Source organism: Pseudogulbenkiania ferrooxidans 2002, assembly GCF_000174355.1.
Classification (GTDB): domain Bacteria; phylum Pseudomonadota; class Gammaproteobacteria; order Burkholderiales; family Chromobacteriaceae; genus Pseudogulbenkiania; species Pseudogulbenkiania ferrooxidans.
Genome location: NZ_ACIS01000008.1, coordinates 55,864 through 165,218, shown reverse-complemented (window position 1 = coordinate 165,218; position 109,355 = coordinate 55,864). Strand labels below are relative to the sequence as shown.

The window sequence follows — 109,355 nt, the reverse complement described above, 5'->3', positions numbered from 1 at the left end:
TGCAGCAGGCAGGCGGTGCTGGGGAAGACCATGTCGGGGGTGGTGGTCGCCACCACGATGAGGTCGATTTCGTCGGCGGCGACGCCCGCGTCGGCAAGCGCAGCCTGAGCCGCCTTGAGCGCGAGATCGCTGGTGGTTTCCTGCTCGTCGGCGATGTGGCGGGCACGGATACCGGTGCGGGAGACGATCCACTCGTCACTGGTATCAATGCGCTCAGCCAGCATCGCATTCGTAAGCACGGTCGGCGGCAGGTAGCTGCCGGTGCCGAGAATGCGTGAATAGGCCATGTGTCTCAGTTCGCTGCTGCCTCGGATTGCTTGATGTGTTGTAGTTGCTCGGCAACCCGCTCGGCGATGTGAGCAATCACGCTGGAGCCGGCTTCCTCGCAAGCCTGTTCCAGCGCGTACCGGAATCCCAGCGCGTCGGTGCCGCCGTGGCTTTTCACCACGATGCCGCGCAAGCCCAGCAAGCTCGCGCCGTTATAGCGGCGGGCATCCACCCGTTTCTTGAAGTGGTTCAGGACCGGCATGGCGGCCAGCGCACACAGCCGTGTCCACCAGCTTCGGGTGAATTCTTCGCGCAGGAAAGAGGCAATCATGTGCGCCAGACCTTCGGAGGTCTTGAGCGCCACGTTGCCGGTAAATCCGTCGCAGACTACCACATCCACCGTGCCACGGTAGATGTCGTTGCCTTCGACGTTGCCGTAAAAGTTCAGCGCGGCGTCTTTTAACAGTTCGGCGGCTTGCTTGACGGTCTCGTTACCCTTGATGTCTTCGGAGCCGATGTTGAGCAGGCCCACCGTGGGGTTGGCCTTGCCCGACAGACTGGACACCAGTTCGGAGCCCATGATGCCGAATTGCAGCAGTTGCGCCGGCGTGCAGTCGACGTTGGCCCCCAGGTCCAGCATGCAGCTGGTGCCCTTGCTGGTGGGCAAGAGCTTGGCGATGGCCGGGCGGTCGATGCCGGGAATGGTCTTGAGTACGAAGCGCGCGGTGGCCATCAGGGCACCGGTATTGCCGGCCGACACAGCCGCCTGCGCCTCGCCTTCTTTGACGAGGTTGATCGCGACCCGCATCGACGAATCTTTCTTGTTCTTCATGGCCAGCTGCGGCGATTCGTCCATGCCCACCACCTGGGATGCGTGGTGGAGGCGCAGACGGTCGCGCGCGACGGAGCCATGCAGCGCCAATTCCGCCTCAAGGGCGGTCTGGTCACCTACAAGAATGAGTCGTGCGTCGGGATGGTCTTGGAGAAACTGGATCGATGCCGGGACGGTGACCTTGAGGCCAACGTCACCGCCCATTGCATCAACCGCTACGGTGATAGTCATCAACGTGTACGGTGGTGAAACCTACCTGTTGTTTGACAGGTAAAGTTTGTGCGGAGAAAAAGCGATTACTCGCCCTTGGTCTTGACGACCTTGCGGCCACGGTAGAAGCCGTTCGGGCTGATGTGGTGACGCAGATGGGCTTCGCCGGTGGTCGGCTCAACGGCCAGCGCCGGGGCGATCAGGAAATCGTGGGCGCGGTGCATGCCACGCTTGGACGGGGACTTTTTGTTCTGTTGAACGGCCATGGTCAACTCCTAAGAATTTCAAGTAGATTCTATTACACGAATCCGGTTTACTCGGACTTGGTGCCCTTGAGCGCCGCCAGCACCGCGAACGGATTCGGCTTGTCGGTCTTGGCGCGCGCGAGAGCATCCGTACCGCAATCGTCGTGTTTCGGCGACAGCGGCAAGCCCATGATGATTTCGTCTTCGACCAGCCGAACCACGTCCAACTCCGGCTCGGCCATGATGGCATCGAGCGTTTCGTCGGCCTCGCAGGCCGCCTCGAGCTTTTCCTCGTCGGTGAACAGCGTCATCGAGGAGTCGGTCTTGAGCACGTACGGCATGCTGGAGAGGCAACGCTGACAGCGCACGGAAATCGTGGCGTCGAGCGTGAGCCGGAGCACGGCACGACGCAACGGGTCGACGTGGCCGGAGAGGGTATACTTTACCTCGCCGTCCGTATCGGACAGGTCGTCGTGTATGCGCTGATCCAGCGCCGAGATGGCCAAGGTGCCAGTCTGCGAGCGGCCCTCGCGGGCAAACTTCAGCGGATCGATCAAAATCGGTTTAGACATAAACCTCGCATGATATAATTCGCCTCCCCGATTTGTCAAAAGAATCAAGCATTCACACCATGCAGATTGTCCTCGCTTCCACCTCTCCCTACCGCCGCGAGATCATCGCGCGCCTGGGCCTGCCGTTCGAGGCCGTGGCGCCGCATTGCGACGAAACCCCGCTGCCCAATGAGACCGCGCTCTTGACCGCCACCCGGCTGGCGCGCGCTAAGGCCGAATCGCTCGCCGGGCGCTTTCCCGAAGCGCTGATCATCGGCTCCGACCAGGTGGCGCTGCTCGACGGCCAGCAGATCGGCAAGCCGCTCGAATTCGAGCGCGGCGTGGAGATGCTGACGTGGATGAGCGGTCGCACCGTGCTGTTCCACTCCGCGCTGGCGCTGGTGAACAGCGCCACCGGCCGGGTGCAGGAGACGGTGGGCCTGACCCGCGTGACACTGCGCGCGCTGTCCGAGACGCAGATTCGCCACTATCTGACACGCGAGCCGGATGCGCTGCACTGCGCCGGCGCGGCCAAGAGCGAGGGACTGGGTGGCGCGTTGATCGCGCGCATCGAGTCGGACGACCCCAACTCGCTGATCGGCGTGCCGTTGTTCGAGTTGGTGACGATGCTCGGCAACGAAGGCGTGGAGATTCTGTAATGGCCGGCACCCTGTTCTTGATCCCCACCCCGCTCGGCGACGAGGCCACGCCCTGGTTGCCGGAGCCGGAGCGCGCCCGCGTGATTCATCTCACCCATTTCGTGGTGGAGGCGGAAAAGACCGCGCGCAAGCACTTGAAGGCGCTCGGCGTGACCACGCCGATCCGCGAGCTGACGCTATCGACGCTGAACGAGCACACCAAGCCGGCCGAGGTGGCGGCGCTGCTGCAGCCGTTGGCCGAAGGGCTCGACCTGGGCCTGGTGTCGGAGGCCGGCTGCCCGGCGGTGGCCGACCCCGGCGCGCAACTGGTGGCGCTGGCGCACGAGAAGGGCTACCGCGTGGAGCCGTTGATCGGGCCGTCGTCGATCCTCTTGGCGCTGATGGCGTCCGGCGCCAACGGCCAGTGCTTCGCCTTCCACGGCTATTTGCCGGTGGACGCCGCCGAGCGCGCCAAGGCGGTGAAGGAGCTGGAACAGCGTTCGCGCCAGCGCAACGAGACGCAGATCTTCATCGAGACGCCGTACCGCAACAACGCCTTGCTGCAACAGCTGCGCGAGACGCTGAGCCCGGCGACCCGGCTGTGTGTGGCGGCCGACCTGACGCTGCCCAGCCAGACCATCGTCAGCCGCCGCGTCAAGGACTGGCCAAAGGAGGCGCCGGACTTCCACAAGCGCCCGGCGCTGTTCGTGATCCACGCCGGCTGAGCGCTAACGTATCAAAGCACTTTGTCAGCAGCCTGAAACCGGCCGACATCGTCGGCCGGTTTTTGTTATCCCCCGCTCCGCTGCACCACGCTCTCCATCTCCAGCGAACGCCACAGGTCTTGCAAGGTGGCGTTGGTATTCTGCTTGGCGCGGTAGGAGCGTATCTCCAGCTGCGTGCTCCACTCTTCTCCCCCCGCCTTCACCAGAGCGCCCTGCTGCAGCGCCTCGGCCACCGAGCTTTCCGGCAGCCAGGCCACGCCGTAGCCTTCCTTGGCCATGTTCATCAGCAGCATGGCCATGTCGGCCTCGTAGCAGAGTTCGAGAAAGTACGGCGTCGGCGCCTGCTTCAGGATGACCTCGACCACGCGCCCGAGAAACGTCGTGGAGGTGTAGGCGAGATAAGGAATGGGAATGTTCTTGCGCCCGGGCAGGCTGAATGCCGGCTTGCCGGAGGCCGAAACGGCCGAGACCGGAATGAAGGCTTCTTGCCCCAGTGTCAGGTAATCGAATTTGGCGGGGTCGAGCAGGATAGGCGCGCGCGGATGGTGATAGCAGAACATCAGGTCGCAGCTGCCCTCGGACAGGGCCATCACCGCATCCAGCACGTTCTCCGCCACCACGCGGGCATTGAAATGGCCATGCCGCCGCTGGAACTGCTTCATCCATTTGGGCAGGAAGGTCATGGACAGCGTGTGCCCGGCGCGCACCTGGATGGCCTTGCCGGGCATGCGCGTTTCCTGGCGGATATCGGCACGCGCCTCCAGCAACAGCCGCAGCGCCTCGCGACCCTGCTCGCAAAACAGCTGCCCGGCCTGGGTCAGTTCCAGCGGGTAGGAGCCACGATGCACCAGTTCTGCCCCGACCCATTCTTCCAGCGAACGGATGCGGCGAGATAACGCCGATTGCGTGATGTGGCGAGCCTCCGCCGCGCGCGAGAAATTCTTGGTGTCCGCCAGCGCCAGCAGGTCGCCGATCCACCTCAGATGCATGAGTCTCCCCTTGTCTGCCGCCCCTGGCTACTCGTACTGCTCGACCGCATGAAGACCGCAGCGGTTTTCCTTTGGCCATCATGCGGTTCCTTGCCCCAAAGCGCTATTCCGATTTCGCATGGCGCTATGACCCATCCTCATCATGGCGCTTCCGGCGCAGCCCTAGAATTTCTCGTGCCCCGTTTTCGGCGCGTACAAAGGAGCTGCGAAAAATCATGAATACCCAAAAACTGACTCGTCAGATCGGGATAGCGATGCTGCTGGGCATCCTGGTCGGCTATCTCTGCAACCGTTATGCCCAGGACGCGCAGTCTGCCAAGGAGATCGCCTCCTATTTCAGCCTGGTCACCGATATCTTTCTACGCCTGATCAAGATGATCATCGCCCCGCTGGTTTTCGCCACGCTGGTTTTCGGCCTGGCCAGCATGGGCGATTCGGGCGCCGTCGGCCGGATCGGCCTCAAGGCCATGCTGTGGTTCGTCTGCGCCGCCACCGCCTCGTTACTGCTCGGCATGGCGCTGGTAAACCTGTTCGAGCCCGGCGTCCAGATGCATCTGGCGCTGCCCGACGTCGCGGCCAGTTCCGGGCTGAAAACCGGCGACCTGAACCTCAAGGGCTTCATCACGCATGTGTTCCCGAAAAGTATTGCCGAAGCCATGGCCAACAACGAGATCCTGCAGATCCTGGTGTTCTCGCTGTTCTTCGGCACCGCCCTGGGGTTCGTCAAAGGACAAGGTTACGCCACGCTGGACAAATGCATCGACGAGCTGGCCCGCATCATGTTCCGCATCACCGACTACGTGATGCGCCTGGCGCCGATCGGCGTGTTCGCCGCCATGGCCGCCGCCATCACGGTGCAGGGCCTCGGCGTCTTGCTGAGCTATGGCAGGCTGATCGGCGAGTTCTATCTGGGACTGGCGCTGCTGTGGGGGCTGCTGCTCGGCGTTGGTTACCTGTTTCTCGGCAAGTCGGTGGGAGCGCTGTTCAGGCTGATCCGCGAGCCGATCATGCTGGCCTTTTCCACCGCCAGCAGCGAGTCGGCCTACCCGAAAACCATCGAATCGCTGGAAAAGTTCGGCGTGTCCAAGCGTATTTCCAGTTTCGTGCTGCCGCTCGGCTACTCATTCAACCTCGACGGCTCGATGATGTACCAGGCGTTTGCCGTGCTGTTCATCGCCCAGGCCTACAACATCGACATGAGCTTTTCGCAGCAACTGATCCTGCTCCTGGTGCTGATGGTGACCAGCAAGGGCATGGCCGGCGTGGCGCGCGCCTCGCTGGTGGTGGTGGCCGCCACCCCGCCGATGTTCCACCTACCGGAAGCCGGCTTGCTGCTGATCATGGGTATCGATCAGTTCTTCGACATGGGGCGCACCGCGACCAATGTGCTGGGCAATAGCTTGGCGACGGCGGTGGTCGCCAAGTTCGAAGGCAATGCCGGGCCGGAAGCCGAGAGCCTGCCCGTCGCGGCCGAGAACCGGGCCTGACGCTGAAATCAGACGGAGGGGCCGCGCTCAAGACGGCCCCGGTCATTCCCCTTCACCGAATCCTGACACCATGACGACAAGAACCCTGGGCATCATCGGCGGGCTGGGCGCACTGGCCGGTGCCGATCTGTTTGCCAAGTTGCTGAAATCACCCCCTGCACGGGCTGACGTAGCACGCTTCCATTTCCTGCTGGAGCAACACCCGTTCACAGGTGCCGGCGTTGCCCTGGAGCGGGGCACCAGCATGACCGCGCGCAAGCTGTACGTGTTCCAGGCCAGCCAGTCGTTCGTCGCCCGCCGTGCCGACGCGATCCTGCTGCCCTGCTTCGCCAGCCATGTGTTCCGGGATGAGATCCAGACCGAACTCGAGGTACCGCTGCTGGACATGATGGCGGCGCTGCTGCGCCATGTCCGGCAAAAGGCGGACCCCGGCCGCCGGCTGGGCATACTGACGTCCGATTTCGTCCGCGAAGCCGGGCTGTTCGAACGCTATTTCGACGATCACTACGCCCTGCTGTATCCCTCGCCCGATCAGCAAACCAGCTTGATGCAGGCCGTATATGGCGAGCGGGGACTGCAGGCGGGCGACGAGGCGGCGCTGGAACAGGTGGCACAAGTCTGTCGACATCTGCAGGAACAAGGAGCCGACTTGCTGGTGCCGGGCTTTACCGAGCTGTCGCTGGTGGCCCAACGCCTGCAACGGCGGGGTATCGGGCTGCTGGACAGCAACGCCATCTATGCCGAGCATGCCCTCCACTACAGCAGCCCGGCCCTGGAGCAGCCGTTCAAGCTCGGGATCGTGGGGGGAGTCGGTCCGGCGGCGACCGTGGACTTCATGGACAAGGTGGTTTGCAACACGCCGGCCGGCTGCGACCAGGAACACATCAAGATGGTGGTGGAGCAGAATCCGCAGATTCCCGACCGCACCGCCAATCTGTTGCATGAGGGAACCGACCCCACCGTCGCGCTGCTGGCGACCTGTCAACGGCTGGAGGCCGACGGAGCCAAGGCCATCGCGATTCCCTGCAATACAGCCCACGCCTTCGTCGCGGCGATCCAGCCTTATCTGACGACTCCCATCGTCAACATGCTGACTGAAACGATCGCCCATATCCGGACGCGTTACAGCGGCGACAAGCCGGTGGGCCTGCTGGCAACCGCCGGCACGGTGCAGAGCCGGGTGTACCACGCTGCCGCCGAGCAGGCCGGCATCCGGCTGATCGCTCCCGAACCGCCCTTCCAGGACAAGGTGATGAATGCCATCTACGGCGAATGCGGGGTCAAGGCGGGCTTTACCGAGGGCGAGAGCAAGACCGACTTGCTGGCAGCGGCGGAGCACTTGGCCCAGGCCGGTGCAGAGATCCTCATCCTCGGCTGCACCGAGCTGCCACTGCTGTTCCCGCAGAGCCATGAGATCGAACTCGACGGCAGGACGGTGGCCCTGATCGACCCGACCGACATCCTGGCGCGCCGCTGCGTGCAATTGGCCCGGCCGGCGTAAAACCGGCCGGCGTCAGGATGGACGCGAGGCCAGCAGGGCGGTCAGCGCACGTTGCGCCGCCTCGTCCAGCCGCTCCCCCGCCAGCCGCAGCGTCGCCCGCCCCATGGCACGGTAGGCGTCGGCGCACAGCTCGTCGTCGATCACCGCGAGATGCCGCGCCACGGTGCCGGCGTCGCCGCGCAGGATCGGCCCGGTGAGCGCCGCGGCCGGCCCCAGTGCCAGGGTGTTGTCGAGCGTCTGGCGCATCAGCCCGCCCACCAGCTGCGACGCCACGAGTGGCTCGATGCCGGCCCCGGCGGCCACCTGCAAGGCCAGCGCGTTCAACGTCACCAGGTAGTTGGACGCCATCGACAGCGCGGCGTGGTAGGCCGCCTTGCCGCCGGGAGCGAGCCGGAACGGCCGTCCACCGAGGGCTTCGGCCAACCTTTCCAGTTCGGTGCAGGCACTTTCCTCCCCTTCCAGCGCGCACAGCGTGCCGCCGAAGCCCCTCACGGCACGCGCCGGCTCGGCGAAGGAAAAGGCCGGGTGCAGGCTGCCGAGGCGCACGCCTCGCGCCGTCAGCGGGTCCAGCAGGCTCGTTTCCCCGGCGCCGCTGGCGTGGAACACCAGCGCCCCAGGCGGCACCACGCCAGCGTCGGCCAGGTCTTGCGCCGTGGTGGCAATCGCCGCATCCGGTACCGCCAGCAGGTAGAGTTCGGCCGGGGCCAGCCGTGCCAGCTCGGTGACGGCGCGACCGGCGCCGATGAAGGCGAGCGCTTCGGCGGCGTGCACCGTGTCGCGGCATAGCACGTCGACCACGGTATAGCCGGCGTCGTGCGCCAGGCGTCCCAGCGTGCGCCCCAGGCGCCCGGCACCGATGATGCTCAGACGCGCCATGACACCTCCTCGCCCGCGCTGCGCGTCAGCGCAACGTCATGCCATACTGCCAATGACATCGTTGATTTTCCCGACTGGATGGAAGACATGAAACTGATCCTGTTCTTGCTGCTGCTCACCCTGCCGCTGCTGTACGCCGCCATCCTCTACAACGCGCTGGTCGGCCTCAAGCACCAGGTCGGCAAGTGCTGGGCCAACATCGACGTGCTGCTCAAGCAGCGCCACGACGAATTGCCCAAGCTGGTGGAGGTATGCCGCCAGTACGCCCAGTTCGAACAGGCCACGTTGACCCGGGTGATGGAAGCGCGCGCCGCGATCTCGGACGCCGCACGGGCCGGCAACCTGGGTCGGCTCGGCGAACTCGAGAGCGGGCTGTCCGGCCTGCTCGGCCGTCTCTTCGCCGTGGCCGAGGCCTACCCCGAACTCAAGGCGGACCAGCAGTTTTCGCACCTGGCGCAGCGTATCAGCCAACTGGAAGAAAACATCGCCGACCGGCGCGAACTCTACAACGAAGCGGTCAACCTCAACAACGTGCGCATCGAACAGTTCCCCGACGTGTTCATCGCTCGGCTGTGCGGATTCCGCCCGGCCACGCCGCTGCGCTTTGCCGCCGCCGAAACGCGCGACATCGACCTGACCGCCCTGTTCCAGCGTTAAGTGAAGAAGCGGCTGATTTACCGGCTGACCAGCCATGGCTGGCTGGGCTTCACCGGCTATCCCTTGGCGCTGCTGCTCGGCTTCAAGCTGCAGCCGGCCCTGCTCTACACGCTGGGCTTGCCGCTTTGCACCACCTTCGGCCTGCTGGCGTGGTGGCTCAATTACCGCCGTTACCGGGTGATCGCCGATACCCCCACGTCGCGCACCGGCGCAGTGGCGCAGGGCTACGTCGAGCTGTTCGGTTGCGCGCGCAGCCATGAACGCGCCCCGCTCTACAGCTCGCTGAGCGGGCGGCGTTGCGTCTGGTTCCGCTGGGAACGCCGCTACGTCGGTCGCGACGGCCGGCTCGATCCGGCCCAGCAGGAAGAAAGCGACGCCTCCTTCCTGCTGCAGGACGGCCACGGCGAGGTGGTGGTCGACCCGGAACAGGCCGAGGTCCATCCCGCGCACCGTGCGAGCTGGCACGATCAGGACTATCTGTGCAGCGAGGAATGGATCGCCGACGGCGACCCGCTGTACGTGATCGGGGAGCTGGTCGCCATCGGCGGCGAGGCCGCCGCCGACCCGCGGCGCGACGTGGCCGCCCTGCTGGCAGAGTGGAAGCGCGACCAGCCGGCGCTGCTGCGCCGCTTCGACCTCGACCGCAGCGGCGGCATCGACGAGCGCGAGTGGCTGGCGGCGCGTGCCGCCGCCGAACGCGAGGTGCGGCAACAGCAGCAGGAGTTCGCCGCCACGCCGCTCACGCTGCACCTGCAGCGCCCGGCCGACGGCCGGCCCTACCTGGTCACCACATTGTCATCCCATGACGGCGCCCGCGCCTTCCGCTGGCGCGCCTGGCTGCACCTGGGCGCCGCGCTCACCGGCCTGCTGCTGTGGCTGCGCACGGGCTGAGCCCGTCCGGCCGCCCGCAACGCCAGGCTCGCGGCGCGGTGCGCCCGCTTCATTCGTGGCGCAGCGCCTCGATCGGGTCGAGCCGTGCCGCCTTGCGCGCCGGGAAATAACCGAACACCAGCCCCACCGTAGCGGAAAAGACGAACGCCACGGCGACGATGGTGGCGTTGAACACGAACGGCACGTTCAGCAGCGCGGCCAGCACCGCCGAGGCCACCAGGGCCAGCGCGATCCCGATCAGCCCGCCCAGCGACGACAGCACCGCCGCCTCCACCAGAAACTGCAGCAACACCTCCCGCTCCAGCGCGCCGATGGCGAGCCGGATGCCGATCTCGCGCGTGCGCTCGGTCACCGACACCAGCATGATATTCATGATGCCGATGCCGCCCACCAGCAGGCTGACCGCCGCCACCGCGCCGAGCAGCGCGGTCAGGACCTCGGTGGTGGAGGTCAGCATCTTGCTGATCTCCTTCATGTCCATGACGTTGAAATTGCTTTCCTCGTTGGCGGAGAGATGGCGCCGCTCGCGCATCAGGTGCTCGATGTCCTGCTGGGCGCGGCTGGTGGAGGTGCCCTCGCGCACCGACACCTGGAGCTGGTTGACGTCCTGGTTGCCGGCGATGCGGCGCTGGTAGGCGCGCAGCGGCATGATCGCCAGGTCGTCCTGGTCGCTGCCCATGGCGGACTGCCCCTTGGGCTCGAGCAGGCCGACCACGCTGCAGGCGATGCCCTGCACGCGGATGCGTTCGCCCAACGGATCCTGCCGGCCGAACAGCTTGTCGCGCACGGTCTGGCCGATGATGCAGGCCGGCGCGCCGGCGCGCAGCTCGCTGTCGGAAAAGCGGCGCCCGCTGCGCAGCGTGAGGTTGCGCACGGTGAAGTACTCGTTGCTGGTGCCGATCACCTGGGTCGACCAGTTGGCGTGCCCGTACACCACCGTCAGCGAGCGCGACGCCATCGGCGCCACCGCCGCCAGCGCCGGTATCTCGCGCACCAGCGCCTGGGCGTCGCCGACGCTGAATAGCGCCGCCCCGACGTTCTGCCCCGGGCCGAGGCGCCGGCTCGGGCTGATGATGAGCAGGTTGCTGCCGAGGCTGGCGATCTGCTGGGTGACCTGCAACGTGGCGCCGCCGCCGAGCGTGACCATGATTATCACCGCGGCCACGCCGATGACGATGCCGAGGATGGTGAGGAAGGAGCGCAGCACGTTGCGGCGGATCTCGCGCAGGGCCAGGGCGAAGGCGTTCCAGAGCATCACCCGCCTCCCTGGTGTGCGCGCTCCGCTGCCGGCACCACCAGGCCGTCGCGAAAATGGATGGTGCGGCCGGCGTACGCCGCCATATCCGGCTCGTGCGTCACCATCACGATGGTGATGCCCTGCTCCCGGTTCAGGCGCGTGAGGATGGTCATGATCTCCTGGCTGCGCGCGCTGTCGAGGTTGCCGGTCGGCTCGTCCGCCAGCAGCAGCGCGGGACGGGTGACGATGGCGCGCGCGATCGCCACGCGCTGCTGCTGCCCGCCGGACAGTTCGCCCGGGGTGTGGTCCTCCCAGCCCGCCAGCCCCACCTCCGCCAGCGCCTCGCGGGCGCGCTGGTGGCGCTGTTCGGCGGGATCACCGCGATAGATCAGCGGCAGCTCGACGTTCTCTAGGGCGCTGGTGCGGTTGAGCAGGTTGAAGCCCTGGAACACGAAACCCAGGTAGTGGCGCCGCAGCAGCGCGCGCTGGTCGCGCGTGAGCCCGCCCACCTCGACCCCCTGGAACAGGTAACTGCCGGAACTCGGGGTATCGAGACAGCCGATCAGGTTCATGCAGGTGCTCTTGCCCGAGCCGGACGGCCCCATCACCGCCACGAACTCGCCTTGGGCGATGACGATGTCGATCCCGCCCAGTGCCTGCATCGCTGCCGCGCCGCGGCCGTAGGTCTTGGTGACCCGGCGCAGCTCGACGAGGGGGCGGCCGTCGGGCGTCATGACGGCTTTTTCCCCTCGATCACGTCCACCACCACGGCGCGGCCCGGCGCCAGCGCCCCGCCCTTCACCTCGGTCAGGCTGCCATCGCTCATGCCGGTCTTGAGCGTGACCTTTTGCAGCCGGCCCTGCTTCAGCACCCAGACATGGGGCTGCTTGTCGTTGCCGCCGGGCGGGCTGGCACTCCGGCGCGGCGGGCGCGGCAGCAGATTGGCGACCAGCCCGCGGCTGGCGGGCGCTGAGGTTTCCTGCGGCGGCACGAAACGCAGCGCGGCATTGGGCACCAGCAGCGCGTCGCGCGCCTGCTCGACCACGATGCTGGCGGTGCCGGTCATGCCCGGGCGCAGCAGCAGGCCGGCGTTGTCCACCTTGAGCACGGTTTCGTACGTCACCACCCCGGCCACGGTCTTGGCGCCGAAACGCACCTGGGACAGGCGCGCCGGAAAGGTGCGCTCGGGGTAGGCGTCGACGGTGAAGCTGGCGGCCTGCCCTTCCCGCACCTTGCCAACGTCGGCCTCGTCCACGTCGACGTGCAGTTCCATCTGCGTCAGGTCTTCGGCCAACGTGAACAGTACCGGCGTCTGGAACGAGGCGGCCACGGTCTGGCCGGGTTCGGCGGCGCGTTTCAACACCACGCCGTCCACCGGAGAGCGGATCACTGCCTTGGCCAGGTCGGTGCGCTGCGCCTCCAGCGTGGCTTCCCCCTGGGTCACCGTGGCCCGGCTGTTGGCGGCATCCGCCACGGCGCGCTCGAAGGTGGCCAGGGCGGTCTCCATCTCGGACTGCGACGGCACCTTGCCGCCGCTGACCTGCTGCACCTGGCGCAGCCGTCCCAGCTTGGCCTTGGCCTCGCTGACGGTGGCCTGCGCCTGCTGCACCCGGGCGCGGGCGGCGGCCAGCGCCGCCAGGCTCTGCTTGAGCTGGGCCTCGAGCTTGCTGGTATCGATGCGCGCCAGCACCTGGCCGCGCTTCACCCGGTCGTTGTAATCGACCTCGACGCTCTTGATGGTGCCGGAAATCTCGCTGCCGACGTCCACCTGGTTGGTGGGCTGCAGCGTGCCGGTGGCGGAGACGGCCACGGTCAGGCTGCCGCGGCGCACCTCCTGCGTCAGGTAGCGCGGCTGGCCCGTGGCCTGACGGCTGTTCCAGTACAGCGCCGCCAGCCCCGCCGCCACGACCATCCCCCCCAGCAGCAGCCAGCGCCGGAGGCGCGAGACCACGCGGGACTGCCGGTCGAGACCGAGCTTTTTGGCCATGTCGCCGGGTTGCTCCATCATCCTCCTTTCGCCGCAGCCGCGTCCCAGCCGCCGCCCAGCGCCTTGTAAAGCCGTACCAGGTTGGATACCGCCGCCGCCTCGCTCTGGCTCAGCTGGTCCTGCAGCGACAGCAGCGAGCGCTGGGTGTCGAGCACCGCCTGGAAATCGACCAGGCCGGCCTGGTACTGGCTCGAGGCCAGATCGGCCGCCCCTTGCGCCGCCGTGACCGCCTCACGCAGCGCCACGCCGCGGTTCTGCTCCTCGGCGTAGGCCACCAGCGCACCCTCGACGTCGCGCAAGGCCGTGAGCACGGCGGACTGGTAATTGAGCTGCGCCTGCTGCTGCAGGGCATTCTGCACCTCGATGTTGTGGCGGACGCGGCCGGCGTCGAACACGACCTGGCCGACGCTGGCGCCCAGCGCATACAGGCCGGCGCTGGAACGCAACAGCCGGCCGCCGCTCAGGGCTTGCAGGCCGAGCGTGCCGGACAGCGACACATCGGGGTAGGCGGCGGCGCTGGCCACCCCGACCTGCGCCGTCGCCGCCGCCAGCTGGCGCTCGGCGCGGCGCAGGTCGGGACGCTGGCGCAGGGTGTCGGCGGGGATGCCCACCGCCACGGTGGCGGGCAGGTGCGGGATGGCGGCCGGCTGGTCCAGTTCGCTCAGCTCGCCGGGCGCGCGCCCCAGCAGCACCGCCAGCCGCTGTTTCGACTGCGCCAGCCCCTGCTGCAATGCCGGCAGTTGGGCCCGCGTCTGCTCCAGGTTGAAACGGGCCTGATCTTCGTCCAGCTGCGTGGTGAGTCCGGCCTGATGCCGCCAGCGCGTGATCTGCCAGGTCTCGTCCTGGGTGGCGAGGCTGCCGCGCGCGAGCGCCAGCCGGGCCTGAAAGCCGCGCGCCTCGACGTAGCCGAGCGCCACTTCCGCCAGCAGGCTGACCCGGGTGTCGCGCAGCGCCTCCTGCTCGGCGTCGAGCGTCGCCGCGGCGGCTTCCTGGGCACGGCGCAGGCCACCGAACAGGTCGAGCTCCCAGTTGGCATCGAGCTGCGCCGACCAGGTCTCGACGGCGCGCCCGTTGCCCTGGCTCATCTCGTCGCTGGAACGGTTGCGGTTGACGGCGGCACGGGCGTTCAGGGCGGGATAGCGCTCGGCCACGGCCAGCCCGTAGCGGGCGCGGGCCTCGCGCAGGCGGGCCTGCGCCAGTTTGACATCGAGATTGTTCGCCACGGCCTCGTCGATCAGGCGCGACAACAGCGGATCGTCCAGGCGCTCCCACCAGCGCGCCAGCTCGGCCGCCGGCGGCACCGTGGTATGCAAACCGCCCTGCAGCGGGCCGTGCCACGCCGGCGGCACCGCCAGCGCGGGCGCCCGATAGTCCGGACCGACGGCGCACGCCGTCGCCAGCAGGGGCATGACGAAAACGGCACGACGCCGCCACGCGCGGCCGTCCGTGGGCCGCACGCCCTGGCTCGCGCCCGTCCCGCTCCGCTTACGCGCCTCCCCCATGCGCATCCGCCCGCTCAGGCCGACAGCGCGCGGCGCACGATCGGCGCCAGCGCCAGCGTCGACGGCAGGCTGCCGAAGCTGCCGCCCCAGTCCTCGCCCAGGCGCGAGGCACAGAACGCCTCGGCCAGCGCTTCCGGCGCGTGGCGCAGCAGCAAACCTGCCTGCACCAGCAGCACCATGCGCCGCACCAGGTGGCGGGCGTCGGCCTCCGCCACGGGGCGCTGCAGCTGGTCGCTCAGGCGCCCCAAGGCGTGGCGATAGAGCGGGTGGCATCCCGGCACCTGCGCCAGCTCGGCCAGCAGCATGTCGCGCGCACGCGGGTGCTTGGCGAGGGTGCGCAGCACGTCGAGGCACATCACGTTGCCCGAGCCCTCCCAGATCGAATTCACCGGCATTTCGGCGTAGGCCCGCGCCGCCACGCTTTCCGCCATGTAGCCGTTGCCGCCCAGCACCTCCATCGCTTCCGCCGCCAGTTCCGGACCGCGCTTGCACACCCAGTACTTGCCGGCCGGCACCAGCAGCCGGCGCAGCAGCATTTCTCCCTCGTCGTCCGGGGCGTCAGCGGCGCGCGCCAGGCGCAGGGCCAGCGCGATGGCGGCCTCGGTCTCCAGCGCCATGTCGGCCAGCACGTTGAGCATCAGCGGCTGCTCGATCAGGCGGTGGCCGAACGCGCGGCGATGGCGACAATGGTGCACCGCCTGCGCCAGCACCTGGCGCATCATGCCGGCGCTGCCCAGCAGGCAGTCGAAGCGGGTGTGCCCGCCCATTTCCAGGATGAGCGGCACGCCCCTCCCTTCCTCGCCCAGCAGCACGGCGTAGGCGGCGTCGAACTCGGCCTCGGCCGAGGCGTTGGAACGGTTGCCGAGCTTGTCCTTGAGACGCAGCAGGCACACCGCGTTGCGCGTGCCGTCCGGCAGCCAGCGCGGCAGAAAGAAGCAGGACAGGCCGCCCGGCGCCTGCGCCAGCACCAGGTGGGCGTCGCTCTGCGGCACCGAGAAGAACCACTTGTGACCGCTGAGGCGGTAGCTGCCGTCCGCACACGGTTCGGCACGCGTGGTATTGGTCCGGACGTCGGAGCCGCCCTGCTTCTCGGTCATGCCCATACCGACCAGGCCGCCGTGCTTCTGCGCGAGCGGCAGGTCGCGTTCGTCGTAGTCGTGGCTGCACAGCGTCGGCAGCCAGTCCAGCGTCAGGCCGGCGTGCTGCGACAGCACCGGGATGGCGCCGAAGGTCATGGTGGTGGGGCACAGCGTGCCGGCCTCGACCTGGGCCTGCAGCAGGAAGGCGGCGGCGCGCGCCACATGGGCGCCAGGCCGGGGCTCCTCCCACGGCGCGCAATGCAGGCCACGCTCGACAATGCCGCGCATCAGCGTGTGCCAGGCGGGGTGGAACTCCACCTCGTCGAGTCGAAAGCCCTGGGCGTCGAAGCCGTGCAGCAAGGGGGGATAGCGGTTGGCGAGTCGACCCAGCTCGAAGCTGTCGCGCCGCCCCAGCAGCGCGCCGCAGTCGAACAGCGGCTCGCGCGCCCACGCCGCGCCCTCGCGCACCACCCCTTCCTGCAAGGCGACATCGCTGCTGAACAGGTTGTAGTCGACCAGAGGCGGCGGCTGGTTCAAGACTTCGCGGGCTGACGGGGGCATGCGGATTCTCCTGGCGGAGCAAGCTGGCCGAGGGTGCGCCGGCCACCATGTCCTTTTGCAGCCTAGACCCGCCACCCGCCCCCGGCAAGCAGCAGACCGGCAAACAAAAACGGCTCCCCGCGATGGGGAGCCGTTTGCCGTCAAAGGTTGGCCGAAGCGGTGCGACACACCGGCTGCGGCATCGCCTGACGCTTACTCGTACTCTTCAACCGACGGGCAGCTGCACACCAGGTTGCGGTCGCCGTAGACGTCGTCGATGCGGTTCACGCTCGGCCAGAACTTGTTGTCCAGCACGTACGGCAGCGGGAAGAAGGCCTCGTCGCGGCTGTACGGACGGGTCCACTCGGCGGCAATGTCGGCCTTGCTGTGCGGCGCGTTCACCAGCGGGTTGTTGTTGAGCGGCCAAACGCCGTTCTGCACCTTATCGATTTCCTGGCGGATGGCCACCATCGCGGCGATGAAGTGGTCCAGCTCGGCCTTGGACTCCGACTCGGTCGGCTCGATCATCAGCGTGCCCGCCACCGGGAAGCTCATGGTCGGGGCGTGGAAGCCGTAGTCCATCAGACGCTTGGCCACATCCACCTCGGTGATGCCGGAGGCGGCCTTGAGCGGACGCAGGTCGATGATGCACTCGTGCGCCACACGGCCGTTGCGGCCGGTGTACAGCACCGGGTAGTGCGCCGACAGGTTCTTCATCAGGTAGTTGGCGTTCAGCAGCGCCATCTCGGTGGCGTGCTTCATGCCTTCCGCACCCATCATGCGGATGTACATGAAGGAGATCGGCAGGATCGACGCGGAACCGAACGGTGCCGCGGCAACCGCGCTCTGGCCGGCCACGGCGCCCGGTACTTCGGACACCACGTGGTTGGCCATGAACGGCGCCAGGTGCGACTTCATGCCGATCGGGCCCATGCCCGGGCCGCCGCCGCCGTGCGGGATGCAGAAGGTCTTGTGCAGGTTCATGTGCAGCACGTCGGCGCCGATGTCGGCCGGGCGGGTCAGCCCCACCTGCGCGTTCATGTTGGCGCCGTCCATGTACACCTGGCCGCCGGCCGCGTGCACGATCTCGCAGATTTCCTTGATGCCTTCCTCGAACACGCCGTGGGTGGACGGGTAGGTGATCATCAGCGCGCCCAGGTTGGCCGCATGCTGCTCGGCCTTGGCACGGAGATCGGCCATGTCCACGTTGCCGTTCTCGTCGGTTTTCACCACCACCACCTGCATGCCCAGCATCTGCGCGGTGGCCGGGTTGGTGCCGTGCGCGGATTGCGGGATCAGGCAGACGTTACGGTGCGCTTCGCCACGGCTGGCGTGGAAGCGGCGGATCGCCAGGATACCGGCGTACTCGCCCTGCGCGCCGGAGTTCGGCTGCATTGAGATAGCGTCGAAGCCGGTGATGGCCAGCAGCTGCTGTTGCAGCGCCTCGATCATTTCCAGATAGCCGGCGGCCTGATCGCGCGGGGCGAACGGGTGCATGTTGGCGAATTCCGGCCAGGTGATCGGGATCATCTCGCTGGTGGCGTTGAGCTTCATGGTGCAGCTGCCGAGGCTGATCATGGAGTGGTTCATCGCCAGGTCGCGGTTTTCCAGCTTCTTGAGATAGCGCAGCATCTCGTGTTCGCTGTGGTGGGTGTTGAACACCGGGTGCGACAGGATGGCGGATTCGCGCTTGAGCCCAGCCGGAATGGCGTCGGCAGCGGCGGCATCCAGTGCGGCAACGTCGGCCGGCTTGCCGGTGAAAATCTCGATCAGCTGAGCCAGGTCGGCTTCGCTGGCGGCTTCGTGGAAGGCCACGCCCAGCACGCCGTTGCCGGCGTCGCGCAGGTTGATGCCGGCAGCCAGCGCGGCGGCGTACACCTTGGCCGCATCGGCGCCCAAGTCGACCTGCACGGTGTCGTAGAAGCGGTCGAACACCAGCTTGCCACCAGCCGCCTTCACCGCGTGGGCGAAGATGGCCGCCAGGCGATGGATGCGCGCGGCGATGCGCTTCACGCCCTCGGCGCCGTGGTACACGGCGTACATGCCGGCGATGTTGGCCAGCAGCACCTGCGAGGTACAAATATTGGAGTTGGCCTTCTCGCGGCGGATATGCTGCTCGCGGGTCTGCAGCGCCATGCGCAGCGCGGTCTTGCCCTTGGCATCGACCGACACGCCGATGATGCGGCCCGGAGCGGAGCGCTTCATCTCGTCCTTGAACGCGAAGTAGGCGGCGTGCGGGCCGCCGAAGCCCATCGGCACGCCAAAGCGCTGGGTGTTGCCCACCGCCACGTCGGCGCCCATTTCGCCCGGCGACTTCAGCGCCACCAGCGCCATCACGTCGGCCGCGACGATGGCCAGCGCGCCCTTGGCCTTGACCGCGGCGATGTACGGGGTCAGGTCCAACAGTTCGCCGGATTCGCCCGGGTACTGGAACAGCGCGCCGAAGTAGTCGCCGTTGCCGGCCTCTTCCGGATGGCCCAGCACCAGTTCGAAGCCGAAGTACTCGGCACGGGTCTTCATCACGTCCAGCGTCTGCGGCAGCACGCGGCTGTCGACGAAGAACTGCTCGGACTTGGACTTGGACACGCGGCGCGCCATAGCCATGGCTTCGGCGGCGGCAGTGGCTTCGTCCAACAGCGAGGCGTTGGCGATTTCCAGCCCGGTGAGATCGATGATCATCTGCTGGAAATTCAACAGCGCTTCCAGGCGGCCCTGGGCGATTTCGGCCTGGTACGGGGTATAGGCGGTGTACCAGCCCGGGTTTTCCAGCACGTTGCGCAGGATCACGCCCGGGGTGAGCACCGGGTAGTAACCCAGGCCGATGAAGGATTTGTTCACCACGTTCTTGCTGGCGACCGCTTTCAGGTCGGCCAGCGCGTCGGCTTCACGCTGCGCCGGCGGCAGGTCCAGCGTGCGGTTGAAGCGGATGTTGGCCGGTACGGTCTGGGCCACCAGGTCCTCGAAGGAGCCGGCGCCGACGTAGGCCAGCATCTCGGCCTTCTCGGTCTCGCACGGGCCGATATGGCGTTCGATGAATTCGTTGTGGTTAAACAGGGTAGAGAGTGTCATGTTGCAAGTATCCGGATGCAAGAGGACTATGGGCCGGCGCCGCCGGCCCCATAAAAGCAAAAGCCTCGCGCCCTGGGACGCGAGGCCGGTTCGGCTCGATCAGGCGCCGATTTCCTGGGCGTACTGTTCGGCGTTGAGCAGCTTGTCGAGGTCGGCGACGTTGCTCGGCTTGACCTTGAAGAACCAGCCCTGGCCGTACGGCTCGCTGTTGGCCAGTTCCGGAGCGGCTTCCAGTTCACCGTTCACGGCCACCACTTCGCCTTCGATCGGCGCGTACACGTCGGAAGCGGCCTTCACCGACTCCACCACGCCAGCCTGTTCGCCGTCACCCAGCACGGCACCCACTTTCGGCAGCTCGACGAACACGATGTCGCCCAGCAGTTCCTGGGCATGTTCGGTAATGCCCACGGTCACGGTGCCGTCTGCTTCCAGGCGCAGCCATTCGTGGCTGGATACGTATTTCAATTCGGCGGGGATTTGGCTCATTACTGCATCTCCAATGTAGAAAAGGTTGATGACGAGGCCTTGCCGCCCCGTCCGGAAGCGGGCCTGGCCCGCCTCCACTCAGTCCGGATACTCGGCTTAATTAAAGACTTTTTTGCCGTTGCGAACAAACGGCATCTTGACCACGCGCACCTCGGTCAGCGTGCCGCGCAGATCGACCTGGGCGGTCTCGCCGGTCGCGGCCGGCACGCGGGCGATGGCGATGGAATGCTTCAGCGTCGGCGAGAAAGTGCCGCTGGTGATGACGCCTTCGCCGGCGCCCTCGACCACCACCTTCTGCCCCTCGCGCAGCACGCCGCGCCCTTCCAGCACCAGGCCGACCTGCTTCATCGCGACGCCGGCGGCTTTCTGCGCTTCCAGCGCCTGACGGCCGATGAAGTCGCGCTCGGCCGGTTCCCAGGCGATGGTCCAGCCCATCCCGGCAGCCAGCGGCGACACGGTCTCGTCCATGTCGTGGCCGTACAGGTTCATGCCGGCTTCGAGACGCAGCGTGTCGCGCGCGCCCAAACCGATCGGCGCCACGCCGGCCGCCAGCAATTCGCGGAAGAAGGCCGGCGCCTCGGTGGCCGGCACCATGATTTCCAGGCCGTCTTCGCCGGTATAGCCGGTTCGCGCAAAGAACCAGTCGCCTGCAGGCAAGCCCTGGAAGATTTTCAGAGATTTAATAGCGTCTGCCAGCGTCGGCTTCACCGAGCACACTTTGGCAATGGCGTTGGGACCTTGCACGGCCAGCATAGCCAGATCGCGACGCACCTTCAGCGTCACATCGAAACCGGCTTTCTGCTGCTCCATCCAGGCCAGGTCCTTGTCGGTGGTACCGGCGTTGACCACCATGCGGTAGCCGTAGGAAGTCAGATAGACGATCAGGTCGTCCACCACGCCGCCGTCGGCGTTGAGCATGCCGGAATACAGTGCCTTGCCCTCGAAGCCCAGCTTGGCCACGTCGTTGGCGATCAGCTTCTGCAGCCAGGCCTTGGCGTCCGCACCGGTGATGTCGATCACGGTCATGTGGGAGACATCGAACATGCCGGCGTCGCTGCGCACCTGCTCGTGCTCTTTCAGCTGCGAGCCATAATGGATGGGCATTTCCCAGCCGGCAAAATCGACCATCTTGGCGCCGGCGGCGAGGTGTTCGTCAAACAGGGGGGTACGTTTCGGGGCCGTCATGCGGAGTCCTTCAGGGTGCGTTCATCCTTCTATACACCCCTCTGTCCCTACACCTGAGATTTTCCGACTGGTGCAGCACCAGCCGTTAGCCCCTTCGGTGGGCGCCTGGAACCAGGCGCCGCTCTCCAGATTCGGCGGGCCGCCCATGGAACGACGGCCCGATCCTCGCAGTCCTTTTGCCTGAGCGATTGCGGGTGCACTTGCGCCTTCGGCGGCGGCCGGCTTGCGCGGCCACTCTCTCCTGCTAGATGGGGCAAGATTATCGGCGCTGGCCGCCGGTCTGGCAAGCCGCACGCGGCTGCATGCCGCGATTATGTAGGCGCAGCGCCACGTTACTTCCCCACACAATAACCAACCGCAGCCCTTCCCCGACCAAGTTGGCCGAAGCCCGGCTCACACCCTCACCGGCCCGGCCGGCACCTTGTCCAATGACCAATGCCCGCGCGCCCAGGCCCACAACTCGGCCAGGCTGCCGCATTCGTTCGGCGGCACATGCCCCAGCCGCTGCAACGCCCGGCGCAGCTCCGCCGCCGCTGCCGCCGGGGCAATCGCCGGCGCCAGCGTCTGCTTGGACAGCTTCTCACCGGCCGAGTTGACCATCAGCGGCAAGTGGCAGTAACTCGGGGTAGGCACTCCCAGCGCCCGCTGCACGGCGATCTGGCGCGGCGTCGACACCAAGAGGTCGGCGCCGCGCACGATATCGGTGACGCCCTGCGCGGCATCGTCCACCACCACCGCCAGCTGGTAGGCCCAGAAGCCGTCGGCACGCAGCAGCACGAAATCGCCGATGTCGCGCTCCAGGTCCTGGCGGTACTCGCCCTGCAAGCGATCGACGAACACCGTCTCGCCCGGCGCCACGCGTAGCCGCCAGGCACGGCCGGCGCGCCCCGCCACGCAGCCGTTGCGGCAGGTTCCCGGATAGACGTAGCCGTCCACCCCGCGGCGGGCGTGTGCCGCGATCTCCTTGCGCGTACAGCCACAGGCGTACGCCAGGCCATCGCGGGCCAACTGGTCCAGCGCGGCGCGGTACAGCTCGTGGCGCCGGCTCTGGTATTCCACAGCGCCATCCCACTCGAAACCCAGCGCCTCGAGCGTCTGCAGGATGGCCGAAGCAGCGCCGGCCACCTCGCGCGGCGGGTCGAGGTCCTCCATGCGCAACAGCCAGACGCCGCCGCGCGTGCGCGCCTCCAGATAGCTGCCGACGGCGGTGGTCAACGAACCGGCATGCAATAAACCGGTCGGACTGGGGGCAAAACGGCCACGATAGGGCAAGGAGGGAGCGAAGCCAGACATCATCGGAAAACAGCCGGGAAAATCAAATGATGGCAAAATTGGCTAGACTGTTGAGTGTCAGCGCCCAAATCGCCAAAGGAAAATGCAATGGCCTACGTTGTAACCGAAGCTTGTATCAAATGCAAATACACCGACTGCGTCGATGTCTGTCCGGTCGACTGCTTCCATGAAGGCCCCAATTTCCTCGCCATCGACCCGGACGAATGCATCGATTGCACCCTGTGCGTCGCCGAGTGCCCGGTCGAAGCGATCTACGCCGAAGAAGACGTGCCGGCCGACCAGTTGCATTTCATCGAGATCAACGACCGGCTGTCCAAGGTCTGGCCGGTGATCGCCGCCAAGAAGGACCCCCTGCCGGATCACGAAGACTGGGCCAAGGTCACCGGCAAGACCCAGTATCTGGAAGAATAATTAAGGGGCCATCAGGCAAAACCCTGCTGGCGTTATTGCACTCGCATGCGAATCCTTCGCCGGACAAATCCCTGCGTGCCAATCTTTGAATTGGCTCAGCGATGAATTTACACGCAGAGATTGGTCCGGCAAGCCCTTGCCATCCTGCCTGTACTGTGCACACACCAAGACCAGTGCCCATAGCCGTGATCGCGGGGACGGCAAGCGGCTCGGCTCACGCTAGCGGCAGCCGCACCTCGAAGCAGGCGCCCCCGCCCTCGCGGTTGCCCGCACACACGCTGCCGTGCAGCTCCTCCACCACTTTCTTGACGATGGCGAGCCCCAGCCCAGTTCCCCCGGAGCGCGTGGTAAAGAACGGTTCGAACACCCGCTCCAGCAACTCGTCGCCCAGCCCCGGGCCCTCGTCGACCACGCACAGTCGCACTGCACCGCCCTCCAGCCGGGCGCCCAGCTCCACGCACTGGCCTTCTACGGAAAAGTGCAGCGCGTTCTCCAGCAGATTGACCAGGATGCCCACCAGCGCCTTGCGGTCTCCCGCCACCCGCACCGGCTCGCCCAGTGCAAAGTCACAGTCCAGCCGCACCGCCCGCGCGGCGTAATGAGGCTGCACCACGGCACGGACTTCTTCCAGCAACCCGGCCACGTCCAGCAGCTCGAGCTCGCTCACCTGCCCCCTGACGAAGCTCAGCATGTTCTGGATCAGCCCTTCCAGCGCCTTCAAACGAGCCAGGCTCTTATCGATGAAGCGCTCTCGCTCCGCCTCACCCAGGCTGGGCTGGCGCAAGTTGGCGGTGTAGAGCATGGCGGTCGCCAGCGGCGTACGCAGCTGATGCGCCAACGACGCCGCCATACTGCCCATCGAGGCCAGTTTCTGCTGCTGCGCCAGCTCGCTCGAGAGCTGGTGCAGGTGCGTGACGTCGTGCAGCAGCACGATCTGCCCGCCCAACTCCGGCAGGTCCTGGTACTGCAGCGTGATGCGGCGCGGTGGCTGCTCGCCACAACGCGGCAACAAAAAGGTGTTATCAATGTCGGTCGGCTGGAAGCCGGCCAGCACCTCCGGCCATGACCGTCCCCGCACCGACGCCCCCAGCATCGCCTCGGCGGCGGAGTTTTCAGTCTGCACCCGGCCATCGACCAGCAACTCAACCACGCCGGCCGGCAGCGCCTCCAGCAACATGCCGAGCCGCTCGGCCAACGCCGCGTTATTCGAGAGTTGACGCCTAAGCTCGTTATTGGCCTCGTCCAGTTGCGCATTCAGCACATTGACCTGCCCCTGCAGCTGGTTGTAGGCATCGATCAATTGGCCGGAAACGGCATTGAACTGGGCAAACGCCTGCTCCAGTGTTTGCTGGTCGTGCAAGTTTGAAACAGTTTTTGTCATTCACCACAACACATTTGTAAAAACTGATTAATCAGTATGATAATTATCCAAACCGGTTAAGCCAATCTGGGGTACATTTGCCGTAATGGACGGAGCCAGTGGCCCCCGACACCCCTAATAACGGGCGTATCGACACTCCAAACGATACTCCCAAAAAACACGATGCAGCGGAGGTTTCCGTGTCAGAACTTCTTAAAAAAATTGATGCCCGCACCAAGCTCGCCGGCACCAACAAGCTCGAAATCCTGTTGTTCTCCCTCGGAGAAGATCAACGAACCGGGCGCAAGGAAGTTTTCGGGATTAACGTCTTCAAGGTGCGCGAGGTCATGCGCACACCTGAAATCACCTCCGCGCCGGAAATGCCGTCTTCCGTGGAAGGCATGGTCAGCCTACGTGGCGCACTCGTGCCCATCATCGATCTGGCCAAGTACGCCGGCATCGTCACCGAGAAGAAGCCAGAAATCATGATCGTGACCGAATATAACGGTCACACCCAGGGTTTTCTGGTCGAGGCCGTCGACACCATCCTGCGGCTCGACTGGTCGGCCATGCGCGTGCCGCCGGAAATGATCACCAACCGCATGGGCGGGCTGGTCACCGCCGTGACCGAGCTCAACAACACCCTGGTCATGATGATGGACGTCGAGAAAGTCCTGGCCGAGACCTCGCTCACCGACGACGCCCATCACTTCCTGAACATCGAGCCGATCAAGGAAGAGCGCATGATCTTCTTCGCCGACGACTCGGTCGTCGCGCGCAAACAGATCGAACGCACCCTGGAAGCCATGAACGTCAAGTACGCCTACGCCATCAACGGCATGCGCGCCTGGGACGAACTCCAGCGGATGGCCGCCCAGGCTGACCTCTCCGGCCGCAAGCTCTGTGACATCGTCAACCTGGTGCTGACCGACGTGGAAATGCCGGAAATGGACGGCTACATGCTGACCAAGCTCATCAAGAGCGACCCGCGCTTTGCCGGCATTCCGGTGCTGATGCACTCCTCGCTGTCCGGAAACTCCAACCAGAAGCTCGGCGAATCGGTCGGTGTCGACTCCTACGTTTCCAAGTTCGAAGCCCAAAAACTGGCGATCAAGCTGCGCGAAATGCTGCACATCGGCAAGTAACGCACCACTGACGACCGCACTCAAAAAAGAAATCGGGAAAGGTTTGACATGCCAGCCACCGACGCTACCCTGCTCGCCAATATCGATGCCCGCACCAAGCTGGTCGGCTCCAACAAGATGGAGATCCTGCTGTTCTCGCTGGGCACGCGGGAAACCTTCGGCATCAACGTCTTCAAGGTCCGCGAAGTATCGCAGACCCCGACCATCACCAAGACCCCGAACATGCCGTTCGGGGTGGAAGGCGTCCTCTCGCTGCGCGGCAACATCATCCCGATCATCTCGCTCGCCCGCTTCATCGGTGCCAACGATCCGGCCAAGAAGTATGAAACTATGATCGTCACCGAATTCAACAAAAGCACCCAGGCCTTCCTGGTCGATTCGGTGGACCGCATCATCCGCGTCGACTGGGACAAGGTGCGCTCACCCGACAACATGATGTCGGGCAGTGCCGCGACGGCTGGCGAAGTGGCTTCGGCCAGTGGCATGAACCTGATCACGGCCATCACCGAACTGGAAGATGGCAAGTTGGTATCGATTCTGGACGTGGAACAGATCTTGGCCAGCGTGGTGGGCGAACCGCGCCTGCCCGAGCTGCCAACCGCCCAACTCGAAGCCGACCAGTACGTGTTCTTTGTCGACGATTCGGTGGTGGCGCGCAAGGAGATCACCGGCGTGCTGGAAAAGATGCGCATCAAGTTCCAACAGGCCAGCAATGGCCGCGAGGCCTGGGAACGGCTGCAAGCGTTAGCCAATCGCCACCAGGGCGATGCCGCCCCGCTGCACGACACCCTCAAGACCATTCTGGTGGACGCCGAGATGCCGGAAATGGACGGCTACGTGCTGACCCGCCTGATCAAGTCCGATCACCGCTTCAACGGCATTCCCGTCGTGATGCATTCCTCGCTGTCGTCCAACGCCAACCGCGCCATGGGCTCCAGCGTCGGCGTCGATGCCTACGTCGCCAAATTCGACCCTGCCGTGTTGGCCGAAACCCTGATTCCATTCCTGCAAAGGTAGTCGCTACAATAGCGGCCAGGAATCATTGACAAATTCAGGATAACCCTCGATGGCAGACAAGAATCTTCGCTTCCTTGTAGTGGACGACTTCTCAACCATGAGACGGATCGTACGCAACCTCCTCAAGGAACTCGGATTTACCAACGTCGATGAAGCGGAGGACGGCCAAGTTGCCCTCCACAAGCTCAAGACGCAGCACTTCGATTTCGTCGTGTCGGACTGGAACATGCCCAACATGACCGGAATCGAGCTGCTGAAAGCGGTACGCGCCGACCAACAGCTCAAGCCCCTGCCGTTCCTGATGATCACGGCCGAGGCCAAGCGCGAGAACATCATCGAAGCCGCCATGGCAGGGGCAAGTGGCTATATCGTCAAGCCGTTTACTGCCGCCACGCTGGAAGAAAAACTGAACAAGATCTTTCAGGCAATAAACAAATAAGAACCATTGCACGGCTTGTCGGGCCAGTATTCAGGAGGATTTATCGTGCCAGACCACGTTTTGGAAAGCGGGGATACCCCGGATCTCGAGGCCCTGTTTGACAGTATTGCCCAACAGCACCAGGCCGGCACGCCACAGATCGCCAGTGAAGCAGACAGTGCCACGGCGTCCACCTCCGCCGCCGAGGGCAGCCCCTCGGTGATGTATGAGCAAATCGGGCAACTGACCCGCAAATTACACAGCGCGCTGCGCGACATGGGTTACGACAAATCGCTGGAACGGGTCGCGAATGCCATCCCCGATGCCCGCGACCGTCTCTCCTACATCTCCACGCTGACCGAATCCGCGGCAGAGCGAGTACTCAATGCCACCGACATTGCCAAGCCGATCCAGGACGAGCTTGAAAGCAACGCCAAGCAGCTGTCCGAGCGCTGGAACCGGCTGTTCGCCAATATGCTGTCGGTCGACGAGTTCCGCCAGCTGAGCCAGGACACGCACCGTTATCTGCAGAGCGTGCCGGAGCAGACCCAGGCCACCAGCGCGCAACTGCTCGACATCGTCATGGCGCAGGATTTTCAGGATCTGACCGGCCAAGTCATCAAGAAGATGATGGGCATGGTCAAGACGATCGAAACCGATCTCGTCGCCTTCTTGATCGAATTCTCGCCGGAAGAGAAGAAAACGGAAATCGACCCGACTCTGCTGAATGGTCCGGTGATCAACCCGGAAGGACGCAGCGATGTGGTCACCAACCAACAACAAGTCGACGACCTGCTGGAAAGCCTCGGCTTCTGAGACCACGGTCGCAACAAGAAACAAGAAACAATAAATAACGGTGCGGGGTAAAAAATGAGCGAATTCGGCGGCATGGAAGAGTTGTTGCAGGACTTCCTGATGGAGTCCAACGACCTTCTCTCGGACGTTGACAACAAGTTGGTCGAACTGGAAAAAAGGCCAGAAGACCGCGCCTTGCTCAACGACATTTTCCGCGGCTTTCATACCATCAAGGGCGGCGCCGGCTTCCTCAACGTGGCGCCCATGGTGACCCTCTGCCACCGCACGGAAAACCTGTTCGACAAGCTGCGCAACGCCGAACTTCAGCTCAACCCCGAAGTAATGGACGTGATCCTTGACGCCACGGCCTCCGTGCGCGACATGTTCGGCACCCTGGGCCAGGGGCTGATGCCGAGAGACGCCGATGGCGCATTGCTCGCCGCCCTGGATGCCGTCCTGTCCGGCCGCATGCCGCAGGCACCAGTCCCGCAAGCCACACCGGCCACACCGCCGGTGGCCAGTGCCCCGCAACGCAGCGACGAACCGGACTGGAACAGTCTCTACCAGGCCGTTGTCCCTGCCGCCCGTACCACCACGCCCACTGCGCCGGCCCCTGCACCGGTGGAAGTAGTGCCTGCTGCTGCGTTGGTGCCGGAAACCGAGCCGGTAACGGCCGTAGCGGCAGCCAGCCGGGCCGCGGCGCCGGCCAAGAACGTGACGGCGAGCAAGTCGGCCAGCGGCGGCGGGCATGAAAACACTATCCGCATCGATACCAACCGCCTCGACATGGTGCTCAACCTGTCCGGCGAAATCGGTCTGACCAAGAACCGCCTCACCACGCTGCGCACCGAGATTCTGCAGGGCAACAACGACAGCAATACCCTGCGCTCGCTGGACGAGGCCATCAGCCAGCTCGACCTGCTGGTCGGGGATCTGCAGAACGCGGTGATGAAGACCCGCATGCAGCCGATCGGCCGGCTGTTCCAGAAGTACCCCCGCCTGGCCCGTGACCTGGCGCGCCAGCTCGGCAAGGACGTCGAACTGGTACTGAGCGGCGAAGAGACCGAGCTTGACAAGACCATGATCGAGGATCTGAACGACCCGCTGGTGCACCTTGTGCGCAACGCCGTCGATCACGGTGTCGAGTCCACCGCGGAGCGCATCGCCGCCGGCAAGAAACCGCAGTCGCTGATCCAGCTAACGGCCGAACAGGTCGGCGACCATATCCTGATCGAGATCACCGACGACGGTCGCGGCATGAATGCCGACGCCCTGCGTCGCAAGGCAGTGGAAAAGGGCCTGATCGACACCGAAGCCGCCAATGCTCTGGACGAGAAGCAGTGCCTGCAGCTGATCTTCCTGCCTGGCTTCTCCACCAAGGACCAGATTTCAAGTGTGTCTGGCCGCGGTGTCGGCATGGACGTGGTTCGTACCAACATCCAGAAGCTCAACGGCCGCATCGACATCAACTCGATTCCGGGCGAAGGTACCCGCATCAGCATCTCGCTGCCGCTGACGCTGGCGATCCTGCCGGTACTGGTGGTGCGCGCCTGCAACCAGCCGTTCGCGGTGCCGCTGGCGATGGTGCGCGAGATCATCACCATCGATCCGGAAGCCATCCAGGAAGTCTCGGGCAATCCGACTATCGTGGTGCGCGACGAAATCCTCCCGCTCAAGACCCTGGCCGGCCTGCTCGGCTGGGCACCGACCCAGAAACCGGGGTTCGGCGTGCTGATGCAATCGGCCGAGCGCTCTTTCATCCTGGCCATCGACTCCTTCGTCGGCCGCGATGATGTGGTGATCAAGCCGCTGCAGAATATCCGTCCCAAGGGCGTGGCGGGTGCCACGCTGTCGGGGGACGGCTCGGTCGTGCTGGTACTCGACATGGAAGACCTGTTGACGGCGAAGGACGGCGTAAGTGGGATGGTCAAGACCTCCGAACTGATTACGATCTGACGCTTACCCCACACTGAACGGTACAGAATGACAACAAGCAGTGCCTTCATCGGACGCCAGCCTGTATTGAACCGAAATCAGCAGCTCATCGGCTATGAGCTGCTGTTTCGCCCCTCCCTCGAGGCGGAAGGCGCCGGCCCGCTGGCCGCGCTTCAAGCCGACACCCAGGTTCTGGTCAACACCCTGCACAATATGGGAACCAGCTGGCTGATCGGCAACAAGCTGGCCTTCATCAACGTCGGCGAAGCCATGCTGGCCAGCGAGTTTCTCGAGTTGCTGCCGGCACGTCGGGTCATTCTCGACCTGATGCCCGAGATCACCCCCTCCAACGAGCTGATTGCCCGCATCAAGTATCTGCATGCCCAGGGTTTCGGCATCGCCATGGATGGCTTCTCGTTCAACGCGCCTTCAGCCCAACTGCTGGAATATGCCAAATACGTCAAACTGGACGTTCAGAAGCACGGTACCAGCGACTTCCAGATGCTGGCCGCCCAAGTGCGCAGCTACCCGGTAATCCGCATCGCCGAAAAAGTGGAAACGCACGAGCACTTCCACCTCTGCCGCGAACTGGGTATGGATGGTTTTCAGGGCTATTACTTCGCCAAGCCGGAGACCCTGTCCGCCAAGGTCATCCATCCCTCTTTCACGCACACGCTGGAGCTGCTCAACCTGCTGCGCATGGATGCCGAGATCAAAGAAGTCGAGGCGGTATTCAAGCGTGACATCGCGCTGTCCTACAAGCTGCTGCGCTTCGTGAACTCGGCCGCGGCGGGACTCAACACCACCATCAGTTCGTTCAGCCACGCGGTCACCGTGCTGGGCTACAAACGGCTCTATCGCTGGCTGACCCTGCTCTTGGTCACCGCCAACGAAGATGGCAAGACTCCACCCGCCCTGCAAAAGACCGCCATTACCCGGGCACGCTTCATGGAACTCCTGGGCGGTGCGCTCAACCTGCCTAACGATGCTTGCGAATCGCTGTTCGTGATCGGTATGTTCAGCTTGCTCGACGTGCTGTTCGACATGCCGATGACCTCCGTGCTGGAACACCTCCACCTCTCCGACCAGTTCAAGCAGGTGCTGCTGGAGCAACCGGACCGGCTCACCCCCTTCCTCCAATTGGCCAAGGCCTGCGAAGACAAGGAGATGCGTGACGTCCCGCAACTGTGTCGGGAACTGGGTCTGTCGCCCGAACCGTTCAATCAGGCTCACGTCGAGGCGCTCGCCTGGGTGGAGGAACTGGGCTTATAATTCACGGCTTTTCCCCGTCAGCCCTCCGGAAACGCCATGAAACTGCTTGCCATCGATACCTCGACGGACTTCCTGTCGCTTGCCGTCTTAAACGATGACAACACCGTCGTGTTTCATGAGCGCGTCGGCCAGAAACACGCCGAACAGGCGCTACCACATGTACAGAGCCTGCTGTGCGATGCCGGGCTGACGCTTCAGCAACTCGACGGCGTCGTGTACGGGCAGGGTCCGGGCTCGTTCACCGGGCTGCGCATCGGCTGCGGTCTGGCCCAGGGCTTGGCGTTTGCCGCCGGCCTACCCGTCATCCCCATCCCCACCCTCGACAGCGTGGCGGAACAGGCCGGCGCGACGCGGGTTGTCGCCTGTAACGACGCCCGCATGCAGCAAGTCTACCTGGCGAGTTACGACCTAGCCGCGCCTCGCCGCCTTTCCCCTATCCTGCTGCTCGACCCGGAGCAGGCCGGCAGCGAACTGCAGCTGGATGGAGAAGGCTGGGTGGGTGCCGGCGACGGCTTTGCCGCCTACCCCATGCTGGCGAGTGGCACTTGGGGCTCACAGCTTGACGCCATTCACAGCGACATCCGCCCCCACGCCGCCAGTTACCTGCGGCTGGCGCAAAGCGGGCGCTACCCCCGCCTCCCGGCGCGCGAAGCCGATCTGCTCTACGTGCGCAACAAGGTGGCGCTGACCTCGCGCGAGCAGCAGGCACGCCAGCGATGATCGCCTTCCGCCCGGCCTCTGCGCCCGACCTGGAAAAACTGGCCTCACTGGAAGCGGCGGCCACTCCCCATGGCTGGAGCGAGCGGCAGTTCCACGACTCCCTGGCGGCCGGCCACGCCTTCCTGCTGCTGGAGATCGATGGCGAAGTGTACGGACACGCGGTCAGCATGACGGTGCTGGACGAGGCGGAGCTGCTGACCATCGTGATCGCCCCCGACCGACAGGGGCAGGGACTGGGACAGGCCTTGCTGGGCGAGCTGCTGCAGCAACTGCGCCAGCAAGGGTGCTCGCGGCTCTTCCTGGAAGTCAGGGAAAGCAACCAACCCGCCCGTGCACTCTATGCCAAGAGCGGCTTCGTCGAGACAGGCCTGCGCAAGCACTACTACCCCACCTCATCCGGGCGCGAGCATGCCGTGTTGATGGAGCTTGGGCTATGAGCCGCCGCCATCTGATCGGTGAGGTCATCGGCCTCGGCCCGCTGTGGCGCGCGCGCGACGCACGCTTTGACGACCACCCGGCACGGCGTGAGCCGCCGCCGGCCGCGCCCTTGGCCGACGCCCCGGTAGAAGCGGCAACGGCAGAAACCGCCCCCGTTCCTGTCGCCGCAGCCGTCCCGGTGCCCACTGCCGTCCAGGCGGCCACCTCGGCACCCGCCCCTGCCGCCCCGGTTCCGGCGGTACTCGCCGAACAGGCGGCCCCCACCCTCCCCGCGCCGGCCAAGCCCGTGCTGAGCTGGGACGAACTGGAGCAGACCGTCGCCCGCTGCAGTCACTGCCGCTTGTGCGAGACGCGCACCCAGACGGTGTTCGGCCGCGGCAATCCACAGGCGCGCTGGCTGATCATCGGGGAAGCGCCGGGTGAACAAGAGGACAAACAGGGCAAGCCATTCGTCGGCCGCGCCGGCCAACTGCTCGACAACATGCTGGCCGCCATCGGTCTCGACAGCAACCACGATGTCTACATCGCCAACGTGCTCAAGTGCCGCCCTCCCGGCAACCGCAACCCTTCGGCCGATGAGATCGTAGCCTGCCAGGATTACCTGCGTCAGCAGATTGCGCACATCCGCCCGACCCTGATCCTGGCGCTGGGACGCTTCGCCGCGCAGACCCTGCTCGACAGCAACGACAGCATCGCGCGCCTGCGCGGCCGGGTGCATCGCTACCAGGATGTGCCGATGATCGTCAGCTTCCATCCGGCCTACCTGCTGCGCAATCTGCCCGACAAGGCCAAGAGCTGGCAGGATCTGGTGTTCGCGCGTCGCACCTTCCGCCAACTCACCGGACAGTGAACGGGGCACTCCCCCTCTGCCCGCACACGGCAGGTGCCGCGCTCGCGCCACGCGCCCCTCACTTCCACTCCCGCTCACGCTACACTGACGTCCTCGAAAATCCGGCGGACGGCCAAGGCGGGGGCACAACCCTGCCAGACTCCCCGACGACAATAAGACAGAAAACTCCGCTCTTTTCAGGAGAACATGCATGAGGTTCAAGGCTAACGACTCCCTTACCGAGCAGATTGCCCAGCACTTGGGCAACCAGATCATCCTCGGACTGATGCGGCCGGGGGAGCGTATCCAGGAGCTTCGCATCGCCAGCGAACTCGACGTCAGCCGCGGCTCGGTACGCGAAGCGTTGCTGATCCTGCAACGCCGCCACCTGGTCAACATCTACCCGCGGCGCGGCGCTGTGGTGGCGAGTATCAGCGCCCGGGACGTGCACGACTTTTTCGGCCTGTGGTTTTTGCTGCTGGAGACGGTGGTGGGCAATATGGCATGGCAGTGGCAGAACGACGATCTTGCCCGCTTCTTCGAACTGCTGGGGCAACTCGAAGCCAGCCGCCAGCACAACGACATCCAGGGCTTCTACCAGCAAGGGGTAGCCTTCCTGCAGGCTTTGTACGGCTTTGCCGACAACCATTACATCGAAAGCACGCTGCGTGACCTCTTGCCGCTGACGCAGCGCTGCCTGTACGCCATCCTGCGCGCAGGCTCGCCGCAGGTGGAGCGCACCTACGCCTTTCTGGAAGAACTGCTGAAGGCCATCATCGCGCGTGACACGCTCCGGCTCCAGACGATGATCCGGCAGTTCGGTGCCGATTACGGCCGGCTCGCCGCCGCCTCGGCAGAGGCACTGGAGGGAGTGCAGTAAACAGCGCTGCCGGGCAGTGGTGCCGGGCAGCGCTATCGGTTCGTCAGGGCGATCAGCCGCGCAGGTAGCTCACGAAGGCATAGTCGAGCCCCTGCTCGCTGCGATGCGACTCGCGCTGCACTTCCTGCCAGCCACCGCTGCCGAAGTCGGGGAAATGCGCGTCGCCCTGATAGTTCCCGGCAATTTCAGTGAGCTCCAGGCGGTGTGCCAAGGGCAAGGCCTGACGATACAGGTCGGCGCCGCCGATGATGCAGGCGGATTCCGCCTCCGCTACCAGTGCCAGGGCCGCCTCCAGGCTGTGCGCGACCTCCACACCGGCAGCACTCCAGTCGTGCTGGCGCGTCACCACGATATTGCGCCGGCCCGGCAACGGGCGGCCGATCGAATCATAGGTCTTGCGGCCCATGATCACCGGCTTGCCCAGCGTCACCGCCTTGAAATGCTTCAGGTCCTCGGGCAGATGCCACGGCAGCCGGTTGTCGATGCCGATGACGCGGTTGGCCGCCATCGCCGCCACCAGGGTGATGCAGGGTGTCGTCATACCGCCACCTTGGCCTTGATGTGGGGCATCGGGTCATAGCCTTCCAGTTCGAAGTCTTCGAAGCGGAAGGCGAACAGATCAGTCACGGCCGGGTTGATCTTCATCACCGGCAGCGGGCGCGGTTCGCGCGCCAGTTGCTCGTCGGCCTGCTCCAGGTGGTTGCTGTAGAGGTGGGCGTCGCCCAGCGTGTGCACGAACTCGCCCGGCTTCAGGCCGCACACCTGCGCCACCATCATCGTCAACAGCGCATACGAGGCAATGTTGAACGGCACGCCAAGGAAGATGTCAGCCGAGCGCTGGTAGAGCTGGCAAGAGAGCCGGCCGTCAGCCACGTAGAACTGGAACAGCGCGTGGCAGGGCGGCAGCGCCATCTCGTCCACCAGAGCGGGGTTCCAGGCCGACACGATGAGCCGGCGCGAGTCCGGGTTCTTCTTGATCATCTCGACCACGTTGGCGATCTGGTCGACGTGACGGCCATCCGGCGCCGGCCAGCTGCGCCACTGGTAGCCGTACACCGGGCCCAGATTGCCGTTCTCGTCCGCCCATTCGTCCCAGATCGACACGCCGTTCTCCTTGAGATAACGGATGTTGGTGTCCCCGGAGAGGAACCACAGCAGCTCGTGCACGATGGACTTCAGGTGCAACTTCTTGGTGGTCAGGAGCGGAAACCCGTCGGCCAGATCGAAGCGCATCTGGTAGCCGAACACGGACAGGGTGCCGGTGCCGGTACGGTCAGATTTATAGTGGCCGTGCTCGCGCACGTGACGCATCAGGTCGAGGTACTGTTTCATGTCGTCAGTGCCGGAAATAATGAACAGGCGGGAAAACGGGCGATTTTATCAGAATCTGCCACATGGAAAAAACATAAAAAAACAGGAAATTGCGCCCGGATTCTGGCTTCTGCGCCCCCTGTGCGATGCCAGGGAAATGCCCAAATCATGGTAGGCTAGCGGCTGCCGCCCTTACCCCAAATGACGACGCAGCGATAACGCCACCATGGCAGAAGATTCCGACCTCGAACGAACAGAAGCCGCGACCGGACGGCGCCTGCAACAGGCGCGCGAGGAAGGCAACATCCCGCGCTCGCGCGAGCTGTCGACGTTTGCCGTGACCATGACCGGCGTGGCCCTGCTGATGGCGATGGGCGAGCGCCTGGGCAACTTCATGCTGCAGCTGATGCGCCGCCTGTTCACCTTCGACCACGACATGGTGCAGCACACCGATCCGGTGCTGCTGCGTTTCAAGGAATCCCTCACCGATACCCTGCTGCAGCTCATGCCCCTTTTCGGCGGGCTGGCGCTGGTGGCGGTGGCCGCCCCGCTCTTGGTCGGCGGCTGGAACCTGACCTTCAAGGGCATCGAGCCGAAGCTCTCCAAGCTCAATCCGGCCCACGGCATCCAGCGCATGTTCTCGCTCAGCGCGCTGACCGAGGCGCTCAAGGCCATCCTGAAGAGCGTGGTGATCGGCGGCGTCGCCACCTGGGTGATCTGGAACGAGCGCGCAGAGCTGATCGGGCTGATCGCCATGCCGCTGGAGACGGCGCTGGGCAAAATGATGCAGCTGACCTTCCATACCTTTCTGCTGGTGGTCGGCGCCATGTTGCTGCTGGTCGTGGTGGATGTCCCCTTCCAGATCTGGAACTACCACAAGCAGCTGCGCATGACCAAGGAAGAGGTCAAGCAGGAATACAAGGAACAGGAAGGCTCGCCGGAGGTGAAGGGGCGTATCCGCCAGTTGCAGCGCCAAGCCGCGCAGCGGCGCATGATGCAGGAGATTCCTTCGGCCAACGTGATCGTGACCAACCCGACCCACTACGCCGTCGCCCTCAAGTACACCGAGGGCATGCGCGCGCCGCAGGTGATCGCCAAGGGCCGGCTCAAGTTGGCCGAAAAGATCATCGACACCGGCCGCGAGCACCGTGTCACCGTGATGCGCGTGCCGAGCTTCGCCCGCGCGCTGTATTTCCACTCCGAGCTGGGCGAAGAGGTGCCCTCCCGTCTGTACGGCGCGGCGGCGCAGATTCTCGCCTACGTCTACCAGCTCAAGCTATACGAATACAACGGCGGACTGGCCCCGGTCTACCCCGAGCACGTCGAGGTCCCTGCCGATCTTGACCCGGAAAGCAAACGCCAGCAAGATGCGGCGCCGACGGCTAACCCTTAAGCGGGCATGGATACTATTCTCGAGCAACTGAAACGCTTCAACCTGACCCGCCTGGCGGGCCCGGTCCTCATCATCCTCATTCTGACGATGATGGTGTTGCCGTTGCCGCCGATCATTCTCGACATCTTCTTCACCTTCAATATCGCGGTGTCGGTGATCGTGTTGCTGGTCGGCATCAACGTGCGCCAGCCGCTGGATTTTTCTGCCTTCCCATCGGTGCTGCTGGTCACCACGCTGCTGCGGCTGTCGCTCAACGTCGCCTCCAGCCGGGTGATCCTGCTGCAGGGCCATACCGGGCCCGACGCCGCCGGCAAGGTGATCGAATCGTTCTCGCATTTCCTGGTCGGCGGCAACGTCGCGATCGGCGTAGTGGTGTTTGTGATCCTCACCATCATCAACTTCGTGGTCATCACCAAGGGTGCCGGCCGTATCGCCGAAGTGAGCGCGCGCTTCACGCTCGACGCCATGCCCGGCAAGCAGATGGCGATCGACGCCGACCTCAACGCCGGCCTGATCGGCGAGGAAGACGCGCGCAAGCGCCGTTCCACCATCGCCGAGGAGGCCAACTTCTTCGGCGCCATGGACGGTGCCTCGAAGTTCGTGCGCGGCGACGCCATGGCCGGCATCATGATCATCCTGATCAACATCGTCGGCGGCCTGATCGTCGGCGTGGTACAGCACGACCTGGCGGTGGGACAGGCGGCCGAGAGCTACACCCTGCTGACCATCGGTGACGGCCTGGTGGCACAGATTCCCGGCCTGATCATCTCCACCGCCGCCGGTATCGTGGTGTCGCGCGTCGGCACCGAAAAGGACATGTCCGAGCAGTTCCTCGGCCAGCTGTTCACCAAACCCTCGGTGCTGTACATCACCGCCGCGGTGATCGGCCTCATCGGCATGATTCCCAACATGCCGCACTTCGCCTTCCTGCTGATCGCCAGTGTGTTGGGCGGACTGGGCTGGCTGATGGAAAAGCGCCAGCGCGAAAGCGAACAGCTGGCAGCGCTGGCCAAGGCAGCACCGCCGCCGCCGGGCGAACAGCAGATGGCCGAAGTCAGCTGGAACGACGTACAGCACGTCGACCAGCTCGGGCTGGAAGTCGGCTACCGGCTGATCCCGCTGGTCGACCGCAGCCAGGATGGCGAGCTGTTGCGCCGCATCCGCGGCATCCGCAAGAAGATCGCCCAGGAGCTGGGCTTCCTGGTGCCGGCGGTGCACATCCGCGACAACCTGGAGATCAAGCCGAACGCCTACCGCATCCTGATGAAGGGGGTGGAGATCGGCAGCGGCGAGGCCTATATCGGCCAGTTCCTCGCCATCAACCCTGGACGCGTCAGCGGCGAGCTGAAGGGTCTCGCCACCACCGACCCGGCCTTCGGCCTGCCGGCGGTATGGATCGACGGTGGCAAGCGCGACGAGGCGCAGACGCTGGGCTATACCGTGGTCGACGCCAGCACCGTGGTGGCGACCCACCTTTCCAACCTGCTCAACACCCACGCCGCCGAACTGCTGGGGCGCGAGGAAGTGCAGGCGCTGATCAGCCACCAGGCCAAGGAGTCGCCGAAGCTGATCGAGGACCTGGTGCCGAAGGTGGTGTCGGTGGCCACGCTGCAGAAGGTACTGCAGCATCTGCTGACCGACGGCATCCACATCCGCGACTTCCGCACCATTCTCGAGACTCTGGCCGACCACGTCGGCGTGACGCAGGATATCGACGAGCTGACCGCCGCGGTACGCACGGCGCTATCGCGCGTAATCATCCAGCAGCTCTTCCCCGGCGAGGCGGAACTGCCGCTGATGACGCTCGATCCGGCGCTGGAAAGCGTGCTGCTGCAGGCGGTCCAGTCCAAGGCCGGCGGCGGGCTGGAGCCGGGTCTGGCGGAGAACCTGCTGGCCAGCGCCGCGCAGCAGTCGGAGCAGATGGAGAATCAGGGCTACAATCCGGTCCTGCTTACGCCGCCGGGGCTACGCCCCCTGCTGGCGCGTTTTTTACGCCGAGCCCTCCCACAGTTGCGTGTGATCTCGCATAATGAAATACCGGACAATAAATCCATTCGTATAATCGCGGTCATCGGGGGCAGCAAAGGCTAACTATAGATGGTGGTCAAAAAGTTCTTCGGCAAAACCACGCGCGATGCGCTCAGACAGGTCCGTGAGGAGCTGGGCGCCGACGCGCTCATTCTGTCCAACCGCCCCACCATGGGCGGGGGGGTGGAAATCATGGCCGTGGCCGATGCCGACGTTGCCAACCTGGCGACCACCCTGTCCACCTCGACCAGCAAACATCCGCCGCGCCACGTACCCGCGCCGGTCGCCCCGGCCGGCGGTGCGGTCAACCGCGCGCTAGCACGCACTTATGCACTGCCGGTAGAGCCGCTGGACGCCCCGGCCCCGGCCGCCGCGCCGACACCCAGCCAGCTTGCGGCCAGCGCCGCCTTCCCGCCACGGCGCGAGACGCTGCCCCCCTCACCGCCGCCCGCCTCGGCCGCCCCGACGCCCGCCCCCGCACCGATGCCGCCGCTGCCGGCAGCCGCCGCGGCGACACCTCCCCAGACGAAGCCGGCTCCCGCTCCAGCCGAGGAACCCGAAGAGGTATCGCAGGAACTCAAGCACATCGGCGAAGAGATCAAGCTGCTGCGCAGCCTGCTGCAAAGCCAGCTGGCAAGCTTCGCCTGGTCGGACATGGAAGAGCGCGCGCCCAACCGCATCGAGCTGTTCAAGCACCTGCTCTCGGTGGGCCTGAGCGCCACCCTGATCCGCCAGCTGATCGACAAGATGCCGGCGCAGTATCAAGGCGAAGTGACACTGAAATGGGCGCGCTCGGCGCTGATGCACAATCTCAAGTGCGCCGACGCCGACCGCGACGTGATGGAACGCGGCGGCATCTACGCCCTGGTCGGCCCCACCGGGGTCGGCAAGACCACCACGGTGGCCAAGCTGGCGGCGCGTGCCACGATGAAATTCGGCGCGCAGCACGTGGCGCTGATCACCACCGACAGCTACAGGATCGGCGCCCAGGACCAGTTACGCATCTACGGCAAGATCCTCGGCGTGCCGGTGTACTCGATCCAGAACGAATCCGAGCTGCAGCTGACGCTGGCCGACCTGGCCTCGCGCCACATCGTGTTCATCGACACCGTCGGCATGGGCCAGCGCGACGCCCGCGTCGCCGCCCAGACCCAGATGTTCGACGGCACCGGACGCGAGATCCAGCGCATCCTGCTGATGGCGGCCAACGCCGACGGCCATACCCTGGAAGACGTGGTGCGGCATTACCGCGGCCACGGCCTGGCCGGTTGCATCCTCTCCAAGATCGACGAGAGCGTGGCGATGGGACCGAGCCTGGACGTGATCATCCGCAACCGCCTGAAGATGTTCTACATCACCAACGGCCAGCGCGTGCCGGAAGACCTGCACCTGGCCAACGCCGCCTTCCTGATCGACCGTGCCATGCGCTCCCCGCACCTGAACTCGCCGTTCGCGCTGCAAGGCGACGAGCTGCCGATCATGAACGCGGCCCAGGCCGGCTGGTTGTGACATGCAGGATCAGGCCGCCAGTTTGCGCCGTCTTGCCGCCCAGCCGGTGCGTGCGCCCAGCTTCGCCTTCGTCGGCGCCGAAGGCAGCGGGGTCAGCACGCTGGTGGCCGGGCTCGGCACCGGGCTCGCCTGGGCCGGCTGCCGGCCGCTGTTGATCGACTGCCAGGCGGGGCAGCAGCTGGCGCGCCAGCTCGGCGTGCCGACCACGGCCACGCTGGAGACACAGATCGTGGGCCCCGGCGGGCTCGACACCATGATGACGCAGTCGCGCCATGGCGTGAGCCTGCTCAATCTGTACGCGCGTCCGGAAGACCGCGCACGCTTTTCCGCCCAGCTGTGGCTGCGGCTGGGCAGCGAGTTCGGCTCGCTGGAACGCGACAGCCACATGCTGCTGGTGGACGTGCCCAACCCGGCGCACGACCCGGTGCCGGCCAGCGTGGCCGACAACCTGGTGCTGGTGCTGACGCCGGCGCCGGAAGCGCTGACCATGGCCTACGCCATCATCAAGCGCCTGGCAACGCAGTACGGCCGCCAGCGTTTCAACGTGCTGGTCAACCGCGTGCGACACCTGGAAGAGGCGCGCGAGCTGTTCCAGCGGTTGTCGAGCGTGACCGGCGAATTTCTCAACGTGGCGCTGCGCTGGGTCGGCTTCGTGCCGCAGGATAGCGCGGTGAAGCGCAGCCGCAGCCTGCATCGGCCGCTGATGGAGGCCTTTCCCGACAGCGAATCGGCCATCGCCTTTTCCCAGCTGGCCGCCATGCTGCCGCAATGGCATTCACCCGAAGCCACGCGCCCGGAGGCCGGCTTCATGGACGTACTGATCGCGGCCTCGCGTGATTGGGCCGAGGGAGGAAGGACACGATGACCCTGCCGTCGTTGAAATGCAGGGCGTATAGCAGCCGCGCGCTCCACGGCGACATCGACGTCGAGCTTCACGCCCCGCTGGTCAAGAAGATCGCCAAACTGCTGATTGCCAAGCTGCCGGCCTCGGTCGAACTGGACGACCTGGCCCAGGTCGGCATCATCGGCCTGATCGAGGCGGCACGCCAGTTCGACCCAACTCAGGGAGTGCAATTCGAGACCTTCGCCAGCCAGCGCATCCGTGGCGCGATGCTGGACGAGCTGCGGCGCGAGGACTGGCTGCCGCGCCAGGCACGACGCCACTCCAAACAGATCGAGGACGCCATCCACCAGTTGGAGCAGCGCGAAGGACGCCCGCCGCAGGAGTCGGAAATCGCCGACTTCCTGGGTCTGCCGCTGGCCGAATACCAGACCATGCTGGGCGAGTGCAAGGGCGTTTCGCTGCAGCATTTCAGCGACTTTGACGATGAGGACGGCGTCGGCGCCGAAGCGGCCGTGGCCAACGTGGCGGACGACAACGCCGTCGACCCGTTCGCCAGCCTCGCCGACGGCGATTTCCGCGGCGCCCTGGTGGACGCCATCAAGGCACTGCCCGAACGCGACCAGCTGGTGATGGCGCTGTATTACGAGCAGGAGCTCAACTTGAAGGAAATCGGCGCGGTGCTCGGGGTCTCCGAGTCACGCGTCAGCCAGTTGCACAGCCAGGCCATCGCCCGCGTGCGGAGCAAACTCAGGGAATGGCTGTAAGCCCCACCCGGCGCCAGCATAACAACCACAACAACGGAACACCGTTTTGGACAAGATCAGTATCATCGCCATCATCGGGGGGCTGGCCGCCATCATCGTCGGCCAGGCGCTGGAAGGCGGACATATCGGCTCGCTGTTCCAGTTGACCGCGTTCATGATCGTCATCGGCGGCACTGCCAGCGCCGTCATGCTGCAAAGCACCCCGAAGCAGTTCATGACCGGGCTGCGCATGGCACGCTGGGTATTCCAGCCGCCCCAGTTCGACCACGAGAAGACCATCCGTGACGTCATCCACTGGAGCCAGAGCGCGCGCAAGGGCGGCCTGCTGTCACTGGAGGGCTACGTCGCCCAGCAGCAGGACCCGTTCCACCGCAAGGCGCTGCAGATGCTGGTGGACGGCACCGAGCCGGAGACGCTGCGCTCGGTGATGGAGGTGGAGATTTCGATGTTCGAGCATGCGCGTCGTCAGTCCACGCGCATCTGGGAATCGGCCGGCGGCTACGCCCCGACCATGGGCATCCTGGGCGCGGTGCTGGGGCTGATCCACGTCATGGAGAACCTCTCCGACCCCTCCAAGCTGGGCTCCGGCATCGCCGTGGCCTTCGTTGCCACCATCTACGGCGTCGGTTCGGCCAACCTGCTGTTCCTGCCGATCGCCAACAAGCTGAAGAACCTGGTGGCGGCCGAGATAGCGATGCGCGAGCTGATCGTCGAAGGCTTGGTCGCCATCGGTCACGGCGAGAACCCGCGCATCATCGAGAACCGCCTGCGCGGCTTCCTCGCGATGCACGACTGAGCCGTCAAGGTTGGCCGAAGAGGCTCGGCCAGCAGCCCCTCCGCCGCGAGGCCCGGCCCCAATCACGGCAGGCCGGGATCAGCCGATCACCCCGGAAAACACCATCTCGCCCTCGTCGAGCAAGCGCAGCTCGCTCGACGGCGTCGGCTTCTTGAGATAAGCACTGAACAGCTTGTAGCTGTCGAGATCGAAGCTCGGCTGCCCCTCCAGCGTCTCGCTGGCGGCATGGCGCGTCCCCAGGTAGCACCAGCGGTCGAACACGTGCTCGACGCGCTCGCCGGTCACCTCGTCCCACTCCACCACGGCCACCGCGCCGGGAAACGGCCAGTTCTTCACCCGCACCCGCGACAGCGCCGACATCAGCCGCGTGTTGTGCTGCATCGCCGGCTCGCGACCGATGCAGGCGCCGCGGCACAATCCGGCCTGGAAGCCGCCGCACGGCGCCCCCTTGCGGCTGGTCATCTGCTCCACCCCCAGCACGGCCTGGCACAGACCCTGGGCGCGCGCCATGTCCTGCAACATCTTGCGCGCCTCGCGTGGGTGGCGGAACAGGCCGTACAGATCGGCGGTGCGGCTAAAGTCGAGTTCGTGCGCCAGCACGATGCGCGGCCGCACGAAGCCGTCCGCGCCCTCGCCCAGCTGGATCGAGCACAATTCGTCGCCGGGCCCGCCGCGCCGGTTGTGGCGCGGGCGATGGGCGCGGATCCATTGCAGCTCCAGTAGCATGGCGCCGAACTCGCCCAGCGTCTCTCGCCACTCCACACGGCGGATCGGCTCGGCGATGTGCAGTGTCTTGCCGTGCGCTTTGTCGGCGTAGAAATGCGCCAGCACCTGGCGGCGCAGGTTGGCGCCGCGCCCGACGTACAGGGGCAGCCCGTCGTCGCCCAGCAACAAGTACACGCCGGGCACGTCCGGCAGGCTGTCGAGCAGCTCCGGGTCCAGCCCCGGCGGCAAGGCGGTCGGTGCCAGCAGCGCCGTTGCCGCCTCCAGCACCGCCTCCGGCCCCAGCTCGGCCGTCGCCGCCTCGATGAAGTGGTACACCGCCAAGGCGTCGGCCATGGCCCGGTGGCGATCCGCCAGCACGATGCCATGGCGCGCGATCAGGCTGTCGAGACTGTGCTTGAAATGCTGCGGGTAGAGCCGGCGCGACAGCTTGACGGTGCACAGCACCTCGCTCTGGAAGACGTGCCCGGCGCGCTTGAACTCGTTCTTCAGGAAACCGTAGTCGAAGCGCGCGTTGTGCGCCAGCAGCAGGCGGCCCTGCAGCTTTTCCAGCAACGTCTCGACCAGCGCGGCGAACGGCGGCGCCTCGGCCACCATGGCGTCGGAAATGCCGGTCATGTTCTCGATGAAGGGCGGGATCGGCTGGCCCGGATTGACCAGCGTCTCGTAACGCTCGATGCGCTCGCCATCGATCAGCAGGATGCCGATCTCGGTGATGCGGTCGCGGGTGATGTGGCCGCCGGTCGTCTCAAGGTCGACGATGGCGCAGGGTTGCTCAAACAGCATGCTCAATTCGCTTTCACCACCGGGATATCGTCCCAGCGGGTGGTGTAACAGGGAGAAAGATGGTCTTGCTTCATGCGCCAGGGCTGCTTCGTGCCTTCGGCCAACAAGCGCACGGTGCCGCGCCCCATGCGCTGGTTGATGGCGTCCATGGCCTGCATCAGGCGTGCGCTCTTGGCGTCGAGCGGATCGCCGGCAAAGAGATCGGCCTGCACCTGCCCCGCGTCGACCAGCTCGAACGCCATCACCCCGGCCTTGTGATAACGCACGCCGCGCTGCCACAAGCGTGCCACGGCCTGCTGCGCCGCGCGTGCCAACACCCGGCTATCGTTGGACGGCGGCAACAGCGCCACGGTTTCGCTGGCATCGCCCCCCCGCCCCCAGCCCGGTACGCCGGAGCGTATCCCCACGCGCAGGAAATGCGCCAGCGAACCCTGGCGGCGCAGACGCTCGGCGACCCGGCTGGCATGCATCGCCGCCGCCTCCTGCAACTCGGCCAGCGCCGTCACCTTGCGCCCGAACGAGCGCGTCGACATCACCGAACGGCGCGGCTCCAGCAGCGACTCCAGCGCCAGGCAGGAGACGCCGCGCAGTTCGTCGGCGATGCGCGCTGTCACCAGCCCGAAGCGCCGCTGCAGCCAGTCGCGCTCGGTTTCGGCCAACTGCCGCGCACTGCCGATCCCCGCCAGGCGCAGCCGCTCACCGAGACGACGGCCGATGCCCCACACCTCCTCCACCGCCACCGGCTCCAGCCGCTGCAACAGCGCCGTTGCGTCGAGCGAGCCCAGGTCGAGCACCCCTTCCAGGGCCGCCTCCTGCTTGGCCAGGTGGTTGGCGAGCTTGGCCAGGGTCTTGGACGGGCCAAGGCCGACGCAGGCCGGTAGCCCGAGCCCCTGCAACAGCGCGTCGCGCAGGCGCCGAGCCAGCCTCAGCGGCTCGGCTTCGCCGCTCAGGTCGAGGAAGCACTCGTCAATCGAATAGACCTCCTGCGCCCGCGCGTAACCGGCCAGGAGCCGCATCGCGCGGTTGGAGAGGTCGCCGTACAAGGCGTAGTTGGAGGAAAACACCGCCACCCCCTGCCGCTCCAGCTGCCCCTTGAGCGTGAAGTACGGTGCCCCCATCGGCACGCCAAGCCGCTTGGCCTCGGCCGAACGCGACACCACGCAACCGTCGTTGTTGGACAACACGACCACGGGCCGGCCAGCCAGCGCCGGGTTGAACACCCGCTCGCAGGCAGCGTAGAAATTGTTGCAATCGACTTGCGCGAAACAGGAGGTCATAGGGGAATCGGCGCGGCATGGGGCTGCGTTCATTGTACTGGCTCGCACACAAAATGCCCAACGACGCTTGACAGTCGGAAACAGCCTCTATAGAATCCGCCTCTCTCGAAAGACGCCAGCGTCTGAAGAGAAACAGCGCACCCGTAGCTCAGTTGGATAGAGTATCTGGCTACGAACCAGAGGGTCGGGCGTTCGAATCGCTCCGGGTGCGCCAGCAGCGTCTCCATCGTCTAGCGGTTAGGACATCGCCCTTTCACGGCGGTAACCGGGGTTCGATTCCCCGTGGAGACGCCACGAACGCACCTACTAGTGAAGCGTACACAAGCAGCGATCGCTGGTGCTTTTTGCTTTTCCGGCTTCGGACCTATCCCCTCTCTCCCCGTCACGGCGGCGAGCACCGCCAAACCGGCGCCCGAATCATGCCGCACTCGCCTCTGGCGAGACGGGTTCCCGCCATCCACTCCGGAAAATCCCCAACTTTTCATCCCCCCCGTTTGCCCTGTTACACTGGCGCTCTTTTTCCAGAACAACGCCATAACCATACAGGGGACACTCTCCATGCTCTCACTCCTCTTCCAGCCAGCGCCGGGTTGACACCCGCTCGCAGGCAGCGTAGAAATTGTTGCAATCGACTTGCGCGAAACAGGAGGTCATAGGGGAATCGGCGCGGCATGGGGCTGCGTTCATTGTACTGGCTCGCACACAAAATGCCCAACGACGCTTGACAGTCGGAAACAGCCTCTATAGAATCCGCCTCTCTCGAAAGACGCCAGCGTCTGAAGAGAAACAGCGCACCCGTAGCTCAGTTGGATAGAGTATCTGGCTACGAACCAGAGGGTCGGGCGTTCGAATCGCTCCGGGTGCGCCAGCAGCGTCTCCATCGTCTAGCGGTTAGGACATCGCCCTTTCACGGCGGTAACCGGGGTTCGATTCCCCGTGGAGACGCCAACAACGCACCCGTAGCTCAGTTGGATAGAGTATCTGGCTACGAACCAGAGGGTCGGGCGTTCGAATCGCTCCGGGTGCGCCAGCTGTCTCCATCGTCTAGCGGTTAGGACATCGCCCTTTCACGGCGGTAACCGGGGTTCGATTCCCCGTGGGGACGCCAGAATTCCACAAGAAGCACCAGCACGCGCTGGTGCTTTTTGCTTTTCCGGCTTCGGACCTATCCCCTCTCTCCCCGTCACGGCGGCGAGCACCGCCAAACCGGCGCCCGAATCATGCCGCACTCGCCTCTGGCGAGACGGGTTCCCGCCATCCACTCCGGAAAATCCCCAACTTTTCATCCCCCCCGTTTGCCCTGTTACACTGGCGCTCTTTTTCCAGAACAACGCCATAACCATACAGGGGACACTCTCCATGCTCTCACTCCTCTTCCGCAGAGGGGCGCTGGCCTGGCTGCTGGGGACGCTGCCGCTCGTGGCCCACGCCGGCGTCAACGGCGCCGAGCTCACCACGCTCTGGGCCGTGCCGTTCGCCGGCCTGCTGCTGTCGATCGCCATCCTGCCGCTGCTAGCCCCGGGCCTGTGGCATCACCATTTCGGCAAGATCGCCGCCGGCTGGGCGCTGCTGTTCATCGTGCCGTTCGCGCTGCAGCACGGTAGCGGCGCCACCGGCCATGAACTCTTGCACACGCTGCTGCTGGAATACCTGCCGTTCATCATCCTGCTGGTGGCGCTGTTCACCGTGGCGGGCGGCATCTACCTGCGCGGCAACCTGCACGGCTCGCCGCTGGTCAATACCACGTTCCTCGGGATTGGCACCGTGCTGGCCAGCTTCACCGGCACCACCGGTGCCTCGATGCTGCTGATCCGCCCGCTCTTGCGCGCCAACGACAACCGCCGCCACAAAACCCACGTCGTGGTGTTTTTCATCTTCCTGGTCGCCAACATCGGCGGCTCGCTCACGCCGCTGGGCGACCCGCCGCTGTTCCTGGGCTTCCTCAAGGGCGTCAGCTTCGGCTGGACCCTGCGGCACCTGCTGCCGCTGATGGCCTTCGCCAGCGTGGCCCTGCTGGTGCTGTTCTACCTGCTCGACCGCCACTACTACCACAAGGAAGAAAACCTGCCACCGCTGGCGGACCCGACCCCGGATTCGAAGCTGCGCCTGGAAGGCAGCATCAACCTGTTGCTGCTGGGCGCGATCGTCGGCGCGGTGTTGTTGTCCGGCACCTGGAAGCCGGGTATCAACTGGACCATCGGCGGCCTGGAGATCGAGCTGCAGAGCGTGGTGCGCGACGTGCTGCTGCTGGGGATCGCAGCGCTGTCGCTGGCGCTGACGCCGGGTCGCTGCCGCGCCGCCAACGCCTTCAACTGGGGGCCGATGCTGGAGGTGGCCAAGCTGTTCGCCGGCATCTTCGTCACCATGATCCCGGTACTGGCGATGCTCAAGGCCGGCTCGGCCGGGGCCTTCGGCAATCTGGTGGCCATGGTCAACGACGGTAGCGGCACGCCGCTCAACCCGGCCTACTTCTGGCTGACCGGCGCGCTGTCGAGCTTCCTCGACAACGCACCGACCTATCTGGTGTTCTTCAATCTGGCCGGCGGTGAGCCCGGTCAGCTGATGACCTCGCTGGCACCGACACTGACCGCGATCTCGGCCGGCGCGGTGTTCATGGGCGCCAACAGCTATATCGGCAACGCCCCCAACTTCATGGTCAAGGCCATCGCCGAGGAGCGCGGCGTGGCGATGCCGTCGTTCTTCGGTTACATCGGCTGGTCGCTGGCCATCCTGATCCCGGTGTTCCTGCTGGTGACGCTGCTGTTCTTCTGAATCCGGGCCGAAGCGCCACGCAAAACGGGCTGCCTGAGCAGCCCGTTTTGCCTTGCCGTTACGACAAGATCACAGCCGGTAACTGGCCGAGGTCATCACCTTGGAGGTCAGCTTCATCAGGCCGCGCAGCGGCAAGGGCAGCTTGGCGGCGCCGTGCTCGTGCGCCATTTCGGCGTGACGCACTTCGTCGTCGCGCATCTGCCTGACGATGGCCCGACTCTTCTCGTCCTGTTCCGGCAGGTCTTTCAGGTGACCGTTCAGGTGCGCCTCGACCTGGTATTCGGTCTCTTCCAGAAAGCCCAGGTTCCACTTGTCGCCCAACAGCCCGGCGGCGACACCGATGGCCAGCGAGCCGGTGTACCACAGCGGGTTGAACACGCTGGGATGGCCGCCCAACTCGCGGATGCGGCTCTCGGTCCAGGCCAGGTGCTCCACTTCCTCGAACGCGGCATGCTTGAGCGCCTCGCGCGCGGCCTCGTTACGCGCGGTCAGCGCCTGCCCCTGGTACAAGGCCTGGGCGCACACCTCGCCACAGTGGTTGACACGCATCAGGCCCAGCGCGTGGCGCTTTTCCTGCTCGCTCATCTCGGTTTCGGGCATGCCGGCATCCGGGTGCGGACGGGCGCTGGCGGCCGGAGCAAACAGGGTACGCACCCCCTTGTCGAATTCGATGATCAGCTTGTCCAGCATGGTGTGGCGTCCCGCTTGTAGCAAAAAGAAGCGTTGGATTATACCTTGGCGCCCCGCAAGCGACGACGGCTTGCTGTTATAATCGCGGGATAATTCGGCAAATGTGTTCAACGCTCAACCAAAGGACCTCCCAGATGAATCTCGACCGCATCGCCCCCGGCAAGGACATGCCCAACGACATCAACGTGGTGATCGAAATCTCCGCCAACAGCGCCCCGATCAAGTACGAGTTCGACAAGGACTCCGGCGCCATCTGCGTTGACCGTTTCATGGGCACCTCGATGTTCTACCCGGCCAACTACGGTTTCGTGCCGCAAACGCTCGCCGGCGACGGCGATCCGGTGGACGTGCTGGTGGTGACCCCGTTCCCGCTGCCGCCGGGCGTGCTGGTGCGCTGCCGTGCTCTGGGCCTGATCAAGATGGAAGACGACGGCGGCGTGGATGCCAAGCTGGTGGCCGTGCCGGTCGAGAAGCTGTGCCCGATGTACAAGTCGATCCAGCAACTGGAAGACCTGCCGGAACTGCTGCGCAACCAGATGGTGCACTTCTTCCAGCACTACAAGGACCTGGAGCCGGGCAAGTGGGTGAAGATCCAGGGCTGGGGCACCCGCGAAGACGCCACCAAGGAACTGGTGGAAGGCATCGAGCGTTACAAGCAGGAAGGCTGAGCCCTCCTCTGAACGACCAGCAAGCCGGCGATTCGCCGGCTTTGTTGTTTCCGCTGGCCGCTTCGGCCAGCATGCCGGCGACACCCATACCGCTGCGCGTCCGGCAACGATACCCCCGCTGGCGCAGCATCCCGAACCGTCCCCGTCGCACGTCATCCGCCATGACGGCGCCAGGCGATACTTCGCGCAGCGGCTGGCACCCTCCTCGTCGCGGCGCGAAAGACAGGATGCGCTCACCACCACCCTCTCTCTCGCCGGCAAGTGGCAGTTATAGCTAAAGGGACTCGGCGCCGGCTATTTGCCGCTTTCGCTGGCCCAGCCCTACGTGGATAATGGGTAACTGATCGTGAAACACGTCGAAGACGGCAAGGAGCCACAAGCTGACAGGGCACTGGGCTGGTTCATCCCGTGCCTCATGCAGACCCTCGACTCCGCGCCCCTGACGTCTTGAGAAGCATGCAAATCATCACGCTCGGTAACGAGCCCTACCTCGAATGGATTCGACGCCGCCTGACGGCGCAGGGGTTCGGCTTGCCGGCCGAGCCCTTTCCTTCCCCGCCGGCTTCCGACGCTTTTGCCGCCGACTGGCAGGCGCTGCAGTACGGCGGCGTGCTGCTGGACCTGAAGCGCGCCACCCCGGACAGCTGTGCCGCCCGGGAGCGGCACTGCCGGGAGCTCGGGCTGGGCTACGTCGACGCGGCGGCCAACTGGCAAGCCCCGGGAGTGCAGCAAGGCTTCGCCCTGTTCGTGGGCGGCTCGGACCGCGCGCTGGACGGCGCCAGGCCGGTGCTGGATGCGCTGGCGCCCTTGCCGGGTGCCTGGCTGCACTGCGGCCCCGCCGGCAGCGGCCATTTTGTGGCAACGGTATTCGAGGCCCTGAGCTACGCCTTCGGCTTGCTGCTGCAGGCGGGCTGGACCGCCCCCGGCGAAACGCCGCGCCCACCGGACTGGAACCATTTCTTCAGCCAGCAAAAGGAGCTGGCCGCCAACCTGTTGCAACTGTCCCGGCTCTACCTGGCGCAGCACCCACCGCAGCAGGAAGCACACGATCCCTGGCAATTGCTGGCACACTTTGCCCTGCCCGCCTACCAGCAAAGCCACTACGCCCTGATCCTGACCCAGCTGATCGAGCTGGCACTGGGCCAGGGTCTCGCCCTGCAGGCCATCTTCGACTCCCTCAGCCAGCCACGCCCATAAAAAAACCCGCCTTGCGGCGGGTTTCCAGGCTGCTGGCAACGTATCCTGTCGAGACGCTACCGGACCCGGCAAAGCCGGACCGCTCCCGATACGTTATTGCCTCCACAGCCTTCCCGGTTACACGACAAACCCCTTCCGCTTCGCGAAAGGGGTTTGTCAAAATCTTGCTTCGGCGCGGTGCCAGCCCGATCAGGCCTTCTTGGCAACAGCAGCGGAAGCGACCTTGGCGGACTTGGTCGCAGCCTGCACACCGGCTTCAGCCAGTTCGCTGCCGACTTTCTTGGCGGTCTGCGACACGCTTTCGAAGGCGGCGTTGGACGAGGTCACGAAGTTTTTCAGCGCGCTGACGGCAACGTCGGAACCGGCCGGAGCGTTCTTGGCCAGCTTGTCGATGGTGGACAGCACGGCCTTGTTGGACTCGGCAACCTGCTCTTCGACGAAGGCGGTCAGTTCGCCCTGGGTGGTCACCGCGGCGTCGTACACGCTACGGGCGGCAACGAAGGCCTTGTCCAGGGCCGGCTGAGCCAGACCTGCCGGCAGCTCGACCAGAGCCTTCGGATCCTTGATGTCGACCAGGGTCTTGAACAGCTGGGCGTTTTCGGCCAGCACCTTGCGGCTCAGGTCGAACTGCAGAGCGGCGAAACGCTCGGCGCTGCCCAGCAAGAGGGAAGACAGGCGTACAGCTTTATCGAATTGCGCCTGTCCAAGAGCGGTCAGTTCTTGAGTAGTAGTAAACATAATGACTCCTGAATAGTTGGGAAGTAACCCAGCGACAACAGCAACAAACCCTGTACCTCTGTCGCATTGTGCGATGCAGCAATTGCACTTTAACCAAAGCCTGCCTTCCGGTCAACCTGTTTGTTGCATTGCACAATCTACTAAGCCCCTAATCTGTTGGGTTTTTTGCAACACTCCAGACGGCAAAAAACCCCGGCAGCGGGGCATGAGGGCATGACAATATCACAACACGTCAGCATTACAAATCCATGACGGCAGCACGCCCGCCAGAGCGTGCGACTTTCATTGAAAGCCCCGCCGCAAGCCAGTACACTCGCCTTCATAGAAGAAATCTATCTTTAGGTATTATTACAGCGACATGAGCCAGACGGCGAACACCTACGACATCAAATCGGCCAGCCTCGACGTGCTGGCCTTCGTACTGCGCAGCAACCATCTCGACGAGCTGACCCAGGCACTGGAAAGCCGCTTCGGCAACCGCGCCAAACCTTCCGCCGCCGAAGCCGTGGTGCTCGACGTGGCCGCGCTCGACAACCCAGCCGATCTCGCCCTCGACCGCGTGCTGCCCCTGCTCGGCCACTACGGCTTCCGCGTCGTGGCGCTGCGCCACCCGGACCCGGCGCTCGAGGAACTGGCGCACCGCTTCGGCCTGGCCCATGTCACCGGCCAGGTGATCGCCAGCAAGCCGGCGGCCAACGAGGTACCGGCGGCGCCGGAGGGCCCCGCCAGCGCCCCGACGATGATCATCGACCGCCCGGTCCGGGCCGGCCAGCAGATCTATGCCAAGGGCGGCGATCTGGTGGTGCTGGCGATGGTCAGCGCCGGCGCCGAAGTGATCGCCGACGGCAACATCCACGTCTACGCCCCGCTGCGCGGCCGCGCCCTGGCCGGCGCGCGCGGCAATACCGCGGCGCGCATCTTCACCCAATGCATGGAAGCTGAACTGGTGTCGATCGCCGGCGTCTATCGAACCATCGAGCAGGCGCTGCCCGACAGCATCCGCGGCAAGCCGGCTCAGGTCTTCCTCGAGAACGAGCGCCTGGTGATCACCGCGCTCGGCGAATAACGAACACTCCATCACTGGTTAATCAAGGGAATCATCGTGGCAAAAATCATCGTCGTGACATCCGGCAAGGGCGGCGTCGGCAAGACCACCACCAGCGCCAGCTTCGCTTCCGGGCTGGCCCTGCGCGGCCACAAGACCGTGGTCATCGATTTCGACGTCGGTCTCAGAAACCTCGACCTGATCATGGGCTGCGAGCGGCGCGTGGTGTACGACCTGATCAACGTGGTCAACAACGAGGCCACGCTGAACCAGGCGCTGATCAGGGACAAGAACTGCGACAACCTGTACGTGCTGCCGGCCTCGCAGACCCGCGACAAGGATGCGCTGACCGAAGAAGGCGTGGAAAAGGTGCTGAACGACCTGGCCACGATGAACTTCGACTTCATCGTCTGCGATTCGCCGGCGGGCATCGAGAAGGGCGCGCTGATGGCGCTCTACTTCGCCGACGAGGCGCTGATCGTGACCAACCCGGAAGTGTCGTCGGTGCGCGACTCCGACCGCATCCTCGGCATCCTGTCGTCCAAGTCGCGCCGTGCCATCGAGGGCCGTGAACCGGTCAAGGAACACCTGCTGATCACGCGCTATTCGCCGAGCCGCGTGGAAAAGGGCGAGATGTTGTCGGTCGACGACGTCAAGGAAATCCTGCGCGTGTCGCTCTTGGGGGTGATCCCGGAATCGCAGGTGGTGCTGCAGGCTTCCAACTCGGGCACGCCGGCCATCCACCTCAAGGGGACCGATGCCTCCGAGGCCTACGCCGACGTGGTGTCGCGCTTCCTCGGCGAGGATCGCCCGATGCGTTTCCTCGACGTCCCGAAGGTTGGGCTCCTCAAACGACTGTTCGGAGGCTAAGCCATGTCGCTGATGGACATTTTGTTCGGCAGCAAGCGTAAGAAATCGGCCGAGGTGGCGCGTGAGCGCCTGCAGATCATCCTGGCTCACGAGCGCAACGGCCGTGCCGGCGCCCCGGACTACCTGCCGGCATTGCAGCGCGAGCTGATGGAGGTGATCTCGCGCTACGTGGCGGTCAACCTGGACGACATCAAGGTCAACCTCGAGCGCCAGGACAACTTCGAGGTGCTGGAGGTCAACATCGTGTTGCCGGAGCACGAACGCTAAGCCATGACGCTGACCGAACTGCGTTACATCGTGGCGGTGGCGCGCGAGCGCCACTTCGGCCGCGCGGCCCAGAGCTGCTATGTCAGCCAGCCGACGCTGTCGATCGCCATCAAGAAGCTGGAGGACGAACTGGGCATCACCCTGTTCGAACGCGGCGGCCCCGAGGTGGCGGTGACCGATATCGGCGAGCGCGTGATCGAGCAGGCCCAGCGCGTGCTGGAAGAAGCGGAAACGGTGAAGCGACTGGCCGGCGAACACCAGAACGAGCTGGTGGGGCCGCTCAAGCTGGGGGTGATCTTCACCATCAGCCCTTACCTGCTGCCCAAGCTGATCCCGGCGCTGCGCATCCTGGCCCCGGACATGCCGCTGATTCTCGAGGAGAACTACACGGCGCGCTTGGCCGAGATGCTCAAGCGCGGCGAAGTCGACGCCATCATCGTGGCCGACCCGTTCGAGGAGCCGGGCACGGTGGCCTACCCGCTCTACGACGAGCCGTTCGTGGTGGCCACGCCGAAGGGGCATCCGTGGGAGAAACAGCCGATGGTGCGCCCCAGCCAGTTGGCCGAGGAGAGCGTGTTGCTGCTCAACCAGGGCAACTGCTTCCGCGACCAGGTGCTGCAGTCGTGCAGCGAGCTGGCCACGCGCCAGCACCAGTCCGGCAGCCTGGCCAGCACCCTGCAGGGCAGCTCGCTCAACACCATCCGCCACATGGTGGCGAGCGGCATGGGGGTGACGGTGCTGCCGGCCACCTCGGTCAGCCCGGCCGACGATGCCCTGCTGTCGGTGGTGCCGTTCAGCCAGCCGGCGCCGCAGCGGCGCGTGATGCTGGTGACGCGCAAGCAGTACTTCCGCCGCAAGGCGGTCACCACGCTGCAGCAGGCGGTATTCCGTTCAGGCCTGCCGGGCGTCACCATGCTGGAAGAAGACGCGCAGCCGGCCTGAACGACGACCCGCAGAGACGAAAAAGCCTGACCGGAATGCCCCGTCAGGCTTTTTGCTTTTCCATCGGGCGAGGAAGGACGGCGGCTTGCCCCCTTCCCCTGCCCTGACTTGTCTCGCCGGCGTCAACCCGCGCGGATCAGGCCGGCCAGACGCGCGATGCCTTCTTCAATGCGCTCCGGGGTGGCATGGCTGAAGTTGAGCCGCAGGTGGCCGATGCCGGTGTCCGGATCGGCGTAGAACGCCTCGCCCGGCATGAAGGCGACGTTGTGCTGTTCCAGCGCCGGCTTGAGGAAGGTGCGAGTGTCGCGCTTGTTCTTCAACGTCAGCCAGAAGAACAGGCCCCCTTGCGGCACCTGCCAGTCGGCCAGATCGGCGAAGTGGCGCTCCAGTGCGGCTTGCATCGCATCACGGCCGACCTTGTAGTTCTGCTGCAGACGCTTGAGATGAGCGGGGTAATCACCGCTCTTCAGCCACTGTGCGATGAACCACTGGCCCAGACGGTTGGAATGCAGATCGACCGCCTGTTTCAGCTTGAGCAGATGCGGCATCAGTTCCTTGGAAGCGATCAGGTAGCCAATGCGCAGGCCCGGCGCCAGCGTCTTGGAGAACGAACCGCAGTAGATCCACGGCGCGCTCTTCAAGTGCGTGACCAGCGGAGCCGGTGCGTCGCCGTCGTAGGACAGCGCGCGGTAGGGATCGTCCTCGATCACCGGCAGGTGGGCGTCGTCCAGCACGCGCGCCAGCGCCTGGCGCGTCTCGACGCTGTAGCAGGCGCCGGACGGGTTCTGGAAGGTGGGGATCAGGTAGGCGAGCTTGGCCTTGCTGTCGGCGATGGCGGCCTGCAGCGTGGCGGCCGGCAACTGGCCGTCCTGCTGCTCCACGGTGTGGAACTGCGCGCCGAACAGACGGAACACCTGCAGCGCGGCGAGGTAGGTCGGACCTTCGGTGATCACCGGGGTGCCCGGATCGACGAACAGCTTGGCGGCGAGGTCGAGCGCCTGCTGCGAGCCGGACAGCACCAGCACCTGCGACGCGTCGCAGCTCAGACCGATGCGCGCCACGTCCTTGGCAATCTGCTCGCGCAGCTCCGGTTCGCCCTCGCTGGTGCCGTATTGGGCCAGCGACGGCGGCACGTCGGGAAAGTCCAGCGCCGGCAGGCAGCTGGAAGCCGGCAGGCCGCCGGCGAAGGAAATCACCTCGTGGCGCTGGGCGGCGGCGAGGATTTCGCGGATCAGCGAGCCGCTGAGTCGTTCGATGCGTTCAGAAAACATGCTACCCTCGTAGTGGCTGGACTTATAAATGTCAATTTTTTTGACCCAATTTACGCCTGCACCAGGCCCTCGTCAACATGCCCGACACGCCCGTTTCTCCCGACCTGCGCGCCTCGATGGAGGCCTTCTTCCATGCCTATATGGCGTTCACCGCCAAACCCGACGAGATGCTGGCGCGGCGCGGCCTGGCGCGGGTGCACCACCGTATCCTGTTCTTCGTGGCGCACACGCCGGGGCTGAGCGTCAAGGCGCTGCTGGCGGCGCTGGGCGTGACCAAGCAGGCGATCAACATTCCGCTGCGCCAGCTCATGGAGATGGGGCTGGTGGAAGCGCGTGCCGCGGAGCACGACAAGCGGGTGAAGGAGCTGACGCTGACGGCAGAGGGGCGCAAGCTGGAAGAGTCGCTATACCGCGAGCAGGCGAAGCTGCTGCTGACGGCGTTTGCCGGTGCCGGCAAGGATGCCCACCAGGGCTGGCTCGACGTCAACCTGCTCCTGGCGAGCCACGCCAAGTAGCACACACCGCGCGGCGGGAGCGGCCGGCCGGGCGTCGCGCGCCCTCCCCACGCGGCAGCCGGCCAGGACGGCCGGCGACATACGGCGGCCGGCTTTCTCAGGCACGCGAACGGCGCGCCTGTCCCCGGATCATCGTCAGCACCATGTGGCGGCGATAACACAGCAGGTAGGCGATGTGCAGACCCGCCAACAGCAGGGTGAGGTTGGCCGAAGCCTCGTGCACCTCCTTGGCGACATCGCTCGCCTCGCCTTCCTCACCATCCGCACTCGCCATGGCGGCGTCAGCCGTCTGCGCCGCAGGCAGCCCCAGCACCCGGGCGTTGTCGACCATCATCAGGCCCGATCCCCCGGTCAGCACGGCGCCACTCAACAGCAGCACCGTCAAGAGCTTGCCCAGCAACGGGACACCTCGCGCCTGCCACTGGCCGGCGGTCGGCAGCAACGGCGGGAAGCCGCGGATTTTCGAGAGGTGGGCCAGCAAGCGCAGCAGCAGCACCGCGATCAGACCGTAACCCAGCCAGACGTGCAGCAAGCCACCGTCGTCGCCGCTCAGGTAGCCGAACAGGAAGAAGGCCGCGACCAGCCAGTGCAACAAGCGCAAACGATTGAAGGGATTCATGATGCTTCTCCGCCATGTGACCCTGATACGCTAAGGCGGAACGCTTAAGTCGACATTAACCATTGAATCGACAGGGTTTTAAGCGCAACTTAATGCTCCGCGCCTAGGCTGGAAGCTCTTCCTGCTTGCCGGAGTCTGCCCATGTCCCGTCTCTTCCTGCTGTTGCTGGCCGCCAGCCTCGCCCCCCTGGCCCAGGCCGCCTCCTCTCCTGCCGAGCTGTTGCAGGGCTACGCCGCGGAAGCGCGCCAGGCCGCGCCGGGGTTCAGCGGCTTTTCCGCCGAACGCGGCAAGGAACTCTACTATCGCCGCAACACCAAGGATGGCAAGGCGATCAGCTGCGCCAGCTGCCACTCGGACGACCCGCGCCGCAGCGGCATGACGCCGAGCTTCCGCAAGATCGGGCCGATGGCCAGCGCAGTCAATCCGGAGCGCTTCCGTGACCCGGCCAAGGTGGAAAAATGGTTCCGCCGCAACTGCGACGACGTGCTGTCGCGCGCCTGCACCCCGCTGGAAAAGGGCGACTTCCTCACCTTCCTGACTACCCTGCGCTAGGAGACGAACATGCGCTATCTCGCTTCCCTCATTGCCGCTTCCCTGCTGCTGGCCGGCATAACCCACGCCGAGGAACATGAAGGACGCCGTCTGGCCATGCCGGCCAAGGTCAACGCGGCGTGGAAAACCGAGTGCGGCAGCTGCCATATGGCCTACCCGCCGGGCTTGCTGCCCGGCCGCTCGTGGAATGCCCTGATGAACAACCTGTCACACCATTTCGGCAGCAACGCCTCGCTCGACAAGGGCACCGAGGCGGAAATCCGCCAGTTTCTGCTGTATGCCTCGAGCGACCGCGACACCCGGCCGGCCAAGGCCGCGCCGGGCGAGCGCATTGTCACCCGCATCACCGACACCGCGCGCTTTGCCGACTGGCACGAGGAAGTGCGGGCGGACGTGTTCCGGCGCCAATCGGTGGGCAGCGCGGCTAACTGCATGGCGTGCCATCGCGGCGCGGAACAGGGCAACTTCGACGAGCATCAGGTGCGCATTCCGCGCTGAAGCCGGGCTCGCAGCAGGCAGCCATGCGCCAAGGAAGCGTGTGGCTGTTTTTTTGCGGTATCCTCCTGCCAACGACATACCCGTGGGTTTAGCCATTTCTCATGCACTATCAGGAATCTCATGAAGCCGGCGATGCCGGCGCCCGCAACCAGGCCATCCAGCGCAGCACCTGGGTCAGCGTGGGTGTCAACCTGCTGCTGACGCTGGCCCAGCTCGCGGCCGGCCTGTTCGCCCATTCCTCGGCGCTGGTGGCCGATGCCATGCACTCGCTGTCGGACCTGCTGGCGGACTTCGTGGTGCTGCTCGCCAACCACCACAGCGCCAAGCCGGAGGACGAGGACCATCACTATGGCCATCGCCGCTACGAGAACGCCGCCTCGCTGGTGCTGGGCGTGCTGCTGCTGGCGGTCGGGCTCGGCATGCTGTGGAACGCCGCCGGCAAGTTCCTCGACCCCCACGCCCTGCCGCAGGTCAAGCCGCTGGCGCTGTACGTGGCGCTGGGCAGCCTGTTGGCCAAGGAGTTGCTGTTCCGTTACATGCTGGCGATCGCCAAGCGCGTCGGCTCCAGCCTGCTCATCGCCAACGCCTGGCACGCCCGTTCCGACGCCGCCTCGTCGCTGGTGGTGGCGGTGGGCATCATCGGCAACATGGCGGGCTGGACCTTCCTCGACCCGCTGGCGGCGGCACTGGTGGGCTTCATGATCAGCCGCACCGGCTGGGAGTTCAGCAGCGAGGCGTTCGGCGACCTCACCGACCGCGCGGTGTCGGCCGATGAACAACAGGCGATCCGCGCCGAGATCGCCACCGTGCCAGGGGTGGTGGAAGTCCACGACATGCGCATGCGACGCATGGGCGACTTGGCGCTGGTGGACGTGCACATCGTGGTGCCGCCCAGCATCAGCGTGTCGGAGGGCCACCAGATCGCGGCGCTGGCGCGCCAGCGCGTGCTGGCGGCGCACCCGGTGCTTAACGTCACGGTGCACGTCGACTCCGACCTGAGCCACGCCCCGGTGCGTTACGAGCTGCCGATGCGCCCGGAGCTGGAAGCGCGCCTGAACCGCGCCCTGGGGCGCCCGCTGCTCGACAGCGAGACGCTGCAATTGCACTACGCGCCGGACGGCATCCATGCCGTGCTGCTGCTGCCGGCCGCCGACAGCGCGGCCCTGCCGGCCTTGCAGGCCGCGCTGGCGGCGGAGGCGGACATCGTCGCCACCCGCGTCTACCTGCGCCCAGCCGCCTGAGCCGTGCCGCAAAAGCGCTTCGGCCAACCTGACAAGGTTGGCCGAAGCGGTGATACGGGGTTGCCCGCGCTCAGTCGATGCGCTCGTAGCGCACTTCCAGCACCTCGATGGTTTCCTCCCCGTCCGGACCGCGAAACACCACTTCGTCGCCTTCGCGCGCCTTGATCAGGCAGCGCGCGATGGGCGAAATCCAGCTGATGTGGCCGCGCGGCAGATCGATTTCGTCGACGCCGACGATACGCAGCAGTTGCTCCGAACCATCGCCACGCAGGATCAGCACGGTGGCGCTGAAGAAAATCTGGTCGGTCGTCTCGCGCGTTTCCGGGTCCACCACTTCGGCGATTTCCAGGCGCTTGGTGAGAAAGCGGATGCGCCGGTCGATCTCGCGCAGGCGGCGCTTGCCGTAAAGATAATCGCCGTTCTCCGAGCGGTCGCCGTTGCTGGCGGCCCAGTTCACCACGTTGACCATCTCCGGCCGCTCGCGGTGCACCAGGTGGTAGAGCTCGTTCTTCAGCCGCTGCCAGCCTTGCGGCGTCAGGTAGTTCTTGGTCGCCGCCGGCAGACGCTGTTCTGGTGGCAGGTCGTCATCGTGCTCGCCGTCGTCTTCCTTGGTAAACGCCTTGCTCATGCCGTGGGGTCTTTCCTGATTCGATGGGTGCAACGGAGGCAATAAAAAACCTCCAACACCCAACGATAGGGCCTTGGAGGCGGGCTTTCAAGTCGCAGCTTGGACTAATCGACGAAATCGGAGCGGGAGGAAGAAATCGTCGCGAGCAACCCCAGGCCGGTTCGAGAAGCACAGCCGTACAGATGGTACGGCGAGCATCACAGGGCCGGGATGGGGATGCGCAGCAGATTTATGCCCCCGCTCTTAGCGGGATTTGGCGCGGCCGGTCACCGTCAGGTCCGACCACTTCATCACCGCCGCCACCTCGGCCGAGTTGAGCTCGTAGAACTGGCCACGCTTGAGGCGGGCCGGCAGGCCGATGTTGCCGAAACGCACGCGGATCAGGCGGCTCACGGTGAGGCCGAAGTGTTCGAATATGCGGCGCACTTCGCGGTTGCGGCCTTCCTTGATCACCACGCGGTACCAGTGGTTGACGCCTTCACCGCCCTGTTCGACGATGCGCTGGAAATGCGCCGGGCCGTCTTCCAGCTCGATGCCGCGCGTCATTTCCTTCATCTGTTCCGGCTCGAGCTGACCCAGTACGCGCACCGCGTACTCGCGCTCGGCTTCGAAGCTCGGGTGCATCAGGCGGTTGGCCAGTTCACCACTGGTGGTGACGATCAGCAGACCGCTGGTATTGACGTCCAGACGCCCCACCGCCACCCAGCGGCTGCTCTTGGCCTGCGGCAGACGGTCGAAGATGGTGACGCGGCCTTCCGGGTCGTCGCGAGTGACCAGCTCGCCTTCCTGCTTGTGGTACAGGATCACGCGCGGCAGGCGGTCCGGCCACTTCAGGCGGATCGGGTTGCCCTTGGCGGTGACGCGGTCCTGCGGGCCGACGCGGTCGCCCAGCGTGGCTTTCTTGCCGTTGACCAGGATCAGCCCGGCCTCGATCCACTCTTCCATCTCGCGGCGCGAGCCGACGCCAGACGCCGCCAGCGCCTTCTGCAGGCGCACCGGCTCGATCTGTTCCATGTCGACGCGGGTGTCGCGCAGGCGCTGGGCACGGTCGAGGATCTGCTGGTTGGGGTCGCGCACGCGCAGCTTCTTGGCGCGCTCGACCTTGGGGGCGCGCTTGTCCTGCTGGCGGGACGTCGGCTGACGCTCTTCGTTCCAATCGCGGCGCGGCTCGCCCTGGCCGGCCTGCCCCATGGCCGGCTGACGCTCGTCGCGGCCGGCGTTGCGGTCACGCTGGCCGAAGCCCTGCTTGCCCTGCTGACCCTGACCGTCACGGCCGAAGGACGGCTGACGCTCGTCGCGGCCGGCGTTGCGGTCGCGCTGGCCGAAGCCCTGCTTGCCCTGTTGGCCCTGACCGTCGCGGCCGAAGGACGGCTGACGCTCGTCGCGGCCGGCGTTGCGGTCGCGCTGGCCGAAGCCCTGCTTGCCTTCCTGCCGCTCGTCGCGGCCGAAGCCCTGCTGACCGCGCTCGTCGCGACGGCCGAACGGCGCCTGCCCCGGCGGCGTGCGGTCACGCTGGCCGAAGCCGGGTTTGCTGCGACCCTGACCCTCCCGGGCTTGGGGCGCCTTGCCGGATGCCGGAGCACCGACGGCTTTGATCAGCGAAGAGCCTCCCGGCTTGCCGCTTCTCGATTGACCGAAACCGCCACGATCCGGCGCCGGCTGGCGCGGTTGCGAGGTTTCACGGCCTTTGACACGCGCCACCGGCTGGCGGGCGTGATTACGCTGTCCTTTAGACATCATCGTTCCTGTTCAATTACGTTGTCCGCCTCGTCGTCGAGGGGCACCGCGTCGGCTTCGCCGACGCTATCAGGCTGGACTTCCGGCAACACCAGCGTGCCAAGATCGGCCAGCGGCGGCAGATCGCGCAACGACACCAGTCCCAAATCATCGAGGAACTTGTGCGTCGTGGCGTACAGCCCCGGCCGGCCGGGCACGTCCTTGTGCCCGATCACCTCCACCCAGCCGCGCTCCAGCAGCGTCTGCATCACGCTGGTGGACACCGAGACGCCGCGGATGGCTTCGATGTCGCCACGCGTCACCGGCTGGCGGTAGGCGACGATGGCCAGCGTCTCCATCACCGCGCGCGAGTAGCGCGGCGGCTTTTCCGGGGTAAGCCGCGCCAGGTACGGCGTGAACTCGGCCCGGGCGCGGAAGCGCCAGCCGGAAGCGAGCTTGACCAGCTCGATCCCGCGTCCCCGCCAGTCCTGCTGGATCTCCGCCAGGAGATCGTTGATCAGTGCCGCCTTGACGTCTTCGGTGAACAGCTTTTTCAGGGCTGATACCGAGAGCGCTTCGGCCGACGTCAACAACGCCGTCTCGAGCACGATCTTCAGGTACTTCAGGTCGGTAATGGTGGACATGAATCAGTGTAGTCCAGAGGGTAAAACGCGGGAAGGTGCGGATTTTACACGGTTTTTTGACAAAAAGATAACCGCTATGACAATGTGGGCCGTTACACCAGCGCCAGCCGCACGTAGATGGGCTGGTAGGCGGCGTCCTGGCTGACCTTGACCAGCCCTTCCTTGATCAGCTCCAGCACCGCGATGAAGTTGACCACCAGGTGCGGCACGCCCAGGGCCAGGTCGAACAGCTCCTCGAACGCCACGTACTCGCGCCCTTCCAGGTAGCGCAGGATCCAGGTCATCTGCGCGCGTACCGACAGCTCGTCCTTCTCCACCTTGTGGTGGCGCGTGTTCCGCGCGCGCGACAGGATGGCGAGCCAGGCCTGGCGCAGGTCGACCGCGCACACCTCGGGCAGGCGCTCCTCGGCCACCTGCTCGATCAGCACCGCGAGCCAGGCGAAGTCGCGGTCGGCCTGCGGCATCTTGTCGAGTTCCAGCGCGGCGAGCTTCATCTGCTCGTATTCCAGCAGCCGTCGCACCAGCTCGGCGCGCGGGTCGTCCGGCTCGCCCTCCTCGTCCCTGGGCGGACGCGGCAGCAGCAGGCGCGACTTGATCTCGATCAGCAGCGCCGCCATCAACAGGTACTCGGCCGCCAGCTCGAACTGCTCGCGCCGCATGGCGTCGATGTAGGCCATGTACTGCGCGGTGATCGGCGCCATCGGGATGTCGAGCACGTTGAGGTTCTGCTTGCGGATCAGGTAGAGCAGCAGATCGAGCGGACCCTCGAAGCTCTCCAGGATCACCTGCAAGGCATCGGGCGGGATGAACAGGTCCTGCGGCACTTCCAGCACCGGCTGGCCGAAGACGTGGGCGATCGGCATGCCGGACGGCAGGTCGGGCGCGGTGAGCTCGAACGCGGAGGCGCCGTCAGCGGCAGGGGTATCGTTCGGCGTGCGGACGTCCATGGTTACCTAGCGGGGACAGATAAAAAGGGCGAGGAGTCCCCCGCCCTTGCCTGATTATTTCGGCCAACAGGCTATAGCTTAGAGCCTGTTTCAGTAGCCCAGCCCCATCGCTTCCCGCACCTCGCGCATGGTGTCCTGGGCGATCTTGCCGGCACGGGCGCAGCCGTCGGCGACGATGTCCTTCACCAGCTGCGGGTTGTCGAGGTACTGCTGGGCGCGCTCGAACATCGGCTGCTGCTCCTTCAGCACGCCCTCGATCACCGGCTGCTTGCACTCCAGGCAGCCGATACCGGCGCTGGTACAGCCGGCCTGCACCCACTCGCGCGTGGCGCTGTCGGTGTAGACCTGGTGCAGCTGCCACACCGGGCACTTGGCCGGGTCGCCCGGGTCGGTGCGGCGCACACGCGCCGGGTCGGTCGGCATGGCGCGGATCTTCTTGCTGACTGCAGCAGGCTCTTCGCGCATGGTGATGGTGTTGCCGTAGGACTTGGACATCTTCTGGCCGTCCAGCCCCGGCATCTTGGAAGCCTCGGTCAGCAGCGCTTCCGCTTCCGGCAGAATGATCTTGCCCTTGTTTTCCAGGTAGCCGAGCAGGCGCTCGCCGTCGACCGCGCCGAGGTTCTGGCTGGCGCCGAGCAGCGCGCGCGCCGTCAGCAGCGCTTCGCCGTCGCCGTCCTGCAGGTAGCGCACGCGCAGCTGCTCGAACTCCTTGCCGGACTTGCCCATCTTCTTCACGGCGGCCTTGGCCAGTTCCTCGAAGTTGGGCTCGCGGCCGTAGAGGTGGTTGAAGCGGCGTGCCACTTCGCGCGTCAGCTCGATGTGCGGCACCTGGTCTTCGCCCACCGGCACGCGGCCGGCCTTGTAGATCAGGATGTCGGCGGCCTGCAGCAGCGGGTAGCCGAGGAAGCCGTAGGTGGTCAGATCCTTGTGGCTCAGCTTGTCGATCTGGTCCTTGTAGGTCGGCACGCGCTCGAGCCAGCCCAGCGGAGTGACCATGGACAGCGCCAGGTGCAGTTCGGCGTGCTGCGGCACCTTGGACTGGATGAAGATGGTGGCCTTCTCCGGGTCGACGCCGGCGGCCAGCCAGTCGATCACCATGTCCCAGATGCTCTTCTCGATGATGCCGACTTCGTCGTAATTGGTGGTCAGCGCGTGCCAATCGGCCACCATGAACAGGCACTCGTGCTCGTTCTGCAGCGAGGTCCAGTTCTTGATCACGCCATGGTAATGGCCGAGGTGCAGCTTGCCGGTGGGGCGCATGCCGGAGAGAACGCGGTCTGCGAACATGGTCGTCATTCCAGATGTTTAGGGTTGGGGGGCGTGCCGCAGCGCGCCCCCGGAAGGAGTCGGTGCCGGCCGTGATCGGCTAATGATCGCGGCCGCTTCGGCGTGATTTTGCCAGCAAAGCCTTACAGAAGCACGCCCAGCAGCGAGTACATCAGGTTGATGAAGGGCCGCAGGATCGGCGACAGCAGACCGGAGAACACCAGCGCCAGCAGGATCCACAGGCCGTAGGGTTCCAGGCGCGCGTACTTCCACGCCATGCCGGGCGGCAGCAGGCTCTCGAAGATGCGCCCGCCGTCGAGCGGCAGGATCGGCAGCAGGTTGAGCACCATCAGCACGATGTTGATCTGGATGCCGACCTGGCTCATCAGCGCCAGGGGCTCGCTGAAATAGCTGTCGACGTTCAGCGCGAGCTTGAACAGCAGCGCCCACATCAGCGCCATGCCCAGATTGGCCAGCGGGCCGGCGGCCGCCACCCAGCGCGTGCCGACGCGGCGGTTCTTCAGCGCGCCGAAGTTGACCGGCACCGGCTTGGCCCAGCCGAACAGCACGCCGCCGATGACCAGCCCCAGCAGCGGCAGCAGCACCGTGCCGACCGGGTCGATGTGCTTCAGGGGATTGAGCGTCATGCGCCCCATCATGTAGGCGGTGTTGTCGCCGAAGCGCCGCGCCATGTAGGCGTGTGCCGCTTCGTGCAGGGTGATGGCCAGCAGCACCGGCAGGGCGTAGATGGCGATTTTCTGGATGAGGTTGTAGGAATCCATGGTGTTAAAAGGAGGTCCTTCTCGCGAAGAGGGATTGATGAGTGAGAGTAGCGGCCACCCCTTTCGTTCCGGCCGCCAGGTTGGCCGAAGCCTCGGGGGGCGTGAAAAACATCCCCGCCCTCAGAAGCCGAACAACGCCGGATCACCCTTGCCGCGGCGCACCAGCTCGACACCGTCGGTCAGATCGATCACCGTGGTGGGCTCGGTGCCGCACCAGCCGCCGTCGATCACCAGGTCGACCTGACGCTCCATCCGCTCACGGATTTCATAAGGATCGGTGAGCGCCTCGCTGTCGCCCGGCAAGGACAGGGTACAGGACAGGATGGGCTCGCCCAGCTCGGCCAGCAGCGCCAGCGCCACCGGGTGCTCCGGCACCCTGAGGCCGATGGTGGCGCGCTTGGGGTGCAGCGTGCGGCGCGGCACTTCCTTGGAGGCCTGCAGGATGAAGGTGTAGCTGCCCGGCGTGGCGGCCTTGAGCTGACGGAACTGGCTGTTGTCGACGCGAGCGTAGTTGGACAGCTCGGAGAGGTCGGCGCACACCAGTGTCAGGTGATGCTTGAGGTCGAGCTGGCGGATGTCGAGGATACGCTCCATCGCCGCCTTGTCGCCCAGCAGGCAGCCGAGCGCGTAACAGGAGTCGGTGGGGTAGACGATCACCCCGCCCGCGCGCAGGATCTTCACCGCCTCGCGGATCAGACGGGCTTGCGGGTTGTCGGGGTGGATCACGAAGAACTGGGCCATGAGGTTTCCGGTTGGGTCGGGTTCAGGCGAGTACGCGGCCGTTTTCCAGCAGGCGTTGCCACACCGGCCGGCAGATCGGCGGCAGATCGTCGGTGCGGCCGACGTCGCGGCCGCCCTCGCCGGGGGCATGGAAATCGCTGCCGGCACTCGCCAGGAGGTCGTAGCGCTGGGCGATCAGGGCGTACTTGTGCAGATCGTCCAGGCTGTGGCTGCCGCTGGCGACCTCGATCGCTTCGCCGCCGGCATCCTTGAAGTCGAAGATCAGCCGCTCGGTCAGGGTGCGCCCCATGTCGTAGCGGCCGGGGTGGGCAATCACCGCGATGCCGCCGGCGCTGCAGATCCAGCCCACGGCATCGGCCAGGCTCGCCCACTCGTGCGGCACGTAGCCCGGCTTGCCCGGGGTCAGGTACTTGCGGAACACGCTGCGCACATCCTTGACGTGGCCGCTGCTGACCAGGTAGCGCGCCACGTGGGTGCGGCCGATCATCTCCAGGTTGTCGCACAGCGCCGAGGCCCCCTCGAAGGCGCCCTCGATGCCGACCTTGGCCAGCGACTCGGCCATGGCGCGGGCGCGGTTGATGCGCCCGTCGCGGATGCCCTGCAGCCCGGCGGCCAGGGCGTCGTGGTCCGGGTCGATGCCGAGGCCGACGATATGCACGGTGTGCTTGCCCCAGCTGACCGAGATTTCCACGCCGTTGAGAAAGCTGACACCGCAGTTGCGCGCGGTAGCGGCGGCTTCGGCCAGCCCGGCGGTGCAGTCGTGGTCGGTCAGCGCCAACAAGGTGGCGCCGCGCTCGGCACCGCGCCGGATCACCTCGGCCGGCGACAGCGCGCCGTCGGAGAACAACGAGTGGAAATGCAGATCGATGTCGGCCATGTCAGGCTCCGTCGCCGCAGGCCTGGCGCGCCGCTTCGCGCACCTGCCATTCGGCCAGTTTGCGGCGGTAGTCGTTCAGCTCGGTGGTGTAGGTGTCCCACACGCACGGCTCGCAGCCGCTGCCGCAGCACATGTCGTCGCTCGGTTCGATGGGCGCCTCCGGCATCGGATCGAACACGTCGTCGTCAGGCATCGGCAGCCTCCACGCGCAGCGTGAAGCCGTCGCCGCTGACCACTTGGCCGGGGCGGATCTTGCAGGTCTTGCGCAGCTCGATCTGGCCGTCCACCGACACCAGCCCTTCGGCAATCATGTGCTTGGCCGCGCCGCCGCTATGGGCCACGGCACAGGCCTTGAGCAGGTCGCACAGGGCGATGTATTCACCACGCAATGAGAAGGTTTCGTTCATTTTTTCACATTCGATAGGGACAGGGCTGTGAGCCAGCTGTGGATAGGTGACGCAAGCCCTTCATCGGACAGCCCTTTTTTGGACTGCCCATTTTTTAATCAAGTTTCCAACTCTATCCACGGCCGTCCGGGACAGCCTTGTGAGCGAACTGTGGATAGCTTCGCTAAGATGCTGGCCGACAAGGGGATTTTTTGATCCGCTTAAATTTTAAGCAATCCAGCCTGGCGAATCGCCGTCAGCGCCGCAGCGAGCCGGCCCGTCCCCTGCCCGCGAATCGGCCGTGGCACCACGCCGGCCGCCTCCAGCCCCGCGCGGTACAGGCCCCATAGCCAGTCGCGCTGATCCGGGTGGCTGCGCAGCGGGTCGGGCTGCCACGGCAGGTCGGGACAGGCCAGCAGCGTCAGCGCGTAATCCCGCGGGCGGTTGAGCGCCGCGAGTTCGGGCGCAGCGCGGCCAAATGCCACCTCGGCCCAGATCACGCAGGTCAGCGCCGTGCTGTCACACACCAGCACCTCGGCGTGGCGTGCCGCTTCGGCCTCGCGCGCCAGCTGGCCGCGCGCGATGGCCAGCACGTCGTGCGGCGTCGGCGCGTAAGGGCGCGCCGCGTAATAGTCGCGGGCGTATTCGTCCACGCAGCATGCCGCCACGCCGGCCCCGTTCAGGCTCGCCGTCAGCGCCTGCGCCAGCGTGGGGCTCTTGCCGCAGGACTCGGGGCCGACGATGGCCAGACGCAAGGGAGGCGGAGGGTATGCCGTCATAATAGAGTGGGCTAAATGACCATTATACGGCGGCTTGGGGATAATCCGGAAATTCTCACAGGCTGCGGGGACAGCGCTGTGGGCGAGCTGTGGACAAGCGGGCTAAGCCCATGACGGGGAAGGATTTTGCCGCACCTGATCATTTTTTAATCAACCCTACGAGAGGATCTTCGCACTCCGGAGGTGCTCGCACCGTTCCGGCCGGCACCCGCAACGATTCGCCAACGGCCACGATATGGCGCTCTCGCCCCAAGAAAAAAGGCGCGGACTTGCGCGCCTTTTTTCGCCGGCTCCTTTTAGTGTCAGCCCGGCTGCACGCTCATCTCGCCCGCCAGCGCGCACTGCATCGCCGCACGCCGTTGTTCCGGCGACAGCGCCTGCGAGCACAACACGGTCAGCTTGGCGACGGCGGCTTCCGGCGTCAGGTCGGCCCCGGCCATGGCACCGGCCCGCGCCAGCGGCTGACTGGCGGCGTAGGCCCCCACTTCCACCGCACCGTGTACCACCTGGCTGATGTTGACGACCAGTGCGCCGCCGGCACTCGCCGCCGCCACGCCGGCCAGCAGTGTGGCATCGGCCGGAGCATTGCCGTTGCCGTAGCTCATCAACACCGCGCCGTCTAGCCCGCCGTTGGCCAGGGTCTGGCCGATCAGCGCGGTACCGGCGCCGGGGGTCAGGAAGAACGCCGCCACCCGGACGTCTTCACGCAGCGTGACCGGCTTGAATGCGCCCTGCGGCAGCAGCCAGTGCTGGCGCTGCCAGTCGGCCTTGATGCCGAAGTGCGCCAGCGGCGGCGCGTTGGGCGAATCGAACCCGGCAAAGCTGGCGGCGTCGAGCTTGCGCGCGCGACAGCCCCGCAGCAGCAGGCGGTCGAAGGCGATGGCCACTTCGCACAGGTCGGGTTGGCTGGCGGCTTCCAGCGCGTCGGCCAGGTTGCTCCAGCCGTCCGAACGCGGATGCACCAGCGGCAGTTGCGAGCCGGTCACCACCACCGGCTTGCCCAGGCCTTGCAAGGCGAAGGCCAGCACCGACGCGGTGTAGGCCATGGTGTCGGTGCCGTGGATCACCACGAAGCCATCGTAGGCGTCGTAACGGTCGGCGATATCGCCGATGATGCGGTTCCAGTGCGCCGGCGTGATCGCCGACGAATCGATCAGTTCGGGGTATTCCACCACGTCGAAGGCGAGCTCGGCGCTGTGGAAACGTTCCAGCAGGCGCGGCAGCAGGCCGGGCACCGGCGCCAGGCCGTCCGGGGTGTGGTCCATGCCGATGGTGCCGCCGGTATACAGCACGAGCAGGCGTCGAGTCATTGCGCGTCTCCTGAGGCGCGCGCGGCCGCGACGACGGGCCGCGCGGGTCGTGAAAAAGAAGACGGCCATGATATACAGTCGACAATGAAAAGGCACCCCTGGCGCCACGCCGGGGTTCAGGCGAGCCCCGACGGATCCAAGTGGCCGGAAACAGGAAGGAGGCGGTATCCGCCGGAGGACGGCAAGGCCGCCCCCCGCGTCACGCCCGTGGCACTACCAGTAGAACGACAGGCTGGTGGCGCCGCCGCCCAGCCGTACCTTGCGGCTCTGCGCCTGCTCCTGGTAGCGGGCGCTGACCTGATACTGGCCACGGGGCAGCTTGGCGTAGAGCAGCGGCCCGTCCGCGACGGTGTCGAGCACGGTGTCGCCGTGGGCATTCTTGACCACCACCGCGACCGACGACAGGTACTCGCCGCTGCCCTTGGCGGCAAACAGCAGTTGCAGATTGTAGTCGCGGCGCGCCTCGTGCATCGCCGCCAGCTCGTCGTCGCCGATGCCGCCGCTGACGAAGCTCACCTCGCCCTGGGTCTGCACCTTGGGCAGGGCCGTCGTGTCGGCCCAGGCCGGAGCGCTGCCCAGCCAGGCCATCACCACCACCGCCAGTACGCTTTTCTGCCTGTTCGTCATGATTTGTTTCTCCTATGGCAGTTGAACACAAACGGCCCGCCAGCCCCGGACAGGGAAACTACACTCAATACAAGCGCATCCGGCGGCAAGACCGCGTCGGTCACCACACGCACCTACGAACCGCTTAGTCGCCGGCAGCGGCGTCATGGTTCCCCTGGTGCGCCGTCCGCCCGCGCCACGCGCCCGTCGGGCCCCTATCCGCCAACCCCAGCGAGGAACGCACCATGTCGCGGCAAACGCCCCTCGAACGCTATCGCAACATCGGCATCAGCGCCCACATCGACGCCGGCAAGACCACCACCACCGAGCGCATCCTGTTCTACACCGGGGTCAGCCACAAGATGGGCGAAGTGCATGAAGGCGCGGCGGTGATGGACTGGATGGCGCAGGAGCAGGAGCGCGGCATCACCATCACCTCGGCCGCCACCACCTGCTTCTGGAAGGGCATGGCCGGGCAGTACCCGCAGCACCGCATCAACATCATCGACACCCCGGGCCACGTCGACTTCACCATCGAGGTGGAGCGCTCGCTGCGCGTGCTGGACGGGGCGGTGATGCTGTACGACGCGGTGGGCGGGGTGCAGCCGCAGTCCGAGACGGTGTGGCGCCAGGCCAACAAGTACCACGTGCCGCGCCTGGCCTTTGTCAACAAGATGGACCGCGTCGGTGCCGACTTCTTCCGCGTGCAGCGCCAGATCCGCGAACGCCTGAACGGGCGCGCCGTGCCGATCCAGCTGCCGTTCGGCAGCGAAGACGCCTTCCACGGCGTGATCGACCTGGTGAAGATGCGCCTCATCGTCTGGGACGACGCCAGCCAGGGGGTGAAATTCGACGAGCGCGGGATTCCGCCGGAGCTGCGCGCCGAGGCCGAGAGCTGGCGCGACAAGATGATCGAGGCCGCCGCCGAAGCCAGCGAGGAGCTCACCAACCGCTATCTCGAGCGCGGCACGTTGGCCGAAGACGAGATCCGCCAGGGGCTGCGCCAGCTCACCATCCGCGGCGAGATCGTGCCGCTGCTGTGCGGCTCGGCGTTCAAGAACCGCGGCGTGCAGGCGCTGCTCGACGCCGTGATCGACTACCTGCCCTCCCCCCTCGAGATTCCGCCGGTGAGCGGCATCGACGCCCAGGGCCAGGCGGTGACGCGCCACGCCCGCGACGACGAGCCGTTCGCCGCGCTCGCCTTCAAGATCATGACCGACCCCTACGTCGGCCAGCTCACCTTCCTGCGCGTCTATTCCGGCCTGCTGCGCTCCGGCGACAGCGTCTACAACCTGGCGCGCGACAAGAAGGAACGCATCGGCCGGCTGCTGCAGATGCACGCCAACCACCGCGAGGAGGTGAAGGAGGTGATGGCCGGCGACATCGTCGCCGCGGTCGGCCTCAAGGAAGTCACCACCGGCGACACGCTGTCGAGCCCGGACGCCGTCGTCGCGCTGGAGCGCATCGTGTTTCCCGAACCGGTCATCGCCCAGGCGGTGGAGCCCAAGACCAAGGCCGACCAGGAGAAGATGGCGCTGGCACTGCAGCGGCTGGCGCAGGAAGACCCCTCGTTCCACGTCTACAGCGACGAGGAATCGGGCCAGACCATCATCTCCGGCATGGGCGAGCTGCACCTGGAAATCCTGGTCGACCGGCTGCGCCGCGAGTTCGGCGTCAGCGCCAGCGTCGGCCAGCCGCAGGTGGCGTATCGCGAGACCATCGCCCGCGCCAGCCCCGAGGTCGAGGGCAAGTTCATCCGCCAGTCCGGCGGCCACGGCCAGTACGGCCACGTGGTGCTGAAGCTGGAGCCGCGCCCGCGCGGCGCCGGCTTCGAGTTCGTCGACGCCATCAAGGGCGGGGTGATCCCGCGCGAGTTCATCCCGGCGGTGCAGAAAGGCATCGTCGAGGCGCTGGCCAACGGCGTGCTGGCCGGGCTACCCGGTGGTCGACGTCAAGGGCGTCGTTGGTGTTCGGCTCCTACCACGACGTCGACTCCAGCGAGAACGCCTTCAAGATCGCCGCCGCCCAGGCCCTGCGCGACGGCCTGCGCCAGGCCGGGCCGGAGCTGCTGGAACCGGTGATGGCGGTGGACGTGGAAACCCCGGAGGAGAAAATGGGGGACGTCATGGGCGACCTCACCGGCCGGCGCGGCGTGATCCAGGGCATGGACGACCTGCCCGGCGGCAGCGGCAAGAGCATCCGCGCCGAGGTGCCGCTCGCGGAGATGTTCGGCTACTCCACCGCGCTGCGCTCGCTGACCCAGGGCCGCGCCACCTACAGCATGGAGTTCCACCACTACGCCCCGGTGCCGGCAGCGCTGCAGCAGGCGCTGGTGAGCGGCATGGGGCGGACGCTGCCGGGACGCGGCTGAGAGGCCGTCGCCGGCGCGGCCTCACTCCTCGCCGGTCACGCCGAACTCGATCGGGGTCTTGATGTAGAAGATGCGCAGGTTTTCTTCGCGCAGCCGGGCAAAGAAACAGTCCGCCTCTTCCGCCGTCACCGCCATGGTGATCTCCAGCGGCTGGTCGGCCAGTTCGAAGAAACGCGACGAGTGCAGACGCCGGGCGTGGCCGAAGCCCTCCGCTGCGGACAGCAGGGTGGCGCCGCGGATACCGAGGTGACGGGCCTCGTCGAGCAGCCACTGCGCCAGTGCGCGGCGGCCATGCAGACGGTCTTGCACGGTAAAGAATGACAACTGGTAGCCGATCATCACCGTTCCTCCTTTTGCTGTGGCCGATCGGCCAGACAAACGGCAACCCGCCGGCCTTGGCCGGCGGCCCCTACGAGTATAGGCCGCACGTCAAATCCTTACCGGAGGCAATGGCGACGCCCCATCGTCATTGCCCAAGTCATGCGCCTTCCTGGCAATGGCGGATTCCGTTTCTTACTCTTAATAGCATCACCGACGCCATCCCGGTGGGCCCGCTCGCAAAGATGCCGGCAGCCGAACGTGCCCGCCGGGAATGCGCAACACCGAATAACCATCGTCCATCCAAGGGGAACACCATGTCATCTCGCACCACGCTGCGCCGCTGCGCCGCCCTCGCCCTGGCGGGCATGCTCTGGTCGGCTCACGGCCAGGCCGCGGAAGGGCTGCGCGTCGGCTCCAAGATCGATACCGAAGGCTCGCTGCTGGGCAACCTCATCCTGCAGACGCTCGAGGCCCACGGCATCAAGACGGTCAACCGCCTGCAACTGGGCAACACCAAGGTGATCCGCGAGGCCATCACCTCGGGCGAGGTGGACATCTACCCCGAGTACACCGGCAACGGCGCCTTCTTCTTCAGCGACGAAAAGAATCCGGTGTGGAAAAACGCCAAGGCCGGCTACGAGCGGGTCAAGGCGCTGGATTTCGAGAAGAACCGCATCGTCTGGCTGACGCCGTCGCCGGCCAACAACACCTGGGCCATCGCCATCCGCAAGGACGTCGCCAGCGCCAACAAGCTCAAGACCCTGGCTGACCTGGGACAATGGATCAGCAAGGGCGGCAACTTCAAGCTCGCGGCCTCGGCCGAATTCATCGAACGGCCCGACGCCCTGCCCGCCTTCGAGCAGGCCTACGGCTTCAAGCTGAAGCAGGACCAGTTGCTGACCCTGGCCGGCGGCGACACCTCGGTCACCATCAAGGCGGCGGCGGAAAAGACCTCGGGGGTGAACGCCGCCATGGCCTACGGCACCGACGGCCCGGTCGCCGCACTCGGCCTGGTGACGCTGGACGACGTGCGCGGGGTGCAGCCGATCTACGCCCCCACCCCGATCATCCGCAGCGAAGCTCTGGGCAAGTACCCCAAGGTGCGTGAGCTGCTCAAGCCGGTGTTCCTGTCGCTCGACGGCGCGACGCTGCAGAAGCTCAACGGCCAGATCGCCATCGAGGGGCAGGATGCGCGCAAGGTGGCCGCCAGCTATCTCAAGAGCAAGGGATTCGTAAAATAAGCGCTCCTGTCATCCGGTGGCGACGCCTGCAGCACGCGAGCCTGGGTGCCACCCGCGCGGCGTTGACTCGTCCGCCAAGCGGGATAATAGGTCCGGGGCAAACCGGGATCCGGCATGACCGTCCGTAACCCCGTGCCGCTGCTGCTGGTCGGCCTGATGCTGCTCGCGGCCTGCACCCTGCCGCTGCTCAGCCACGCCCCCAACCGGCTGCTCAGCGGCCACGGCATCCTGCTCGCGACGCTGCTCCACGGCCCCCGCCTGCTGCTGTTGCTGCCCGCCTTGCCCCTGCTGGCGGCGCCGTGGCTGCCGCCCCGGCGCGGCTGCAGCGTACTGCTGGCTAGCGCCGCCAGCCTGTGGCTCGCCGCCCTCACCGCGCTGGCCGGCGTCGAGGCGGCCCGGCTCGCCGGCGGGGCCGACACGCTGGCGCGTACCTCGCTCGGCGGCGGCTACTGGGCCTTGTTCATCCTGGGCGCCCTGCTCGCCAACGACGCCTTGCGCCGTCTCGGCGGCGCCGGCGGCCGCCTGGCGCTGGTACAGCTCGCGTTCTACCTTCCGCTGCTGGCGCTGTTGCTGTCGGGCCGGCTGGAGGCGCTGTCGCTGCTCAAGGAATACGCCAATCACCGCGACAGCTTCGACGAAGCGCTGGGGCGCCATCTGCAGCTGGTGGGACTGACGCTGCTGCCGGCCGGGGTGGGCGGTGCGGCGCTGGGGCTGTGGGCATTCCGCCGGCCACGCGCCCGGGGCGTGTTGTTCGCCGCGCTCAACATCATCCAGACCGTCCCCTCACTCGCCCTGTTCGGCCTGTTGATCGCACCGCTCGCCGCGCTGGGCCGGCTGCTGCCCGGTTCGGGCCTGGCCGGCATCGGCTTGCCGCCGGCCTTGCTGGCGCTGACCCTGTACGGCTTGCTGCCGATGGCGCGCAGCACGCTGGCGGGGCTGCAGCAGATTCCGGACGGTGTGCTGGAGGCCGCGCGCGGCATGGGACTCAGCGCCGGGCAGCGCTGGCGGCGCGTCGAGCTGCCGCTGGCCCTGCCGGTGCTGATCTCCGGCCTGCGCGTGACCGCGATCCAGGCGGTGGGGCTGGCCCAGCTCGCCGCCCTGATCGGCGCCGGCGGTTTCGGCGCCATCATGTTCCAGGGCCTGTCGGGCAGCGCGCTCGACCTGGTGTTGCTGGGGGTGATCCCGGTGGTGGTGCTGGCGGTCGCCGTGGACGCGTTGTTCAAGCTGCTGCTGTCGCTGCTGGAGGTCGGCCCGCGATGATCGAGTTTGCCCAGGTGAGCAAGTCCTTCGATGGCCAGCGCGCGGTGGACGCGCTGGACCTGGTGATTCCACAGGGGGAACTCGCCGTGCTGATCGGCACCTCGGGGTCGGGCAAGTCCACCACGCTGAAGATGATCAACCGCCTGGTGGAGTACGACAGCGGCACGCTGCGTTTCGCCGGCGAGGACGTGCGGCGCTTCCGCCCGGAAACCCTACGCCGGCGCATGGGCTACGCCATTCAGTCGATCGGGCTGTTCCCGCACTGGACGGTGGAGCAGAACATCGCCACGGTGCCGCAGCTCTTGAACTGGCCGAAGCCGCGCATCCGCGACCGCGTCACCGAGCTGCTGACGCTGCTGCACCTGGAGCCCGAGCAGTATCGCCGGCGCTTTCCGCACCAGTTGTCGGGCGGCCAGCAGCAGCGCGTCGGCGTGGCGCGGGCGCTCGCCGCCGACCCCGACGTGCTGCTGATGGACGAGCCGTTCGGCGCGCTCGACCCGGTGACGCGTGCCGCGCTGCAGGACGAACTGCGGCGCATCCACGCGCTGTCGGGCAAGACCATCGTGCTGGTGACCCACGACATCGACGAGGCACTCGGCCTGGCGCAACGCATCGTGCTGCTGGAACGAGGCCGCATCGTGCAGCAGGGCAGCCCGCTGGAGCTACTGACCCGACCGGCCAGCGACGCGGTGCGCGACTTCATCGGCCGCAGCGACATCGGCATCAAGCTGTTGGCGCTGGAACGCGTGGCGGCACGCGCCCGGCCGGGCGAAGCGGCGACGGGCGATCCGATCGCGGCCGGGGCCACGCTGCGCGAGGCGCTGTCAGCCTTCGTCACGCGCGGCGTGGAGCGGCTGCCGGTGATCGACGCGCAGGGGCGCCCGGTGGGCACCCTGCACTTTGCCGACCTGCTGCCGCCGGCGCCATGAGCAGGCGACCTCAAGGTTGGCCGAAGACCCTGCGACGGTGGGCATGCACGCCGCTGTCGTGCAGCCTCGCCGCGCTGCTGGCGCTGACCCTGGGCATGCCGGCCTTGCGCCCGCTGTTCGCCGCGCTGTTTCCCGAACTGGACCGCCCCATCTACCAGCAAGACAGTTTTGCCGCGCTGGTGCTGGCCCACGTCTCGCTGGTGGCGGCGTCCAGCGCCGTCGCCATCGTGGCGGGGAGCGTGCTCGGCCTCGCGGTCTGCCGCCCCGCCGGCCGGGCGTTCCGGCCGCTGTTGGAATCGCTGCTGGCGATGAGCCAGTCTTTCCCGCCGGTCGCGGTGCTGGCGGTGGCAGCGCCGCTGATCGGCTTCGGCGAAGCGCCGGCACTGATCGCCCTGGTGCTGTACGGCGTGCTGCCGATCGCCCAGGGCACCCTGGCCGGGCTCGACGCGGTGCCGGCTGCGACGCGCGAAGTGGCGCAGGGGCTGGGGTTCGCCCCCTGGCAGGCGCTGTGGCGGGTGGAGTTGCCGCTGGCCGCCCCGGTAATCCTGGCCGGCGTGCGCACCTCGGTGGTGATCAACATCGGCACCGCCACCATCGCCTCGACGGTGGGCGCCAAGACCCTGGGCTCGCCCATCATCGTCGGCCTGAGCGGCTTCAATACCGCCTACGTCATCCAGGGCGCGGTGCTGGTGGCACTGCTGGCCATCTGCTGCGACCAGCTGTTCGAGCGCCTGCAACGGCGGCTGAGCGCCTGGCAGCCGACGGAAGGCGCCGCGGCCGAGACCGCCCCGCCACCGAGCGCAGGACACTGACACAACAGGAAAGCGCCGCGCCCCGCGCGATGGTCAACGCGCCGTCGTCCTCACCGGGGCAGCATCGAACCGCTGTCGCGCAAGCGGATATGCATCTCGTAGGCGCGCTCCAGCGCGTGCGGGGTCTGGCCGCCGTATTTCAGGGCGTCCCGGTAGTAGTCGCGCAGCAGGTCGCGGTAGGCCGGATGCGCGCAGTTCTCCACGATCAGCTTGACCCGTTCACGCGGCGCCAGCGTGCGCAGGTCGGCCAGTCCTTGTTCCGTGACGATGAGGTCGACGTCGTGCTCGTTGTGATCCACGTGCGGCACCATCGGCACGATGCTCGACACCTTGCCGCCCTTGGCCACCGACTTGGTGGCGAAAATCGCCAGGGAGGCGTTGCGCGCGAAATCGCCCGAGCCGCCGATGCCGTTCATCATGTGCGTGCCGTAGACGTGGGTGGAGTTGACGTTGCCGTAGATGTCCGCCTCCAGCGCGGTGTTGAGCGCGATCAGCCCCAGGCGACGGATCACCTCGGGATGGTTGCTCACCTCCTGCGGCCGCAGCACCAGCTTGTCGCGGTAGCGCGCCAGGTTCTGGAACACCTGCTGCTGCATCGGCCGCGACACGGTAATGGACGAACCGGAGGCAAAATCCATCTTGCCCGCGTCCATCAGTTCGAAGGTGGAATCCTGCAGCACCTCGGAATACATCGTCAGGTGCTCGAACGGCGACTGCAAAAAACCCTTCAGCACCGCGTTGGCGATGGTGCCAATGCCGGACTGGATCGCCGGCAGGCGCGCCGGCATCCGCCCGCGCTTGACCTCGTGCGTGAAAAACTCGATCAGGTGATTGGCGATGGCCTGGGTTTCCGCGTCAGCCGGCTGCACCGTGGAGGCGCTGTCCGGCGTGTCGGTGATGATGATGGCGGCGATCTTCTCCGGCGGAATCTTGACCGTGGGGCGTCCCACGCGGTCCGAGACGTTGACGATGGGCAGCGGCTCGCGGTGCGGACGATGACCCGGAATCCAGATGTCGTGCATGCCCTCGAATTCGACCGGCTGCGCCAGGTTGATCTCGACGATGACCTTGTCCGCCAGGATCGCGAAGCTCGCGGAGTTGCCGACCGACGAGCTCGGCACGATGCTGCCGTCCTCGCTGATCGCCACCGCCTCGATCACCGCGACGTCGAGCCGGCCGAACTGCCCGGCGCGCAGGAACTCCACAGTCTCGGACAGGTGCTGGTCGACGAACATCACCTCGCCGCGATTGATGGCCGAACGCAACGTGGCGTCCACCTGGAACGGCAGCCGCCGCGCCAGCAGACCGGCCTCGGTGAGCGCCTTGTCCGAATCGTGTCCGAGCGAGGCGCCGGTGATCAGGGTGATCTTCATCGGCTGTTCCCGGGCCCGCTTGGCCAGGGCCACCGGCATGTCCTTGGCGTCGCCGGCGCGGGTGAACCCGCTCATGCCGACCACCATGCCATCCTGCACCAGCGTGGCGGCCTCGTCGGCGCTCATGACGCGATCCTTGAGCGCGCGCATACGAATACGGTCTTGATACATTCCTTGCTGTCTCCTCATGGGCTGTGTTGCCGGCGCCCGCCCCACCCCGGGTCGTGGCGCCGATGCGCCGCGCGGCATCGCATGAAGTGTTGTTATGGCGAAGCCCGCGGCCAGACAGTCGCACGGCGCCCACGGCACCGGCACCGGCGCATGCCGGCCAAGGCGCCGGATGGGCCCCTGGCCCCACCGGCAGCGCCGTGCACCAGGCCGTGTGCGCCAACTGTCTGCGGAGCAGTGTAGCCATCCGGATCGCACACATCCAATATATTGAAATTGCCATTTCCATATTTAAAATATATGGTTAACGCTGTGACCCGACCCGCCCAGCCCAGGACCCCGCCCCTCATGGAACTCCGTCATCTGCGCTATTTCATCGCCATCGCCGAGGAACAGAATTTCACCCGCGCCGCCGAGCGCCTTGGCATCCAGCAACCCCCTCTGAGCCAGCAGATCCGCCAGCTCGAACAGGAACTCGGCACGCCATTGTTCCGGCGTCTCACGCGCAAGGTGGAACTGACCGAAGCCGGGGCGTCGTTCCTGAGCGATGCCCGTGCCATCCTGGAGCAGGTCGAGCGCGCCAAAAACAGCGTCCAGCGCTTCTCGCGGGGAGAAGCCGGCCGCATCCGCATCGGCTTTGCCGGCGCCACCTATTTCCAGCCGGAGGTGACGGCGCTGATCCGCGATTACCGCGCCCACTACCCAGGGGTGCAGCTGTTGCCGGAGCAAAGCAACACGGCGCTGCTGGTGGAAGGACTGCGCAGCGGCGAGATCGATGTCGCCTTCGTGCGCCCGCCGATCGGCGGCGCGGACGGCCTGAACACCCAGTTGCTGGTGGAAGAGGACATGCTGGTGGCGCTGCCCGCGGCGCACCGCTTGAGTCGGCAGGCAGCGCTGCCGCTGTCCGCGCTGGCGGAGGAAACCTTCATCCTGTTTCCGCGCGCGATCAGCCCGGGGCTCTACGACAACCTGATCTCGGCGTTTCACCAGGCCGGCTTCAGCCCCCGGCTCGGGCAGGAGGCGCCGCAGATTGCCTCGATCGTCCCGATGATCGACGCCGGTTTCGGCATATCGCTCGTGCCCCGTTCCGTGAGCCAAATCCGCACCGAAGGCGTCCGCTACGTGCCGATCACGGCCCCCGTTCCCGCCGCGCCGATCGGCATTGCCTACCGGCAGGACCAGCACTCGGTGGCCTTGGCGCATTTTGTCGCCCTGGCGCGCGAGAAACGGCCGCACGCGCCGGCGCGGCCGGAGTAGCACTTTCCACACGGAAAGACCTTGATCATTCTGTCTGTTGCCAGAAATCCACCCGATTTGATCGTGATCAACAGCCTACCGGCGAGTCGGTGTCAGAGTTGCAAATGGGAAATTTTGCATCGGCAAGGGGGGGTGATTGCATGTCATATTCTGAGCACAACTTGAAGGGCATCCTGACCCACGCCTCGCTTTATCAAGCCTTGGATAACGCACAGCTCGAGCGGGTGGCGGCCGCCACAAAATGCATCAGGCTCAAGAAAGACACGACGGTCGTTCAGCGCGGAGATGTTTCCCACGGCGTGTACTGGATTGTCTATGGCCAAGTATCCCTGACCTGCCTGTTTCTGAACGGAGGGGAAAAGGTCGTCGCGCTCCTGGATAGCAACAAGTGTTTCGGCATTGGTGAAATGCTGTTGAACAAGCCTTTCCTGACCAACGCGCTGACAACCGATGACGCCATGCTACTGCTGACCCGGCCAGAACCGATTATGCAAATTGCACAGGAAAATTTTTCCTTTGCGCGCGAGATCATGACCTGCATGGGAAGGCAGTTCTACACCCTGATGGCCGATATCGAAAGTTACAGCCTCTTCTCGGCCAAGCAGAGGATGGTCCAATTTCTGATAAGACAGAGCAGCCGGCAGAATGATGCCGACACCGTGGAACTGCTGACCAACAAGAACTTGATCGCCTCACGGCTCAGCTTGACGCCGGAAACCTTCTCCCGGGTGCTGCGAGAGCTTTCGGATACCGGCGTGATATCGGTATCGGGAAAGCACATACACATACTCGATCGACAACAGATGGAGCTGTTGGCGCCGGTGCCGGCGCGCAACCTGCCCATGTCCATGCCACGAGGGCTGACCGTTTGAACGGGAATCCGCACTCCCCTGCGTCCTGATTCAGCTTGCCAAGCCCGGCAAAACCGGCTACATTCGCACGCTCAAAGCAAGTGCGCGGGTGTAGCTCAATGGTAGAGCAGAAGCTTCCCAAGCTTACGACGAGGGTTCGATTCCCTTCACCCGCTCCACGACACGTCCTTTGCCGCCCAGTCACTCGATGACGCCCAGGCCCCCACCGAGCAGAACGCATGAAATGGAACTCCGGCCGGCTTTGGCTCCGTATTACCGTCTATAGTCTCCTCACGCTGCTGACCTTGCTGGTCGTGGTGCAATCGCTGATCCTCTGGAAGTTCGACGAACACGCCGTGCGCGAAACGCTGGGCCGCGTGCTGCAGGAACAACACCGCAACGTCACCGTCCGCGGCGCGATCAAGCCGCACGTGCTGCCCTTCCCCGGCCTCGACATCGACCGCATCGACATCAGCCAACCCGGCAACGCCACCCCCGCCATCACCGTCGACCATCTGGAAGCGCGCCTAGCCTGGCTGCCGCTGCTGTTTGGCGAACTCGAGGTAAGCAAGCTGCGCGTCGACGGCCTCAAGGTACAGGTGGTGCGCCACCCCGACAGCAGCCTGTCCATCGCCGACCTGTTCCAGCGCCGCGATACCGGCCGCTTCCGCGTCAAGCTCGACACGCTACGCCTGCGCGAGAGCGAACTCGATTATCTCGACGAATCGACCCAGCACCACCAGACCCTGAACACGCTCAGCCTGGATGCCGACGGCCTGCGCGGCGACGCCCACCTCAGCGTCGGCGCCCTGCTCAGCGGCGGCAGGCGTCCGCTGCGGCTGGCGCTGGAGACGCCGCTGACGATCCAGGACGACCAGGTCACGCTGAGCCAGCTGCAGGCGGTGGTGATGTCCGAAGTGGAAGGGCTGGGCGAAAGCAAGCTCAACGCCAACGGCCTGCTGCGCCTCAACTTCGCCGCCCTGCAGGCCACCGGCGAGCAGCTGGCGCTGACCCTGAGCAGCGACAACCCCAAGAGCGGCTTCACCCTGCGCGTGCCGGCGTTCAGCGCCAGCTTCAAGGAAATCACCACGCCGTTGGCCACCCTCGACGGCCAGCTGACCTACGGCCAGACCCACTACGAAGCCGTGGCCCGCTTCGACAACGTCAAGCTCGACGAGGCCGGTCTCAACGCCGACCACATGGCGGGCGACTTCAGCTGGAGCGTCGGCCGCCAGCGCATCAACCTCAAGCTGAACGCCCCGTTCACCCTGCTGGGCATGAACCAGATCCGCATGCAGCCCTTGTCGCTGATGGCGCAGGTGGTCACTCCGCTGCTGCCGCGCGGCCAGCTGGTCGCCAAGATGGACGGCGCGCTCGACGGCACCCTCGACGACGACCAGCTCAATCTGCGCGTGGCCGGCACGCTGGACGGCTCGGACATGGCGATCACGGTGAGCCAGTACGGCTTCCTCAAACCGCGCCACGAGGCCACCGTCACCATCGGCAAGCTCGACCTCAACCGCTACCTGCCGGAGAGCAAGGACAACGCCGCGGTGGCGCTGTTCCAGGACACCCGGCCGATCCCGCTCGACTGGCTCGACTACGTCGACCTGAGCGGCAAGGTCACCATCGGCGAACTGGCCTTCGGCCGCTTCCGCGTCAACGACGTCACCGCCAGCGTGCTGGCCACGCCGCAGCAGCTGGCGCTGGACCAGCTGAGCGCCAGCATCTACCAGGGGCGCCTGGAAGGCAGCGTGCGGCTGCAGCGCGAACAGAAGCCGAAGCTGGAACTGAAGCAGAAGCTCAACGCCATGCACATCCGTCCGCTGTTGCTCGACCTGTTCAACTTCAGCAGGCTGGACGGCGTCGGCAGCGGCGAGGTGGACGTCCGGGCGCAGGGCACCTCGTTCGCCGAGCTGCGCAACACCATGAGCGGTACGGTGGCGATGAGTCTCAACAAGGGGGCGCTGAGCGGCATCGACCTGGTGGCGGCGCTGAAGAACCTGCCCTCAGAGCTCAAGCAGTGGAACGGGGCGGCCAACCCCAACCAGAAGACCACCTTCTCCACGCTGTCGGCCAGCCTGCAGCTGGAACAGGGCGTGGCGCGCAACCAGGACCTGAAGCTGGCGTCGCAGCTGGTCAACGTCAGCGGCGGTGGCAAGCTCGACCTGATCCAGAGCATCATCGACTACACCCTCGACGTGCAGGCCAACCCGCACGAGTTCAGCCGGCTCAAGGGCGTCAACGTGCCGCTCAAGATCACCGGGCCGATCAACTCGCCGGTGTACGCGCTCGACTTCAACGCCATGGTCAAGGGCAAGAAGACCGAGAGCGAGAAGCAGGACGCGCTGAAGCAGCAGTTGAAGAAGCAGATCACCACCATCCTGCCGTAACGATGGCAAGACAAAGGCGGCACCGGATAAACCGTTGCGGCCTTTTTGCCCCCGTACCCCGCCTTCCATTCACCGCAAAGGTTGGCCGAAGCCGGGCCGACAGCCTCGGCGCGCGTCAGAGCCGTCGTCGCCAACGCCGCCCGGCCGGTTCCAGCCGGACTGATTCGACCAGGCGCAGCCGCCCCCATGGCACGCGGCACGGCACAGGACCTGGCCGAGGCGGTGCCGTCGCTTTATCCGCCAGCGCTCAGCCCTGCAGCACGCGCGTCTCCGCCAGCGCCAGCTGCTCCGGCGTGCCCAGCACCACCAGCACGTCGTCCTGCATCACCTCGAACTCCGGCTCGACCTCGCTGCGGCGGATGTGGTGACGGCGCACCGCCTTCAGCTCCACCCCCAGATCGTCCAGCCTGATCTCGCCCAGCGAATGGCCGATGGCCGCCGCCCCGGCGCACACCTGGATGCTCAAGAGGCGCGGCAACTGCGCCTCGTCCAGCCCCTCGGCGTCGTCGCTGGCGCCGCGGAAGAAACCCTTGAACAGGCTGTAGCGCTCCTCGCGCACCGCGCGGATGCGGCGCAACACGCGGCTCAGCGGCACCCCGGTCACCATCAGTGCCTGGGTCGCCAGCATCAGGCTGCCCTCCATCACCTCGGCCACCACCTCGTCGGCGCCGGCGCGGCGCAGCACGTCCATGTCGCTGTCGTCGACGGTGCGCACGATCACCGGCAGGTCGCTGCGCAAGGACTGCACCATGTTGAGGATGCGCAAGGCGGCGTGGGTATCGGCGAAGGTCACCACCACCGCCTTGGCGCGCATCAGGCCGGCGGCGATCAGCACCTCCTTCTTGCCGGCGTCGCCGAACACCACCGGGTCGCCCGCCTCGCCCGCCTCGCGCACCCGGTCCGGGTCGAGGTCGAGCGCGAAGAACGGAATCGATTCGGTTTCCAGCAGGCGCGCCAGCACCTGGCCGCTGCGGCCGTAGCCGCAGATCAGCACGTGATCGCTCTTCGACATGCTCTCCACCAGCATCTGGTGCAGGTTCAGCGCCTGCATCATCCAGTCCTGCTTGATCAGGCGGCGGGTGATCTTGTCGCCGTGCAGGATCAGGAACGGCGCCACCAGCATCGACAGCAGGATGGCGGCGATGGCGGCCTGCTCGGTCTGCGCCCCGATCAGCCCGAGCTTGCCCGACAGCGCCAGCAGCACGAAGCCGAATTCGCCGCCCTGTGCCAGCGCCAGCGCGCCGCGCATGGCGTCGTTGGCCTTGTGGCCGAAGGCGCGCGCCAGCCCGAACACGATGCCGAGCTTGACCGGTACCAGCAGCGCCACCAGCAGCAGCACTTCGCCGGCGTGGGTGTACAGCACCGGCAACTGCACGCGCATGCCGACAGTGATGAAGAAGAAACCCAACAGGATGTCGCGGAAGGGCTTGATATCCTCTTCCACCTGGTAGCGGTATTCGGTCTCCGAGATCAACATGCCGGCGACGAAGGCCCCCAACGCCAGGCTCAGCCCGGACAGCTCGGTGAGGTAGGCCACCCCCAGCGTCACCAACAGCACGTTGATCATGAACAGCTCGCCCGAACGCTGCCGCGCCACCAGGTGGAACCACGGCCGCATCAGACGTTGGCCGAAGGACAGCAACAGCGCCATCACCGCCACCACCTTCAGCGCCGCCAGGCCGAGATCCATGCCCAGCGTGGCGCTGCCGCCGGCGAAGGCCGGTAGCAGGATCAGCAGCGGCACCACCGCCAGGTCCTGGAACAGCAGCACGCCGATCGCCAGCTGGCCGTGCGGCTGGTTGAGCTCCAGGCGCTCGGTCAGCAGCTTGCTGACGATCGCGGTGGACGACATCGCCAGCGCCCCGCCCACGGCAAAGCCCGCCAGCACGGAATCGAACAGCGCGCCGATCACGCCGGCGATCAACAGCAGGGTCGCCAGCACCTGCGCCAGGCCCACGCCGAACACCAGCTGGCGCATCGCCCTGAGCTTCGGCAGGGAAAATTCCAGCCCGATCGAGAACATCATGAACACGATGCCGATCTCACCCAGGAAGGCCGTCTCCTCGCCGTCCGGAATCAGCTGCATCACCCCCGGCCCCGCCAGAAAGCCCACCACCAGATAGCCCAGCATCGGCGGCACCTTGAGGGTTCGGCACAGGGTGACGGCGAGGACGGCGCTCAACAACACGAGGACAATGGGCGCAAGCGAATGCATCGAGGATGGACTTTCCGGGACAGAGAAGGGGTTGGCCAAACGCGCCCAAGCAAAAGATGCACCAGGCCGCGACTATTCGGATTATAACCTTGATATACTTTCACCTTATGAACAAGACAGTACAGCATGAGCGCCTGGAACAGGCGCAACGGGTACTCGAGATCGAGGCCGACGCCATCCTCGCGCTCCGCGCCCGGCTCGACGGCGCCTTCCTCGCGGCCATCGACGCCATCCTCGCCTGCGCCGGCCGCCTGGTTGTCACCGGCATCGGCAAGTCCGGCCACATCGGCCGCAAGATTGCCGCCACCCTAGCCAGCACCGGCACCCCGGCGTTCTTCGTGCACCCCGCCGAGGCCGCCCACGGCGACCTCGGCATGATCACCGACGGCGACGTGCTGCTGGCGCTGTCCAACTCCGGCGAGAGCGACGAGGTCATCGCGCTCCTGCCCGCGCTCAAGCGCAAGGACATCACGCTGATCGCCATGACCGGCCGCCCCGACTCCACGCTGGCGCGCGAAGCCGACATCCACCTCGACGCCGCGGTCGAGATGGAGGCCTGCCCGCTCGGCCTGGCGCCCACCTCCAGCACCACCGCGGCTCTGGCGCTGGGCGATGCGCTGGCGGTCACGCTGCTGGAGGCGCGCTCGTTCCGCGAAGAAGACTTCGCGCTGTCTCACCCCGGCGGCAGCCTGGGGCGGCGTCTCTTGGTGCACGTGCGCGACCTGATGCACGCCGGCGACACCCTGCCGGTGGTGCAAAGCGGCACCACGCTCAAGGACGCCCTGCTGGAAATGACCCGCAAGGGGCTCGGCATGACCGCGGTGGTCGACGCTTCGGCCAACCTGGTCGGCATCTTCACCGACGGCGACCTGCGCCGCACCCTGGACAAGACCCTCGACCTCTCCGGCCTCGCCATCGACGACGTGATGTTCCGCCAGCCGCGCACCATCAGCGCCGAACGGCTGGCCTCGGAAGCGGTCAAGCTGATGGAAACCCACAAGGTCAACGGCCTGCTGGTCGTCGACGACGCCGGCCACCTGGTCGGCGCGCTCAACATGCACGACCTGCTCCAGGCCCGGATCGTATAAGGACACGCATGCAAACGATTCACGAACTCGCCCGCAAGGTGCAACTCCTGATCATGGACGTCGACGGCGTCCTCACCGACGGCCGCATCTTCTTCACCCCGGACGGCGAAGAAATCAAGGCCTTCAACACCCTCGACGGCCACGGCCTGAAGATGCTGCAGAGCACCGGCGTCAAGCTCGCCATCATCACCGGCCGCGCCGCGCGCTGCGTCGAGCACCGCGCGCGCGGGCTGGGCATCGACTACTACTTCCAGGGCGTCGAGAACAAGGTCGGCGCGTTTCAGACCCTGCTCGCCCAGGCCGGCGTCGACGCCGACGCCTGCGCCTACATCGGCGACGATGTGGTCGACCTGCCGGTGATGCGCCGCGTCGGCCTCGCCGTGGCGGTACCCGACGCCCCCAGCCTGGTGCGCCAGAACGCCCACTACGTCACCGGCTTCGGCGGCGGCCAGGGCGCGGTGCGCGAACTCTCCGAGCTCATCATGCAGGCCCAGGGCAGCTTCGATGAGGTGATGAACAGGTACCTGGCATGATCCTGCGCGCCCAGCGGCTGTTTCCCATCGTCCTCCTGGCCCTGACCGGCCTCTTGACGTTCTGGCTCGACCAGATCTCGCGCTGGACGCCGGAGACGCGCGCGCTCGACCCGAACAAGCCCGAATTCGTCGCCGAGCACTTCACCGCCCTGCGCTACGACACCACCGGCAAGGTACAAGACCAGCTCAGCGCCCAGCGCATGTGGCAGTACCCGGGCAAGGACGACCTGTTCTTCGACGCCCCCACGCTGCAGGTCTTCGCCGCCGGCGTGCTGCAGTACGATGTGCGCGGCCAGACCGGTCGTTACAACAACAAGACCCGCCAGGCCTTCTTCGACCGCCAGGTGACGCTGTTCAAGCCGGCCGACGCGCAGCGCCCGGAAACCCGCGTCGACACCTCGGTGATGTACGTCGACCTCGACAAGCGTCTGGCCCGCTCCGCGGCCCCGGTCACCATCCATTACGGCACGTCGGTAGCCCGTTCGGTCGGCTTCACCTACGACCAGCGCGCCGGCCTGCTGAAACTGCTCTCGAATGCAAGGGTTGTCTATGCGAAATAAATTCACCCTGACGCTGGCCGTGCTGGCCGGACTGTGCAGCGCCACGGCCGCTCTGGCGGAAAAAGCCGACCAGAGCAAACCGATCGAAATCAACGCCAACAGCGGCACCCTCGACCAGCTCAAAGGCCACACCGTGTGGGAAGGCAACGTCGTGGTGACGCAGGGCACGCTGCGCGTCAACGCCGACCGCGTCGTCGTCACCCGTGACGACAAGGGCAACCAGACGGTGCAGGCCACCGGCAAGGTGGTCACCTTCCGCCAGAAAATGGACGGCAAGGACGAATACATCGAAGGCCAGGCCAGCCGCCTCGACTACACCGGCATCACCAACACCGCCGTGCTCACCGGCAACGCCCGCGTCAAGCGCGGCGAAGACCTGGTGATCGGCGACGTCATCACCTACAACACCCAGAGCCAGACCTACCAGGTCAAGGGCGGCGCCGCCACCGGTCCCAACAAGGGCCGCATCACCGTCATCCTGCAACCGCAAACCACCGGACAGCAGCCATGAACGCCAGCGTACTGAACGTCACCGGGCTGAAGAAGCGCTTCAAGAAGCGCACCGTGGTCAAGGACGTCTCGCTCAACATCGAAAGCGGCGAGGTGATCGGCCTCCTGGGGCCCAACGGCGCCGGCAAGACCACCAGCTTCTACATGATCGTCGGCCTGGTCAGCGCCGACGACGGCCGCATCCAGCTCGACCAGCAGGACATCACCCACTTCCCGATGCACCAGCGCGCCCGCCTCGGGCTCGGCTACCTGCCGCAGGAAGCATCGATCTTCCGCAAGATGACGGTGGACGAAAACGTCCGCGCCATCCTCGAGATCGCCGGCCTCAAGGGCGAGGAGCTGGAACAGGAACTGACGCTGCTGCTGGACGACCTCAACATCGCCCACCTCCGGGAAAGCAACGCGCTGGCCCTGTCCGGCGGCGAGCGCCGCCGCGTCGAGATCGCCCGCGTGCTGGCCACCCGCCCGCGCTTCATCCTGCTCGACGAACCTTTCGCCGGGGTCGACCCGATCGCCGTGATCGACATCCAGAAGATCATCTCCTTCCTCAAGGAGCGCGGCATCGGCGTACTGATCACCGACCACAACGTACGCGAAACGCTGCGCATCTGCGACCGCGCCTACATCATCAGCGACGGCGCCGTGCTGGCCTCCGGCAAACCGCAGGCCCTCGTCGACAATGAAAAAGTTCGCCAGGTCTACCTGGGCGAACATTTCCACCTGTAACCGCCATGAAGCAGTCGCTACAGCTCAAGGTCTCGCAGCAGCTCACGCTGACCCCGCAACTGCAGCAGTCGATCCGGCTGCTGCAACTGTCCACCGTCGACCTGCAAACCGAAGTCGAGCGCTTCCTGCAGGACAACCCGCTGCTGGAACGGGGCGACGAGCCCGTCGCCGACAGCGCCCCGGCCGAGGCCGCCGGCAGCGAGGCCGAGCCCGAGCGCCAGGAACCGGAACGCGAGGACAGCAGCGGCGAACTCACCGACTGGGGCAGCGGCAGCCGGCGCGGTGAAGACGGCGACGATTACGACCCGATGGCCAACGTGCCGCGCCCGGTCACGCTGCGCGAACACCTGCTGGCGCAGCTGGGCGAAATCGCCCTGCCCGAGCGCGACTGCGCCATCGTGCAGCTCTTGATCGAGGAACTGGACGAAGACGGCTACCTCACGATCGACCTGCAGGAACTGGCCGCCTCGCTGCCACTGGAACTGGGCATCGAGGAAGACGAACTGGCGTTCGGTTTGAAACTGCTGCAGCAGTTCGAACCGCAGGGGGTCGGCGCCCGCTCGCTGTCCGAGTCGCTGGCGCTGCAGCTGGCCCAGCTGCCCGACAGCACCCCGGGTAAGGCCCTGGCGCATGCCATCGTCCGCGAGCACCTGACCCTGCTCGGCAATCGCGACTACACCCGGCTCAAGCGTCTCTTCGACGTCAGCGACGCCGAACTGAAGCAGGCCCAGTCCCTGATCGCCCGCCTCAACCCGCGCCCGGCCTCCGGTTTCGGCGTCGACGACACCCGCTACATCATCCCGGATATCGCCGTGCGCCGCGTCAAGGGGCGCTGGCGCGCCGAGCTCAACAACGCCGCCGTGCCGCGCCTGCGCGTCAACCAGATGTACGCCCAGATGCTCAGCGAAAACCGCGGCGGCGGCGGTGAAATGAGCTCGCGTCTACAGGAGGCGAAATGGCTGGTGAAGAATATTCAGCAACGATTTGACACCATCCTGAAAGTGGCGGAATCTATAGTCGAAAGACAGCAAGCGTTCTTTGAACACGGTGAAGTAGCCATGCGTCCACTCATCCTGCGCGACATTGCGGATGAGCTGGAACTACACGAATCCACGGTCTCCCGTGTGACGACGCAGAAATACCTGCTGTGCCCGCGCGGCCTGTTCGAGCTGAAGTATTTCTTCGGCAGCGCACTGGAAACGGACAGCGGCGGCGAGTGCTCGGCCACCGCCATCAAGGCGCACATCCGCCAGATGATCGACGCCGAAAACCGCGCCAAACCCCTCTCCGACAGCGCCTTGGCCGACGAACTCGCAAAACAGGGCATACAGGTTGCAAGACGCACCGTAGCGAAGTATCGTGAAGCCATGCAGATTCCACCGGTCAATCTGCGCAAGGTCCTCTGACCTTGGATTGAATCATCAGCATGCCCGGCAGCATCCGCCGGGCAGCCAACACAAGAAGGAGTAAGGTATGAACCTCAAAGTAACCGGTCTCCACCTCGACGTTACCCAACCGCTGCGTGATTACATCGAAAGCAAGCTCGAACGCATTACCCGTCATGTCGACCACGTGATCGACGTGGCGGTGACCCTGTCCGTGGACAAGCTGGTCCAGAAGGCCGAGGTCAACGTCCATCTCTCCGGCAAAGACATCCACGTCGAAGCCACCGAGTCGGACATGTACGCCGCCATCGACCTCCTGATGGACAAGCTGGATCGACAGGTTCTCAAGCACAAGGAAAAGCTGAGCGAACACCGGGCCATTCCGACACCGGCCCCGGCACCAGAAGCCACACTCTAAGCCCTTGATTGATAAAGCGGGAACCATCAGGTTCCCGCTTTGCTTTGCACAGTCCTTTCTCTGTCACACCAAAGCAACTAGAATCGTCGGGTTTTTGGCAGCTCTCAACAGACCCCTATGAGCCTGATCGGCAAAATCCTAACTCGGGACAACGTCCTGCTCGACCTCGACGTGGCCAGCAAGAAGCGCGTCTTCGAGCAGGTAGGCCTCCTGATCGAGAACACCCGCGGCATCGCGCGCAGTGAAGTGTTCGAGTGCCTGTTCGCCCGCGAGAAGCTCGGCTCCACCGGGCTCGGGCAAGGTGTGGCCATTCCGCACGGCCGCGCCCGTGGTCTGAAAGAGGCGGCCGGCGTACTGATCCGCCTCAAATCGGCGATCCCCTTCGACGCCCCGGACGGCAAGCCGGTACAGATCCTGTTCGTGCTGCTGGTGCCGGAACAGGCCACCGACCTGCACCTGCAGGTGCTGTCGGAACTGGCCCAACTTTTCTCCAGCCGGCCGCTGCGCGAGAAACTGCTCGCTGCCCAGAATGCCGACGAGCTCTACACCCTGCTGACCGAATGGTCTCCCAATGCCTAGCATAAGCGTTCGCAAGCTCTACCACGACAATCAGCACAAACTGAACCTGAGCTGGGTTGCCGGAACCGGCGGAGCCGACAACCTGATCGGCAACGACGAGCAGCGTCCGCTGCTGGCGCTGGTGGGCCACCTCAACTTCATCCACCCCAACCGGGTGCAGGTGCTGGGCCTGGCCGAAGTCGAGTACCTCGACCGCCTGGAACAGTCGGCCGCCAAGACCGCGCTCGACCAGCTGTTCCACAAGAGCATGTCGGTGGTGATGGTGGCCAACGGCCAGCCGGTACCCAAGCTGCTGCGCGACTACTGCCACACCCACAACGTGCCGCTAATGACCACGCCGCTGGAGAGCCCCTACCTGATGGATGTGCTGCGCATCTATCTGGCGCGCGCGCTGGCGGTCTCGACCGTGCTGCACGGGGTATTCCTCGACGTGCTGGAAATCGGTGTGCTGATCATGGGCGATTCGGCCATGGGCAAGAGCGAACTGGCGCTGGAATTGATCTCGCGCGGTCACGGCCTGGTGGCCGACGACGCCGTGGAGCTCTACCGCATCGGGCCGGAAACCCTGGAAGGGCGCTGCCCGCCGCTGTTGCGCGACTTCCTCGAAGTACGCGGCCTGGGCATCCTGAACATCCGCACCATCTTCGGCGAGACCGCGGTGCGGCCGAAGAAGGTGCTCAAGCTGATCATCCACCTGGTCAAGGCCAACGACCAGGCGATGCAGGCGCTCGACCGCCTCAACATCCAGTCGGAGACGCAGGACATCATCGGCGTGATGGTGCGCAAGGTGGTGCTACCGGTCGCCGCCGGCCGCAACCTGGCGGTTCTGGTTGAAGCCGCCGTGCGAAACTATATTCTTCAATTACGCGGTATCGACAGCACCCGCGAGTTCATCGAACGGCATACCAACTTCCTCAGGGAACAAGAGCATGCGCCTGATACTGATTAGCGGCCTGTCCGGCTCGGGCAAATCGGTGGCGTTGCGTGCCCTGGAAGACGCCGGCTACTACTGTGTCGACAACCTCCCGGCCACCATGTTGCGCGAGGCGGTCGCGATCTACGCCACCTACGGCTACGAGCGCATCGCCATCAGCGTCGATACCCGCTCAAGCCCCTCGCTCGGGGCCTTGCCGGTGGAAATGCAGAAACTGCGCGAACGCGGCATCGACGTGCGCCTCTTGTTTCTCGAATCCAAGACCGACACCCTGGTCAAGCGCTTCTCCGAAACCCGCCGCCGCCACCCGCTGTCCGGCTCCGGCCTGACCGTGGAAGAGTGCATCCGCAAGGAGCAGGAACTGCTCGAGAGCATCCGCGAACTGGGGGCGCGTCTCGACACCAGCGAGCTGTCGGCCAACACCTTGCGCAGTTGGGTCAACGACCTAGTCGAGGCCGACGACAACCGTCTGACCATCATCTTCGAGTCGTTCGGTTTCAAGCACGGCGTACCGCTCGACGCCGATTTCGTGTTCGACGTGCGCTGCCTGCCCAACCCCTACTACGACAACACCTTGCGTCCGCTCACCGGGCAGGACGCGCCGATCGCGGCCTACTTCGCCCAATACCCGATGGTGGACGAGCTGCTCGGCGACATCCGCCAGTTCGTCGCCAAGTGGCTGCCGGCGTTTCGCCAGGACAACCGCAGTTACCTGACGGTGGCGATCGGCTGCACCGGCGGGCAGCACCGCTCGGTCTTCATCGCAGAAGCGCTGGCCAGGAGTTTTGCCAACGAGCAGGTCCTGCTGCGCCATCGCCAGCTCTCCCGGGACGCATGAGCCGTCTGATCCGGCCCGGCGACTGGCTGGTCCTGCTTGGCGGAGCCGTGCTGACCGGCTGGCTCGCCTGGCAGCTGTGGGGGCAGGGACAGGCGCGCAACGTGACGATACGCGCCGGAGGACAACGGGTCGCCAGCCTGAGCCTGCTGCACAACCGGCTGGTGCCGGTGCAGGGCCCCCTGGGGGTGACCGTGGTCGAGATCGCGGGCGGCAAGGCGCGCATCAAGCAGGACCCCAGTCCGCGCCAGTACTGCGTGCATCAGGGCTGGCTGTCGCGAGCGGGACAGGTGGCGATCTGCCTGCCCAACGCCACCAGCATCGAACTGACCGGGCCCGATCAGCCTTATGACAGCCTCAACTTCTGACACCCGCTGGCTCTACGCCCAGCCGCACGACCACCGCATTGCGCGGCTCGCCGCGCTAGCCATCGTGCTGGCCGTGGTAGATGCCGGCATCCCCTCGCCGCTGCCCGGCGTCAAGCCGGGGCTGGCCAACATCGTCACGCTGCTGGCGCTGGAGACGCTCGGCTGGCGCGCCGCGGTGTGGGTCAGCCTGCTGCGCATCCTCGGTGCCGGCCTGTTGTTGGGCAGCCTGCTCACCCCCGGCTTCTTTCTCGGCCTCGCCGGCGGCGTCGCCAGCCTGGCCGGACTCGGTCTGACACGGGCCTGGCCGAAGCGCTGGTTCGGCCCGGTCAGCGCCAGCCTGGTGGCAGCGTTCTGCCATATCGGCGGTCAGCTGCTGCTGGCGCGCGCCTGGCTGATCCCGTCCGACAACATCCTGTATTTCGTCCCGGCGTTCGCCCTGGCGGCCCTGCTCAGCGGGCTGGTCAACGGCATCTTCGCCGGCAAGCTTCTGGAAGGATCCTCATGCGCCCCGTCCACACCGTCACCGTCGCCCTGACCGGCGCCTCCGGCCTGCCCTACGGCCTGCGCCTGATCGAGTGCCTGATCCAGGCCGGCAAGCGGGTCTGGGTGCTGTCATCGCAGGCCGCCCAGGTCGTGGCGCGCCAGGAGATGCAGCTCAGCCTGCCGTCGCGCCCGGCCGAACTGCGCGACTGGCTGGCCGGGCGCAGCGGCGCCGCCCCTGGCCAGCTCGAGGCCTTCGGCCGCGAGGAGTGGTTCGCGCCGGTGGCCTCGGGCTCCAACCCGGCCGATGCCATGGTGGTGTGCCCCTGCTCGATGGGCACGCTCGCCGCCATCGCCCACGGCATGTCGGACAACCTGATCGAGCGCGCCGCCGACGTCACCATCAAGGAAGGCCGCCGTCTGATCCTGGTGCCGCGCGAAACGCCGCTGTCGGTCATCCACCTGGAAAACATGCTGAAACTGGCCCGGCTCGGCACGGTGATCCTGCCCCCGGCGCCCGGCTTCTACACCCACCCGCAAAGCGTGGATGACATGGTCGATTTCATCGTGGCGCGGATACTGGATCAACTCGGCGTCGCGCACACGCTGCTGCCGCGCTGGGGAGAACAAGGCGGAGAGCCGGCCGATGCGAACTGACGCGATACTGAGTCTGGCCGCGCTGCGCCAGCTGGAACAGGACGCCGCCCACCACGGTCTCGACCTGATGGCGCAGGCCGCCCGCGCCACCGCCGACTGGGTGGGGGGGCACCAGCCCCCGGGGGCGCGCGTGCTGGTCGCCGCCGGCCCGGGCAACAACGGTGGCGACGCGCTGCAGGCTGCACTGCTGCTGCACCAGCGCGGCTACCACGTCGACCTGCTGCTGCCCGCAACGCCGACCTCCCCCGCCACCCAAGCCGCCTTGCAGGCGCTGCTGGCGGCCGGCCTGCAGCCGCGCCCCACGTTGGCCGAAGACACCCCTCCACCGGCCCTGATCATCGACGGGCTGTTCGGCATCGGCCTCGCGCGCGACTTCGCCGCTCCGTGGCTGGGCACCATCCGCCAGCTCAACGCATTGGCCATTCCGATCCTGGCGCTGGACACCCCTTCTGGCCTCGACCCGTACCGCGGCACCGTCGCCAACGTTGCCATCCGTGCCAGCCACACCCTCACCTTCCTCAGCCACAAGCCGGGGCTTTACATGGCGGCTGGCGCCGACCTGGCAGGGCAGGTCGAGCTGGCGCCGCTGGACTACCCCAGCGAACTCTGCCCCGCTGCAGAGGGCGAGTTGAACCGCCCGCTGGCCCTGCTGCCGGCACGCGCCAACAACAGCCACAAGGGACGCTTCGGCTGCGTGCTGGTGATCGGCGGCGCACATGGCTTGCTCGGCGCCGCCCTGCTCGCCGGACGCGCCGCCTACGCGGGCGGCGCCGGCAAGGTGCATCTGGCGACACTGGATGACCGCTTGGCCGTCGATCCGGCGGCTCCCGAGCTGATGATCCAGGCGCTCGAGCCGAGCACCACGCTGCCCCGTGCCGACACCGTCGCCATCGGCCCCGGGCTGGGGCAAGGCAGCAACGCCCGCCAGTGGCTGGCCAGGTTGCTCGACACCGACGTCCCGCTGCTGCTGGATGCCGATGCACTCAACCTGCTGGCCGGCGACAGTGCGCTGCAACAGGTGCTGAGCCGGCGCCAGGGGGAGACCGTCCTCACCCCCCATCCGGCCGAGGCTGCGCGCCTGCTGGCGTGCAGCACGGCCGAGGTGCAGGCCGACCGGCTCGCTGCCGCCCGCGCGCTGGCGCAGCGCCTCGACAGCGTCGTGGTGCTCAAGGGGGCCGGCAGCCTGATCGTGCGCCCCGACGGCTATTACCGGCTCAACACCAGCGGCGGCCCGGCGCTGGCGGTGGCCGGCCAGGGCGACGTGCTGAGCGGGCTGGTGGCCGCCTTGCTGGCGCAGGGACTGGCCGCGTTCGACGCCGCCGCGCTGGGGGTGCACCTGCACGGCCTGGCGGGCGATGCCTATACCCGCGCCGAGCAAGGCCCGGTCGGCCTGAGCGCCTCGGCCACCGTGCCGCTGCTGTCGCGCATGATCAACCAGGCGCGCACAGGCGTACACGGCTGAGTCGGACGGTCATTGTATCCAGTCTCCAATGATGGCCAGTCCTAAGGTCAGCCGCTACAATCGGGCAACCCCACCCCATCCAGGAGTCCCCTTTGAGTCGCCAAAAGCAAGCCTACGCTTACGGCCTGTCCGCCGTGCTGGCGTGGTCGACCGTGGCCACCGCCTTCAAGATCAGCCTGGCGCACCTCAGCCCGGCGCAGCTGGTACTCTACAGCACCGCGTTCTCGCTGCTGTCGCTGCTGCTCATCCTGTTGTGCCAGGGCCGCCTCGGCGAATTGAAAACCGCCTTCGGCCAACATTGGCGACGCTCGCTGATCCTGGGCGCGATCAACCCCTTCCTCTACTACCTGATCCTGTTCCAGGCTTACTCGCTGCTGCCGGCACAGGAAGCCCAGGCGATCAACTACACCTGGGCGCTGACCATGACGCTGCTGGCGGTGCCGCTGTTGAAACAGCCGCTGAAAGGACGCGATGCGCTGGCGGCGCTGATCTGCTATCTCGGCGTGCTGGTGATCGGCACTCGCGGCGAGCTGCTGACGCTGCATTTTTCCAGTCTGGCCGGGGTCGGCTACGCCCTGCTCTCCACGCTGCTGTGGGCCGGCTACTGGATCTTCAACACGCGCGACCAGCGTGAACCGGTGTTGGGGCTCACGCTCAACTTCCTGCTGGCCTTGCCCCTCATCGTGATCTGGTGCGCGCTCAGCGGCGAACTGCGTCCGGTGGCCTGGCAAGGGATCGCGGGTGCCGCCTACGTCGGCGCGCTCGAGATGGGCTTCACCTTCGTCATGTGGCTCACGGCGATGAAACTGACCAGCAGCACCGCCAAGATCGCCAACCTGATCTTCCTGTCGCCGCTGCTGTCGCTGGTGCTGATCTGGCTGGTGATCGGCGAGCCCATCCTCGGCTCGACCCTGATCGGACTCGGCCTGATCCTCTCCGGCCTGTTGCTGCAGAAGCTGCCGACCAGAAACGCCGCGGCGGCGCACGCCAGCTGAAATGGACCGGGCAGGCTGCCTGGCCCACCCCTCCCGTCACTCCCTTCCCAGCTGCGCCATGGCCACCGTCCCGGTCATAGCGGCCACCTCACCCCTGGCCATGCCGGAGACTGCGTCGTCGAGCCGCACCGTGCGCGGGACCATCCGGCGGCCGCGGGCGCTGAACACCCTCGCCCGATACGGTGCCGTCCTCCGGGCCTCTGGCGGGGCGCTCGAGGACACCGCCACGCGCCTTGTCGGTGCGGCGTCCCGCCTGCGCTCGCGACAGGCGACATCACCCGGCCCGTCGCCGCAACCCGGCAGCCTCCCGGCAGTAGCAGCGAGGATGCCACTCGTGGCCGTGGCCCCTGCCGTCGTCCCCTGCCATTCCAGGGCCCGGGCCGGAACGCCTGACAGCAGCAGCATCAGCCCGGCCAGAAATGTTCTCGTTCTCATGACAAGTCCCTCGCAACACGGTGCCTGAACCAGCAGCGATCGTATTTACCCTACCCGATTTGTGTTTTTTTGCTTTTACATGGTCAACATATAGGATAAAAGACACGGCTAGTGCAGAAAGGGGCTATGCGTACGTTCACAGGAAAACTGGCAATCTGGCTGCTCGGCGGCGCCACCCTGCTGCTCACAGGGCTGGGCGTGGTCTGCAACGATTACAGCCGGCGACAGGATCAAAGCGAGTACATGGCGCTCAGAAAGTCGCTGACCCATCGCCTGGAGCTCACCTTGCCGCATGGCGTCTGGCAGCTCGACGAACCCTACCTGCGGCAGCTGCTCGACGCCGAGCTGGCCTGGTCGGCGGTGGAGGCCATCCGCATCCAGGGCGATGCCGGGCTCAATCTCGGCCGTATCCGCGATGGGCGCGCCGTGCGCGACATGACGCCGGCCGACCAGCCGCCGGCGGACGACCGGCTCAGCTTTGCCATCACCTACCTGAAGCAGGAACAGCTCGCCCAGGCCACGGTCTACCTGAGCCGCGAATCACTGCGGCTCAAGGAGCAGCAACGCCGTCTCGACCTGCTGCTGCAGGTGCTGCTGCTGGACGGGGGGCTGTGGCTTCTGCTGCGCTACGCCCTGCAGCGCCACCTGCGGCAATCTCTGGACCAGCTGCAACAACAGCTGGAGAAGGCGCTAGTCCAGAGCGCACCAGAACCCGCCGCCGACAACACCGGCGCCATCAGCCAGGAGTTCGCCCCCCTTCTCGACAGCGCGCGGCGCCTCGGCGAGCAACGGCGCCTCGACCTCGTCACCCTGCAGCGTGCCGATGCCCGAGCACAGGAAGAGAAGCAGCGTGCCCAACAGGCCTTCCAGCAGCTCGAGCTGGCACAACAGACCCTGGAGGAAAGCGAGAACCTAGCCACGCTGGGGCGGCTTGGGGCCGACGTCGCCCATGAAATCAACACCCCGATCGGGGTCACGCTGAGCACCGCCTCCAGCCTCGCCAACACCACCCATTACCTGACGGAGAGCCTTAACGCCGGGACCATCAAGAAGAGCGAATTCCTGGACTATCTGGCGCATACCGAAGAGAGCTGCCAGCTACTGCTCTCCAGTGCGGAACGCGCGGCGGACCTAGTCCACAGCTTCCGCCAGATCGCGCAGGACCAGACCGGCGAGACGCGGCGCCAATTCCCGCTGACGGCCTACCTGGAAGAAATCGTCCGCAACCTGAAGCCACAGCGCGAGAGCGCCAACCTGGACATCGAACTGCACGGGGAACTCGACGTGCTGATGGACAGCTATCCGGGTGCACTGTTCCAGGTGGTGAGCCAGTTGCTGGAGAATGCCACGCTCCACGCCTTCCAAGCGGGACAACGTGGCCGGATACGGCTGGAGAGCGCCTTGCGGGACGAGCGGCACGTCCGCATCAGCATCAGTGACAGCGGTTGCGGCATCGCTCCGGAAAACCTGGACCGGGTGTTCGAGCCGTTTTTCACCACCCGCGGCGGACAGGAACACCGCGGGCTCGGGCTCTACCTCGCCAACAGCAAGGCACGCCAGCCGCTGGGCGGCACCCTGACGGTGACAAGCCAGCCGGGCCAGGGCTCGGTCTTCACCCTGGACATCCCCTGCCAGGCGCCTTTCTGAGCCAGGGCGTAGCCTGGAGGGCCTGCGCAGCCCCCCAGGCGCAAAAAAAGGACGGCCTGACCGTCCTTTTTCATCGTCTTGCCGTCTCGATCAACCCAAAGCGGCAAACACCTGGTCGCGTACCGCTTCTACCGCCTGGGTGCCGTCGATCTTGACGTATTTCGGCGCCGTAGCGTCGCCAGCAGCAGCCTGTTGCGAGTAGTAGCCAACCAGCACTTCGGTCTGCTCGTGGTAGACCGCCAGACGCTTGAGCACGGTTTCTTCCTTGTCGTCGTCGCGCTGGATCAGCTCTTCGCCGGTGACGTCGTCACGACCTTCCGCCTTGGGCGGGTTGTACTTGACATGGTAGGTGCGGCCGGAAGCCACGTGCACGCGGCGGCCGGACATGCGGTCGACGATCAGCGCGTCCGGCACGTCGATTTCCACCACGTAGTCGATGGCAACGCCGGCTTCCTTCATCGCTTCGGCTTGCGGAATGGTGCGCGGGAAACCATCGAACAGGAAACCGTTGGCGCAGTCGGCTTCGGCGATGCGCTCCTTGACGAGACCGATGATGATGTCGTCACGCACGAGGCCGCCCTCGTCCATGATCTTCTTGGCTTCCAGGCCCAGCGGGGTACCCGCCTTCACCGCGGCGCGCAGCATGTCGCCGGTGGAGATTTGCGGAATGCCGAACTTTTCCTTGATGTAGTTGGCCTGGGTGCCCTTGCCGGCGCCCGGAGCGCCCAACAGAATCATTCTCATGAATTACTCTCCCGTCAAAGTTTGCGTTTCGTCTTTTGTGCTAATCGTTTTTCGAGCGGGCGGCGAACAGAGCACGCACCCGCTCGAGATCATCTGGCGTATCGACTCCGGCTGGCGGCGCGTCGGCGACGGTGGCCACCATGATGGGGTAGCCGTGCCACAGCACGCGCAACTGCTCCAGCGCCTCGAACGTTTCCAGCGGCGCGGGCGTCAGCGAAGTGTAGGTAGAGAGAAAACCCGCCTGGTAGGCGTACATGCCGATGTGCCGCAGAACCGGTAGCTCGGGCGGCAAAACGTTCACATCCTGAGCGAACGCATCTCGGGCATAGGGGATGGGTGCCCGACTAAAATAAAGAGCACGGCCGGTCCGGTCAAGCACCACTTTCACGACGCTGGGATTAAACACGTCGGCAGCACAGTGGATGGGGTGCGCCAGCGTCGCCATCGGCACGCCGGATTCGGCCATCAGGCCGGCCAGGCGGTCGATCAGCGCCGGATCGATCAGCGGTTCGTCGCCCTGCACGTTGACGATGATCTCGTCGGCGGCCAGGCTGAGCGTGGCGGCGACCTCGGCCAGGCGGTCGGTGCCGCTGGCATGGTCTGCCCGGGTCATCACCGCGCGTACACCGTGCTCGGCACAGGCGGCGACGATGTCGGGATGATCGGTGGCGACGATCACCGCGCGCGCGGCCGACCTGGCAGCCTGCTCGGCCACCCGCACCACCATCGGCTTGCCGGCGATGTCGGCCAGCGGCTTGCCGGGCAGCCGGCTCGACGCCATGCGTGCCGGAACCACCACGGTGAAGCCGCGGTTCATTCCACCTCTTCCTCGGCCGGCAGCTCGCGCGCCTCGCTCTCCAGCATCATCGGGATGCCGTCGCGGATGGGAAACGCCAGCCGGTCGCCCTTGCACACCAGCTCCTGTTCGGCCTTGCGGTACACCAGCGGGCCCTTGCACAGCGGGCACACCAGAATGTCGAGAAATTTAGCGTCCATGTCGTATCTTCAATCGGGCAAGAATCCAGTCGGCTAGGTCCGGGGCGAGCCGCGCCCGGACCGGCAGGACCCATAGTCTAGCACGATTGACGCAGTGCAACTTGACGGCGTCCTTGGCCGTCACCAGTACTGCATCGGCATCGGCCGGAATGTCCTGCGGCTGGAAAGCGTGGTGGTCGGGAAAAGCGAGCCGCCGGCCGGGATCGAGGCCCAGTTGTTCGAGGGTGCGGAAAAAGCGTTCGGGATGGCCGATGCCGGCGAGCGCCACCAGCCGTTCGCCGGCGAAATCGGCGGCACGGCGCGTCCGCCCCGGCTCGGCCAGCGAGACGAAGGCGCCCGGCTCCAGCGTCATGGCAAAGCGCGGCACCGCGGCGGGCAGCCAGCGCGCCTCACCAGCCAACGCGCCGTTGAGCACGATCGCGTCGACCGAACGCAGCCGCCCGGCCGCCTCGCGCAGTGGCCCGTTGGGCAGCAGGCGGCCGTTGCCGATGCCGCGTGCGCCATCCAGCACCACCAGTTCCAGGTCGCGCCCCAGCCGGTAATGCTGCAGGCCGTCGTCGCTGAGAATCAGCTGCACCTCGGGATGGCGGTCGAGCAACAGGCGCCCCGCCGCGACGCGGTCACGCCCGACCACCACCGGGGCGCCCCCGGCGGCCATCAGCAGCGGCTCATCGCCGACCTCGGCCGCCGTGGAGTGGAGCCCGACTTCGGTTGGAGCCTCGTGCTGGCCGCCATAGCCGCGGCTGATCACCCCGACCGCCACGCCACGCACCCGGAACGCCTCGATCAGCGCCAGCGTCAGTGGCGTCTTGCCCACCCCGCCGACGTTGATGTTGCCGATCACGACGACCGGGACGGGCAGGCGCTCGCAGCGGAACACGCCGCGACGGTAGAGGGTGCGACGCAGCGTCGACACGGCGGCGAACAGCCCCTCCAGCGGGGCGAGCAGCACGGTCAGCCAGGCGCGGGGATGGTACCAGTGGCGCTCGATCGCCTTCACGGCCGAGCGTCGGAAGGGAGTTGCGTAGCGAAGGTCAGTTGGGTCAGCCCGGCCAGCCGCGCCGCCTCCATCACCCCCACCACCGACTGGTGGCTGGCCTTGGCGTCGGCGTTGATCACCACCACCACGGCGTGCTTGCCGGCGGCCAGGTCCTTCAGGCGCGCCACCAGACCGTCGCGATCGCCGGCCGGCAGCTTGACCTCGCCCACCATCATGTCGCCGGCGGGCGACACCGCCACGTCGATCTCGTTGCTCTTTTCCGCCTGTGCCGCGCCCTGCGCCGCCGGCAGGTTGATCTTCAGCTCGGAATAGCGCGAATAGGTGGTGGTGACCATCAGGAAGATCAGGATCACCAGCAGCAGGTCGATCAGAGGGATGAAGTTGATTTCCGGTTCTTCCCGGTGCCGGCCACGTCGAAAGTTCATGCCGCGCCTCAGTGGTTGCCGTTGCCGTTCTTGCGCTCGCCATGCAGCACTTCCACCAGCTTCACCGCCTGCGACTCCATGTCGACCAGCAGGGCGTCGACCTGGGCGCGGAAATGGCGGTAGAACATCATGCTGGGGATCGCCACGATCAGGCCGAACGCGGTGTTGTAGAGCGCCACGGAAATGCCGTGCGCCAGTTCGGTAGGGTTGGTGCCGGACGGTGCCTGCGAACCGAAGATCTCGATCATGCCGATCACCGTGCCCAGCAGCCCCAGCAGCGGCGCCATGGCGGCGATGGTGCCGAGCGTGGTGAGGTAACGTTCCAGTTGGTGCGCCACCAAGCGGCCCTCGTCCTCGATCGACTCTTTCATGACCTCGCGGCTGGCATCGGCGTTGCGCAGCCCGGCGGCGAACAGCCGCCCCAGCGGCGAATGCTGGCCCAGCAACTGCAGCAGTTCCTGCGTTGCGCCGGCGCGGCGATATTCCTGCAAGGTCTGCCCCAGCAGCCCCTGCGGCGCCACCAGCGACTGACGCAAGCTGAAAAAACGCTCGAAAATGATGGTCAGCGAGATGACGGAGGCGACGATAATGGCCCAGATGGGCCAGCCTGCCGCTTCGATGATGGACCCCACAGGCATTCTCCAAGACGTATCACAAACGGTAGACTGTAGCCGGTTTGCCCGGGGTTCGGCAACCGCTCGGCGGCAGCTGCCATGCGGCTGCAAGAGAGATGGCTAAACCATGAATTTATAAGGGGAATTCCGGATCATCCACAAAAGCTGTGGATAAAATTGTGGACAAGCCTGGGAAAAATACCCGGAAGGATTGCCAGACAAGGCTCCCCACGTTCTCGCCCACACATTGAGCACAACGACTAAGCCGTTGATTACATTGAATACGCACTACGCACAATGCGGCACGACCCGTCGTCTTGCCCGCTGGGCCCGACACCGCGACGCGGGACTTTTTTTGCTGTGGATGACTTGACAACCATGATTTTCGACCAAACCCATAACGACGTCATCAGCGTCTCGGCACTCAACCGCATGGCGCGCGACCTGCTGGAAAGTGGTCTGCCGGCGCTATGGATCGGCGGCGAGATTTCCAACCTGACGCTGGCCGCCTCGGGTCACGCCTACTTTCTGTTGAAAGACGGCAGCGCGCAGATCCGCTGCGTGATGTTCCGCCACAAGCTGGCCGGACTCGGCTTCCGCCCCGGCGAGGGCATGCAGGTCGAGCTCAAGGGCCTGGTGACGCTGTACGAGGCGCGCGGCGAATACCAGATCAACGTCGACAGCATGCGCTCGGCCGGCCTCGGCCGCCTGTTTGAGGCCTACGAGAAACTGAAGCAGAAGCTGACTGCGGAAGGCCTGTTCGACGCCGCCCGCAAGCGGCCGATCCCGGCGCACCCGGCCGCCATCGGCATCGTCACCTCGCCGGCCGCGGCCGCGCTGCGCGACGTGGTGACCACGCTGCGCCGGCGCATGCCGAGCATCCCAGTCATCCTCTACCCGTCCCAGGTGCAGGGCCAGGGCTCGGCCGAGCAACTGGCCGCCGCGATCCAGCGGGCCGGCGAGCGGCGCGAGGTGGACGTGCTGATCGTCTGCCGCGGCGGCGGCAGCATCGAGGACCTGTGGTCGTTCAACGAGGAAGGGGTGGCGCGTGCCATCGCCGCCTGCCCGATCCCGGTGGTCAGCGGCGTCGGCCATGAAACCGACTTCACCATCAGCGACTTCGTCGCCGACCGCCGCGCGCCGACCCCGACCGCGGCCGCCGAGCTGGTCTCGCCCAGCCGCGAACACCTGCAGGGCCAGGTCGAACTGGCGCGGCGCCACCTGGCGCGGGCGCTCGGCCGGCTGCTCACCGACAAGGCGCAGCGGCTCGACTTCCTGTCGCGCCGGCTCAAGCACCCCGGCGAGCACCTGCGCCGTCAGCGCGAATCGCTAAGGTTGGCCGAAGACCGGCTGCGGCGGCACGTGCAGGGACTGCTCGAGCAACGCCGCTGGCGCCTGCAGTTGGCCGAGAGCCGGCTTCGACGTCACCGTCCGGACCTGGCGCAGCACGTCCAGCAACTCGACCGCCTGAGCGAAGCGCTGCACCGCGCCGGCGACGGCTGGGTGGGCAGGCATCGGCTGACGCTGGTGCGACTGGCCGGCACGCTGGAGGCGATGAACCCGCAGGCGGTGCTGGAGCGGGGCTACGCCATCGTGCAGAAGGCCGACGGGCGCGCCGTGCGCTCGCCGCTGGAGCTGCTCAACCACGAGCGCGTGACGCTGCAGTTGGCCGAAGGTCGCACCGAAGCCATCATCGACCACCCCGCCGGCGCCCAGCCGGAACTGCCGTTCTGAGCACCGGCGCCGGGTCTTGCTGCATGCCCCGGCGCCGGGAGCAAACACGCCACGTACGGCTCTCTCCCCGCCGCTGGCGGCGCGCGACAAAGCCTGGACAGGATCGGAACTTGACAGAGAGGCCACGGGGAGAGGAGCATGCCGTCGTTCAAACAAACGTTTGAGATCGACATGACCCCCTCCCCCCGCCTGGTCAAGACCCTCATCAACCTGTGGCCGCCGTTTCTCGGCGCCGGTATCCGCGTCAGCCGCATCGCCACCGACTGGCGCGAAGTCGACGTCAGCCTGCGCCTCGGGCTCACCAACCGCAACTACGTCGGCGTGCACTTCGGCGGCAGCCTGTACGCCATGACCGACCCGTTCTTCATGCTGATGCTGATGAACTGCCTCGGGCGCGATTACTACGTGTGGGACCGTGCCGGCCGCATCGACTACCTCAAGCCGGGGCGCGGGCGGGTCAACGCGCGCTTCCGCCTGGACGAAACCCAACTGGCCGAGATCCGCCATCACACCGCCGGCGGCGAGAAATACCTGCCCGAAATGACGGTGGACGTCGTCGATCACGCCGGCGAGGTCGTGGCCCGGGTACACAAGACGCTGTACGTCAGGCGTAAAAAAGACCGTCGCTGACGGTCTCAGACTGCAAACTAAAGCACTCTGACAGGTTGCTACAGGCCCCGGCCGAGCCGGGCCTCTACACCCCAGGGGTTGATTCCGCAGCCTGCCCATCTATTCCCGATCCTTCGCTGAGCCCATCTCTGCGTTCAAATCGCTGATTTGCTCAGCGATGGATTGGCACGCAGTCCGCCCTTGCCCGGCAAGGGCGCCTCGCTACGCTCGAGATGAGACCGGCGCCGGGGCAGGAGAATCGGCGGTGCTGGCTGCGGACCTCAGTCGCCGAAGCCGCCGAACACCTCGCGCATCCGGCTCAGCACCTCCAGCGTTCGCAGGTCGCCGACACGGTAGTACACCCGGTTGGCGTCCTTGCGCGTGCGCAGCACCCCCTTGTCACGCATGATGGCCAGGTGCTGCGAGATATTGCTCTGCGAGGTGCCGACCCGGTCGACAATGTCCTGCACGCTGATTTCGCCGTCACCCAGCACGGCGATGATCTTGAGGCGCAGCGGATGCGACATGGCCTTCATCGCGCGCGAGGTCTGTTCGATCTGGTTGTCGTTGAACAGCAAGGGGATCTCCGTGAATCTGTTATCAGTCTGATTGCGTTACAATACTACCCAAGCTGTTCAAACCCCATCAAGAATCCCTAATATTCTGGATCGCGCGCCCACATGAACGCACTCAAACCGGTACTCCTCCTGATCATGGACGGCTTCGGCCATCGCCTGGACGGCGACGACAACGCCATCCTGCACGCCCACACCCCGACCTGGGACGCCCTGCGCCAGCAGTACGCCTATGGCACCATCGACGCCTCCGAAGGCTTCGTCGGCCTGCCCGGCGGCCAGTTCGGCAACTCCGAAGTCGGCCACCTGAACATCGGTGCCGGACGCGTGGTGCAGCAGGATATCAGCCGCATCGACTGCGACATCGAGGATGGCCGCTTTGACAGCAACCCGGTCCTGACCGACGCCTTCGCCCACGCCAAGGGCAGCGCGCTGCACGTGCTGGGCCTGCTCTCCGACGGCGGCGTGCACGCCCACGAAAACCATATCCACGCCCTGATCCGGGCCGCCCACGCCGCCGGCGTGGCGCACATTTACGTGCACGCCTTCCTCGACGGCCGCGACACGCCGCCGAAGAGCGCCGAAACCTACCTCAAGCGCCTCGACGCCGTACTGGCCGAATGCCCCGGCGCGCGCCTGGTGTCGGTCACTGGCCGCTACTGGGCGATGGACCGCGACAAGCGCTGGGAGCGCGTCGAGCCGGCCTACCGTCTGCTGGTGGACGGTGAAGGCCTGCACCACGCCGACAGCGGCCTCGCCGCGCTCGCCGCCGCCTACGCCCGTGGCGAGAACGACGAATTCGTCGCCGCCACCGCGATCGGCGACAAAACCGTGATGCAGGACGGCGACGTGGTGCTGTTCATGAACTACCGTGCCGACCGCGCCCGCCAGCTCACCACCGCGCTGACCGACCCGTCCTTCGACGGCTTTGCCGCGCGCCAGCCCAAGCTCGGCTACTTCGCCACGCTGACCTCCTACGGCGAGGCCTATGCCAACCCGGTCGCCTACGCCCCGCAAAAGATTCGCAACGGCCTGGGCGAGTACCTGGCCGGCCTCGGTCTGAAGCAGCTGCGCATCGCCGAGACCGAGAAGTACCCGCATGTCACCTACTTCTTCAACGGCGGCGAAGAACAGGTCTACCCCGGTGAAGACCGCATCCTGGTGCCCTCGCCCAAGGTCGCCACCTACGACCTGCAGCCGGAAATGAACGCACCGGAAGTCACCGACAAGATCGTCGAGGCGATCCGCTCCGGCCAGTACCACGCCATCATCTGCAACTACGCCAACTGCGACATGGTCGGCCACACCGGCAATTTCGCCGCCGCGGTCAAGGCGGTGGAGGCGCTGGACGTGTGCATGGCGCGCTGCGTCGAGGCGATGCGCACGGCCGGCGGCGAAGTCTTGATCACCGCCGACCACGGCAACTGCGAGAGCATGTTCGACAACATGCACGACCAGCCGCATACCCAGCACACCACCAACCCGGTGCCCTTCCTCTACATCGGCCGCCCCGCCCGCATCCGCGCCGGCGGCGCGCTGAAGGACATCGCACCGTCGCTGCTGGCGATGATGGGCCTGGGCAAACCCGCCGAAATGAGCGGCGAATCGCTGATCGACTTCCAGTGAAACCGTTCCTGTTGCTCTCCCTGCTGGCAGGGGCCGCGCTGGCGGCCCCTGCCGCCGCGCCCCTGTCCGTCGCCCCGCACCAGCAAGACCTGCAGCAGGTCCGCCAGGAAATCGACAGCCTCAAGAAGGACATCGCCCAGAAACAGGCGGTGAAGCAGGAGGCGCAGAGCGCCATCCAGGCCAGCGAGCAGGCGCTGCAGCAGACCAGCAAGTCGCTGGCCACCCTGGAACAGAAGCAAAGCAGCTCGGCACAGCAACTGGCCGAACTGCGCGCCCAGATCGAAGCGTCGCAGAACCAGCTGAAAGGCGTACGCAAACGGGTGGCCCACGTGCTGAGCCGCCAGTACCAAGCCAGCCGCCACGACGCCATGCGCCTGATGCTCAACGCCGGCGACCCCAACCAGACCTCGCGCGACCTCACCTACTACACCTATATCGCCCGCGCCCAGCAGCAGCTGGTCGGCGACCTGATCGCCCGGCAGGGCGACCTGGAGGCGATGTCGTTCCAGCTGGAGCAGGAGCTGACCCGCATCAACAGCCTGTCGAGCCAGAAAGCACAGGAAAAGGGCCGCATCGAGCAAAACCGCGAGGCGCACCAGCAGAAGCTGGCGGCACTGGCCAGCGAAATCCGCGAGCGCCAGGGCAAGCTGGTGAAGCTGCAGGAAGACCAGCAGCGCCTGAGCAGCCTGATCGAGCAGATCAACCGCGAAATCGAGCGCCGCCGCCGCGAACAGGCGCGCAAGTTGGCCGAAGCCCGCCAGGCGCAGCAGGAAAAAGCCCGCAAGGCAGCCGAACGGCAGCGCCAGCTCGCCGCCGAAGCACGACGCCACGGCAAGCCAGCGCCCAAGGAAGCGGCCAAGCCGGTGAAACCGGAGCCGGAACCCGCGGTCGAAGCGATAGCCGACACCAGCAGCGCCGGCAAGGCCTTCAGGAGCCTGCAGGGTCGCATGCGCCTGCCAGTCTCCGGCAGCATCGCCGGTCGCTTCGGCACCCGGCGCGCCGAGGGCACCACCTGGAAGGGGCTGTTCATCAGCGCCTCGCCGGGCCAGCCGGTGCGCGTCGTCGCCGACGGCCAGGTCGTCTACGCCGACTCGCTGCGCGGCTTCGGCAACGCCGTGATCGTCGACCACGGCGGCAACTACCTCACCGTCTACACCGGGCTGTCCGCCATGAGCCGCAGCAGCGGCGAACGCGTGAAGGCCGGTGAGCAGCTCGGCAGCACCGGCACACTGGACAGCGGCGAGGCGGGGCTGTACTTTGAAATCCGCTACATGGGTCGCCCGGTCAACCCGCAAAGCTGGGCACCTTAACGGGAATACACAGACACTATGACGAGTCCACGCATGAAGAAACTGGCCCTGCTTACCGCCGGGGCACTGGCAGGCGGCGCCTTGACCTTGAGCCTGCAGGCGTTTGCCGACAAGGAGGCCAGCTCGCCGCTGCCGCTCAACGAGCTGCGCACCTTCGCCGAAGTATTCGGCCGCATCAAGCAGGACTACGTCGAGCCGGTGGAAGACAAGAAGCTGATCAACGAGGCGATCAAGGGCATGCTGACCGGCCTCGATCCGCACTCCGACTACCTCGACCCCGAGGCCTTCAAGGAAATGCGCGAAGGCACCCAGGGCGAATTCGGCGGTCTCGGCATCGAGATCGGCGCCGAAGACGGCCTGGTCAAGGTCATCGCCCCGATCGAGGACACCCCGGCGCAGAAGGCCGGCGTCAAGAGCGGCGACCTCATCATCAAGATCGACGACACCCCGGTGCGCGGCCTGAGCCTCAACGACGCCGTCAAGCGCATGCGCGGCAAGCCCGGCACCAAGGTCACCCTGACCATCGCCCGCAAGAGCGAGACCAAGCCGCGCGTGGTCACCCTGGTGCGCGCGGTGATCAAGACCAAGAGCGTGAAATTCAAGCTGCTGGAACAGGATTACGGCTACGTGCGCGTCACCCAGTTCCAGGAACACACGGTGGAAAACCTGGCCCAGGCCCTGCAGACACTGTACAAAGACAACAAGACCCCGCTCAAGGGGGTAATCCTCGACCTGCGCGACGACCCGGGCGGCCTGCTCAACGGCGCCGTCGGCGTCTCCGCCGCCTTCCTGCCCAAGGATGCCCTGGTGGTGTACACCGAAGGCCGCGCCGAAGACTCCAAGATGCGCCTGACCGCCAAGGTGCAGAACTACGCCCGCGGCGCTGCCGACCCGCTGGCCAAGCTGCCGGCCGGCATCAAGAACATCCCGATGGTGGTGCTGGTCAACGGCGGTTCGGCCTCGGCCTCGGAAATCGTCGCCGGCGCGCTGCAGGACCACAAGCGCGCCGTCGTGGTCGGCACCCAGACCTTCGGCAAGGGCTCGGTACAGTCGGTGCTGCCACTGGGCAACGCAGGTGGCATCAAGCTCACCACCGCGCGCTACTTCACGCCGAACGGCCGCTCGATCCAGGCCAAGGGCATCGAACCCGACGTGGTGGTGGAAGACGGCACGCTCAACGCGAACGATCAGCAACCGTTGCGCGTGCGCGAGGCCGACCTGGAAAACCACCTGGCCAACCCCAACGGTGACGACAAGGCCCCGGCCAAGCCGGTGCTCAAGCGCCCGACGATCAAGCCGGCCGCACCGGCGCAGCCCGCGCCGGACAATGGCAAGGACGCGCCCGACGAATCGTCCTCGCGTGAGCCGAACCCAAAAGCCGATTACCAGTTGGGCCAGGCCTTGAATATCCTCAAGGTGCAGCAAATACTGATCAATAAAAAGGGAAGCTAGGA

The 109,355-nt window shown here is 66.0% G+C and carries 109 protein-coding genes, 7 tRNA genes, 1 pseudogene and 2 riboswitches (1 of these 119 running past the window's edge); of the genes and pseudogenes, 70 read left to right on the top strand and 47 right to left on the bottom strand.

Going from position 1 to position 109,355, the window contains the following annotated elements:
• The 4 genes from FURADRAFT_RS14935 to FURADRAFT_RS14920 form a co-directional block, all read right to left on the bottom strand.
• Positions 1 to 287 carry the 5' end (the start) of a beta-ketoacyl-ACP synthase III gene (locus FURADRAFT_RS14935; RefSeq protein ID WP_008955000.1) on the bottom strand. Its footprint begins 673 nt before the window's first position, so 287 of the gene's 960 nt are visible here — the first part of the coding sequence; the start codon lies at positions 285 to 287; its stop codon lies off the left edge, out of view.
• Positions 288 to 292: 5 nt separating this feature from the next.
• Entirely contained in the window at positions 293 to 1,330 is a 1,038-nt protein-coding gene (plsX, locus tag FURADRAFT_RS14930) for a phosphate acyltransferase PlsX (protein ID WP_040653009.1), read from the bottom strand.
• Between the two features lie 65 nt (positions 1,331 to 1,395).
• Positions 1,396 to 1,575 (bottom strand): 50S ribosomal protein L32, encoded by a 180-nt coding sequence (gene rpmF, locus FURADRAFT_RS14925; protein WP_008954998.1) that lies wholly within the window; start codon positions 1,573 to 1,575, stop codon positions 1,396 to 1,398.
• Between the two features lie 47 nt (positions 1,576 to 1,622).
• Positions 1,623 to 2,126 carry a YceD family protein gene (locus FURADRAFT_RS14920; RefSeq protein WP_008954997.1) on the bottom strand — a complete coding sequence of 168 codons (504 nt, stop codon included), beginning with the start codon at positions 2,124 to 2,126 and terminating at the stop codon, positions 1,623 to 1,625.
• Positions 2,127 to 2,185: 59 nt separating this feature from the next.
• On the opposite strand from FURADRAFT_RS14920, the gene FURADRAFT_RS14915 reads away from it, so the two are divergent.
• On the top strand, positions 2,186 to 2,764 hold the full coding sequence (locus tag FURADRAFT_RS14915) for a Maf family protein (protein WP_008954996.1): 579 nt from the start codon (positions 2,186 to 2,188) through the stop codon (positions 2,762 to 2,764).
• Complete coding sequence (locus tag FURADRAFT_RS14910; protein WP_008954995.1) at positions 2,764 to 3,468, top strand: SAM-dependent methyltransferase; 705 nt, start codon at positions 2,764 to 2,766, stop codon at positions 3,466 to 3,468. The genes FURADRAFT_RS14915 and FURADRAFT_RS14910 overlap by 1 nt, the downstream gene beginning before the upstream one ends.
• A 65-nt stretch (positions 3,469 to 3,533) precedes the next feature.
• Here the strand turns inward: FURADRAFT_RS14910 and FURADRAFT_RS14905 are convergent, their stop codons facing one another.
• Positions 3,534 to 4,457, bottom strand: coding sequence for a LysR family transcriptional regulator (locus FURADRAFT_RS14905; RefSeq protein WP_008954994.1), 924 nt, complete (start codon positions 4,455 to 4,457; stop codon positions 3,534 to 3,536).
• A gap of 215 nt (positions 4,458 to 4,672) precedes the next feature.
• Between FURADRAFT_RS14905 and FURADRAFT_RS14900 the strand changes: the two genes are divergently transcribed.
• Positions 4,673 to 5,944, top strand: coding sequence for a dicarboxylate/amino acid:cation symporter (locus FURADRAFT_RS14900; RefSeq protein WP_008954993.1), 1,272 nt, complete (start codon positions 4,673 to 4,675; stop codon positions 5,942 to 5,944).
• Positions 5,945 to 6,014: 70 nt separating this feature from the next.
• Complete coding sequence (gene cuyB / locus FURADRAFT_RS14895) at positions 6,015 to 7,445, top strand: cysteate racemase (RefSeq protein WP_008954992.1); 1,431 nt, start codon at positions 6,015 to 6,017, stop codon at positions 7,443 to 7,445.
• 12 nt (positions 7,446 to 7,457) lie between these two features.
• Here cuyB and FURADRAFT_RS14890 read toward each other — a convergent pair whose 3' ends face one another.
• Positions 7,458 to 8,321, bottom strand: coding sequence for a Rossmann-like and DUF2520 domain-containing protein (locus tag FURADRAFT_RS14890; RefSeq protein ID WP_008954991.1), 864 nt, complete (start codon positions 8,319 to 8,321; stop codon positions 7,458 to 7,460).
• An 87-nt stretch (positions 8,322 to 8,408) separates the two neighbouring features.
• On the opposite strand from FURADRAFT_RS14890, the gene FURADRAFT_RS14885 reads away from it, so the two are divergent.
• Together FURADRAFT_RS14885 and FURADRAFT_RS14880 are read left to right on the top strand one after the other, a co-directional pair.
• A complete protein-coding gene (locus FURADRAFT_RS14885) occupies positions 8,409 to 8,978 on the top strand; it encodes a LemA family protein (protein WP_008954990.1) in 570 nt (189 codons plus the stop codon).
• The gene (locus FURADRAFT_RS14880; RefSeq protein WP_008954989.1) at positions 8,979 to 9,869 is read left to right on the top strand and encodes a hypothetical protein; all 891 of its coding nucleotides are present in this window, start codon (positions 8,979 to 8,981) and stop codon (positions 9,867 to 9,869) included.
• A 49-nt stretch (positions 9,870 to 9,918) separates the two neighbouring features.
• On the opposite strand, the gene FURADRAFT_RS14875 is transcribed toward FURADRAFT_RS14880, so the two are convergent.
• From FURADRAFT_RS14875 to gluQRS, 9 genes are all read right to left on the bottom strand, one after another.
• Complete coding sequence (locus FURADRAFT_RS14875; protein ID WP_008954988.1) at positions 9,919 to 11,124, bottom strand: ABC transporter permease; 1,206 nt, start codon at positions 11,122 to 11,124, stop codon at positions 9,919 to 9,921.
• Positions 11,124 to 11,840 (bottom strand): ABC transporter ATP-binding protein, encoded by a 717-nt coding sequence (locus FURADRAFT_RS14870; RefSeq protein WP_008954987.1) that lies wholly within the window; start codon positions 11,838 to 11,840, stop codon positions 11,124 to 11,126. The genes FURADRAFT_RS14875 and FURADRAFT_RS14870 overlap by 1 nt, the downstream gene beginning before the upstream one ends.
• Positions 11,837 to 13,093 (bottom strand): efflux RND transporter periplasmic adaptor subunit, encoded by a 1,257-nt coding sequence (locus tag FURADRAFT_RS14865; RefSeq protein WP_236261599.1) that lies wholly within the window; start codon positions 13,091 to 13,093, stop codon positions 11,837 to 11,839. Before FURADRAFT_RS14865 ends, FURADRAFT_RS14870 begins: the two co-directional genes overlap by 4 nt.
• Positions 13,094 to 13,110: 17 nt before the next feature.
• A complete protein-coding gene (locus FURADRAFT_RS14860) occupies positions 13,111 to 14,502 on the bottom strand; it encodes an efflux transporter outer membrane subunit (protein ID WP_236261598.1) in 1,392 nt (463 codons plus the stop codon).
• A gap of 107 nt (positions 14,503 to 14,609) precedes the next feature.
• Positions 14,610 to 16,235: an isovaleryl-CoA dehydrogenase gene (locus FURADRAFT_RS14855; RefSeq protein WP_008954984.1), complete on the bottom strand. Its 1,626-nt coding sequence runs from the start codon at positions 16,233 to 16,235 to the stop codon at positions 14,610 to 14,612.
• Positions 16,236 to 16,427: 192 nt separating this feature from the next.
• Positions 16,428 to 19,283: an aminomethyl-transferring glycine dehydrogenase gene (gene gcvP, locus FURADRAFT_RS14850; protein WP_008954983.1), complete on the bottom strand. Its 2,856-nt coding sequence runs from the start codon at positions 19,281 to 19,283 to the stop codon at positions 16,428 to 16,430.
• Between the two features lie 99 nt (positions 19,284 to 19,382).
• On the bottom strand, positions 19,383 to 19,769 hold the full coding sequence (gene gcvH / locus FURADRAFT_RS14845) for a glycine cleavage system protein GcvH (RefSeq protein WP_008954982.1): 387 nt from the start codon (positions 19,767 to 19,769) through the stop codon (positions 19,383 to 19,385).
• A gap of 96 nt (positions 19,770 to 19,865) precedes the next feature.
• Positions 19,866 to 20,954, bottom strand: a complete 1,089-nt coding sequence (gene gcvT / locus FURADRAFT_RS14840) for a glycine cleavage system aminomethyltransferase GcvT (RefSeq protein ID WP_008954981.1) — start codon at positions 20,952 to 20,954, stop codon at positions 19,866 to 19,868.
• A gap of 31 nt (positions 20,955 to 20,985) precedes the next feature.
• Positions 20,986 to 21,093: riboswitch (glycine riboswitch) on the bottom strand.
• A gap of 19 nt (positions 21,094 to 21,112) precedes the next feature.
• Positions 21,113 to 21,208, bottom strand: a riboswitch (glycine riboswitch).
• A 139-nt stretch (positions 21,209 to 21,347) separates the two neighbouring features.
• Positions 21,348 to 22,250, bottom strand: a complete 903-nt coding sequence (gene gluQRS / locus FURADRAFT_RS14835; RefSeq protein WP_008954980.1) for a tRNA glutamyl-Q(34) synthetase GluQRS — start codon at positions 22,248 to 22,250, stop codon at positions 21,348 to 21,350.
• A gap of 84 nt (positions 22,251 to 22,334) precedes the next feature.
• Between gluQRS and fdxA the strand changes: the two genes are divergently transcribed.
• Positions 22,335 to 22,658 carry a ferredoxin FdxA gene (fdxA, locus tag FURADRAFT_RS14830; RefSeq protein ID WP_008954979.1) on the top strand — a complete coding sequence of 108 codons (324 nt, stop codon included), beginning with the start codon at positions 22,335 to 22,337 and terminating at the stop codon, positions 22,656 to 22,658.
• Positions 22,659 to 22,872: 214 nt separating this feature from the next.
• On the opposite strand, the gene FURADRAFT_RS14825 is transcribed toward fdxA, so the two are convergent.
• Entirely contained in the window at positions 22,873 to 24,039 is a 1,167-nt protein-coding gene (locus tag FURADRAFT_RS14825) for a sensor histidine kinase (protein ID WP_008954978.1), read from the bottom strand.
• Between the two features lie 179 nt (positions 24,040 to 24,218).
• Here FURADRAFT_RS14825 and FURADRAFT_RS14820 point away from each other — a divergent pair, with 179 nt between their 5' ends.
• From FURADRAFT_RS14820 to FURADRAFT_RS14775, 10 genes are all read left to right on the top strand, one after another.
• Positions 24,219 to 25,163: a chemotaxis protein gene (locus tag FURADRAFT_RS14820; RefSeq protein WP_008954977.1), complete on the top strand. Its 945-nt coding sequence runs from the start codon at positions 24,219 to 24,221 to the stop codon at positions 25,161 to 25,163.
• A 48-nt stretch (positions 25,164 to 25,211) separates the two neighbouring features.
• Positions 25,212 to 26,180, top strand: a complete 969-nt coding sequence (locus tag FURADRAFT_RS14815; RefSeq protein WP_008954976.1) for a chemotaxis protein — start codon at positions 25,212 to 25,214, stop codon at positions 26,178 to 26,180.
• A 49-nt stretch (positions 26,181 to 26,229) separates the two neighbouring features.
• On the top strand, positions 26,230 to 26,619 hold the full coding sequence (gene cheY / locus FURADRAFT_RS14810) for a chemotaxis response regulator CheY (protein WP_008954975.1): 390 nt from the start codon (positions 26,230 to 26,232) through the stop codon (positions 26,617 to 26,619).
• A gap of 45 nt (positions 26,620 to 26,664) precedes the next feature.
• Positions 26,665 to 27,414, top strand: a complete 750-nt coding sequence (gene cheZ, locus FURADRAFT_RS14805; RefSeq protein WP_008954974.1) for a protein phosphatase CheZ — start codon at positions 26,665 to 26,667, stop codon at positions 27,412 to 27,414.
• A 54-nt stretch (positions 27,415 to 27,468) separates the two neighbouring features.
• The gene (locus FURADRAFT_RS14800) at positions 27,469 to 29,349 is read left to right on the top strand and encodes a chemotaxis protein CheA (protein WP_008954973.1); all 1,881 of its coding nucleotides are present in this window, start codon (positions 27,469 to 27,471) and stop codon (positions 29,347 to 29,349) included.
• A gap of 27 nt (positions 29,350 to 29,376) precedes the next feature.
• Positions 29,377 to 30,600 carry an EAL and HDOD domain-containing protein gene (locus FURADRAFT_RS14795; RefSeq protein WP_008954972.1) on the top strand — a complete coding sequence of 408 codons (1,224 nt, stop codon included), beginning with the start codon at positions 29,377 to 29,379 and terminating at the stop codon, positions 30,598 to 30,600.
• A 36-nt stretch (positions 30,601 to 30,636) separates the two neighbouring features.
• Entirely contained in the window at positions 30,637 to 31,320 is a 684-nt protein-coding gene (gene tsaB, locus FURADRAFT_RS14790; protein WP_008954971.1) for a tRNA (adenosine(37)-N6)-threonylcarbamoyltransferase complex dimerization subunit type 1 TsaB, read from the top strand.
• Complete coding sequence (rimI, locus tag FURADRAFT_RS14785) at positions 31,317 to 31,757, top strand: ribosomal protein S18-alanine N-acetyltransferase (protein WP_008954970.1); 441 nt, start codon at positions 31,317 to 31,319, stop codon at positions 31,755 to 31,757. Before tsaB ends, rimI begins: the two co-directional genes overlap by 4 nt.
• The gene (locus tag FURADRAFT_RS14780) at positions 31,754 to 32,608 is read left to right on the top strand and encodes a uracil-DNA glycosylase (RefSeq protein ID WP_008954969.1); all 855 of its coding nucleotides are present in this window, start codon (positions 31,754 to 31,756) and stop codon (positions 32,606 to 32,608) included. The genes rimI and FURADRAFT_RS14780 overlap by 4 nt, the downstream gene beginning before the upstream one ends.
• 190 nt (positions 32,609 to 32,798) lie before the next feature.
• Positions 32,799 to 33,467 (top strand): GntR family transcriptional regulator, encoded by a 669-nt coding sequence (locus FURADRAFT_RS14775; protein ID WP_008954968.1) that lies wholly within the window; start codon positions 32,799 to 32,801, stop codon positions 33,465 to 33,467.
• 52 nt (positions 33,468 to 33,519) lie between these two features.
• Here the strand turns inward: FURADRAFT_RS14775 and FURADRAFT_RS14770 are convergent, their stop codons facing one another.
• Together FURADRAFT_RS14770 and FURADRAFT_RS14765 are read right to left on the bottom strand one after the other, a co-directional pair.
• Positions 33,520 to 34,008, bottom strand: coding sequence for a dihydrofolate reductase (locus FURADRAFT_RS14770; protein WP_008954967.1), 489 nt, complete (start codon positions 34,006 to 34,008; stop codon positions 33,520 to 33,522).
• Positions 34,005 to 34,799: a thymidylate synthase gene (locus tag FURADRAFT_RS14765; RefSeq protein ID WP_008954966.1), complete on the bottom strand. Its 795-nt coding sequence runs from the start codon at positions 34,797 to 34,799 to the stop codon at positions 34,005 to 34,007. The genes FURADRAFT_RS14770 and FURADRAFT_RS14765 overlap by 4 nt, the downstream gene beginning before the upstream one ends.
• A gap of 205 nt (positions 34,800 to 35,004) precedes the next feature.
• Between FURADRAFT_RS14765 and flhB the strand changes: the two genes are divergently transcribed.
• The 6 genes from flhB to FURADRAFT_RS14735 are packed head-to-tail and all read left to right on the top strand — an operon-like array spanning position 35,005 to position 42,112.
• On the top strand, positions 35,005 to 36,171 hold the full coding sequence (gene flhB / locus FURADRAFT_RS14760) for a flagellar biosynthesis protein FlhB (RefSeq protein WP_008954965.1): 1,167 nt from the start codon (positions 35,005 to 35,007) through the stop codon (positions 36,169 to 36,171).
• 6 nt (positions 36,172 to 36,177) lie between these two features.
• Positions 36,178 to 38,262 carry a flagellar biosynthesis protein FlhA gene (flhA, locus tag FURADRAFT_RS14755; protein WP_008954964.1) on the top strand — a complete coding sequence of 695 codons (2,085 nt, stop codon included), beginning with the start codon at positions 36,178 to 36,180 and terminating at the stop codon, positions 38,260 to 38,262.
• A 6-nt stretch (positions 38,263 to 38,268) separates the two neighbouring features.
• Positions 38,269 to 39,708, top strand: a complete 1,440-nt coding sequence (gene flhF, locus FURADRAFT_RS14750; RefSeq protein ID WP_008954963.1) for a flagellar biosynthesis protein FlhF — start codon at positions 38,269 to 38,271, stop codon at positions 39,706 to 39,708.
• 1 nt (position 39,709) lies between these two features.
• Complete coding sequence (locus tag FURADRAFT_RS14745; RefSeq protein WP_008954962.1) at positions 39,710 to 40,573, top strand: MinD/ParA family ATP-binding protein; 864 nt, start codon at positions 39,710 to 39,712, stop codon at positions 40,571 to 40,573.
• Positions 40,570 to 41,316, top strand: coding sequence for an RNA polymerase sigma factor FliA (locus FURADRAFT_RS14740; RefSeq protein WP_008954961.1), 747 nt, complete (start codon positions 40,570 to 40,572; stop codon positions 41,314 to 41,316). Before FURADRAFT_RS14745 ends, FURADRAFT_RS14740 begins: the two co-directional genes overlap by 4 nt.
• Before the next feature lie 46 nt (positions 41,317 to 41,362).
• A complete protein-coding gene (locus FURADRAFT_RS14735; RefSeq protein WP_008954960.1) occupies positions 41,363 to 42,112 on the top strand; it encodes a flagellar motor protein in 750 nt (249 codons plus the stop codon).
• A gap of 78 nt (positions 42,113 to 42,190) precedes the next feature.
• Here the strand turns inward: FURADRAFT_RS14735 and FURADRAFT_RS14730 are convergent, their stop codons facing one another.
• Both FURADRAFT_RS14730 and FURADRAFT_RS14725 read right to left on the bottom strand, forming a co-directional pair.
• A complete protein-coding gene (locus FURADRAFT_RS14730; protein WP_008954959.1) occupies positions 42,191 to 43,621 on the bottom strand; it encodes an exonuclease domain-containing protein in 1,431 nt (476 codons plus the stop codon).
• A gap of 2 nt (positions 43,622 to 43,623) precedes the next feature.
• Positions 43,624 to 44,898, bottom strand: coding sequence for a Y-family DNA polymerase (locus FURADRAFT_RS14725; protein ID WP_040653004.1), 1,275 nt, complete (start codon positions 44,896 to 44,898; stop codon positions 43,624 to 43,626).
• A 137-nt stretch (positions 44,899 to 45,035) separates the two neighbouring features.
• Here FURADRAFT_RS14725 and FURADRAFT_RS14720 point away from each other — a divergent pair.
• The 7 genes from FURADRAFT_RS14720 (at position 45,036) to FURADRAFT_RS14690 (ending at position 47,670) form a co-directional block, all read left to right on the top strand.
• Positions 45,036 to 45,112 (top strand) — tRNA-Arg (locus FURADRAFT_RS14720).
• A 5-nt stretch (positions 45,113 to 45,117) separates the two neighbouring features.
• A tRNA-Glu gene (locus tag FURADRAFT_RS14715) sits at positions 45,118 to 45,192 on the top strand.
• Between the two features lie 497 nt (positions 45,193 to 45,689).
• Positions 45,690 to 45,766 (top strand) — tRNA-Arg (locus FURADRAFT_RS14710).
• 5 nt (positions 45,767 to 45,771) lie between these two features.
• Positions 45,772 to 45,846, top strand: a tRNA-Glu gene (locus FURADRAFT_RS14705).
• 5 nt (positions 45,847 to 45,851) lie between these two features.
• A tRNA-Arg gene (locus FURADRAFT_RS14700) sits at positions 45,852 to 45,928 on the top strand.
• 3 nt (positions 45,929 to 45,931) lie between these two features.
• A tRNA-Glu gene (locus FURADRAFT_RS14695) sits at positions 45,932 to 46,006 on the top strand.
• Positions 46,007 to 46,257: 251 nt separating this feature from the next.
• The gene (locus FURADRAFT_RS14690) at positions 46,258 to 47,670 is read left to right on the top strand and encodes a sodium:proton antiporter (RefSeq protein ID WP_008954957.1); all 1,413 of its coding nucleotides are present in this window, start codon (positions 46,258 to 46,260) and stop codon (positions 47,668 to 47,670) included.
• A 69-nt stretch (positions 47,671 to 47,739) separates the two neighbouring features.
• Here the strand turns inward: FURADRAFT_RS14690 and coq7 are convergent, their stop codons facing one another.
• Positions 47,740 to 48,360: a 2-polyprenyl-3-methyl-6-methoxy-1,4-benzoquinone monooxygenase gene (gene coq7 / locus FURADRAFT_RS14685; RefSeq protein WP_008954956.1), complete on the bottom strand. Its 621-nt coding sequence runs from the start codon at positions 48,358 to 48,360 to the stop codon at positions 47,740 to 47,742.
• Positions 48,361 to 48,494: 134 nt separating this feature from the next.
• Here coq7 and ppa point away from each other — a divergent pair, with 134 nt between their 5' ends.
• Positions 48,495 to 49,028, top strand: a complete 534-nt coding sequence (gene ppa / locus FURADRAFT_RS14680) for an inorganic diphosphatase (protein ID WP_008954955.1) — start codon at positions 48,495 to 48,497, stop codon at positions 49,026 to 49,028.
• Between the two features lie 456 nt (positions 49,029 to 49,484).
• Positions 49,485 to 50,225, top strand: a complete 741-nt coding sequence (locus FURADRAFT_RS14675) for a 6-phosphogluconate dehydrogenase (protein WP_008954954.1) — start codon at positions 49,485 to 49,487, stop codon at positions 50,223 to 50,225.
• Positions 50,226 to 50,414: 189 nt separating this feature from the next.
• Here the strand turns inward: FURADRAFT_RS14675 and FURADRAFT_RS14670 are convergent, their stop codons facing one another.
• Positions 50,415 to 50,963: a phasin family protein gene (locus tag FURADRAFT_RS14670; protein WP_008954953.1), complete on the bottom strand. Its 549-nt coding sequence runs from the start codon at positions 50,961 to 50,963 to the stop codon at positions 50,415 to 50,417.
• A gap of 358 nt (positions 50,964 to 51,321) precedes the next feature.
• Here FURADRAFT_RS14670 and minC point away from each other — a divergent pair, with 358 nt between their 5' ends.
• Genes minC through FURADRAFT_RS14650 form a run of 4 tightly spaced genes read left to right on the top strand, consistent with a single transcriptional unit; the run spans position 51,322 to position 54,087 of the window.
• Positions 51,322 to 52,029: a septum site-determining protein MinC gene (gene minC / locus FURADRAFT_RS14665; RefSeq protein ID WP_008954952.1), complete on the top strand. Its 708-nt coding sequence runs from the start codon at positions 51,322 to 51,324 to the stop codon at positions 52,027 to 52,029.
• Between the two features lie 21 nt (positions 52,030 to 52,050).
• Positions 52,051 to 52,878, top strand: coding sequence for a septum site-determining protein MinD (gene minD / locus FURADRAFT_RS14660; protein WP_328269496.1), 828 nt, complete (start codon positions 52,051 to 52,053; stop codon positions 52,876 to 52,878).
• Positions 52,879 to 52,881: 3 nt separating this feature from the next.
• A complete protein-coding gene (gene minE, locus FURADRAFT_RS14655; protein WP_008954950.1) occupies positions 52,882 to 53,145 on the top strand; it encodes a cell division topological specificity factor MinE in 264 nt (87 codons plus the stop codon).
• A gap of 3 nt (positions 53,146 to 53,148) precedes the next feature.
• A complete protein-coding gene (locus FURADRAFT_RS14650; protein ID WP_008954949.1) occupies positions 53,149 to 54,087 on the top strand; it encodes a hydrogen peroxide-inducible genes activator in 939 nt (312 codons plus the stop codon).
• 122 nt (positions 54,088 to 54,209) lie between these two features.
• Here the strand turns inward: FURADRAFT_RS14650 and FURADRAFT_RS14645 are convergent, their stop codons facing one another.
• Positions 54,210 to 55,358 carry an aminotransferase-like domain-containing protein gene (locus FURADRAFT_RS14645; protein ID WP_008954948.1) on the bottom strand — a complete coding sequence of 383 codons (1,149 nt, stop codon included), beginning with the start codon at positions 55,356 to 55,358 and terminating at the stop codon, positions 54,210 to 54,212.
• A gap of 77 nt (positions 55,359 to 55,435) precedes the next feature.
• Between FURADRAFT_RS14645 and FURADRAFT_RS21255 the strand changes: the two genes are divergently transcribed.
• Positions 55,436 to 55,873: a MarR family winged helix-turn-helix transcriptional regulator gene (locus FURADRAFT_RS21255; RefSeq protein WP_008954947.1), complete on the top strand. Its 438-nt coding sequence runs from the start codon at positions 55,436 to 55,438 to the stop codon at positions 55,871 to 55,873.
• Between the two features lie 97 nt (positions 55,874 to 55,970).
• On the opposite strand, the gene FURADRAFT_RS14635 is transcribed toward FURADRAFT_RS21255, so the two are convergent.
• Positions 55,971 to 56,492, bottom strand: a complete 522-nt coding sequence (locus tag FURADRAFT_RS14635) for a cytochrome b/b6 domain-containing protein (protein ID WP_008954946.1) — start codon at positions 56,490 to 56,492, stop codon at positions 55,971 to 55,973.
• Between the two features lie 141 nt (positions 56,493 to 56,633).
• Here FURADRAFT_RS14635 and FURADRAFT_RS14630 point away from each other — a divergent pair, with 141 nt between their 5' ends.
• The 3 genes from FURADRAFT_RS14630 (at position 56,634) to FURADRAFT_RS14620 (ending at position 58,783) form a co-directional block, all read left to right on the top strand.
• Positions 56,634 to 57,044: a DUF1924 domain-containing protein gene (locus FURADRAFT_RS14630; protein WP_008954945.1), complete on the top strand. Its 411-nt coding sequence runs from the start codon at positions 56,634 to 56,636 to the stop codon at positions 57,042 to 57,044.
• A gap of 9 nt (positions 57,045 to 57,053) precedes the next feature.
• Positions 57,054 to 57,542, top strand: a complete 489-nt coding sequence (locus FURADRAFT_RS14625; protein WP_008954944.1) for a diheme cytochrome c — start codon at positions 57,054 to 57,056, stop codon at positions 57,540 to 57,542.
• Positions 57,543 to 57,643: 101 nt separating this feature from the next.
• Positions 57,644 to 58,783 (top strand): cation diffusion facilitator family transporter, encoded by a 1,140-nt coding sequence (locus FURADRAFT_RS14620; protein ID WP_008954943.1) that lies wholly within the window; start codon positions 57,644 to 57,646, stop codon positions 58,781 to 58,783.
• 70 nt (positions 58,784 to 58,853) lie between these two features.
• Here the strand turns inward: FURADRAFT_RS14620 and greB are convergent, their stop codons facing one another.
• From greB to FURADRAFT_RS14555, 13 genes are all read right to left on the bottom strand, one after another.
• Positions 58,854 to 59,411, bottom strand: a complete 558-nt coding sequence (gene greB / locus FURADRAFT_RS14615; RefSeq protein WP_008954942.1) for a transcription elongation factor GreB — start codon at positions 59,409 to 59,411, stop codon at positions 58,854 to 58,856.
• Between the two features lie 243 nt (positions 59,412 to 59,654).
• On the bottom strand, positions 59,655 to 60,602 hold the full coding sequence (gene rluB, locus FURADRAFT_RS21105) for a 23S rRNA pseudouridine(2605) synthase RluB (RefSeq protein ID WP_236261607.1): 948 nt from the start codon (positions 60,600 to 60,602) through the stop codon (positions 59,655 to 59,657).
• Positions 60,603 to 61,147: 545 nt separating this feature from the next.
• Positions 61,148 to 61,771, bottom strand: coding sequence for an SMC-Scp complex subunit ScpB (gene scpB, locus FURADRAFT_RS14605; protein WP_008954940.1), 624 nt, complete (start codon positions 61,769 to 61,771; stop codon positions 61,148 to 61,150).
• Between the two features lie 92 nt (positions 61,772 to 61,863).
• Positions 61,864 to 62,718 carry a segregation and condensation protein A gene (locus tag FURADRAFT_RS14600; protein WP_008954939.1) on the bottom strand — a complete coding sequence of 285 codons (855 nt, stop codon included), beginning with the start codon at positions 62,716 to 62,718 and terminating at the stop codon, positions 61,864 to 61,866.
• 90 nt (positions 62,719 to 62,808) lie between these two features.
• Entirely contained in the window at positions 62,809 to 64,005 is a 1,197-nt protein-coding gene (locus tag FURADRAFT_RS14595; RefSeq protein ID WP_008954938.1) for a tryptophan--tRNA ligase, read from the bottom strand.
• 122 nt (positions 64,006 to 64,127) lie between these two features.
• A complete protein-coding gene (locus FURADRAFT_RS14590; RefSeq protein ID WP_008954937.1) occupies positions 64,128 to 64,766 on the bottom strand; it encodes a site-2 protease family protein in 639 nt (212 codons plus the stop codon).
• 120 nt (positions 64,767 to 64,886) lie between these two features.
• Entirely contained in the window at positions 64,887 to 65,507 is a 621-nt protein-coding gene (locus FURADRAFT_RS14585) for an L-threonylcarbamoyladenylate synthase (RefSeq protein WP_008954936.1), read from the bottom strand.
• Positions 65,508 to 65,529: 22 nt separating this feature from the next.
• Positions 65,530 to 66,384 (bottom strand): 3',5'-nucleoside bisphosphate phosphatase, encoded by an 855-nt coding sequence (locus FURADRAFT_RS14580; protein ID WP_008954935.1) that lies wholly within the window; start codon positions 66,382 to 66,384, stop codon positions 65,530 to 65,532.
• A 1-nt stretch (position 66,385) separates the two neighbouring features.
• Positions 66,386 to 66,577, bottom strand: coding sequence for an oxidoreductase-like domain-containing protein (locus FURADRAFT_RS14575; RefSeq protein ID WP_008954934.1), 192 nt, complete (start codon positions 66,575 to 66,577; stop codon positions 66,386 to 66,388).
• Positions 66,570 to 66,791, bottom strand: a complete 222-nt coding sequence (locus FURADRAFT_RS14570; RefSeq protein WP_008954933.1) for an RNA-binding S4 domain-containing protein — start codon at positions 66,789 to 66,791, stop codon at positions 66,570 to 66,572. The genes FURADRAFT_RS14575 and FURADRAFT_RS14570 overlap by 8 nt, the downstream gene beginning before the upstream one ends.
• Positions 66,792 to 66,991: 200 nt before the next feature.
• A complete protein-coding gene (locus FURADRAFT_RS14565) occupies positions 66,992 to 67,549 on the bottom strand; it encodes an AAA family ATPase (RefSeq protein WP_008954932.1) in 558 nt (185 codons plus the stop codon).
• 302 nt (positions 67,550 to 67,851) lie between these two features.
• A complete protein-coding gene (locus FURADRAFT_RS14560) occupies positions 67,852 to 68,859 on the bottom strand; it encodes an asparaginase (RefSeq protein ID WP_008954931.1) in 1,008 nt (335 codons plus the stop codon).
• A 213-nt stretch (positions 68,860 to 69,072) separates the two neighbouring features.
• On the bottom strand, positions 69,073 to 69,486 hold the full coding sequence (locus FURADRAFT_RS14555; protein ID WP_008954930.1) for a hypothetical protein: 414 nt from the start codon (positions 69,484 to 69,486) through the stop codon (positions 69,073 to 69,075).
• 224 nt (positions 69,487 to 69,710) lie between these two features.
• Between FURADRAFT_RS14555 and fusA the strand changes: the two are divergent.
• Positions 69,711 to 71,836: pseudogene (gene fusA / locus FURADRAFT_RS14550) on the top strand (elongation factor G).
• Positions 71,837 to 71,857: 21 nt separating this feature from the next.
• On the opposite strand, the gene FURADRAFT_RS14545 reads toward fusA, so the two are convergent.
• Positions 71,858 to 72,175: a DUF190 domain-containing protein gene (locus FURADRAFT_RS14545; RefSeq protein ID WP_008954927.1), complete on the bottom strand. Its 318-nt coding sequence runs from the start codon at positions 72,173 to 72,175 to the stop codon at positions 71,858 to 71,860.
• Between the two features lie 296 nt (positions 72,176 to 72,471).
• Between FURADRAFT_RS14545 and osmF the strand changes: the two genes are divergently transcribed.
• The 4 genes from osmF to FURADRAFT_RS14525 all read left to right on the top strand — a co-directional run bounded on the left by osmF (position 72,472) and on the right by FURADRAFT_RS14525 (position 76,399).
• On the top strand, positions 72,472 to 73,398 hold the full coding sequence (gene osmF / locus FURADRAFT_RS14540) for a glycine betaine ABC transporter substrate-binding protein OsmF (protein WP_008954926.1): 927 nt from the start codon (positions 72,472 to 72,474) through the stop codon (positions 73,396 to 73,398).
• Between the two features lie 114 nt (positions 73,399 to 73,512).
• Positions 73,513 to 74,658 (top strand): ABC transporter permease, encoded by a 1,146-nt coding sequence (locus FURADRAFT_RS14535; RefSeq protein ID WP_008954925.1) that lies wholly within the window; start codon positions 73,513 to 73,515, stop codon positions 74,656 to 74,658.
• Entirely contained in the window at positions 74,655 to 75,587 is a 933-nt protein-coding gene (locus tag FURADRAFT_RS14530; protein WP_008954924.1) for an ABC transporter ATP-binding protein, read from the top strand. Before FURADRAFT_RS14535 ends, FURADRAFT_RS14530 begins: the two co-directional genes overlap by 4 nt.
• Positions 75,584 to 76,399 carry an ABC transporter permease gene (locus FURADRAFT_RS14525; RefSeq protein WP_008954923.1) on the top strand — a complete coding sequence of 272 codons (816 nt, stop codon included), beginning with the start codon at positions 75,584 to 75,586 and terminating at the stop codon, positions 76,397 to 76,399. The genes FURADRAFT_RS14530 and FURADRAFT_RS14525 overlap by 4 nt, the downstream gene beginning before the upstream one ends.
• A 50-nt stretch (positions 76,400 to 76,449) precedes the next feature.
• On the opposite strand, the gene FURADRAFT_RS14520 is transcribed toward FURADRAFT_RS14525, so the two are convergent.
• Positions 76,450 to 77,922, bottom strand: coding sequence for an acetyl-CoA hydrolase/transferase family protein (locus tag FURADRAFT_RS14520; protein ID WP_408003250.1), 1,473 nt, complete (start codon positions 77,920 to 77,922; stop codon positions 76,450 to 76,452).
• A gap of 366 nt (positions 77,923 to 78,288) precedes the next feature.
• Here FURADRAFT_RS14520 and FURADRAFT_RS14515 point away from each other — a divergent pair, with 366 nt between their 5' ends.
• The 4 genes from FURADRAFT_RS14515 to FURADRAFT_RS14500 all read left to right on the top strand — a co-directional run bounded on the left by FURADRAFT_RS14515 (position 78,289) and on the right by FURADRAFT_RS14500 (position 82,441).
• Positions 78,289 to 79,197: a LysR family transcriptional regulator gene (locus FURADRAFT_RS14515; RefSeq protein WP_008954921.1), complete on the top strand. Its 909-nt coding sequence runs from the start codon at positions 78,289 to 78,291 to the stop codon at positions 79,195 to 79,197.
• A 161-nt stretch (positions 79,198 to 79,358) separates the two neighbouring features.
• Positions 79,359 to 80,069: a Crp/Fnr family transcriptional regulator gene (locus FURADRAFT_RS14510; protein WP_236261597.1), complete on the top strand. Its 711-nt coding sequence runs from the start codon at positions 79,359 to 79,361 to the stop codon at positions 80,067 to 80,069.
• A gap of 84 nt (positions 80,070 to 80,153) precedes the next feature.
• Positions 80,154 to 80,227 (top strand) — tRNA-Gly (locus FURADRAFT_RS14505).
• Positions 80,228 to 80,287: 60 nt separating this feature from the next.
• Positions 80,288 to 82,441, top strand: a complete 2,154-nt coding sequence (locus FURADRAFT_RS14500; RefSeq protein ID WP_008954919.1) for an AsmA family protein — start codon at positions 80,288 to 80,290, stop codon at positions 82,439 to 82,441.
• Between the two features lie 247 nt (positions 82,442 to 82,688).
• Here FURADRAFT_RS14500 and FURADRAFT_RS14495 read toward each other — a convergent pair whose 3' ends face one another.
• A complete protein-coding gene (locus FURADRAFT_RS14495) occupies positions 82,689 to 84,656 on the bottom strand; it encodes a cation:proton antiporter domain-containing protein (protein WP_008954918.1) in 1,968 nt (655 codons plus the stop codon).
• Positions 84,657 to 84,763: 107 nt separating this feature from the next.
• Here FURADRAFT_RS14495 and FURADRAFT_RS14490 point away from each other — a divergent pair, with 107 nt between their 5' ends.
• The 16 genes from FURADRAFT_RS14490 (at position 84,764) to FURADRAFT_RS14410 (ending at position 98,268) form a co-directional block, all read left to right on the top strand.
• Positions 84,764 to 85,744, top strand: coding sequence for a KpsF/GutQ family sugar-phosphate isomerase (locus tag FURADRAFT_RS14490; RefSeq protein ID WP_008954917.1), 981 nt, complete (start codon positions 84,764 to 84,766; stop codon positions 85,742 to 85,744).
• An 8-nt stretch (positions 85,745 to 85,752) separates the two neighbouring features.
• Positions 85,753 to 86,277, top strand: coding sequence for a 3-deoxy-manno-octulosonate-8-phosphatase KdsC (kdsC, locus tag FURADRAFT_RS14485; protein ID WP_008954916.1), 525 nt, complete (start codon positions 85,753 to 85,755; stop codon positions 86,275 to 86,277).
• Positions 86,274 to 86,837, top strand: a complete 564-nt coding sequence (gene lptC, locus FURADRAFT_RS14480) for an LPS export ABC transporter periplasmic protein LptC (RefSeq protein ID WP_008954915.1) — start codon at positions 86,274 to 86,276, stop codon at positions 86,835 to 86,837. The genes kdsC and lptC overlap by 4 nt, the downstream gene beginning before the upstream one ends.
• Positions 86,827 to 87,348: a lipopolysaccharide transport periplasmic protein LptA gene (lptA, locus tag FURADRAFT_RS14475; RefSeq protein WP_008954914.1), complete on the top strand. Its 522-nt coding sequence runs from the start codon at positions 86,827 to 86,829 to the stop codon at positions 87,346 to 87,348. Before lptC ends, lptA begins: the two co-directional genes overlap by 11 nt.
• Positions 87,345 to 88,073 carry an LPS export ABC transporter ATP-binding protein gene (gene lptB, locus FURADRAFT_RS14470; protein ID WP_008954913.1) on the top strand — a complete coding sequence of 243 codons (729 nt, stop codon included), beginning with the start codon at positions 87,345 to 87,347 and terminating at the stop codon, positions 88,071 to 88,073. Before lptA ends, lptB begins: the two co-directional genes overlap by 4 nt.
• A gap of 5 nt (positions 88,074 to 88,078) precedes the next feature.
• Positions 88,079 to 89,479 (top strand): RNA polymerase factor sigma-54, encoded by a 1,401-nt coding sequence (locus FURADRAFT_RS14465; protein WP_008954912.1) that lies wholly within the window; start codon positions 88,079 to 88,081, stop codon positions 89,477 to 89,479.
• A gap of 67 nt (positions 89,480 to 89,546) precedes the next feature.
• Positions 89,547 to 89,876, top strand: coding sequence for a ribosome hibernation-promoting factor, HPF/YfiA family (gene hpf / locus FURADRAFT_RS14460; RefSeq protein ID WP_008954911.1), 330 nt, complete (start codon positions 89,547 to 89,549; stop codon positions 89,874 to 89,876).
• Between the two features lie 117 nt (positions 89,877 to 89,993).
• Positions 89,994 to 90,455: a PTS IIA-like nitrogen regulatory protein PtsN gene (gene ptsN, locus FURADRAFT_RS14455; RefSeq protein WP_008954910.1), complete on the top strand. Its 462-nt coding sequence runs from the start codon at positions 89,994 to 89,996 to the stop codon at positions 90,453 to 90,455.
• Complete coding sequence (gene hprK / locus FURADRAFT_RS14450) at positions 90,448 to 91,404, top strand: HPr(Ser) kinase/phosphatase (protein ID WP_008954909.1); 957 nt, start codon at positions 90,448 to 90,450, stop codon at positions 91,402 to 91,404. The genes ptsN and hprK overlap by 8 nt, the downstream gene beginning before the upstream one ends.
• Entirely contained in the window at positions 91,385 to 92,227 is an 843-nt protein-coding gene (rapZ, locus tag FURADRAFT_RS14445; protein ID WP_008954908.1) for an RNase adapter RapZ, read from the top strand. Before hprK ends, rapZ begins: the two co-directional genes overlap by 20 nt.
• Positions 92,224 to 92,592 carry a NusG domain II-containing protein gene (locus FURADRAFT_RS14440; protein ID WP_008954907.1) on the top strand — a complete coding sequence of 123 codons (369 nt, stop codon included), beginning with the start codon at positions 92,224 to 92,226 and terminating at the stop codon, positions 92,590 to 92,592. Before rapZ ends, FURADRAFT_RS14440 begins: the two co-directional genes overlap by 4 nt.
• Positions 92,573 to 93,127, top strand: a complete 555-nt coding sequence (locus FURADRAFT_RS14435) for a Gx transporter family protein (RefSeq protein WP_008954906.1) — start codon at positions 92,573 to 92,575, stop codon at positions 93,125 to 93,127. Before FURADRAFT_RS14440 ends, FURADRAFT_RS14435 begins: the two co-directional genes overlap by 20 nt.
• The gene (locus FURADRAFT_RS14430) at positions 93,094 to 93,729 is read left to right on the top strand and encodes a flavin prenyltransferase UbiX (RefSeq protein ID WP_008954905.1); all 636 of its coding nucleotides are present in this window, start codon (positions 93,094 to 93,096) and stop codon (positions 93,727 to 93,729) included. Before FURADRAFT_RS14435 ends, FURADRAFT_RS14430 begins: the two co-directional genes overlap by 34 nt.
• Complete coding sequence (locus tag FURADRAFT_RS14425; protein ID WP_008954904.1) at positions 93,719 to 95,191, top strand: bifunctional ADP-dependent NAD(P)H-hydrate dehydratase/NAD(P)H-hydrate epimerase; 1,473 nt, start codon at positions 93,719 to 93,721, stop codon at positions 95,189 to 95,191. Before FURADRAFT_RS14430 ends, FURADRAFT_RS14425 begins: the two co-directional genes overlap by 11 nt.
• 92 nt (positions 95,192 to 95,283) lie before the next feature.
• Complete coding sequence (locus FURADRAFT_RS14420; protein WP_008954903.1) at positions 95,284 to 96,186, top strand: DMT family transporter; 903 nt, start codon at positions 95,284 to 95,286, stop codon at positions 96,184 to 96,186.
• 561 nt (positions 96,187 to 96,747) lie between these two features.
• Positions 96,748 to 98,268 (top strand): sensor histidine kinase, encoded by a 1,521-nt coding sequence (locus tag FURADRAFT_RS14410; RefSeq protein WP_008954902.1) that lies wholly within the window; start codon positions 96,748 to 96,750, stop codon positions 98,266 to 98,268.
• Positions 98,269 to 98,358: 90 nt separating this feature from the next.
• Here FURADRAFT_RS14410 and adk read toward each other — a convergent pair whose 3' ends face one another.
• Genes adk through FURADRAFT_RS14380 form a run of 6 tightly spaced genes read right to left on the bottom strand, consistent with a single transcriptional unit; the run spans position 98,359 to position 102,071 of the window.
• Entirely contained in the window at positions 98,359 to 99,012 is a 654-nt protein-coding gene (adk, locus tag FURADRAFT_RS14405) for an adenylate kinase (RefSeq protein WP_008954901.1), read from the bottom strand.
• Between the two features lie 40 nt (positions 99,013 to 99,052).
• A complete protein-coding gene (gene kdsB / locus FURADRAFT_RS14400; RefSeq protein ID WP_008954900.1) occupies positions 99,053 to 99,829 on the bottom strand; it encodes a 3-deoxy-manno-octulosonate cytidylyltransferase in 777 nt (258 codons plus the stop codon).
• Positions 99,826 to 100,008: a Trm112 family protein gene (locus FURADRAFT_RS14395; RefSeq protein WP_008954899.1), complete on the bottom strand. Its 183-nt coding sequence runs from the start codon at positions 100,006 to 100,008 to the stop codon at positions 99,826 to 99,828. Before FURADRAFT_RS14395 ends, kdsB begins: the two co-directional genes overlap by 4 nt.
• A complete protein-coding gene (lpxK, locus tag FURADRAFT_RS14390; RefSeq protein WP_008954898.1) occupies positions 99,998 to 101,008 on the bottom strand; it encodes a tetraacyldisaccharide 4'-kinase in 1,011 nt (336 codons plus the stop codon). Before lpxK ends, FURADRAFT_RS14395 begins: the two co-directional genes overlap by 11 nt.
• Complete coding sequence (locus FURADRAFT_RS14385) at positions 101,005 to 101,433, bottom strand: ExbD/TolR family protein (protein ID WP_008954897.1); 429 nt, start codon at positions 101,431 to 101,433, stop codon at positions 101,005 to 101,007. Before FURADRAFT_RS14385 ends, lpxK begins: the two co-directional genes overlap by 4 nt.
• An 8-nt stretch (positions 101,434 to 101,441) precedes the next feature.
• Entirely contained in the window at positions 101,442 to 102,071 is a 630-nt protein-coding gene (locus FURADRAFT_RS14380; RefSeq protein WP_008954896.1) for a MotA/TolQ/ExbB proton channel family protein, read from the bottom strand.
• A gap of 354 nt (positions 102,072 to 102,425) precedes the next feature.
• Here FURADRAFT_RS14380 and xseA point away from each other — a divergent pair, with 354 nt between their 5' ends.
• On the top strand, positions 102,426 to 103,781 hold the full coding sequence (gene xseA / locus FURADRAFT_RS14375) for an exodeoxyribonuclease VII large subunit (RefSeq protein ID WP_008954895.1): 1,356 nt from the start codon (positions 102,426 to 102,428) through the stop codon (positions 103,779 to 103,781).
• Positions 103,782 to 103,952: 171 nt separating this feature from the next.
• Positions 103,953 to 104,411, top strand: a complete 459-nt coding sequence (locus FURADRAFT_RS14370; RefSeq protein ID WP_236261596.1) for a DUF4442 domain-containing protein — start codon at positions 103,953 to 103,955, stop codon at positions 104,409 to 104,411.
• 260 nt (positions 104,412 to 104,671) lie between these two features.
• Here the strand turns inward: FURADRAFT_RS14370 and FURADRAFT_RS14365 are convergent, their stop codons facing one another.
• Positions 104,672 to 104,968: an ArsR/SmtB family transcription factor gene (locus FURADRAFT_RS14365; protein ID WP_008954893.1), complete on the bottom strand. Its 297-nt coding sequence runs from the start codon at positions 104,966 to 104,968 to the stop codon at positions 104,672 to 104,674.
• A 102-nt stretch (positions 104,969 to 105,070) separates the two neighbouring features.
• Between FURADRAFT_RS14365 and gpmI the strand changes: the two genes are divergently transcribed.
• The 3 genes from gpmI to FURADRAFT_RS14350 are packed head-to-tail and all read left to right on the top strand — an operon-like array spanning position 105,071 to position 109,353.
• Positions 105,071 to 106,591, top strand: a complete 1,521-nt coding sequence (gene gpmI / locus FURADRAFT_RS14360) for a 2,3-bisphosphoglycerate-independent phosphoglycerate mutase (protein ID WP_008954892.1) — start codon at positions 105,071 to 105,073, stop codon at positions 106,589 to 106,591.
• Positions 106,588 to 107,901 carry a murein hydrolase activator EnvC family protein gene (locus FURADRAFT_RS14355; protein WP_008954891.1) on the top strand — a complete coding sequence of 438 codons (1,314 nt, stop codon included), beginning with the start codon at positions 106,588 to 106,590 and terminating at the stop codon, positions 107,899 to 107,901. The genes gpmI and FURADRAFT_RS14355 overlap by 4 nt, the downstream gene beginning before the upstream one ends.
• Positions 107,902 to 107,934: 33 nt before the next feature.
• Complete coding sequence (locus FURADRAFT_RS14350; RefSeq protein ID WP_008954890.1) at positions 107,935 to 109,353, top strand: S41 family peptidase; 1,419 nt, start codon at positions 107,935 to 107,937, stop codon at positions 109,351 to 109,353.
• The last annotated feature ends 2 nt before the right edge of the window (positions 109,354 to 109,355 follow it).

What these genes read in the sequence shown, in the direction of transcription:
- kdsB (WP_008954900.1), bottom strand. Translation starts at nt 99,829, where the DNA reads ATGAACCGCGGCTTCACCGTGGTGGTTCCGGCACGCATGGCGTCGAGC.
- hprK (WP_008954909.1), top strand. Translation starts at nt 90,448, where the DNA reads ATGCCTAGCATAAGCGTTCGCAAGCTCTACCACGACAATCAGCACAAA.
- FURADRAFT_RS14545 (WP_008954927.1), bottom strand. Translation starts at nt 72,175, where the DNA reads ATGATCGGCTACCAGTTGTCATTCTTTACCGTGCAAGACCGTCTGCAT.
- FURADRAFT_RS14775 (WP_008954968.1), top strand. Translation starts at nt 32,799, where the DNA reads ATGAGGTTCAAGGCTAACGACTCCCTTACCGAGCAGATTGCCCAGCAC.
- gpmI (WP_008954892.1), top strand. Translation starts at nt 105,071, where the DNA reads ATGAACGCACTCAAACCGGTACTCCTCCTGATCATGGACGGCTTCGGC.
- FURADRAFT_RS14815 (WP_008954976.1), top strand. Translation starts at nt 25,212, where the DNA reads ATGCCAGCCACCGACGCTACCCTGCTCGCCAATATCGATGCCCGCACC.
- gluQRS (WP_008954980.1), bottom strand. Translation starts at nt 22,250, where the DNA reads ATGATGTCTGGCTTCGCTCCCTCCTTGCCCTATCGTGGCCGTTTTGCC.
- FURADRAFT_RS14770 (WP_008954967.1), bottom strand. Translation starts at nt 34,008, where the DNA reads ATGACGACACCCTGCATCACCCTGGTGGCGGCGATGGCGGCCAACCGC.
- adk (WP_008954901.1), bottom strand. Translation starts at nt 99,012, where the DNA reads ATGAGAATGATTCTGTTGGGCGCTCCGGGCGCCGGCAAGGGCACCCAG.
- FURADRAFT_RS14370 (WP_236261596.1), top strand. Translation starts at nt 103,953, where the DNA reads ATGACCCCCTCCCCCCGCCTGGTCAAGACCCTCATCAACCTGTGGCCG.
- cheY (WP_008954975.1), top strand. Translation starts at nt 26,230, where the DNA reads ATGGCAGACAAGAATCTTCGCTTCCTTGTAGTGGACGACTTCTCAACC.
- FURADRAFT_RS14885 (WP_008954990.1), top strand. Translation starts at nt 8,409, where the DNA reads ATGAAACTGATCCTGTTCTTGCTGCTGCTCACCCTGCCGCTGCTGTAC.
- fdxA (WP_008954979.1), top strand. Translation starts at nt 22,335, where the DNA reads ATGGCCTACGTTGTAACCGAAGCTTGTATCAAATGCAAATACACCGAC.
- FURADRAFT_RS14900 (WP_008954993.1), top strand. Translation starts at nt 4,673, where the DNA reads ATGAATACCCAAAAACTGACTCGTCAGATCGGGATAGCGATGCTGCTG.
- FURADRAFT_RS14500 (WP_008954919.1), top strand. Translation starts at nt 80,288, where the DNA reads ATGAAATGGAACTCCGGCCGGCTTTGGCTCCGTATTACCGTCTATAGT.
- FURADRAFT_RS14635 (WP_008954946.1), bottom strand. Translation starts at nt 56,492, where the DNA reads ATGAATCCCTTCAATCGTTTGCGCTTGTTGCACTGGCTGGTCGCGGCC.
- FURADRAFT_RS14800 (WP_008954973.1), top strand. Translation starts at nt 27,469, where the DNA reads ATGAGCGAATTCGGCGGCATGGAAGAGTTGTTGCAGGACTTCCTGATG.
- FURADRAFT_RS14525 (WP_008954923.1), top strand. Translation starts at nt 75,584, where the DNA reads ATGAGCAGGCGACCTCAAGGTTGGCCGAAGACCCTGCGACGGTGGGCA.
- FURADRAFT_RS14410 (WP_008954902.1), top strand. Translation starts at nt 96,748, where the DNA reads ATGCGTACGTTCACAGGAAAACTGGCAATCTGGCTGCTCGGCGGCGCC.
- lptC (WP_008954915.1), top strand. Translation starts at nt 86,274, where the DNA reads ATGATCCTGCGCGCCCAGCGGCTGTTTCCCATCGTCCTCCTGGCCCTG.
- FURADRAFT_RS14795 (WP_008954972.1), top strand. Translation starts at nt 29,377, where the DNA reads ATGACAACAAGCAGTGCCTTCATCGGACGCCAGCCTGTATTGAACCGA.
- FURADRAFT_RS14725 (WP_040653004.1), bottom strand. Translation starts at nt 44,898, where the DNA reads ATGACCTCCTGTTTCGCGCAAGTCGATTGCAACAATTTCTACGCTGCC.
- FURADRAFT_RS14435 (WP_008954906.1), top strand. Translation starts at nt 92,573, where the DNA reads ATGACAGCCTCAACTTCTGACACCCGCTGGCTCTACGCCCAGCCGCAC.
- FURADRAFT_RS14875 (WP_008954988.1), bottom strand. Translation starts at nt 11,124, where the DNA reads ATGCTCTGGAACGCCTTCGCCCTGGCCCTGCGCGAGATCCGCCGCAAC.
- FURADRAFT_RS14530 (WP_008954924.1), top strand. Translation starts at nt 74,655, where the DNA reads ATGATCGAGTTTGCCCAGGTGAGCAAGTCCTTCGATGGCCAGCGCGCG.
- FURADRAFT_RS14730 (WP_008954959.1), bottom strand. Translation starts at nt 43,621, where the DNA reads ATGCTGTTTGAGCAACCCTGCGCCATCGTCGACCTTGAGACGACCGGC.
- FURADRAFT_RS14650 (WP_008954949.1), top strand. Translation starts at nt 53,149, where the DNA reads ATGACGCTGACCGAACTGCGTTACATCGTGGCGGTGGCGCGCGAGCGC.
- tsaB (WP_008954971.1), top strand. Translation starts at nt 30,637, where the DNA reads ATGAAACTGCTTGCCATCGATACCTCGACGGACTTCCTGTCGCTTGCC.
- FURADRAFT_RS14630 (WP_008954945.1), top strand. Translation starts at nt 56,634, where the DNA reads ATGTCCCGTCTCTTCCTGCTGTTGCTGGCCGCCAGCCTCGCCCCCCTG.
- FURADRAFT_RS14690 (WP_008954957.1), top strand. Translation starts at nt 46,258, where the DNA reads ATGCTCTCACTCCTCTTCCGCAGAGGGGCGCTGGCCTGGCTGCTGGGG.
- ppa (WP_008954955.1), top strand. Translation starts at nt 48,495, where the DNA reads ATGAATCTCGACCGCATCGCCCCCGGCAAGGACATGCCCAACGACATC.
- FURADRAFT_RS14395 (WP_008954899.1), bottom strand. Translation starts at nt 100,008, where the DNA reads ATGGACGCTAAATTTCTCGACATTCTGGTGTGCCCGCTGTGCAAGGGC.
- FURADRAFT_RS14600 (WP_008954939.1), bottom strand. Translation starts at nt 62,718, where the DNA reads ATGGACGTCCGCACGCCGAACGATACCCCTGCCGCTGACGGCGCCTCC.
- FURADRAFT_RS14440 (WP_008954907.1), top strand. Translation starts at nt 92,224, where the DNA reads ATGAGCCGTCTGATCCGGCCCGGCGACTGGCTGGTCCTGCTTGGCGGA.
- FURADRAFT_RS14855 (WP_008954984.1), bottom strand. Translation starts at nt 16,235, where the DNA reads ATGCCCCCGTCAGCCCGCGAAGTCTTGAACCAGCCGCCGCCTCTGGTC.
- FURADRAFT_RS14740 (WP_008954961.1), top strand. Translation starts at nt 40,570, where the DNA reads ATGACCCTGCCGTCGTTGAAATGCAGGGCGTATAGCAGCCGCGCGCTC.
- FURADRAFT_RS14490 (WP_008954917.1), top strand. Translation starts at nt 84,764, where the DNA reads ATGAACAAGACAGTACAGCATGAGCGCCTGGAACAGGCGCAACGGGTA.
- FURADRAFT_RS14560 (WP_008954931.1), bottom strand. Translation starts at nt 68,859, where the DNA reads ATGACTCGACGCCTGCTCGTGCTGTATACCGGCGGCACCATCGGCATG.
- FURADRAFT_RS14520 (WP_408003250.1), bottom strand. Translation starts at nt 77,922, where the DNA reads ATGCGCGCGCTCAAGGATCGCGTCATGAGCGCCGACGAGGCCGCCACG.
- FURADRAFT_RS14825 (WP_008954978.1), bottom strand. Translation starts at nt 24,039, where the DNA reads ATGACAAAAACTGTTTCAAACTTGCACGACCAGCAAACACTGGAGCAG.
- xseA (WP_008954895.1), top strand. Translation starts at nt 102,426, where the DNA reads ATGATTTTCGACCAAACCCATAACGACGTCATCAGCGTCTCGGCACTC.
- ptsN (WP_008954910.1), top strand. Translation starts at nt 89,994, where the DNA reads ATGAGCCTGATCGGCAAAATCCTAACTCGGGACAACGTCCTGCTCGAC.
- FURADRAFT_RS14870 (WP_008954987.1), bottom strand. Translation starts at nt 11,840, where the DNA reads ATGACGCCCGACGGCCGCCCCCTCGTCGAGCTGCGCCGGGTCACCAAG.
- FURADRAFT_RS14430 (WP_008954905.1), top strand. Translation starts at nt 93,094, where the DNA reads ATGCGCCCCGTCCACACCGTCACCGTCGCCCTGACCGGCGCCTCCGGC.
- FURADRAFT_RS14920 (WP_008954997.1), bottom strand. Translation starts at nt 2,126, where the DNA reads ATGTCTAAACCGATTTTGATCGATCCGCTGAAGTTTGCCCGCGAGGGC.
- rluB (WP_236261607.1), bottom strand. Translation starts at nt 60,602, where the DNA reads ATGGGGCAGGCCGGCCAGGGCGAGCCGCGCCGCGATTGGAACGAAGAG.
- cuyB (WP_008954992.1), top strand. Translation starts at nt 6,015, where the DNA reads ATGACGACAAGAACCCTGGGCATCATCGGCGGGCTGGGCGCACTGGCC.
- FURADRAFT_RS14625 (WP_008954944.1), top strand. Translation starts at nt 57,054, where the DNA reads ATGCGCTATCTCGCTTCCCTCATTGCCGCTTCCCTGCTGCTGGCCGGC.
- kdsC (WP_008954916.1), top strand. Translation starts at nt 85,753, where the DNA reads ATGCAAACGATTCACGAACTCGCCCGCAAGGTGCAACTCCTGATCATG.
- FURADRAFT_RS14535 (WP_008954925.1), top strand. Translation starts at nt 73,513, where the DNA reads ATGACCGTCCGTAACCCCGTGCCGCTGCTGCTGGTCGGCCTGATGCTG.
- FURADRAFT_RS14570 (WP_008954933.1), bottom strand. Translation starts at nt 66,791, where the DNA reads ATGAACGAAACCTTCTCATTGCGTGGTGAATACATCGCCCTGTGCGAC.
- FURADRAFT_RS14670 (WP_008954953.1), bottom strand. Translation starts at nt 50,963, where the DNA reads ATGTTTACTACTACTCAAGAACTGACCGCTCTTGGACAGGCGCAATTC.
- gcvP (WP_008954983.1), bottom strand. Translation starts at nt 19,283, where the DNA reads ATGACACTCTCTACCCTGTTTAACCACAACGAATTCATCGAACGCCAT.
- FURADRAFT_RS14380 (WP_008954896.1), bottom strand. Translation starts at nt 102,071, where the DNA reads ATGCCTGTGGGGTCCATCATCGAAGCGGCAGGCTGGCCCATCTGGGCC.
- FURADRAFT_RS14515 (WP_008954921.1), top strand. Translation starts at nt 78,289, where the DNA reads ATGGAACTCCGTCATCTGCGCTATTTCATCGCCATCGCCGAGGAACAG.
- plsX (WP_040653009.1), bottom strand. Translation starts at nt 1,330, where the DNA reads ATGACTATCACCGTAGCGGTTGATGCAATGGGCGGTGACGTTGGCCTC.
- FURADRAFT_RS14865 (WP_236261599.1), bottom strand. Translation starts at nt 13,093, where the DNA reads ATGGCCAAAAAGCTCGGTCTCGACCGGCAGTCCCGCGTGGTCTCGCGC.
- FURADRAFT_RS14745 (WP_008954962.1), top strand. Translation starts at nt 39,710, where the DNA reads ATGCAGGATCAGGCCGCCAGTTTGCGCCGTCTTGCCGCCCAGCCGGTG.
- FURADRAFT_RS14585 (WP_008954936.1), bottom strand. Translation starts at nt 65,507, where the DNA reads ATGGCCCAGTTCTTCGTGATCCACCCCGACAACCCGCAAGCCCGTCTG.
- scpB (WP_008954940.1), bottom strand. Translation starts at nt 61,771, where the DNA reads ATGTCCACCATTACCGACCTGAAGTACCTGAAGATCGTGCTCGAGACG.
- hpf (WP_008954911.1), top strand. Translation starts at nt 89,547, where the DNA reads ATGAACCTCAAAGTAACCGGTCTCCACCTCGACGTTACCCAACCGCTG.
- osmF (WP_008954926.1), top strand. Translation starts at nt 72,472, where the DNA reads ATGTCATCTCGCACCACGCTGCGCCGCTGCGCCGCCCTCGCCCTGGCG.
- gcvH (WP_008954982.1), bottom strand. Translation starts at nt 19,769, where the DNA reads ATGAGCCAAATCCCCGCCGAATTGAAATACGTATCCAGCCACGAATGG.
- flhF (WP_008954963.1), top strand. Translation starts at nt 38,269, where the DNA reads ATGGTGGTCAAAAAGTTCTTCGGCAAAACCACGCGCGATGCGCTCAGA.
- rimI (WP_008954970.1), top strand. Translation starts at nt 31,317, where the DNA reads ATGATCGCCTTCCGCCCGGCCTCTGCGCCCGACCTGGAAAAACTGGCC.
- gcvT (WP_008954981.1), bottom strand. Translation starts at nt 20,954, where the DNA reads ATGACGGCCCCGAAACGTACCCCCCTGTTTGACGAACACCTCGCCGCC.
- FURADRAFT_RS14675 (WP_008954954.1), top strand. Translation starts at nt 49,485, where the DNA reads ATGCAAATCATCACGCTCGGTAACGAGCCCTACCTCGAATGGATTCGA.
- FURADRAFT_RS21255 (WP_008954947.1), top strand. Translation starts at nt 55,436, where the DNA reads ATGCCCGACACGCCCGTTTCTCCCGACCTGCGCGCCTCGATGGAGGCC.
- lptA (WP_008954914.1), top strand. Translation starts at nt 86,827, where the DNA reads ATGCGAAATAAATTCACCCTGACGCTGGCCGTGCTGGCCGGACTGTGC.
- coq7 (WP_008954956.1), bottom strand. Translation starts at nt 48,360, where the DNA reads ATGCTGGACAAGCTGATCATCGAATTCGACAAGGGGGTGCGTACCCTG.
- FURADRAFT_RS14765 (WP_008954966.1), bottom strand. Translation starts at nt 34,799, where the DNA reads ATGAAACAGTACCTCGACCTGATGCGTCACGTGCGCGAGCACGGCCAC.
- FURADRAFT_RS14465 (WP_008954912.1), top strand. Translation starts at nt 88,079, where the DNA reads ATGAAGCAGTCGCTACAGCTCAAGGTCTCGCAGCAGCTCACGCTGACC.
- FURADRAFT_RS14590 (WP_008954937.1), bottom strand. Translation starts at nt 64,766, where the DNA reads ATGGATTCCTACAACCTCATCCAGAAAATCGCCATCTACGCCCTGCCG.
- FURADRAFT_RS14780 (WP_008954969.1), top strand. Translation starts at nt 31,754, where the DNA reads ATGAGCCGCCGCCATCTGATCGGTGAGGTCATCGGCCTCGGCCCGCTG.
- rapZ (WP_008954908.1), top strand. Translation starts at nt 91,385, where the DNA reads ATGCGCCTGATACTGATTAGCGGCCTGTCCGGCTCGGGCAAATCGGTG.
- FURADRAFT_RS14555 (WP_008954930.1), bottom strand. Translation starts at nt 69,486, where the DNA reads ATGACGAACAGGCAGAAAAGCGTACTGGCGGTGGTGGTGATGGCCTGG.
- FURADRAFT_RS14495 (WP_008954918.1), bottom strand. Translation starts at nt 84,656, where the DNA reads ATGCATTCGCTTGCGCCCATTGTCCTCGTGTTGTTGAGCGCCGTCCTC.
- FURADRAFT_RS14645 (WP_008954948.1), bottom strand. Translation starts at nt 55,358, where the DNA reads ATGTTTTCTGAACGCATCGAACGACTCAGCGGCTCGCTGATCCGCGAA.
- FURADRAFT_RS14575 (WP_008954934.1), bottom strand. Translation starts at nt 66,577, where the DNA reads ATGCCTGACGACGACGTGTTCGATCCGATGCCGGAGGCGCCCATCGAA.
- lptB (WP_008954913.1), top strand. Translation starts at nt 87,345, where the DNA reads ATGAACGCCAGCGTACTGAACGTCACCGGGCTGAAGAAGCGCTTCAAG.
- greB (WP_008954942.1), bottom strand. Translation starts at nt 59,411, where the DNA reads ATGAGCAAGGCGTTTACCAAGGAAGACGACGGCGAGCACGATGACGAC.
- FURADRAFT_RS14890 (WP_008954991.1), bottom strand. Translation starts at nt 8,321, where the DNA reads ATGGCGCGTCTGAGCATCATCGGTGCCGGGCGCCTGGGGCGCACGCTG.
- FURADRAFT_RS14860 (WP_236261598.1), bottom strand. Translation starts at nt 14,502, where the DNA reads ATGCCCCTGCTGGCGACGGCGTGCGCCGTCGGTCCGGACTATCGGGCG.
- FURADRAFT_RS14915 (WP_008954996.1), top strand. Translation starts at nt 2,186, where the DNA reads ATGCAGATTGTCCTCGCTTCCACCTCTCCCTACCGCCGCGAGATCATC.
- FURADRAFT_RS14580 (WP_008954935.1), bottom strand. Translation starts at nt 66,384, where the DNA reads ATGGCCGACATCGATCTGCATTTCCACTCGTTGTTCTCCGACGGCGCG.
- minC (WP_008954952.1), top strand. Translation starts at nt 51,322, where the DNA reads ATGAGCCAGACGGCGAACACCTACGACATCAAATCGGCCAGCCTCGAC.
- rpmF (WP_008954998.1), bottom strand. Translation starts at nt 1,575, where the DNA reads ATGGCCGTTCAACAGAACAAAAAGTCCCCGTCCAAGCGTGGCATGCAC.
- FURADRAFT_RS14565 (WP_008954932.1), bottom strand. Translation starts at nt 67,549, where the DNA reads ATGACGGCATACCCTCCGCCTCCCTTGCGTCTGGCCATCGTCGGCCCC.
- minE (WP_008954950.1), top strand. Translation starts at nt 52,882, where the DNA reads ATGTCGCTGATGGACATTTTGTTCGGCAGCAAGCGTAAGAAATCGGCC.
- FURADRAFT_RS14910 (WP_008954995.1), top strand. Translation starts at nt 2,764, where the DNA reads ATGGCCGGCACCCTGTTCTTGATCCCCACCCCGCTCGGCGACGAGGCC.
- FURADRAFT_RS14620 (WP_008954943.1), top strand. Translation starts at nt 57,644, where the DNA reads ATGCACTATCAGGAATCTCATGAAGCCGGCGATGCCGGCGCCCGCAAC.
- flhB (WP_008954965.1), top strand. Translation starts at nt 35,005, where the DNA reads ATGGCAGAAGATTCCGACCTCGAACGAACAGAAGCCGCGACCGGACGG.
- FURADRAFT_RS14905 (WP_008954994.1), bottom strand. Translation starts at nt 4,457, where the DNA reads ATGCATCTGAGGTGGATCGGCGACCTGCTGGCGCTGGCGGACACCAAG.
- FURADRAFT_RS14425 (WP_008954904.1), top strand. Translation starts at nt 93,719, where the DNA reads ATGCGAACTGACGCGATACTGAGTCTGGCCGCGCTGCGCCAGCTGGAA.
- FURADRAFT_RS14385 (WP_008954897.1), bottom strand. Translation starts at nt 101,433, where the DNA reads ATGAACTTTCGACGTGGCCGGCACCGGGAAGAACCGGAAATCAACTTC.
- FURADRAFT_RS14595 (WP_008954938.1), bottom strand. Translation starts at nt 64,005, where the DNA reads ATGTTCGCAGACCGCGTTCTCTCCGGCATGCGCCCCACCGGCAAGCTG.
- flhA (WP_008954964.1), top strand. Translation starts at nt 36,178, where the DNA reads ATGGATACTATTCTCGAGCAACTGAAACGCTTCAACCTGACCCGCCTG.
- FURADRAFT_RS14350 (WP_008954890.1), top strand. Translation starts at nt 107,935, where the DNA reads ATGAAGAAACTGGCCCTGCTTACCGCCGGGGCACTGGCAGGCGGCGCC.